Origin of the sequence: Glaciecola sp. MF2-115 (assembly GCF_047250385.1) — a bacterium.
Taxonomy (GTDB): domain Bacteria; phylum Pseudomonadota; class Gammaproteobacteria; order Enterobacterales; family Alteromonadaceae; genus Glaciecola.
On sequence record NZ_JBLBVM010000052.1, the window covers coordinates 1 to 115,343 of the forward strand.

The following is a 115,343-nucleotide window of genomic DNA, read 5'->3' on the forward strand; positions in this document are numbered from 1 at the left end:
AACGTCATTCCCAACTTGATTGGGAACCTCACAAACCAACTAGAAAGCTTAAAAACAGCATTTTTCAGAATAATATCACTACGAAGATACGTCATTCCCAACTTGATTGGGAACCTCACAAACCAACTAGAAAGCTTAAAAACAGCACTTTTCAGAATAATATCACTACGAAGATACGTCATTCCCAACTTGATTGGGAACCTCCCAAACCAACTAGAAACCTTAAAAACAGTACTTTTCAGAATGATAAAACTGCTTTATTGTGAATTACAACCTTCACAAACTGATCTATTTTGAACAATTCTACGATATGCATAATGCAATTTTACGAGAAAAACGTTTGAAAAGTGGAACAGAGAATGGAAAAACCAACTGATAAATGAACGTAATCCGTGCTGGGTTGATCTTTACCCTTCATTGCTTTGTTAGGTATTAGGGTGCACTGAAGTTGTGGTTACGAGGTTCCCAATCAAGTTGGGAATGACGTTTCATTGTTGCAAACTAATAGTTAATTTGTTCGCATGTTACACGGTAGTGAACGTACAACAGGCAGGCATGCATAGATTCATTACTTTCCAGTATACAAAGCTGAATGTTTCCAACAGGAGTTAAAATGACACGGCCGACAAAAATGAAAACGATTGGCATCCTTGGTGGGATGAGCAATCAGGCTACGTCCGAGTATTATCGGATGATAAATGATCTCGTTAACCAACGACTCGGTGGTTGGGAAATTGCTGAAACACTTATTCAAGGTGTCAATTTTGGCAATATTGAATACTACGTGCGAAATGGACTTTGGGAAGAATCGCGAGTTTACATTGAAGAGAAGGCTAAGGGTGCTGAACTTGGTGGCGCAGATATACTGATATGTGTTAGCAACACGATGCATCGCGTGTTGGATAATATTGAACAAATAGTTTCTATTCCCTTTATTCATATAAGCGACCCTACGGGCTCGGCAATTAAGAAAGCAGGACTGAGTAAAGTTGGCATTTTAGGAACAAAGCCAGTTATGGAAGCCGATTATATTAAACAGCGTTTCAAGCAAAAATTTGCTGTTGATGTTATTTCACCGAATGAAAATGACCAAGTGATAGTGGACAGAATTATATTTGATGAATTAGTAAGAAGAGAGATCACTGACGCGTCAAAGCATGCCTATATAAAAGTTTGTGAGGACTTAATCTCTAAAGGTGCACAGGGGATCATTCTGGGCTGTACCGAAATTTTCTTATTATTAAAACCGGAAGATCTTCCACAAGTACCAATATTTAACACAACAGAATTACATGCCAGAGCAGCGGTCGATTTGGCTTTAACTTAAGATAAAGTTGACTGATAAAAAAATGGCCCCATCAATGGCAAGGCGGTTACTTAATTTGTGCTAAGGCGAGTTTTTGAACTCGCCTTATTTTTTGTGCGCTAATCAGGTAGTTGATTTAGACAATCATCATCATCAAAATCACATAATATACCTAGAGTTGTAATTTCACTCTTCAACACTGGCCTCTCAAGCAAGTCAGATACGAAGTCAGTCATCAAATCCTGACTTAATAGGGCAACCATTTCGAAATGATTTAACTCTCCATAAATATTTACATCAACATTATCATTTTGAATAGCGTTAAAAGCAGCATGCTCAATAACCCTATCTTTATTAGACGTATAGATAAATGTAGGTGATTTCGCTCCATTCAGTTTTGCTATTAAATCACGATCTTTTGATGTTGTTCCTGACTTTTCATAAACAATTTGAATTGCATCCTCAAGCGTGCCTTGAGAGATAAATGTTGCGTATATCTTATCTCTATAGAACATGTCGTAAATTGCTTTAACTGAATAGTCAAAGTCGGTCATTGGTGAAACTAAATAGAGTTTCGCATTGTCAATTTGCTTCTCAACCTCACTTGCTGCTAGTGCACCCATTGAAAATCCAACAAGGTGCACTTTTGTGGGGTTTAACCTATGAATTTCTGCAACAATAGGAGGTGCGTAATTTAGACCAAAATTAAATGTGTCTGTGTTTTCAGCGCTAGGTATAACGATAACTTCTGCGCCCGTCATCTGTTGTAACCATAATTGATGTATATATAAGACTTGAGTGGGTTGGCTGTATCCAGTAAAGAGTAATATCAAATGGTTTGCGAGTGGTTTGGCGGTTTCAACATCGTCATTTTTGGCTTCGTAGCGCCAAATCTTATGATTATCATTGATATGAAACGTAAATTTTAGACTGTGATCACCTGCGGCAGACTCACCTAAACCTATTGCTTTAACACAGTAATTATTGCTATCACACAATTGTTGCTCAACAGTCCCATCTGAGATATTGCCCTCTACGTTAGATTTTTTTTGGCTTGTTATTTGATTAGCGATAAATGAAGCGCAACCGCTCAAGCTAATGAATAACAGCCCTATAGTAAATCCTTTTACAATCATTATTACTTTTCCTCTAAAACTCTCGATGCAATACAATATCATGGATTTCTTATTATTAACCAGTGAGTTGCAATGTCTTAAATCACTTTTCAAAATATACAATACTCTCTAATCTGATTGGTCTCTTTGCCAAACCAAGTCTCATAGCTGCTGTTTTCCCATCTTTTGCCTTTAAACAATAATTGTAAAAGAGCCGCACAATCTCCATGACCTTCAAATATGAATAAGGGTCATAGGCACTGTACCCATGCCATTTGCGGCGCTCGCTTGATGCTACAGACTTACTCCGCTCAAGAAGACTTACTCGGCGTCTAACGAACATGAAAAACCTATCTATTGCGGCAAGAGAAGAAGGTTTATATAGCTCAGATTGCTCTTGAATGGATAGGTGCGTTATCGGTGTTAACGCGGCCACTAATTTCTCTGGTTCAGGCATTGTAAAATGGGGATGTCTAAGCCACATTTGCTTACTAAAGGGGATAAGTTTTGCCTGAGGTATATTTTGTCGAAGCATGCTAATAATTGTATTGTATCTTTCCGTACCAGTAGCTGATCTGAATGATTTGCCAGCGATGACTCTAAATGCTTTATAAAAATCTTTTACGATTTCTTTTTTTTCATCAACGGTCAATCCTGTCCTGTTTTTGACATAAAATGCATGAGCTGAACCATTTGACACACGCTCTTTATTGGCAAGCATAAATGCATTTCTTATTCCGGCTTCTCTATCAAGCGAGTAATGCACTTGTTTCACATTTCCCAAAAGCCTTGCTACTAATAAGAAGTGCGCATACATGGTGTACTCACTGTGAACCAAAGCACCTTTATCGGGGAGTTTTGTAGTACCGTCTAATATCTCGGCTTGTTCAAATGAACTATTTTCAAGCTTAGATAGGCCTTTTATATGCTCGTGAGTCGACATGCTAAGCTCTTCATTATGATAACGTTGTAACCATAGACGTGCATGAGGTTGAAGGTGTGGCGGCGTAATTTTAGGGTTTACTGCGCTGGCATCAATTTCAGCTGCCGTTCTATCTATTAATGGATCGTAATTAAAGTGGACGCCAAAAACATACCCACTGATATTGTCGGCGCTGCCTATCGCCCATAATTCAATGTTTCTTTTATCTTTACGATCACTCCAATTGCTAATATGTACCTGCCTATCAGTACAAATATCGACTTTTTGAGCATAGGAAGTTTTTAATAATCGAATTTCTCGCTCTCTAGCGAATGCTAAACTTTGCTCATAAAGCCAGTTTAACTTATCAAAGTAGGTTTTTGACGAAATGTCCAATATCTCGCACATACGCCTCATTGGCGTTTTATTAACTATATGCAGAAAAAAGCTTTTGTTTATCTCTGAACGTCGATGTTGACGCCGCTTATTACCATCAGAAAATGTCTTTTTACAAAGCTTGCATTGATACCTCGTGTTGCCTGATGTTTGACCATGTCTTTTATATAGATTAGCATTATCGCTAACTGACATAAGGTGATTATTACATTCGGTATTTGGGCAAGTGTATAAGGGTTCATGCAAATATGAGGATATACGGGACTCCTCCTCTAGAATACCTACATTAGATTTGATAGGAGTGATCTCGCGACACACTCTGCATTGGAGATTAGGTTCATTTCTGCCTGAACCCGATATTTTATAAAATGGGTTAGATCCTTTTCTTAAGCTGTATTCTACTGGATTGTAATCATGCGGATCGATACAGAAGTTTGCACAAGCAGGATTCTTGCATCCGTTTACCTGTAGGCCCTTTAACGCCTTTGGTATCGTCTCCGAAATCCTTGCGTAAGATTTTTTTTGTAATTCCAAAACAAAGCCCCATGCTGTAATTATATACAGTATGAGGCTTTCAATAAATTAACTCAAGCTATGAGCACAAATTAAGTAACCGCCTTGCATCAATGGAGCCCTTTACTTCTCAATTTCTTATTTTTCGGTTAGGTGAGCGATCTCATCTAACAACGCCATGACACGCTGGCTCGCACTTTCCATTTGTTGCAGAGACTTTATCGTCCTTTCATTGTCTTTTTTCGCAAACGCTTCAAGTGCTTTCATACCCTCATTGTGCACTTCCGCATGAGGTTGTTCTAAGCTTCTAAATGCACTAGCATTTGCATACTTTTTCGTAGCACTGCTGTCGTACCACTGACCTAGTCTACACGTTTTATGATTAGTAAAATCTTGCAGCGATTTATTACTTAACTCATGCAGTACTGCGTAAACTTCACTTTTCCATACAATGTGGTCTAATTTTACAGTCTGAATAAACGTAGCGTGTGCCGACTCCGCAATTGTCGATTTCATTTTATTGCTGCTTGCCACTATTGAAGTGTAATTCTCACTTAAGGTATTCACACCCATTGAGAGTGACTCATTGTTTTGCTTTACGTCTTCCGCTGATTCAACCGTTGTTTTAGTTGAAGAAATAATATTGCCAACCAGATCGGCAACCTCACTAGCGGACTTATTTGTTTCTGTCGCCAACGAGCGAACTTCGTCAGCAACAACACTAAAACCACGACCTGCATCACCGGCTCGAGCTGCTTCAATTGCGGCATTCAGTGCGAGTAGATTTGTTTGATCTGAAATACTTGTGATTGTGGAAACAAATTTATTAATATGATCAGCCTTCTCAGACAAGCCTGAAATATTGTCGGCCATGCCACTAATCTTTATGTTCAAACCGCTCATGGAACTCGCTATATCACTCAAAGAAGAAGAAGAAACATCGAATAGTTCGCTTATCTGTTCTACTGACTCGCTTTCTGACTGAAAATTTAAAAATGACTCAAGGACAGTCTGTCTTATGCCTTCGACTTGGCTTAAAGAGTCAAGCGTACATTTCACCAAAGACTTCTCGAATTCCGCATTCAAATTCGGCATGTTGAGCTCTTCGATGAGCACATTTTTTTCGGCTATTTGCTCAGCTAATTGGGAATTAGCACTATCTAATTGAGTTTTCAGTTCTGCATATTCTCGAGCTAACTTTTCGTAATTTGAGGCTAAGACAAACATTATAGTGTTCCATTAGTTAAGTAATTCATTTGTTAAGTCAGCTAGAAAATAGTGCATTTTGAGTACAAGAGCCTTACTAACTTCAGTTACGGTGGCTACTGTTGATGCTAAATCTTAAAAACGACTATTCATTAGGGTATGTTCATATATCGGTCAGTGTTGAAAAAAAATAAGCTCGAAAAGGTAAATAAAACTATAAATTGAGTAAGAGCAATATTGGTGCGCCTATACATACCAAGAAAATCAGGACGACGATGAGTATATTTTTTTTGCTTAGTTCAAAGTGATGCTTTTCTTGCTCTTGACTATTAGACATGTAAACACTCTGTCGGAATCATACGTTAAATTAGACTTACAAGTAAACTGCAATCAAAGTATAGCCAACAATCGTAATTGGTACTGATAAAATTGTACTGATAGCAATAATATGCGCCGCTAGCTTATGGTTACCGCCAATTTTACGAACCATAACGTAGCTAGCTGCTGCTGTAGGCGCAATTGACATTAGATAGACGACACCCAAGGTTATGCCCCTTATATCGAAGTAAATCGCCGTTAATACTATAAGACCTGGATAAATAAAGCACTTTACAAAAATACTTAAGGCCGCGGCTTTAGCATCTTCTCTGAAAGTTGAAAAACGCAACGCAGCCCCGGTACACAATAATGCTAAAGGCAATGTAAGTTGAGCAAAGTAACCAGCGCTGTTAAGTAGGATACTCGGTATTACAATATCAAACTTAGATACGGTAAGTGCGAGGACGATAGACAAAATAATGGGGTTACTAATAACACCTTTAAGTACGATCAAGATTGAGGTTTTACTATCTAAGTAAAAATTCAAGATCCCCACACTTATTACATTATAAATTATTGTAAGCGCGCCTAGGTAAATAGAGCCTAAAGCAATGCCGGCATCACCATATGCATTGGCGCAGTAAGCTAATCCGATTATGCCCATATTTGAACGAAATGCGCCTTGGATAACTACGCCACGGTCGCTTCGTCGCGCAACTAAGTAAGGACATATCAGCATTAAGACGAGACAAATTAAAATCGTCCCAGCGACACCGATTAATAACATGTCCAGTTCAGAGGTCAGATCTAATTGGCTTTTGCTAATTGTAGTAAACAACAGAGCGGGTAGTGCGAAGTTAAAAATTAATCGTGAAGCCCGCTCAACGAAGTCATCGCTCATTAAGCCCGTTTTATAGAGGCCATAACCGAACGCAATCAGTAAGACGACTGGTCCAATAACCGATAAAGAAAAATCTACGATAGAAAGATTGTCTAACACCAGATAATTATCGTAATTCTCTGCGCAATATCTTACCTACAGCAGATTTGGGCAACTCATCAATGACATGCAACTCTTTAGGTATTTTGTATCCTGTTAATAAATCACGACAATGACGAATGACATCATCTTTATCGATACCTTTACTACAAGTAACATAGGCACAAACACGTTCACCTGTTTTTTCATCTGGTTTGCCAACTACCGCGGCTTCAAGTATGTCGCTATGCTTGGTAAGCACGTCTTCGATTTCATTTGGATACACATTAAAACCAGATACGATAATCATATCTTTCAAACGATCAACAATTTTAATGCAGCCATCGGGCATTCTGACACCAACATCACCCGTTTTGAAATAACCGTCGGCAGTCATCACTTTTGCCGTCTCATCTGGGCGCTGCCAATAACCTTTCATTATTTGTGGACCCTTGGCAGCAATTTGTCCTTCTTTCCCATCAGCAACTGCTTGATCATTTTCATCTAACATTTGAATGTCTGTATTGGGTACAGGTAAGCCAACCGTACCTATATGTTCTGCTCCAGGCTCATTAAACGCTAAAACAGGCGATGTTTCTGATAAGCCATAACCCTCTGTGACAGAGCATCCCGTCGTTTTTTGCCATAGTTCAGCCGCTGAGCTTGTTAAAGCGGTTCCTCCAGACATGGTAAGTGTTAACTTACTGAAGTCTAACGATGGGAATTCAGGATGAGCACACAGTCCCATAAACAAGGTGTTTAGTCCTGCAAAAGCAGTAAATTTGTGTGGTTTAAGCTGCTGTACAAAGGCGTCCATATCTCTTGGGTTTGGTATCAGCACACACATTGCCCCTTTGGCAAATAATGTCATCATCGCAACGGTGAAAGCATAAATATGATAGAGCGGAAGAGGGCAAATAATAATTTCTCCGCCATCTTTAAATGCTTTGCCAAGGCGTCCTAACACTTGAATACTATTTGCTAGCACGTTTCTATGCGTGAGTTCGGCACCTTTCGAGACTCCGGTTGTGCCACCGGTATATTGTAGAACACAGGTATCATCTAATGAAATCTCAGGTCGAGCCGGGAGTTTTAGCCCGTGTGCTTCCTCAAATACTTGCATAAAGCATGTATAAGCCGAAGTTGATTTTTGCTTGTTCAACATTTGAGGAGCCGGTGTAACAACCACCGTTTGAATTTGCGTTTGCTCTTTTATCGACTCATATTTGCCGACAAAATCTTCGAGAATAACTAGGGCTTTGGCGCCCGAATCGCTAAATTGGTGGGCCATTTCGGTTGGTGTATACAGGGGATTAGTGTTTACCACTACCAAGCCTGCACGCAGTGCACCATAAACGGCAATTGGGTTTTGTAATAAATTAGGCAATTGAATAGCAATTCGATCGCCGGGAACCAAGTTTCCTTTTGCCAGCAACCAGGCGGCAAATTGAGCGGAATAACTTTCCATTTCAGCAAAACTCATCGTCTGACCTAGCGCGTTATAAGCCGGTTTATCGTCATATTTTTTGAAGGCTTCTTCGATGTAATCGGCAAGAGAATTAATATGAGAAGGGATTACTAATTGCTCGGTCATGTCACGTCCTTAGAGTATTGGTAAGTTTTGCTTTCGTTGGGTAGCGTATACGATGTCGTGTTTTATACAGATCTTTCGGTTATGCCTGTTACGAAAACATCGTACGTTTATTAAGATAATCTTAATTCGATGGAATTAACAATAAATTTACATGATAAACGCGTATTGATCTTATGTATCTAAAAAGAAAAATTGCACTTATAGATTTGTGGGAATAGCGCAACATTGACGGCGCTCCCCCTCGTTCAGGTTTTTAGTTAAGATTTGATTACTACTGTTTGAAGTACTTAAGCAAATCGGCTTCTAACTAGAGCAAAAGCGCCACCACCAATTGCCCCAGCGATACTTTGCGTGAACATCCCAGAAAAGCCGCGCGCACCAGCAATAATAGTGATGTTCATTATTGGCTGCATTGCCGCTAATATTGTAAATATTGCCACGGCGCCAGCAAGGGCGAATAGCCAAAGCTGCGTCTCGTTATTCGGCGATTGTTCAACCGACTCTTCTTTCTGTGATTTTGAACTGAGTGTTTTCGATATTAATCCAGCAATTGGCATGGCTATTAACATGCCGATAAATATGATTACACCATAACTGGGCAACAGGCCAAGGTAATCTTTAAACACGGTTTCTATTCTTATTGCGAACGGAATTTCAGCGCCTATAGCAATTAAATTGGATAATACGGATTGGGTATGTAACGTACTAGCAACGAAAAAAGTGACAAGTGCTGCAACAATGAGCTGCACCAAAAACTGTAGAAAGCGAGTGAATTTGCTTTTCTTAAACCTAGTTTTTTCGTTTATAGACACTGATGTATTCCTTTTTCCGTCTCGATATTAATTATCGTGTACTTATTAACTGAAGCATTTCAACTAATGCATTGCTACCGATATTGTGACTTGCTTAATATTGCTCAGTCACTATATTTTAATGCCTAGTGCTTATTTCTAATTCTTTTTGTTATGCTAACACTAAGATGATATCAACTGATATCTTTCTCTTCCTTAAGGATTATGATGCTTTTTAAAATACTCAGGCGGTTCACGGCGATACACATCGCTATCGCTTTATGTTTTTGCCAAATGGCCCATGCACAGGACTCTAAGCCTGTTACAGATGAAAGATTTGACGTCGAGCTAATTGTCGACGACTTACCTAAATCATGGTCAATTAACCTAGCTCCAGACCAACAAATCTACGTTGCTGACCGCGGGGGCAATATTCTTGTCTTCGATCAAAAATGGCAGCAAAAGAGTTATCAACCACCGATTACAGATATATACCCGGGTGGGCAAGGCGGTTTCCTCGATATCGCGTTTCATCCTAATTTCGAATCGAATGGGTGGATATACCTCAGCTATAGCTCGGGTAGCGAAGACGCAAACCGATTAAAAGTGGTGAGATTCAAGTTACCTAAAATAGGGAATGTCATTTCTAAAATAGAAGATGTGTTTGTCGTTAAATCAGATAAAAATACGCCAGTTCATTACGGCGGTCGATTGGCATTTATGGCTGATAATAGTCTTCTCATAAGTACTGGCGATGGTTTTGATTTTCGAGAGCAAGCTCAGGTCAAGAGCTCGCATTTAGGGAAGATTCTCAGAGTAAGTGATACGGGCCAAGCACTCGCCGACAATCCATTTTATAATTCAGCTAAGCCACTCAGTCACGAAGGCTACATATACAGTTTGGGTCATCGAAACCCACAAGCCCTTTTAGTCACCGAAACTGGATCGGTAATATCTCATGAGCACGGTCCAGCGGGTGGCGATGAGATTAATATCATTAAAAAGGGTGCTAACTATGGCTGGCCAATTATCACCAATGGACGAGACTATTCTGGTGCATTGATTACACCATTTACTGAGTATGAGGGCATGCAGCAACCAGACTATGATTGGACGCCTTCCATCGCACCTTCAGGTATGATCTTATATAAATCGTCAAAACTAGGCGCTTTGTCTAAACATTTAGTCGTAAGTTCTTTAAAATTCAAGCAGCTAAGAGCCTTAATGTTTGATGGTACTGAAATTTTAAACGAGCGTATTTTACTTCCAAACTTTCCTTTTCGTTTACGGGATATTGAACAGGATTCTGAAGGGAACATCCTATTATTAACCGATGGTGAGAGTGGTAAAGCTAATTCAACTAAAATTTATAAACTCGTTTCTGAGTAGTTGGTTCATAAACAAAAGCCATTAACATTATTAAAACAATTAGTTTGATGAATATCGGCTATAATTCGTTGCTAACGTTTTATCATTCAAATTCTTAACGTTAGGCGCTATAATGCGCCTCACATTTTACAATCAAGTTTATTCCTGCGGGTTCGTTTATTAAAAATATCGACAACCGGCATCAAAAAGAGGGTTAAATAGTGTTAGAAGATTATCGTAAACACGTAGAAGAGCGTGCCGCTGAAGGTATTCCACCAAAGCCATTAAATCCAGAGCAAGTTGCTGGTCTCGTTGAACTATTGAAAAACCCGCCTGCTGGCGAAGAAGAATTTTTGCTAGAACTCCTTTCAGAGCGTGTGCCTCCTGGTGTTGATGAAGCTGCTTATGTTAAAGCTGGCTTCCTAAGTGCCATCGCGAAAGGGGAAGAGAAGTGTGACTTGATTAGCCCCGATGCGGCGGTTCAATTACTTGGTAACATGCACGGTGGTTACAACATCGAAACTTTAGTTAGTTTATTAGACGATGATAACTTAGCGGAACTTGCTGCTGAAGAATTGAAACACACTTTATTAATGTTTGATGCTTTCCATGACGTAGATGAGAAGCACAAGGCTGGCAATAAATTCGCTACAGATGTGATGCATTCATGGGCTGAAGGCGAGTGGTATACTTCTCGTGAAGACTTAGCTGAAAAAATCACAATGTCTGTTTTTAAAGTAACAGGCGAAACAAACACTGATGACTTGTCACCGGCTCCAGATGCTTGGTCTCGTCCTGATATTCCGTTGCATGCCCGCGCTATGTACAAAATGACGCGCGATGGTCTTACACCAGAAGTTCATGGCGAAGTAGGTCCCTTGTCACAAATTGATGAAATTAAAGCCAAAGGTCACCCGGTTGCTTTCGTTGGTGATGTTGTTGGTACCGGTTCTTCACGTAAATCAGCGACTAACTCAGTATTGTGGTTCTTCGGTGACGATTTGCCGGGCGTTCCAAACAAGCGCGGTGGCGGTATTTGTATCGGCGGTAAAGTTGCTCCAATCTTCTTTAACACAATGGAAGATGCTGGCGCACTTGTATTTGAAGCTGACGTAGACAAATTAAACATGGGTGATGTCATTGATATTTATCCATTTGCCGGTGAAGTTAAAAACGCAGAAACGGGCGAGTTATTAACTACCTTCGAATATAAGTCAGACGTACTACTTGATGAAGTTCGTGCTGGTGGTCGTATCAACCTAATCATTGGTCGTGGTCTTACTGATAGAGCACGCGAAGCTTTAGGCTTAGAGCCGAATGACATGTTCCGTAAACCAGATGTACCAGCTGCATCGACTAAAGGTTTTACATTGGCGCAGAAAATGGTTGGTAAAGCTTGTGGCGTAGATGGTATTCGCCCAGGTACCTATTGCGAGCCAAAAATGACAACGGTAGGTTCTCAGGATACTACTGGTCCTATGACGCGTGACGAACTTAAAGACTTAGCATGCTTAGGCTTTACTGCCGATTTAACCATGCAGTCTTTCTGTCATACCGCTGCTTATCCTAAGCCAGTTGATATTGAAACTCAGCACACATTACCCGATTTTATTATGAACCGTGGCGGTGTTTCTCTGCGTCCAGGTGACGGTATCATCCACTCTTGGTTGAACCGCATGTTATTGCCAGACACAGTTGGTACTGGCGGTGATTCACATACTCGCTTCCCAATGGGTATTTCATTCCCTGCAGGTTCTGGTTTGGTAGCATTTGCTGCTGCAACAGGTGTTATGCCTCTTGATATGCCTGAATCAGTATTGGTACGTTTTAAAGGTAAAATGAAGCCAGGTATTACACTTCGTGATCTAGTACATGCGATCCCTTTATACGCTATCAAGCAAGGTTTATTGACTGTAGCTAAGAAAGGTAAAGTTAACGCATTCTCTGGTCGTATACTTGAGATTGAAGGCTTAGATAACTTAACTGTTGAACAGGCCTTCGAATTATCAGATGCCTCTGCAGAACGCTCTGCTGCCGGTTGTACGATTAAATTGTCTGAAGAGTCAATTGCTGAGTACTTAAACTCTAACATTACAATGCTACGTTGGATGATCAACGAAGGCTATGGCGACCCAAGAACACTTGAACGTCGTGCACGTAAAATGGAAGAATGGCTAGCGAATCCATCACTGATGAGAGCTGATGCTGACGCAGAATATGTTGAAACAATTGAAATCGACCTAGACGAAATCAACGAGCCAATCTTATGTTGCCCTAACGATCCGGATGATGCGAAAACATTGTCTGATGTTGCTGGCGATAAAGTTGACGAAGTGTTCATCGGTTCATGTATGACGAACATTGGTCACTTCCGAGCTGCCGGTAAACTGCTTGAGCAGTTCAAAGGTACATTGCCAACGCGTTTATGGATGTCTCCTCCAACTAAGATGGATGAAGCACAGTTGATGGAAGAAGGTTACTTCAACATCTACGGCAAAGCTGGCGTAAGAATGGAAATGTCAGGTTGTTCTTTGTGTATGGGTAACCAAGCTCGAGTGCTTGCAGGTGCGACTGTATTGTCTACTTCAACTCGTAACTTCCCGAATCGTTTAGGTGATGGTGCAAACGTGTATTTGTGTTCAGCTGAAATGGCGGCGGTAGGTGCAATTGTTGGTCGTATACCAACTGCTGAAGAATACATGGAATACGCAAGTAAAATCGAATCAATGAGCGGTGAAGTATTCCGTTACTTGAACTTCGATCGCATGCCGAAGTTCAGCACAGCAGCAACTGCAGCAAAAGAAAACATCATTCCAACACTCAATATCGCGTAACGCCGATAAAATGTTGATGAGGTAAGCGATTGTATTAAACAACGCTTACTTTTTATGATAAATATAGAACGCCGAGAACTTAATGATAGTTCTCGGCGTTTTTGTTTAAATATGCTTTATCACAACACTACAAGGGAAGGGTCATGAAAAATCTTTCGAATATGCTCACTGGCTCTATCGCACTCTTAATTGCCTTGTCATTTTCAATTCAAGCCTGTGCGCAGCCTGATAAACAACTCAGTACAAAAGCATTTAATCAGCCTGAGCTTGAGCAACAATTACTTGCAAAAGAAGATGAACTAACTGACGAAGAGCTAGCCCTATTAGCAGACGACAGTAATATAAATATTGCGTTTGCAAGAAAATCCCTTAAAGTCGAATTTGCCGATACTTTTGAGGAAAGAGCGCTAGGCTTGATGCATCGCAAAAGCTTATGCGAAGATTGTGGCATGCTGTTCCAGTTTGATAGCGAGCGTATCGCCAGTATCTGGATGAAGAATACCTTTGTTCCTCTCGATTTAGCTTACATTACAGTAGATGGTAAGATAGTCGATATTAAGCCGCTGCAGCCTCATGATCTGACTTCTGTCAAATCGAGCAAGCCAGTATTATTTGCTTTAGAAATGAATCAAGGTTGGTTTGCAAAAAACGGAATAAAGGTCGGCGATAAGGTTTCAATAGAAGGGCGAGTTAAGCAGCCGTCCTTTTAGTTTTATTGATGTAAAAGCACATAAAAATCTACAATTTTATTTTAAAGAAAAGCAATTGACAGCATAAGTCATTGGGTTAACAAATAGGAAATTACAAGTAAATGAATTCAGCCTTGAATGTCGCTAAGTTTGGCGGAACAAGCGTAGCGACGTATGACACCATGTGTAGTTGTGCAAAAATAGTCGCTAACAATCCTAATACTCGCATTGTGGTAGTTAGCGCATCTGCTGGCATTACCAATCATTTGGTTGCTTTGGCTAATACTGCTTTAACGAGTCAACAGATTGAAGAAATTGTCGAGCAAATTAGAGTCATTGAGCTCGCAATTGTTGCAAAGTTAAAAAGCCCAGATGAAGTCAGCGAGAAGCTTAATGTCCTATTAGATGAGTTGACTGAACTTGCAAAGCACGAAGAGATTAACTTTCGAGATGATTTGAAAGACGCCTTAGTCTCAATGGGTGAGCGCATGTCCTCATTATTGTTCTCAGCGGTCTTGCGAGAATTCAATGTAGCAGCGAGCAACTTTGATGTGAGGAAAGTACTTCGTACCGATTCATTATTTACACAAGCGGCTCCTGACCTACCAGTGATTAAAATGCTGTCTCAATCATTGTTATTACCTGAATTAGATAGTTCAGTTATTGTCACTCAGGGCTTTGTTGGCGCAGATGAACAAGGCAGAACAACCACTCTTGGTCGTGGTGGTTCTGATTTTACGGCAGCACTTTTAGCTGAGGCTGTTGATGCACAGACTTGTGAAATTTGGACTGATGTCATCGGTGTATACACCACTGATCCTCGCATTACAGATAAAGCACGCCCTTTACCTGAACTAAGCTTTGAAGAAGCTGCAGAAATGGCGACATTTGGTGCAAAAGTATTGCATCCTGCAACTATGGAGCCGGCGCTTAGACAAGACATAAAAGTATTTGTAGGTTCGAGTCGCGAGCCAGATAAAGGCGGTACTTGGATTGTTAGAGATTGCAAACACGAACCAGCTTATAGAGCGATTACAAGACGCAAAGACCAAGTTATGGTTACCGTGAAAACGCCAAAAATGATGTATGCTCAAGGTTTCTTGCAGCGCGTTTTTGAAATCATCGCAAAACACCATTTGTCGGTTGATTTGGTCACTACTTCAGAAATAGCCGTGTCATTCACTTTAGACAATCCACCTAATTCTATGTCTGAAAGAATGAATAAAGAAACACTCGCGGAATTATCAACAATTTGTGATGTAAGCATTGAGCAGGGTTATGACGTAGTAACTGTTGTTGGTAATAATATGCATAGCTCTGCCGGAGTATCGAGCAAGATCTTTGAAGCGGTGGCTGACTTTAACCTAAGAATGATATGTTTTGGGGCTAACCCTCACAATTTGTCATTCGTGGTAAATAATACCGACAGTGAGGATGTTGTGAAGGTACTGCACAAGGCATTGTTCGAAGTTTAAGTAACTCAACACTGGCTTTGTATTAAATATAAAAAAAGCGATATCGCATTGTCAATTTGATGCGATATCGCTTTTTAGTTTTTTAAGGTGAAGACTTAAACCTTAAACTCACCTATTGATTCTTGTAACTCTTCTGCCAATCTAGCAACTTCTGCGCTTGATGCTGTAGTTTGTTGAGCGCCAAGCGTTGTTTCTTCAGCTATCCCAACAATACTTTCTAGTTTCTCACTAATTTCTGCTGATACTTGATTCTGCTCACGTGCTGCTTGCTCTATGCGCGTACTTACCTCGTGCGCTTTGTGAACGGCATCGGTAATTAAGTCTAGGGCTTGCGTGGCTTTTTCGGTTTCTGCCACACATAGTTCAGTTTGTAACTTACCTTGAGTCATAACTGATACCGCTTTTTCTGCACCAGCTTGTAAGACTTCTATCATTGAATTAATTTCTTGCGTCGACTTTTGGGTACGACTAGCCAGTGTACGTACTTCATCAGCAACAACGGCAAAGCCTCGTCCATACTCTCCAGCCCTTGCGGCCTCAATGGCAGCATTTAATGCGAGTAAGTTCGTTTGGTCAGCAACACCGCGGATTACGTCCAAAATCCCACCAATTGAAGCACTATCCTCATGTAACTTGTTAATAACATCAGCCGCTTCTTGAACGTCGCGCGCAAGTACTTCAATTGTGCGTTTATTGCTTAACGAAATTTCTTTTACTTTTTCTGCTTCTTCGTCAGCGTGTCCAATTTCTTTCAAGGTATCGTCGGCGCTTTGAGATACTAATAGTGAAGTGCTGTGCATTTCTGTTGTTGCAGCCGCAATCTGAGATATTTGAGACTTTTGTTCTTGAATCGAGGTTGTTGTTTGCTCTGTTACCGAAGAGGTTTCACCCGAAGCCGCAGCTAACTGTTCTGCTCTGTGATTAATACCTTGGATCAATGTTTTTAAACTCTCAATCAAAGAATTACAGTTTTTAGAAAGGACACCAAATTCATCTCTTGAAGAGTCATCTAGTCTGTGTGTTAGGTCTCCAGACGACGCAATCTTAAGAAGTTCATTCACTCGAGCTAAAGGTTTGGTAATTGCTGATACACTCTTATAGGCCGTCAATACTGCTATTGCTAGAGACACAAGTACCATTACGACAACCCACTGTAAGCTTGAAGAAACTTGACTATTTACACCTTCTTTTAACGTATTTGCTTTGTCGTTTGCCAATTTTAAGAGCATTGCCAATGCGTCAAGACCGTTTGAAATATTCTCATCCGATGCTGTTAAAAACTTTTGTGCATCAATTGCGCGTTCTAACATTTTGACCTGCGTGATCAGAATACCATCAGAGCCTTCAGTAGTTTCTTTAATTAAGTCGATTAAATCACTTACTTCATCAAGGGTGCCGGTGGTATCTAAACCATTCTCTGTCGCACGCATTTCGGCAAAGCGATTTTCAGCTTGTTTAATCATAATTAAAACTTCTTCGCTACGAATTTCAGCTCGTTGCAAAGTTTCGGTAGTTTTGTATTCGGCAATCGATGACAAAATAGATAGTAAATCAGATTCTAACTTAACGCCTTCTTCAGCTACATTTGATAAAACGTCTGAATCAATGACTTCATCAAGATCCGCAAAATCTAATAACAGTGAGGTAGCGTCATCCGCACTCTCCTCGATGACCTCATATTTGTCAGAGACACTGTCTCTAAGGTTTTGCTCAAGAAGGTGGTTTTCATATACTTCTACTGCATTTTTAGAATAGTTATCAAATACAGTTTCAACCGTACTAAGAGCCGTTTTCAGATTCTTTTCAGAGCTTACTATGCTTCTTAACTCGCTTAGCTCTTGGTTGAAGTTTTGTCGGCTGGTATCAAATGCGGCGCGTTTTTCACCTAATTCATTTTGCTGTGTTGTCACATAGGCTTCGAAAGTTAAGCGGCCCATATTGTTAAAGGACGCTTTTAAACTGTTACTACCACCAACTGTGGGTAGGGCAAGATCACTCACTTCTTGAGTTGCACTTTCAATCTTGTTTAGACTGACTAGCGATATAATACTCAGTAACACGAGTAGAAAACTGATTATGGCGAATCCGCCAATCACTCGTATTTTTACGGTAAGATTCATTGTTTGACCCCTAATTACCAAAATTGTTGGCAATAATTACGACTAAATTGAACTCTGTGTTAAGAGTAGTTGATTTTGACAAAAACTCACGTACGCAGTTTTATAACTATGTGTATATGAAGGTATCGGTAATCTAACTTTTTTCTTTATGCAGGCTGTGAAAAAAAACTTTTTGACTCAATACAATAGAGCGACATTGTCTTTCCCCATACGAAGCCGGTGTCAAGAGCGATAATCTTTTCATCGTGCGTCTCGCCCATTAACGAAGCCCAATGACCAAACAACAGTACTTTATTTTTTTTCAATTTAGGGTTGGGGCATAAGTACCAAGGAGTCAATTCTGCTGGCGCTGCGTCGGGATGACATTTGGTTTTAAATTCTAATGCATTGGCATTCAAAAAGCGCATTCGTGTAAAGGCGTTTACGACAAACCTCAGGCGTTCAGGACCTTTTAGATTCTTACTCCATACGTTTGGACTATTTCCATACATATTCTTGAGAAACTTAGTTCGTTCAGGTCCCATCAAGGCGTCACTTACCTCGTCGGCAAGTTTCAGTGCTTTCTTCGTGGACCACATGGGGTACAAACCGGCGTGAGATATGAAATGTTTTTTAGCTGGTTTTAGCGCTAATTTTTTAGTACAAAGCCATTCGATGAGGTCATCAAAAGACTTGTCCTTCATCAATGAGTCTAATTTATCAACGGGCTTCGGTGTGCTAATGCCATGTGCCATCGCGATTAGGTGCAGATCGTGGTTACCTAAAACAGTATCGAAATGCTCAGGACCTAGGTCCTTAAGAAATTTTAGGGTTTCCAATGATTGTGGACCACGAGCGACTAAATCACCTACGGCCCAAAGTTTATCTTTGTTGGGATTGAACCCTGCACTTACTAAAAGCTTTCGTAAGCCTTTGTAGCAACCTTGGATATCGCCAACAACATAGTTTCTCATTAGGACAATTAATGCAGACTATTGGGTTTAGATAGGCTAAAAACAGGAATAGGTTCACGGTGCACTTGGCCATCTTCTAGCTCAAATTCGTAATAGCCTTCCATGGTACCAACTTCGGTTTTTAGCATCGAAGCACTGGTATATTCGAAGCTTTCGTTCGGTTGAATGATCGGCTGCTCGCCAACCACACCTTCACCCTCTACTTCGACCGTCTCGCCATCACCATTTGTGATCAACCAGTATCTGCTTTTTAACTGAGCGGATTGAGAGAGATTATTGTTAATTTTTATTGTATAGCTAAATACATAAACTGGATGTTTGTCAGCGCTATTAATTCCTGCCTCTTGTCGGCCAATAAATTTAGTTTGCGTGCTAATACCTAGTGATGTTTTCATTTCGTTACTTTGCTTCTTTAGCTTGGTTTTCAGTTTCGATTCTTTTGCTTTCAACGAAATTGGCCAGCAGTGCGAAATCTTGCAAGGATAGGGCTTCGGCTCTTAAATCAGCTTTAATCCCCAACGCTTCGATTTCATCTTGGTTCATTAAGTCTTTTAAACTATTGCGAATTGTTTTTCTGCGCTGGTTAAATGCAGTTGTGACGACCTGTTGCAGTCTATCGATACTATCAACTTGTGCAGGTGGCGTTGTGTGAGGTATTAACCTAACAACTGCTGAATCTACTTTTGGTGCCGGTTTGAAAGCACTCGGTGGTACGGCAACGACAGGGGTAGCTTGGCAATAATACTGCGCCATCACTGATAAGCGGCCATACAATTTATCGCCATGAGTGGCGCACAGTCGCTTCACTACTTCATTTTGTAACATGAAGTGCATGTCCTTCACTTTATTCGTGAATGAAAATAGGTGAAACATCAATGGAGTCGAAATATTGTAGGGTAGATTACCAAAAATTCTTAGTTCGCTGTCTTCTTTTACCAAAGAGGCAAAATCGAACTTCAGGGCATCTGCTTCGATTATGGTCAGTTTCTTGTTTAGAAATGGGTGTTCGCGTAATCTTTTAGCTAAATCTCTATCAAGTTCAACAACCGTTAAATGCTCTAGTTCATCAGCTACAGGTTCAGTTAAAGCACCTAAGCCAGGGCCAATCTCCACTAAGTTTTCACCCGTTTTCGGGTTTATCGCAGAAACGATTTGATCGATGACATATTGATCATGAAGGAAGTTTTGCCCAAAGCGTTTTCTTGCAGTGTGGCCTAAGTGTTTTTGGCTCATACTTTTTTCCTAGCTAATTTAATCGCTTTGTTGATTGCTTTACTAAAGCTACCACAATCAATATCGCCGGTACCTGCTAAATCAGCGGCTGTGCCATGGTCAACTGATGTTCTGATGAACGGCAAGCCAAGCGTGATGTTAACCGATGCACCAAAGCCTTTATATTTTAGGACGGGTAAGCCCTGGTCATGATACATGGCCAGAACAGTATCTGCTTGCTCTAAATACTTTGGTTGAAAAATGGTATCTGCTGGAAGCGGACCAACCAAGTCAATGCCTTGCTCGCGTAATTCATTCAACTTAGGCGTAATCACCAAGATTTCCTCTTTACCTAAGTGTCCATCTTCACCAGCATGTGGGTTTAAGCCGCACACAAATATTTTAGGAGACTCGATACCAAACTTGAGTTTCATGTCGGTATGGATAATACGAATAACTTTGTCGAGACGCTCTGGTGTAATAGCTCTGGACACATACTGTAGTGGAATATGCGTGGTTGCTAAGCAAACTCGTAAACCATCTGTCGCTAACATCATGACAACATCACTACAGTTTGATTCATTCGCAAAGAATTCAGTATGACCACTGAAAGAAATCCCAGCTTTGTTAATAATACCTTTGTGTACAGGGCCTGTAACGACCGCGTCAAACGTACCATTTATATTCTCAGCACATGCTTGGCGCAAGGTCTCTACAACATAATGGCCATTTTCACTGTTTAACTCGCCGGCTACCACAGGAACGTTTACGGGTATATGCTTTACGATAAATTGCCCAGGCTGCTGTATATAGTTACTGCCATCTTCATAAGGAATAATGTCAAGTGAAACGCCTAAGAGCTTTGCTCGCTCTTGTAACATATCTGCGTCGGCGTAAACCACTAATTGAGCATCCCATGCTTGCTGAGATAACTTAATGATTAGGTCTGGGCCGATTCCTGCTGGCTCACCGGGTGTAACCGCGATTTTCAATGTTTTTGACATTACTTGTCTTTCTTATCAAGTAGTTCTATATATGCACCATCACGCATTTCGCGTAACCAGTTGTCAGTTTCTTCATTGAATTTACGGTTGAACAATAATTGGTAAGCTCGATCTTCTTTGCGCTTCTCAGTAGCGTCATCGATACGACGTTCGATTAATTGAATTAAATGCCAGCCATGCACGGTTCTAATAGGTTGGCTGTATTCATCTTTCTTCAATTTGCTTAAAGCTTCTTTAAACTCTGGTACATAAACACTTGGGTCATTCCAACCCAATACACCGCCTTTCAATGCTGAACCCGGATCTTCAGAATGCAGCTTAGCCAATGTGGCGAAATCTTCTTCACCTTCAATCAATTTAGTTCTGAAATCTACTAACATTTGTTCCGCTTTTTGATCGCTTAAGATAATAGAAGGTTTGACTAATATGTGACGCGCATTCACTTCTTCAACTTCTACTATCTCAACACCACGTGTATCTAAAATTTTCAAAACATGAAAACCAGCGCCACTGCGCAATGGACCAATTAGGGTATCTTTTTTCTTGCCTTGAACAGCTTCAGCGAATAGCGTTGGCATTGAGTTTACGTTCATCCAACCCATGTCGCCACCTTCAAGTGCTTTCGGGCCTGAAGATGATGCAATCGCGATTTTAGTGAAATCAGAACCAGTATTTAACAATTCGACCACTTTATCTGCTGTATCACGAGATTTGGAAATTTGCTCTTCTGTTGCGCCAGAAGGCAAAGCAATAAGGATATGACCTAAACGATATTCTTCTTGTTCAGCACCTTGTTGATTGATAAGCGTTACTAAGGTATCAATTTCTTGAGGAGTGATGTAAACGCGACGTCTAACATTAGCGCGTGTCACTTCACCTGTAATCAATTCTTCACGGACTTTCTCACGATAGACTTCGTAAGTGAGTCCATCAGCTTGCACTCTCTTGCGTAGCTCATCAATCGTTATATTGTCTCTTTGAGCAATATTTTCAATCGTTTGCTCAAGTTGAGGATCGCTAATTTGAATCCCCATTCTTTCAGCCATTTGCATTTGCAAATTCTTCAATATTAAGCGCTCAATTGCTTGGGTGCGTAATGCTCTATCAGAAGGCAGAGCTTGGCCTTGCGCGATAGCGCCTTGTTTTACACCATCAACCAACTCTGTTATTTCACTTTCAAGGATTACGCCTTGGTCTACAATGACAGAAACTTTGTCGAGACTTTGCACCGCGGCATTGGCCAGCATGCTGAAACCTAGGGTAATACTCAGTAAGCTTGCTTTTAAAAATCTGTATTTCATATTTTCTCTAATTATATAAGGTCTAAATCTAATTAATTTAAAACATAGGGCTGGCGATAACCAAACATCCCTTGTTCTAACATATCGGAATTACTCTTGCGGCTGCCTATACCTTTGATAACAAATTGTAAGGCAATACCTGAATCAAATTCATCAGTAGTTCGCAAACCACCATCATCGAAACGGTTGCTTAAATTGCGCTGATAAGTCACTCGTACAGCCCAGCAACAGCTCTCATATTGAATACCTGCAAAACTTTCGGTGGTTCTTGAAAGTTCAGCGTCGCGATACCAACGACCAACCCAATGCCAGCTTTCGTTGATCGGCCAACTAGCAGACACGCCAAACTGATTGATTTTTTCGCCTGAAAGATCGCGAATGAAACGATGGTTCATTTGAATGAGTTTATCATCGTCAATACGGTACTCAGTTGCAAAACTGCTACGTTCTACTTTTTGTGTTTGAGTAGCAACTTGAATATCAGAGTGCAAAAACCAGCGTTGGTTCACTTGCCAATCAAATTCTGCGGCTAAAGCTGAGCGATTGTTCTCGCGTACGCTGCTGATCAATTTGCTGTCTTCTAAATAAAAAATTTGACCAATACTGAGTACGAGTTTCTCTCTATTCTGTTGGTCTACTAGTCTTGCTGTCGCACCTAGTGTGAATTGATTGTTATCGTTTATTCGATCTAAACCTGTAAATTCTTGGCCCCTAAACAAATTGTTGAATGTTGTTAGTAGCGGGGTTGTATCGTAGAGGCCTATATTATCCTGCTCTTCAAAACTGGTATAAAGATACTGTGCTTTAGGTTCAATAGTCAGCATGAATTGATTATCCAACACTAAATCTTCATTTTCAAAAATTAGTGAGCCATACAATCTTCCTTGCCCAATTGTTCTACTGACATTTTCTTCTAGTTGAGCAACTGGCGTGACAGGCGACAATTCTTGTTCGTAATAGGTCTGCAATACGCTCACTTCAGCTAATAGCTCACCCCAAGCGCGTTGGTAAGGGATGGATAAGCTTGGTTCAATATGTACTCGAAATGCGTTAGGTTTTGAATCGAGTTTGTTTTCGAAGTAAGCGGCTTCACTTGCTAAGTTGAATTCAAGATATTCGCCTAAATCCGTATCATAATTCAACTTCATTTCTGGCAAAGCGCGATACACATCGGGATGGTCACCGACTACATCAAAGTCTCGAAACTGTATTGAAAAATCTAAATTTGATGAGTAGTAACTCAGCCCGGCTTGACGATACAAATGAGTATCTGCTCGATTGTAATAGTCAGAGCCGAGGTCAACGATGTAGTTATCGTCACTGATACCACTGAAGTCTACATTCAGATTCCAATTTTTGCTGATCTTTCCTTGATGCAGGTAGCGATAAAAATATCGTTCATCGTTACTTGTCGTATCAGTATCTTCAGGTAAATATTCTAATTGCAATTCACCTTGGTTCTGTTGAAACAAATAGCGAAACTCAGTTTTTAACTGTACACCGCGGTTGGTCATAAAGCGAGGCGCAACGGTGGCATCGTAATTAGGTGCTATATTCCAATAAACAGGCTGCTCGTATTCGGCACCAGTGCTGCTAGAACTTCCGATATTTGGAAATAATAATCCGCTTTGACGTTCTGCGGTAACTGGGAAGGCAAAATAGGGAAGCCAAAATACAGGTACGCCGCCTAAATAAAACTTTGTGTTATACGCCTCACCAAACGGACTGTCTTTACCAATGATAATTTCGCTGGCAGCCATTTTCCAATCTTCACCACCCTTGGGGCAGGTTGTAAATGTGACATGTTCTAAGCGCAAACCTTGTTCACCAGAAAGCGAGAGCAAATTAGCTGAACCTCTTCCTGATGTCTCTTTAAATTGATATTCAGTGTCTTGCATTTGCAGCAATTTCAGGTCACTGTTTAGCTCAACACCTTGGCTTTCTACTTCTAAGGCACTATCTCGGTATAGTACATCACCACTCGCAATAACTTGCTTTCCATTATTGTCTATTTGAGCAACGTCTGCATTGATCATTGAAGTTGGGCTGGTAATACTCACATTGCCGTTAAAAAGTGCAGAACGATTCTGAATCATCTGGGCTGCATCAGAGCTTACTTTGATTTGTTTGTCGGGAGCGAGCAACGTAGGATCAAAATCGAAGTTTTCTGGTACGCACAAGTCGACAGTTTGCGCACTCACAAAAAATGCACTGACACTCAGCGTAATGGTAGAAATCAATTTGATCATCAAGTGATTTTTTAAGTAACCTTTTTAACTAGTATTTGCTTGTTTCACCAAACACTTTTTTGAGTATGGCGACGCTTGAGCGTCTTAACACTCAGAAATTGGAACATAAATTTTGTAGAATGTTCAAATGACCTCAAATTTTAATGCTTTGAGACAGAATAACCAACTATATTGTTGGATAATTCGTAATAAATACGTAATTATTTATAAAATGCTGAAAATAAGAGCAAGTTTACGCGTAAAGTGCACTTTTACGAACATTTAAACGCGATAAGTTTCAGTCCAATCAAAATTGGAATTCATAATTCCAACTTATATGCCAGAGGGCAACATAAAGATGCAAATTTGGGGGAAAGTGGTCGGCGTGCTTCTCGGTTTCATGTTTGGCCGAATTGCCGGGGCTGTATTAGGGCTAGTAGTTGGTCACATATTCGATAAAACGTATAGCAAAGACTTTTCCGATAATGGGGGTTTTGCACGATTTTTTACTACAACCGACGATATTAAACAACAAGCGGTTTTCTTTCATAGTTTGTTTTCCGCACTTGGACACATTGCAAAATCCGACGGAAAAGTTACAGAAGAAGATATTCAAATAGCGTCGGCTCTGATGGATGAAATGTCTTTAAGCGGTGATGTGAGACTTGAGGCGCAGCAAGCATTTAGAGATGGTAAACAGCGAGACTTTGCCATTGTTGAAATGTTGCAGCAATTTAAGGAACAGTGTCATGCTCGACGAGATGTTTTGCAAATCTATTTAGAAATTTTAATACAGGCTTCTTGTACTCATAAAAAACTTAGCTCTGCACAATACACAGTGCTAGAGAAAGTAGCCAAGGCACTCGGTTTTAGGCGTGTTGAGTTAGACTTTCTAATTATCACATTTGAGGCAGAGCAGCGTTTTCGCAGTGGACGTGCAAACGCTAATTATCAACGCGGGGACAAAGGTCAATCACAGCAAAGAAAACAACGGCATCAGCAATATAGCGGTGCTCAAGCTTACTCTGTAAAAGCAGAGCTCGAAGATGCCTACAAAATTTTGGGCATTAAGGAAAGTGATGCGCCTGCAATTATTAAAAAGGCTTATCGTCGGCAAATGTCCTTGCATCATCCTGATAAAATGGCTTCAAAAGGCTTACCTGCACAAGCGCTCGAGCTATCAAAACAAAAGGCTCAGGATATTCAATCTGCATACGAATTGGTTCGCAAGCAAAAGGGTTTTTAGATGAGCCGACAGGCTGCAAGTAAAAAAGAGAGCAAAGTAATTTTATCTGCTGAAAATGAAATTGCGATCAATGATTTTATTAGTATGTTGTGGATTGAAAAAGGTCTCAGTGAGAATACATCTGCCGCCTACAGAACAGACTTGACGAAGTTCTCACTCTTTTTACAAAGCAACGAATCGAGCTCAAAGGAATTGGTCTGTGTCCAGAAGGAAGACATTCAAGCTTATCTCACAGTGCGCTTCGAACAGAAACTATCGCAACGTTCCACATCAAGGTTCCTCAGTTCAACTCGAGCCTTTTTTAAATATGCAATTGCTAAAAAATGGCGTGAAGATAATCCAACACAGGGACTAAGTAACCCTAAGTTGCCCAGTTACTTGCCAAGTACCTTAACGGAAAAGCAGGTTGATGACCTATTGGCTTCGCCAGGAGACAATGACCCTATTAACGCCAGAGATAAAGCGATGCTAGAAGTCTTGTATGCAACAGGCATACGTGTTTCAGAGCTAGTAAACTTACAAATGAATGAAGTTAGCTTGTTACAAGGTGTCATAAGAGTGATGGGGAAAGGAAATAAAGAAAGGTTGGTCCCCTTAGGAGAAGTGGCGATAGATTGTTTAGCGGCCTACATAAAAGAGTGGCGACCAGAGCTTCTAAATAAGCCAAGTAATACCGTATTTCCAAGTAAGCGCGGGACGACAATGACAAGACAGACTTTTTGGCATCGTATCAAACTGCACGCGAAACAAGCGGGTATCAAAGCACATTTGTCGCCACATACTTTAAGACATGCTTTCGCGACGCATTTGCTCAACCATGGCGCAGATTTGCGAGTCGTGCAGATGTTATTGGGTCACAGTGACTTATCAACCACTCAAATTTATACTCATGTTGCAACAGAGAGACTTCAATCTTTGGTGAAAAACCATCATCCTAGAGGATAACTTTAACAAGTTGGTAAGGCAGAGAGCGGTGCTCGTTTGCTTTAGTAAATACACCATAGTAACTTTACGCATCTTTTAAACTAAGTTTTATTAGCTAAACTGTATTACCTAAATTTTATTAGCTAATGTATGAACAATTACTCATTGATTGCCGGTCTTTATCTATTGAGATTACCGTCAACAATATTTTAGCGCTTACTTATGTGCACTTGTTTTTCTGTGCACTTGTTTTTCGATTTAACGCAATTTTTGGATTTTTATATGAATAATATCAAGAGGTTTACTTTAACAATTCGCTTTATTGTTGCTGCAACCTTACTTTCGTTTTCTATGTTTTCTACGGCTGCAAATACCAATCCGGAGCATGCTGAATTAATACAACGTTTTCAAGAGAAGCTTGGTTTCAAAATCATGTCAGTGGCCGACTCGAGCATTCCCGGTTTACTGCAAATAAATACTTCATCCGGTATTTTTTATGCCAGCGAAAATGGCGAGTATTTGGTAAATGGACGGATTTATCATGTAGGTGATCAAATCGTCGATGAAACAGGCAATTCATTGAAGAAATTCCGCTTGGAGGGAGTAGAGCAGTTCAAAGCTTCAGCCATCGAATTTAAAGCGAAAAAAGAAAAGTACGTTGTCAACGTATTCACCGATACGACCTGTGGTTATTGTCGTAAGTTACATAACGAAATGGATATTTTGAATGACCTAGGCATAACAGTGCGATATTTAGCTTTCCCAAGACAAGGAATTAACAGTCAAGTCTATAGCGATACAGTTTCTATCTGGTGTGCAGAAGATCCACAAAGCGCAATGACCATTGCAAAAGGAGGAAGCAAAGTACCCAGTAAATCGTGTGAGAATTCTGTTGCCGATCAATACAACTTTGGTAAAGCAACTGGTGTGAATAGTACACCCAATATTATCATGCCAGATGGTTCATTGGTGAAAGGTTATCAACCCGCTCAATCTTTGTTAATGGCCCTACAAGCTATCGAAAAAGCCTAAAGTAGACTTCGCCGCCCACTAGTTAAAACTATGATCCACAAAACTTGGGCGGTGAATATCAACTATCTCAACTGAAACAAAAACATTGCTCAATGAAAGCTTTTTTAACTCCATCAGCACCGCATTGGATATCTCAGATTTTTGTTCATCAGTTCTGCCACTCAATATATGAGCGGATACATGCAAAAAGTCTTGCTGTTGACCATGTAACCGATACTTCTGACGCATTTCAGTTCTAATCTTAATTGCCTCCGGCGGAAAGTGCCCGCAATTCTTGGCGCCCGTAAATACCTGGTCCATCAGTTCGTCGTCGCTGATTTGTTCTGTAAGTGGTGCACTATATTCGATAATAAAATTTGGCATATCTCTAATCTTAAGTAATTGTCAACGCTCAGAATGGTACTAAAAATTAAGCCTTCTTGCTTCAATAATAAAACCTGTATATCCTTTAATTGTTAAAAGAAGTTTTAATGAGTTGTATATTTGTAATCGAGTGAAGCTAGTTTTAAGGACAAAATATTTATGAGAGTTACGTCAATTGTTTTAACTGTCATTTTCATGCTCAGCGCCAGCTGTGTGAATGCAGCAGATAAAGATATTCCTGAACCATTTAGAGGCGACGATCCAACTTCTAAACTGTCTATTGGCTACGACGACCTGAATGCCTTTCTTAAACCACACACTTTTGATTCAGGCCCTTCAACAAGAAAGAAAGCACCTGAATCGGATAGTAACTTAGGGACTAAATTTAAAGTTAGGGTGAAACGTAAGACTGCACTTGAAGGCAACCGTTTCTATTTTAAAAACTTAGAAAAACCAGCTGTCGTCGCTATCCTTAAAGGCCTTGTAGATAGCTTAGAGGCATTCCCAGATCAAGTGCCACTAGAACTATTAAACCGTGATGAACAATTAGCTTATTGGCTAAACCTATATAACTTTGCTTTACTTGAACAACTTAGTACCGTTTATCCAAAAACAAGCTTAAAGAATATATTGGATTATGGAGACGACGACTCAATTCTTGCCGAAAAGGTTGTTACCGTTGCCGGAATCCCTCTAAGTTTGAATGACATTCAATACAATATCCTCTATAAAAAATATCCAGGAAAAGCGAACATTATGTACGGCTTGTTCCAAGGTAATATTGGTGGCCCAAACATACGCGAAAAAGCCTACGAGGGTGATAAGGTTTGGCGTGCGTTAGAAGAGAATGCTCAACGCTTTGTTAATTCTAATCGAGGCACGGAAGTTGGGAGCAGAGGCAAAGTTCTAGTATCAGAACTATACGAGCACAACATGATGCTTTTTGGTAAAGATAAAGAGAAGCTACGACTGCATTTAGAGGACTTAGCTGTTGGGGAAGTCGAAGCGGCGTTAGCTTCGATGAAGTCAGCAAAGAAAAAGATCGATTTTGATATTACAGATTGGTCATTTGCAGATATGTTTGGGCATCAAAGACGATTCGGGGCCGGTTATAATACTAATGCAGCAGCTTTGTTAGACTCAGTTATGTCAACCCAAGTAAATGAAGAAGGAAAATCGGTACAAGTTCAAAGCTATTTGGCTGATGATATTCAAACAAAAGCAAAAATGGATATACGCTTTACCGATTCAGAACTCGAAACACTCATGCTGATGAAACGTAATTTCGAAGGAAACCAAGGTTCTGTAGAAATTAAAGACTTAGAGGGCTCTAAAGAGAGTAAAGAAGAGAAATAAAACTACAAACTATCGGGGTTTGGCTTGAACGAGCTAAACCCCGAAAATTCTCAGAATCCAGAATCCAGAATCCAGAATCCAGAATCCAGAATCCAGAATCCAGAATCCAGAATCCGGAATCCAGAATCCAGAATCCAGAATCCAGAATCCTAAATCCTAAATCTAAATCCTAGATCTAAATTCAAATCCTCAATTTCAAATTTTAAATTCAAAGCCAAACCTAAAACGTAAAATCAACATCTTAGATTCAACACACTAAAATTATCCTTTTTGTTGCAATATTTAGGACACTAAGTTCGTACTTTTTGTATTCCACGTGTATCTATTGCAAATAAACGAAATAGCTCATCAAAATGGCTGTTCCGACCACTTAAACTGTTTATAAATTAAACAGGAATTGTTCTTAATATGTGCTATAAATATTCTTGTCTGTAATTAAAAAGCTTTTATTACAGTAGCTTGCCTCTATATAAGGTGTTGGCATCACCAAAACTAAAAAAAGGGAAAATTTTATGAAAAATTTAGGGTTAAAGTTAGCTTTAACGTCTACAGCAGTCAGTTTGGCATTAGGCATTAGTAATGCGCAGGCTTTGGTTCAAGACAATGAAGAAAACGTTGAGCGCATAGTAGTCACAGGTTCGTTAATTAAACGAACTGACATGGCCGGACCTTCTCCAGTAACGAGTATTGGCGCTGAAGAAATAGCGAATACCGGTGTCACGGATTTGATTAGCTTGTTCACAAAATTGCCGATTTCTGGTCAAGGCACATTTTCCACTCAAGGGAACAGCAGTGATGACACCGCAAATGGTGGCTCTAGTGTTTCTTTGCGTGGATTAGGCGCAGACTCTACACTAATACTCATCAACGGACGCCGTGTATCGGTTTCTCCTTTTGCAAAAGGGATTGATACAGCCTTCGTTGACATAAACAACATTCCAATCTCTGCAATCAAACGTGTTGATATACTAAAAGATGGCGCATCGGCTACCTATGGTTCTGACGCGATCGCCGGTGTTATCAACGTTGTTTTGAAAGATGATTTCGATGGCGCTGAAGTATCAGGAAAAGTGGGTACAACGGCTGATGGCGGCGGTGAAGAGCAGAACTTCAATATTATTTGGGGCGCTAGTGATGACAAGTTTAAACATACTTTCATCTTAGATTACTTCGATCGCGAAGAAGTGTTGTATGCTGATCGTCATTACTCAAGAACAGCAAACCAGGCAGCTCGCAGACCAAACGATCCCGATGCGGTAGATTTCAGAAGTTCGGCGGGTATCCCCGGAACAATAGCTCTTAAGGCTGATCCAACTAATCGTATTATTGATGAATTCGGTGCCGACCGATGTGCTCCTGAAGACATCGATCGTGGCGCAGCTATTTGTCGCTATGATTATGCACCGTTTATGACGATGATTCCGGATGCAGAGCGTTTTAGTTATAATTACTTAGGTCGTTACGAAATTAATGATTCCCTTAGAGCATTCATTGATTTCAATGGTCAAAACTCGAAATCCATCGTTCGTGGTGCTGGTAGCCCAAGTTTCGATGAGCTCTTTATGAGCGGTGACAACGCTAACCACCCATTCGCTGATGATCCGTCACATCCATTCTTCGGTGAAGACTTAACCATGCGTCGTCGCACCGTGGACATCGGTAACCGAGAAAAGCGCGTTGATACTGACTACTTCCGAACCATTTTGGGAATGTCTGGTGAACTAGCTACTTGGAACTGGGAAGCGGCTTACAGCTACATAAAAAGCAAATCAGTTGAGCGTGGTGTAGATGGTTTCCCTAATTCACGTCGAGTGCAAGAAGCAATCGACAATGAAAGTTGGAATCCGTTTGAACCATCAGCAAACTCTCAAGAAGCGTTAGACTTTATTGAAACCACAACAACACGTGTGGGTAAATCAACTAATAAAAGTTTTGACGTCACTTTCTCTGGTCCATTAATGGAAATGGATGCTGGTGACTTAATGGTTGCAATTAAAGCAGAGTATCGTGAAGAATCGATTTCTGATAACCCAGATGATCAATTCTTACGTGGTGAAGTATTTGGCACAGAAGCAACTCAAGCAAATGGTAAACGTGACAGTAAGTCCATTTCTGCAGAATTATCAATTCCTGTGTTAGATGAATTGGAAGTACAGTTTGCTGTTCGTAGTGAAAACTACAGTGATTTTGGCACAACAACCGATCCTAAAATCTCTTTCTTATGGGCGCCATTGGATAATTTATCTGTTCGTGGCTCATATGGAACAGCATTCAGAGCACCTTCTTTGCATCAGCTTGGTTTGGGTCGCACAGATGAGTCTCCAAACTTAGTGGATACAGTTCGATGTGCTGCCGTTAACCTGTCTTGCCCTCCACAAGAATACACAGCAGTGTTTGCTGGTAACCCGGATCTTGGTCCAGAAGAATCATCTAGCTTTAATATTGGTGTGATTTATGAAGTCACAGACGCTCTTGATTTCTCAATTGATTACTACAGCTATGATATTGAAAATATTATCGACTCTAATACTCAGTTTGTATTTTCTAGCCAAGGTTTAGATCCAGATGTGGTCATCCGTATACCAACAGGTATCCCTAATGATCCAGGCGAAGTAGTCCGTATTTTAGATTCATTTAGAAATATTGGTGATTTGAAAACTTCGGGTATCGACTTTGACGCAGGCTATAAGCTAAATTCAGAAATGGGAGAATTCAGATTTGGTTTTGTAATGAATTACGTAATGAAATTTGAAGAGTTTCGTTTGGGTACCTTAAGCTTGAGTGAAGGTGAATTTGAGCAACCGAAAGTACGTCATACTACCTCAGTTGACTGGGCACAAGACGACCTGACTGCAACATTAGCACTGAACTATATAGGTGAGTTTGACGGCGATGCGGATTCTGGTTTTGGCGACAAAACCGTTGACTCAATGACAACGGTAGATTTAGTAGCCAACTATCGCGGCATTGATAATACTACCTTGACGGTTGGTATTACCAACTTGTTTAACGAGGAACCACCGTTTAGCCACCATGACTTCTATGGGTACGTTAACACGACTCATAACGGTCAAGGTCGCTTTGTATATGCGCAGGCTTCGTATAGATTCTAAATAGTCGTATGACTCACGACAAAGTTAATTAGAATAGTAAAAGGACGCTTAAATAGCGTCCTTTTTTATATTCGAATAGGACCTCGAAGCATATCAACATGAGAGAAATAAAAGCTAAAACTTTCTGCTAAACCAGTAAGTCTATCTTTTGCCAACTGCTCTTCCACTAAACTTTGCACAGCATGTCGCTTTGCAACGCAGTTATATATCCAGAAGCATAAAGAAACTAGTTCTTCCATTGAATTGTGAGGTATTATAATGTCCAGGCTAAAGTAGTTGTATTCAATATAGTAAATGCACTTTTGCGAGTTCTTTCGCAAGCTGACAAGGAGTAATAAATGTCACAAGAAGATATATCAAAACAGGACGTTGAGCCATCAAGCGAGCAAGCGCCTCAGCCCGTTTACTACCAACCGCCGGCATCCCATGAGAACCATCACAAACAAATGGTCAAATGGCTTACCATTTCATTTACAAGCTTGTTTGTTTTGGCTGCCTTGTTCATTTTTTTCGCCGATCGAATCTTAATAAATTTACCTTTTTCTGCTGAAAAGAAGTTTGTTCGACCCTATGAAGAAATTACTCGTTACTTTGGTGATGATGAATCTAGCGTAGAGCGCGATGACATCGAAGCATATTTAGATAAGTTAACGGCAGATATAGCGAGTAAGATGAATCTTCCGGCAGATATGGAAGTTGAAGTGCACTATTTAGACACCGACGCAGTAAATGCATTTGCAACTCTGGGTGGTCACGTATTTGTTTGTCGAGGTTTGATGGAAACCTTGGACGACGAAAACAGCTTAGCGATGATCATAGGGCATGAGCTTGCACATATCAAAAACCGGGATCCTATTGTTGGAATGGCTCGAGGCTTAACTATTCAAATGCTATACAGCTACCTCACCGGCGACTATTCAAGCTTAAATGTGAGTGGTTTAGGTAGTGAGTTAGGTTTGTCTTATTTTAGTAGAGAGCAAGAGCGCAAAGCCGACAGTATGGGAATAGAAGCATTGAATGCTCACTACGGACATGTAGCAGGTTTCGATAGTTTGTTTAGCGCACTTCAAGACAATGATGATATGCAAAACGATCATCAAGACAGCCATACTACTCAGAACGAATCAAACTGGTTTTCGAGTCATCCTGACTTAAACGAAAGAATTGCTGATTTGACTAAGCAAGCTGAAAGCAATAATTGGTCTAGCGGCGAAGTTCAAGCCTACCCGGCGCATATTGTTGAAGCTTTACAATCCATTGGTGAAAACAAAGTATTAGGTAAGAAAAAATAGCGGAATATAAAAAGGACTTTTGAATTTTAGACGTAAAAAAAGCAATCTATAAAGATTGCTTTTTTTGTCTCATAACCGAGATTACTGAGATTTGATCACGTTGCCTTGAGCATCTTTAAAGCTGCCAACAGCAATCATGATGAAGTCAATCAGACTCCAAATACCTAGGCCACCCAAAGTAAGAAGCATTAGAATGCCAGTACCGATTTTACCTACGTAGAATCTATGAACGCCCAATGCGCCTAGAAAGAAACATAGCAATAAAGTAGGAACGAATCCTTTTTCACTAATTGGTGTTGGTACTGGTGCTGTAACTTCTGACATGTATATCTCCTTGATTATGCTAATCTTTGTCCGGGGTAACAGACATAGTTCCCTTCACCATCTTTAAATGATCCGGTAAGTAGCATTATTGTTATTATAAAAGTGTGTATTCCATCAACTATACCGAACCCAATCGCCCAAAATAAATGACCGTTTACGTAAAAGTATATCGTAGCTATGAATAGGCTCAAGTCAATCAATCCCTCGATGTACCGACCTAAATAGAAGTGGTGGATCCCCATAACACCAAATATTGCAGAAATGCATACGGCGACAGGATAACTCTTTGATGATGGTTGTTTCATATAGCAACTCTCCTTGTTAGGGGCATAATATAGGCTATCTGACGTTAAAGTAACAGTCATTTTTATATACCTAAGCAAAGTACCTAATACCATTGTCTGGGACGCATGATATTAAAGAAGAGCCTTTGGAGGGGGGGGAGTTAAACCACGTGATTAAGATCGTCTTTTATTACCTAAATTTTATCAGCTTTCACGACATATCTTAAACTTGGGTTTGGGCTAACACTGTCAAAGGGGTAGCAAGTAATGAGCGTAACGCTCGTGCTCATTATGTCGCTATCTAGCACATCAAGGTTATGTTGGTCGACAATTTCAATACTGCTAACGCGATAGACTTGCTTCAAAGGCTCAGTTGTTGCGTATTCATTTCGACTCGTTAAGTAAATAAGATCACCCAGCTTTGCTTTCTTTAGCACTTCAAAATGAGTGTCTCTATGACCGGCGACTACCGCATTTCCGGGTTTTCCCAAGGCTGCAGTTTGCATTAAGTGCGCAGGACCAAAGGCAAGGTTACGCCCACTTGCCCCAGCTAGAATGTACTGACTCGTTTGGTACATATCCAGTTTCGCTATTGGGTGAGTATCAGCCCAAGGCCATGGCTTTTTATGTTCTCCTGTGTGCATGTAATGACTCCATGATTTTGCAATTAAATATTGAGCATATTTCGCTTTTGCTTGTATATAAAAGCCATCAAATATAAAGAGGATGGCAATAGCAAACAGCGATAAGCTAATAATGTTTTTAAGATTGATCTGGCATTTGTTAATTCGGCCTTGCTTGTTGATAAGACTCTTGAAAATTAGCATCATTTTCTTAGTCGTAACTGTGTGGGAAATCGGTATATCAATAAGCTCAGCATTAGAAAAACAAAGCCTAATATCAAGTTCAACTGCGCGCTTGTTGCGGTTTGAGGCAACGTGAAGCCCTGTTGAGCGTGTCTTTTTAGCTTGCTGGTGGCTATTCTCTCTCTCATGAGTTCCTTATCTGTATTAAGGTCATCTAGCAGAGAGGTCGGTTTGGTTGGTAATACGTCAACGGCAATCAAGCTGGTATATTGGCTAACGATGTGATGCTCAAGTGCTGTTTCGGTTATTACTCTGATAATTCGTTGCTCTTCTGATTCAGGTAAAATAGGGCTATCTGAGTTAAGTTCCTGACTTTCATAAATTTGTTTAGGCTTATCCGAGACGACGCTTCGCTTATCTCTGGTAAGTTGAGCTATTTTTTCTCTCGCCCAGAGTACATTGATGCCTTTTGCTTTGTGTGCATTGTCAATTGACGTACCTACACTATTCAATTCGATACTTGGTGTGAATTGCCATGGTGAGTGATTGTAAGTGCCCACTAATATCGGTTCCGCTTTCTGATTTAAGGTCTGTGCAGATTCCGATAATTGTTTACTTAAATCGTGACTACTTAATGATTGCTTGTAGCTAATTACAAGAGGCTCGCTTTGATACAAGTCACCGATGACATTGGGATACATTTCAAAATCTTGATAACGCTGGATCCCTTTTAAGTTCAATTTAATATCAGTCAAGGCCGGTGCACTGATTTTATCGAGTAAGTCGTCCATTTTTTGAGTTAGGTGAGCAGTGTTCCCAATAAAGGTGAAGCTTCCTTTGCCACTTTTTGCCGCTTCAGTCATAAAGTAGCTATTTGGGGCTGAACCTATGCCAATCGTAAAAAGCCGAGCTTGATTCAAATTTTCAGTTATCAAGCTCATTAACTCGGATTCATTACTCACACTTCCGTCAGTAATAAACAGTATTTGTTTAAAAAGCTCGGGATCGGCCTCACTCAGCAAAGCCATAGACAACGCTTGATGCATCTCTGTTCCACCATTTGCTGTCAATCCCGAGATAAAATCAAATGCTTCAACCTTGTTTTCAGTATCCGCATATCTTGCTTTTCGCCAAAGGAGTTCGGCATTGCTATTAAACTCGATGATGTTGAACTTGTCTCTTGTACTTAATCCATCAATGGCATGGGCAAGCGCTTGTTTGGCTTGAATAATTGCGTCACCCGACATTGAGCCTGAAGTGTCTAGCACGAAGATAACTTCACGATCCAAAACAAGCTGTTCATCTGGAAGTGGGGGATAAAGCACAATCATGCCGTATTCATTGCCATTCACGAATTGTGTAAAGTGCGCAGAGCTGGGACTGCTGCCTAACTCTGGTTGCCAGCTAAGCACATAATCTTGCATGGCAATGGTTTGCTGTTGCAAATTCACGATATAGCGATCATTTTGCTCAAGCGAAACTTCAATAGGATGATGCTCGCTGTCAATATTTTGCAATTGAACACCTGCGTTTAAGCTCACTCTTATATCGATATTGTCGGAAAACTTCTGTTGCATCATTGAACGGTCAATAGATAATCGTGCTGTTTCTATCTGTTCAGTGTTTGCATTCCTAGGCGCGTATCTTGGTGTTACGCCCAATGGAAATCGCAATGAGTAAGCCCCATTTGTATAGCGAAGGATTTGCTGGTATTCGATCGTAATTTTGATAGTTTCGCCAGGGCCAATATTGGCAATACTGTTACTAAACAAATTGGGCCGTCTTTGTTCAACTAAGCTCGCTTTCTTACCTGCTTTTTTAGCTTCATTAAAGAGCTTTTTTGCAGCCAATTTTTCTTTTATCTGTCCTTCTATTTTCCTATCATCTATTTCAATAAGTAAATGATCAACGGCTGCATTCTCCGGTAAAGGGAACACATATAAACCATCGACCCAATGATTACTGTTGTTAGTGAATGTTTGTACTAGTGAAGTCCTCGCAATCATACCGGTGACGGATATATCGACGTCGGTCTCAATTGTGTCAGCTAATGTGAAATTAGGTACACCAGCTTCTGTACTCGAGTTGTTGCTGCTCGAACGATCTAAACTGTCGTTTATAACTTGATAATATAATTGCCCCGTCTGTGCATCCTTGTATGGATTTAACGGAGCAATATGCTTGCCCTCAATAAGCGCATTTTCAATATTTATTTGTTGTTGAATGTGAGTAGAATTTTGAGTTCCAATCACATTCAGTCCAACATTAGTGATATCAGTGCCTGCAGTATTATTGCTACCTCCAGTCCTTGCTGCGGATACTGTGTTTTTGAAAAACAAGTTTGAGGAGCCACTGTTTTCATCCAATACCGTCATGGGAAACGAAGGTACAAAGGCTTGTATCACTCCCACAACAGTCACTGCCGAAACAACGATAACGAAACGATGTAATGATGCCATGGGAGTTTTCCTTTTTTACATGTGTGGGTAATTAATGAGTTGCCGCTGTCATTTCAGCCGGCTTGTTACTCACCTTTAGCATTACACGACGGTCAAAAAAGTTATCTTCATTGCTATCGCTTTTGCTCACTAGCTCTGTCTCTCCAAAGGATTGCGTGATGACCTGGTTTTCATTAACAAACTGGCTGACTAAATAGTCCTTTACTGCGTTAGCGCGTTGTTCCGATAGCACTTGGTTATAAGTAGATTCACCACGCTGGTCGGCAAAGCCCGACAGTTCAATTTTCAAGTTCGGATTTTTACGTAACTCACTGGCAAGGCCATCAAGTTGAGATTTGTAATGATCTTCCACTATGAAAGAAGCCGTCTTGAATTGGATATTAGCTTCAAGGGCTGGCGTGACCAGCTGAATGGCTTGCGACATGGCGCTGTCCATAGCGGCAATTTGTTGATTAGCCGAAGTAATTGATTTTTCATAATCCTGTTGCAGGGCGACCAGTTTTTGCGATGTGCTATTTAGCTCATTTCTTGTTAATTCTAATTTAGCTTCATCATTTACATCATCAGCGATTAGAATGCCAAATAATCCTGCAACTGCCGCGCCGACCGGACCTGCAACAGCCGCGCCAAATAAAACTCCGGTACCAAAACCGATTACTTCATTCTGAGTTTCTTGGCTCTCAATTTCTTCTGCGCTCAAACGTGCTTGGCTTTGAGGATTAGACCCTGCAACCGAGAATGCAGAAACACTCATTAAACTTGTAAAAGCAATGGCTAAGCTTGTTTTGGTAAATGCATTCTTTACGAAAGCTGTTTTGTTTGTTGCCTTGGTATTTGTGTTAGTTACTGTTTTCATGATGTTCTCCAAAATATAAAAATTGTTTTACCGTTATTCAAATGCTGTTTTTGTTAGCGATGTTTTTGGTAGCGATGTTGAAACGCCATGTCATTAAACAAAGACTTCGTGTCAACTTCGGGGAGAAAAAATGGCAATGTTGAGGTCAATTGTGGCGAAAAAATGGAAATTGCTCCCAAAGGCTTTAACCCACCGCGATTTTCTATATAGTTAAGCTCAATTGATTTTCTGGAAGATGTGTTATGACAAAGCAAATTGCATTAGTTGAAGATGACCGAGCGTTGCGGGACAACTATGTGTCTGCTTTAACAAAGCAAGGTTATGAGGTGAAAGCCTATGCGAATAGGCCTGAAGCGGAAGTCGCATTTACAAAACAACTACCAGATTTAGCGATTGTCGACATTGGCTTGGAAGACGAAATAGATGGGGGCTTTGCTGTCTGTCAAACCCTGCGAAGTTTATCTAAGACTTTGCCGATTATATTCTTTACGGCGAGAGATAACGATTACGACACGATTTGCGGCTTAAGAATGGGCGCGGATGACTATTTGACGAAAGACATTAGCTTGCCTCATTTATTAGCTAGAATTGCCGCACTTTTCAGACGCACTGCATTATTGAATGAACCTCAAGTGCCCTCTGATCTTATCCAGTCAGGAAGTTTAGTGATGGATGCGAAAAGGATGACGGTTCAGTGGAAAGGTCAGTTGATTGAATTAACCGTGACCGAGTTTTGGATGTTACATGCAATTGCTAAATTTGCAGGTCATGTAAAGAGTCGCCAACAGCTAATGGATGAGTCAAAGATGGTAGTGGATGACACGACTATCACTTCACACATTAAGAGAGTGAGAAAAAAGTTTATTCAATTAGATGCTACATTTGACCGCATTGAAACGGTTTATGGCATGGGATACCGCTGGAAATCAGAGAATTCAGACTCTCAATCAAGTGAGACTTCATGACAAATTGGCGTATCAGCTTGCGCGTTAAGCTACTATTTTTCTCATCCTTCTTGTTTGCCATCCCGTATTTGGGTTACCAGTATGTTTGGGAATTAGAAACCTATTTGCGGATAGGGCAGGAACAAACGATGGTGGGCACAGCGCGAGCCGTGGCAACTGCACTGCATGAACGCCCGAAGTTATTTTCAACACAATCTTCATTTATGAGTGATGTACGGCCGGGTACGGATCTGTATGCCCATAGTATTGATTATCCCATTCAGTTAGACGGAGATGTAGCCGACTGGGATGAGTATAGTGCTTTCAAAATGCATTATGCGGAGCAGAACTTAATAGAGATTCAACAAGCATACCGTCCACAAAGTCTGTCTTTTAAACACATGATAGGGCGCTACGATAAGTTTCTTTACGCAGTTTTCGAAGTTAACGATGATAGTTTGGTCTTTCGTGCTCGCAACAGTTTGCGTATCGATCGCAATGATTATTTACAGATAGCAATGACTGATATTAAAGGTGAGTTTCAGCGCTATATTGTTGCACCGATGCAATCAGGTTGGGTAAATGCCTATTTGCTGAAGCAAGATTCGCCGAATATTCAGCCCGAGCGTCTAGAGACCAAAATACAAGGTTACTGGCAGCAAACAGAAGCAGGCTATACCGTCGAGTTGCGTATTCCTGTTGGCATGATGTCTAGTAAAATTGCTTTTGCTATCTCCGATGTAGATGATGCAGAAACTCGCTTCGCAAAGTATACCTTAGGGACGGCAGATCCCACGAAGGCTGACTCACTTGGCACTATTTTGATCCCCTCGCCTGACATCGAAAATATTCTGAAAGGTTTACAATACGCCAACGCAAGAGTTTGGGTTATCGATAAACACATGCGCGTACTCGCGAAGTCTGGGGAGATTCAAAGTGCTAGTGGCGTGCAAGCTGAGCCATCAAACATCGCCAGTGCTATGCCTTTAATCGATGAGGATGCTGATAAGGATGAAAAAAGTGAGCGAGAAAACTTACAAGTAGAAACACAAGAAAATATAGCTGAAACACCCAAAATGCGTACTAATGAAAATAAAGGGATTTGGGAGTATATTGAGAGTGAGTGGTTACTACCAATCTATTACAGGATACTCACAAAACCGCCTGCCGATTTTGTTGATGATCTCGATAATGCTTTTGCACTCGCGGGAAAAGATATTGAAGAGGCACTAGATGGCACGCCAAGCACATTGTGGCGATTAAGTGCAGATAAAAAAGCGGTCATATTATCCGCAGCACATCCTATATATATTGACGAACAAGTAATGGGAGCTGTCGTCGTTGAGCAAACAACGAACGGGATTAGAACCCTGCGCAATCAAGCATTGGAAAAGCAATTCCACTTCATTTTGGCTGTTATCGTACTAGGCACATTGTCTTTGTTTTTATTAGCATCCAGAATTTCTTGGCGCATTCGAAAGCTCAGAAATGAAACTGAGAGCGCAATTGATAGCTCAGGTAAAATTATCGGTGAAATCAAAGCTTCTCCGGCAAATGATGAAATAGGCGACCTGAGTCGAACGTTTAACAACGTACTTTCCAAACTAAGCCAGTACAACAGTTATTTAGAGAACATGGCGTCGCGTTTGTCGCATGAGTTACGCACGCCGGTGGCGATAGTCAATTCATCATTGGATAACCTTTCACTTGATAAACACTCTCAAGATAATCAAGCTTATATTGACCGTGCTAAAGAGGGCATTACAAGGCTTAGCAAAATACTAAGCAATATGAGTGAGGCAACTCGCTTAGAGCAAGCAATACAAAGCAGTGATGTGGAAGCGTTTAGTCTTAATGAAGTGCTGGTCGGATGTACGGAAGGCTATCGCTTAGCGTACTCAGAGCGCCAGTTTTTACTCGAGACAGAACTTCAGTCATTGGTGATAGAGGGGGCACCTGAACTCTTCGCACAAATGTTAGACAAGATTGTCGCGAACGCCGTTGAGTTTAGCCCGCAAAATTCGTTAATTCGAATCGCTCTAAAAGGAAGCGAGAATGCATTTAGGATCCACATTAGTAACCAAGGCCCTTTACTGCCTGAAAATATGCAAAAGGAGCTTTTAGACTCAATGATATCGGTAAGAAAAGAGCAAGGTTCAGAGCAAGCACATTTAGGATTGGGCTTATACATTGCTAAAATGATTGCACTTTTTCACCATGCAAGCATCGATATTGAAAATCAAACGGATGAATCTGGCGTAGTTGTGACATTAAGTTTTAAATCTCGCTAAACCTGCCGATAGACTATAATGAACTTATGATGTTAGTAAGATCAAATTAGTTCTATTAAAGACATACTCATTGACTCGACTTGTGGCGTATTTAGTGACAATTACGACTAATTAGTTATTCATAATTATACACAATATGTTGTACGACTATTTTTAAGTTGACGCTCACGATGTAAGTTGTCTAGTAGGATATAAACTTATTTTCAATGGATACTCACAAGATGCCACGACACTTGCCGTTCTCTATTCTTTCATCTACTAAGCGAATAGCCTTCTACGCTTTGTTTCTTATGAGCCCTGCGTGCTTCGCGTTGGGTGATAAACTCGCACTACAAGATGAAGCAACACTCAGTTTGATTGCGTATTCGGGAATTGGTTTAGTTGTTTTATTTTTTGCTTTGACTGTTTATGCATTTATCAGCATGAGATCGAAGAATAAGCTCATTGAAATTCATGACGAAGTGCTCGCCCAGAAAGACGAAATCATAGATAAGTGCAATAGCGGCGTTATGCTCGTAGGTTTGCGTGGAAATGTTATTCAATTAAATAGCCCAGCAGCGACTTTACTCGGTCGCGAAAAAGGGCGATTACTTAATCAGTCATTAGTTGATTTCTTTAGAGATGAAGCTAAAGACGCTATCAATAAAGCATTTGATAGTGACGAAGTGGTCAGAATGGTGGTCACAGCGCCATCGAGCAATATGGAGCTACGTCTTACCATTGCAAAGAACGCGTCAATGTATGACGGCGTTGCTTTTGTTGTGACTATTGAAGACGTTAACAAATATGAAAAAGAACTTAAGCAAACCAAGCTGGACCTAGAAGAGCTTAACGAATTAACTGAGCATTTATATTTAGGCCAAATGAAGATCGATTTTGAATCAGAAACGTTTGAAGCCAACCAAATCTTATCCACTATTCTTGGTTTCAGTGAAGAAGTGACCGGTGACTTCGACAAACTTCATGAGCTTGTCTGTCCAAACAATATGACATTCTGGAAACAGTCCTTTGAGTTGGCAAAAGAGCAACACGAAGTTGATTTTAAGAGTGTGTTGCAATCTGTTGAAATTAAAGTGCCTGTTCGCGTTGTGGCTATTAGTACTGCAAAAAACAGCAAGGGCAAATCAACAGCCTTCAAATTATTAATCATTGATGAAACTGAAATTCGTCAAAATCAAAGAAAAGAATATTCTAGCGAGCAAAAAGTAAAAGCAATACAGAATGTCTCATTGCATCCTCTGTATGTGCTTGACGAAGAGTGCCGAATTATATCGGTCAATAATCCGTTTGAGCGTATGTTTGGTGTTCGCTTGGCGGAGATTAAGAATAAGCGCTTTGATCTGCTTAACCTTGTACCTGACGATATCAATAAATTGCATAATCCAGATGAAACGCCAGTTGGGATTGGCAGAGCATTGAATCGTGAGTTTACCGGAAAAGTAGGTAAAAAGTCAGAGCAGAACAAACATGCAGCCGACGCACCTGAAAGCTTTAACACCGTGAATGATGGTAATACGACCTTACACCTAAGAGTCACTCTGCAAGCATTTGGTGATGACAAAAATGAACGAGCAGGTTTTGCTGGGATGTTCCAAGACCTAACCTTGCTAACTGAAACTCAGCGACAGTTAGAGTCAGAGCGTGCTCACTTCTCAAATCTATTGGATATCGCACCAATCGCGGTAGCAACAATTGACTCGGAAGACAAGATTGTTCACGCAAACACGGCGATGACAGAGCGCTTAGGTTTAAATGAAAAAGAACTTAAAAAGGGCACGTTCTATCAATTATTCAATGATGCTGATGCGGCCGGTAGAGCAGCTAAACAATTACATCAAACAGGTCGCTTAAGAGACTTCCATACCAGCTTACGTGGTAAGAACGAAATTATGCATCCAAGTGAATTGCATATTGACCTGTTTAATAAAGAAAAAGAGCAATATGTTTGCTGGATTTCAGATCGCTCAGGCGAACAATTCCAAGAAGATAAATTCCATGGCTTGTTAGAACATAGCAGCATGCCAATGGCCATCCTAGACGAAAAAGGCTTCTCAAATGTTAACCCTGCGGCTTGCGAGTTCTTTGGTGTTGAGAATGAAGATGACTTATGGGGCTTCGCTCCGTATTCACTCGAACTGAATCGGGACGAAGGCGAAGCTTACGAATTAGAGCGCATTGTAAATAAAGTAAAATATGATGGCAGAGCGAAGTCTATCAGTTGGGAGCATAAAGTCGGTGCCAAATCCCGTCCTTGCCAAGCTACCTACATTCCTGTTTATAAAGGCAAAGAGTTCGATTCAATTTTATGTATGTGGACCGATTTAACTGAGATTATTCAAGCAGATCAAGCACGCCTTGAGGCCATTACAGCACAAAAAGAATCGGAACGTGAAGTAGCGGAAAAACAACAGCTGCTGCGCTCAAGTCATGAGCAACTGGCAACGAAACTTAAAGATTTGCGTGATACGGAAACAAAACTTCAATTAGCTCAAGATGAAATATCAGAAGCGAAAATTGACTATATTACCTTGCAAGAAAAGCATCAGAGCGTCACGGATAACTTGCATAAAGTGCAGAGCCAGTATTCTCAAAGCAGAGAAATGTTAAGTGAAGCACAAGAAGTCAATAATACGCTTACCGAGCAGCTAGAGCTGTCGACTCAAAAAGTCAATAACTTACAAAGTCAGCGTAATGAAATTTCGGACCAACTGCAGTTAAGTGAGAAAAACTTCAAAGATGCTCAGGCGCAACTTGAAGCTAGTGAAGAAAACTCTAAAAAACTACAAATGCAGCAGCAGCAACAGCAAGAGAAAATGCAGGCATATGTGACTCAGATTGATTCATTGAAGCAATCTATTACAGACAAAGATGCTGAAATTAATGAAGTAGGCTCGCAAATAACGGGTCTGCAAGAGCAGCTACAAACTAGTGATAGTAACAGTGAGAAGTTGAAGCAAGCGTTGATAAACCAACGTAAAGCGAGTGAAGAAGCTGAATTGCAGCGTCGCGAGCTTGAACAAACTTACAAGTTGGCTCAGTCTGAATTGACCAACAAAGTACGACACGTTGAGCATTTGCAGAACGAAATGCAAAAATTTGAAGAAATGTCGAAGCAAGAAAAAGGCGACATGGCTGCTCAACAAAGCAAGCTAATGCAAGAGCTTGAAGAAAAGCAGAGTATTTTACAAGAAACACAAAATGCGCTAGATGAAGCGAAGCAAGCTGCTGAGAAAGAAAAACTAGAGAAAGAGAAACAACACGAAGAGATGAAACGTGTTGAAGCTGAATTGGCAGAAGCCGAACAGCACGCTGAAAGTAAATTACGCGAGATGAAAGAAGCTGAAGAGCAGCGCTTAATCGAGCAGCAAAAACTGCAAGAAGAGCTGAAAGCGAAGCAACAAAAACTGCTTGAAACCGAGCAAGTGTTAAGTGATGCGAAACAGCAGACTGAGGCAGAAAAAGCCGAGAAACTTCGTCAGCAGGAGCTATTCGATAAGCTTCAATCTGAACTGCAAGAAATTGAGCGTCATAGTGCAGAGCAGCAAGCTAAAATTGATCAATCGGGCAAACAGTGGGAAGAGCATCAAGCTCAACTTAAATTGGAAGTTGAAGCCAAGCGTCAGCAATTGCAAGACTCTCAAAGCAAGCTAGATGAAATTCAGCAGCAAGCTGAAGCTGAGAAGTTAGCGCGCCTTGAAAAAGAACAAAAACTTGAGCAACTAGCAGTTGAATTAAGCGACGTGGAAAGCCGTGCTAGTAAACAACGTGAAATGCTTGAGGGAAGTGAAGAGCAGTGGACGGCGCATCATAAACAAATTGAAGAGCAGAAGAAGCAACTTCAGCAAGCGCTTATTGATGCACAGCAACAAAATCAGAGTCTGCAGCAAAAACTCGAAGGCAACTTGAGTGAGTTACAGCAAGCTGAATCTCAAGTGTCCGAAACGCAATCGGCAGAGCATCAGTTGCAAGAACAACTTAATAACGCGAAAGCACAACAAGAAGAGCTTGAAGCGCATATTAAGCAGCAAGAACAGCAAGAGCTAGCTCTGAAGAAACAAGTAGAAGAGCAACAAGCCAAACTCTTGGGTAGAGAGCAAAGTATTCAAGCAATGGAGCAAAAACAAGAAGAATTGTTAGCTCAATTAGAAGCTGTACAGAAAGAATATAGTGAGAGCAAACAAAGTCTGAATGATCAACAAAGTAACCAATCTGGTCTAGCAGAGCAATTGGCTTCACTAGAGCAAGAGTTACAGTCTAGTAAAGCGCAATTAGATGATAAAGAAGTTGCATTGCAGAAAGCGCAGGAGCAATTACAAAGTAACGAAGAAACTCTCGCTGAACAGGAAGATGCTCTAGTGGCGGCTCATAAAGAAGAGCTACAACAAGCTCAAGAGCAGATGAAAACGCAACAACAAGAAAGCGCAGAGCCAGCAACTGAGTCAGCTATCGCCAAAATGCCGATGCCTGAGAATCCAAGCATGTGGTTTGATTTATTGCCTTATTTGCAACAGCAAGGGCAGGTGGATTCACTTTCTACCGCATTGAATGAAATTATTTCTGAATTAGAAACTGTCATTGAGTCCACGGATAATGCCGTGATGCAAGATGACAACGGTGAAATACTTCGCGGCGCGAGAAAGCTTGTGCAAACAGGTAAGAAAGTAAATGCAGACGCCTTGTTTGACGTTGTTAGTCGCTTAGAGGTCGATTGTGGTGCGGGCATGGTAGATAACATTTCAATTGCATGGCCTAACACGAAACGTGCGTTTTCAAACACTTTGCGTGTAATATATGAAAACTTACATGGCTAAAAACGCAGATGCTATTTATAGATAGTCAGCTGAATTGATAAGAAAGGTCTTCGTTTGAAGGCCTTTTTTTTGTCTGAGGATAAATTAAGGTGAGACTCAATGAGCGCATTATTCGAATGGTGTTAATAAAATATTTATCCTTCTTGTAACTATTGGCCTCTTCACACGACTAACTCTAATACAACACATAAACAACAGCATGCGAGAATCATGACAGAAAACTTTGATGCACTGGTCAGCAAGAACATACATAAGCTTCGTAATATATGTAGAACTTATGCTGACTTTGAGGAAGTTGAAGATTTGTTGCAAGAAGTATTGGAACAACTTTGGCGTAGTCATCAGAGTTTTCGAGGCGACTCTAGTATTGAAACTTGGCTGTACCGAATTGCGATTAATACGGCGGTGTCCTATCAGCGCAAAAAAATCAGCCTTCGTAAGCAGAAAACTGCTGCTAGCCTCACTAATGAGAAGACAGAGTCACATGGCTTAAACCAAGAGCAAATAGTCGTGACGTTTTCGAAATCTTTGTCACGCATAGATCGAGCTATTTTTGTGTTGTACGTGAACGGCCTAAATACCAGGGAGATGGAAGCTGTATTGGGCATGTCTGGAAATGCAATCAAAGTTCGCATTTCGCGAATGAAAACTCAATTTCGTCAACAGTTTGTTGACTAAGGCGGCGCAAGTGGAATTAGATGAACTAGTAATGAGCACCGAAGTATCCAAAGTGGCTGAAACAGATATCAACATAAATCAGTTTAACAGGCGTTATAATTGGCACTTTTACATAGAGGTCAGTGTCGCCGTTTTTGCCTTTATTGCCGTAATGATAGGTATGTTTAGTGGCCACGTTTGGTATCCATTAGTTATTGAGCAATTGTTACCTGAATTTGCATCACAGCAGCTTTCCATGCACTTTTTAATGTATTTTGCCATGGCTTGCAGTGCAATCTACTGTTTGTTTGTTCCTATCAAATTAGCGAAAGCAAGAGCGGTACCTGATGTAAAATTAGCTTGTAGTTTAAAAGAACGTGTGGAGTGCGAAATTCAGCATTTTGAGAAGCAAAAAACATTGTGGACTGCAGCACATATTTGGTCATTTCTTCCAGCCAATGTCATAGGGCTTTCTTTTTTCTGGGGCCTGCAAGTCAGTTTGTTGGATCAATGGTTTCCCTCACTCTACCTCATGGCATATATTGGATTTTTAGTCTTTTCAAACTGGGGCGGACTAAAACTTCAGAAGCAAATGGTAGAAAAAGAAGTCGCACCGATTTTGCAGGAATTGTATCAATACCGACAAGAATTGAGTGAGTAAAACTCAGCCTAAAAACGGCTGTCCAGCGAGTTTTATTTTAAATAGTGCGGCTAAATCTGGGCAGGGAAGCCATCAACTTTATCAACCTACAATCTTGCTGTGATACAATCCGCTTAACATTATTTCCATTGAGTAAGTCCGCTTTGCAGATACAACAACGCAATCCTATTTTATCCAAGCCTATCGACCCGCAGCTACCTCCATTGCTCGATAGGCTGTACAGAAACCGTGGCGTTACTGATGCAGCACAAATCCAAACTCAAATTAAAAAGCTACGTCACTATAATGAACTGAAAGGCATAGAGCATGCCGCATCATTGATTTGCGAAGCGATAAAACAAGAAAAAAATATTTGCATCATCGGTGACTTTGATGCCGATGGTGCAACCAGTACAGTAATCTGCATGCTGTCCTTAAAAGCATTTGGTCATCAAAATATAAATTATTTAGTACCCAACCGATTTGATTTTGGCTATGGCTTGAGCCCTCAAATTGTTGATGTTGCGCATGAGCAAAACGCACAGTTTATTATTACTGTCGACAACGGTATTTCCTGTGTTGAAGGTGTAGAACGCGCCAAAGCACTCGGAATGAAAGTCGTGGTTACTGATCATCACTTGCCCGGAAAATCGATACCGAAAGCCGATGCTATCGTTAATCCAAACCAAGTCGGTTGTGAGTTTTTATCTAAAAACTTAGCTGGTGTGGGAGTTGCCTTTTATGTGATGTTGGCGGTAAAAGCGCAGCTACAAGCAGAAGGGTGGTTTGCACATAAGAATATAGCGCTACCAAATTTAGCGAATTACCTAGACATCGTGGCATTGGGCACAGTGGCTGACGTTGTGCCTCTGGATGAGAATAATCGAGTACTGGTACATCAGGGTCTGCAGCGTATTCGAAGTGGCATTGCTCGCCCCGGTATAAAGGCAATACTTGAAGTGGCTTCAAGACCTTGTCATAAATTATCATCGACGGACCTAGGTTTTGTTTTAGGCCCTCGTCTGAATGCTGCAGGCAGGCTAGATGACATGTCATTAGGTATCGAGTGTTTGTTGGCAGAAGATCCTCAAATGGCGCGTCAAATGGCTGCGCGACTCGATGCCTTGAACTTAGAGCGTCGTGAAATTGAGTCATCTATGAAAGATGAGGCAGAGAATGCCCTGCAATTATTTATTGCAAAAGGGAATGAGCTACCCGCGGGTGTCGTTCTTTACCAAGAGGATTTCCATCAAGGCGTGATTGGTATCCTAGCTGGACGAATCAAAGAAAAGTACTATCGCCCTACCATTGTTTTTGCTCAACAAGATGAACACTCAATAAAAGGTTCAGCAAGATCGGTTCCTGGTGTTCACATTCGTGATTTGTTGGAAAGTATCAATACGCAGAGCCCAGGCTTGATAGACAAGTTCGGAGGTCACGCAATGGCGGCTGGGCTTAGTCTGCAAACTGAGCGATTGGAAGAATTTAAGATAGCATTTGAAAACGCAGTCGCCATAGCCACCCAAGGTTTACCCACTCAGAATTTGATATTGTCTGATGGTGCGCTTGCTAGCCACGAAATCAACATTGAGAATGCGACACTTTTAAAGCTTGCTGTTCCGTGGGGACAAACATTTGAAGAGCCCCTTTTTGACGGTGTTTTTAAGATGCGCAGCCAACGAATTGTAGGCAAGAATCACTTAAAAATGGTGGTTAGCACAGACGGCATCGAATTTGATGCAATTGCGTTTAATGTTGACTTAGCGCAATGGCCAAATTCTAAACTCCAACAAGTAAAACTCGCTTATAAGTTGGATATTAATGAATTTAGAGGGCAAATCAGTGTACAATTGCTCGTACAAGCGCTTGAAAGCGCCGACTGAGGCGTATTTGACGTAAATGAATAATTGAACGCAGCATCTTTTCATTTCCTGAGAGTACAATAAGAAACCAAGCCCTCATATCATGTTTTTAGATATGTTAGATGGGACAAGAAGAGGATTATTGAAACGATGGCACGAAAAACAGCTTTGCAAAAATTACTAGAAACTCACCCTAACTTGGTGCATTCGGAATTATGCAAAGTGACGTCACATGTTCAACGTGAGGAAGACGGATGGTACGTCAATACACTCATGATCGTTAATGCAGATGTCCCTTTTATTTTCAAGCGCCGCAAAAAGTATAAAAACCTGGAAGGTAGCGTAGTCAATTTAACTTATTATCCTGAAACAACAGAAATCGCCGGTATGGAATTTGAAACCATGAAGGTTGTTAGGATTAAAGTGAGCTAGCTTGAACAAAGACATTTACGATGGTTATGTTCTGCATCGGCGGCCCTATCGTGAGACGAGTCTTATTGTCGATTTCTTTACCTTACAAAATGGCAGGGTAAGTGCCGTAGCAAAAGGGGCGCGGGGTCCTAAGTCTGATAGGAAGAGTCTACTGCAGCCGCTCCAAGCAATAAACTTCGAATTGAGCGGACGCGGTACTTTACGGAATTTAGGCAGGATCGAATCGACATCCAAGTCTTTTGTCCTCTCACAGCAAAGTCTTTTTTGTGTTTTTTATTTGAATGAAATACTTAACAGAGCTTTACCTGAATCGGAAGTATTCACTCGCTTATTTAAACAATACGAATTGGCGCTCAGTTCGCTTCAACACTTTTCAAAAACGCCGTGCGAACTGGCAGATATTGAGCCGATTCTGAGAAGCTTTGAATTTGTCTTGTTAGAAGAATTGGGGTATTTACCCGACTTTACATATGACTCACAAAGCGAATCTGAGATAATGTCTGACAAGAGTTATTCGCTGATGAACGAAATTGGGTTTGTCGCCTGTGATCCGCATCAATCATTTGCAATCAAAGGCCAAGATATTCTAGCTATTGCAAATGATGACTGGCAAGCAGACTCGCTAAGAGCAGCAAAAAAGATAAGTCGAATAGCATTACGACCCATATTGGGTGATAAACCGATTAAAAGCCGTGAACTTTTTAGTAGTAAAGTGACTACTTAACAGCAGTAAAACAAAACATTTTTTCGCTCAGCCGACTCGGCAATCTTAGGAGAGTTTAGTGCAAGATATACTATTAGGTGTCAACATTGACCATATTGCGACCCTTCGCAATGCAAGAGGTACAAAATATCCGAACCCGGTTCATGCTGCAGATGTTGCAGAAAGAGCAGGGGCTGATGGCATCACCATTCATTTGAGAGAAGACCGCAGACACATTAAAGACCAAGATGTCTTTTTGCTAAAAGAAACCATCAACACACGCATGAATCTCGAAATGGCAGTTACAGATGAGATGTTAGCAATTGCCGCGAAAGTGTTACCAGAGTTTTGCTGTTTAGTTCCTGAAAAAAGGGAAGAGCTTACGACTGAAGGTGGTTTGGATGTAGCAGGGAACCTATCCAAAATGAAAGCAGCATGCGCACAACTAGCTGCGCAAAATACCTTAGCCTCGCTGTTCATTGATGCTGATGCAAGGCAAATTGAAGCGGCTGTGGCATCAGGGGCTCCTTACATTGAAATTCATACAGGCCAATATGCTGAAGCAAAAACCGAAGCAGAAGCAGAACTTGAGCTGGCGAAATTGGTCAAGGGTATCGAATACGCGCACAAACTAGGCTTAAAAGTGAACGCTGGTCATGGGCTGCATTATCACAACGTGAAGCCTATAGCGGCAATACCGCAGTTAATTGAGTTAAATATAGGACACAGCATCATCGCTCGCGCCGCATTCGACGGTCTTGATAAGGCTGTAAGAGATATGCGACTACTGATGCAAGAAGCCAGGATTGCACATCAATAGGCTGTTACATACAACGTTTACATATCGAGCTTGTAAAAAGCCGTACGTGTTTCATGCACGTTATACTTAACTTAAAATTTTGTAAGATCATCAATGAAAGGAGTGGATAATGCCCATCGTCGGGATCGGAACAGATATCGTTGAAATTGCTAGGTTGCAAGCAAGTGTGCTCCGATCAGAGTCAATGGCGAAGCGGATATTGACACCCAATGAATATCAGGATTATTTAGCATTGACAGATTTGCCAAGGATTAGGCCTAAAGAGAAACCAGATGTCGACAATAACGAGAGTACCACAATCAGCCCCCAGGCACGTTTCTTAGCAAAACGATTTGCGGCAAAAGAAGCGGCAGTGAAGGCGATAGGAAATGGTATTGGTAACGGAGTCAGTTGGCAGCACCTCGAAGTTGCTCATCATCCGACAGGTCAACCGTACTTGATCGCAAATGGCCATCTTGAAGCCTTGTTTAAGGAAAAAGGGGTTAATCACACCCATGTTTCTATTTCAGATGAAAAGCAATATGCAACTGCCACCGTCATACTAGAGAGCTAATTGTCATGGCTCAATTTTTCAAAGCAAAGAAGCAGTCATCTTCTCGACATCAACGAAATGCTAAACAAGAGGTTTTAGAGAAGATTGACATTGCGGTAGACGTGATTGATCACCAAGGTAACGGTATCTGTTTATCGCATAAACCTATTGTCGTGATTCCCGCAGCGATACCCGGTGAGCAATACCGAGTACAAATTTTGTCAAAGAAACAAAAAGTTTGGCATGCAAAAATTCTAAAAGTTCTGCAAGCGCATGAAACGGCTCGCGTTAAACCATTTTGTCCCTATGTAAGTGACTGCGGTGGATGTTCACATCAGGCTTTTCTTGCAGACTACTTAATAGAGTCTAAACAGGCGAGTTTGGAAAAATATCTGAGTAAGGTGATATCTCCAGCACGATTGAAAAACAGTGTTTGGGAGGACGTCGTAAAATCGGATATCAATGATAAGCGAGGTGAAAGCAGAAACTCCTCGAATTCTCCTGAGCAAGGGCAAGCAAAGGAAAGTGGCCTGTATGCTTATCGTCGAAGAGCTCGGATTGCCATTGATGCGCGAAATTCAAGTGATATTAAAGTGGGTTTTCGACAAGAAAAGTCGAATAAAGTAGTCGATATTCCAGCATGCGCGGTGTTATCAACGCCCTTACAAGTTGTATACGAAAAACTAGTTCGCCTAATCAAAGCGTTGCCAAGTGCGTCGTCTATTGGCCATATCACGTTGACCCAAGGTTCAGAGAAAGCACAGGTTTGTTTGCACTTAGTTAAAGGTTTAGATACAGAGTCGGTAGCTATGCTAATTGCCGCTCAGAATGAGCATGGCTCACAGTACATGGTTGAGACAAAGGGCGGCAAGCTAAGGAATGTGCTGGCGTTGGATACTGATTCACAGAACCATGACCTAGCCAGTGCTTCCAACTTTACTATTTCGGATGACCCATCCTTAAAACTATCCGTGACTGCAAACAACTTTATACAAGTTAATCAGCATCTAAATCAAAAGATGTTAGAGCTAGCTCAGGCTTGGTTAGCACCATCAGAAAACGACGTTGTTGTCGATCTGTTCTCCGGTATAGGCAACTTTTCGCTTTATTTAGCTGCCCACTGTAAAGAAGTGATTGGGGTTGAAGGTGTGGCTGAAATGGTGCAACAAGCCAATGCAAATGCACAACTAAATAGCATTGAAAACTGCCGCTTTGAACACTATGACCTAAATAACCTATCCTCGTTACCATCATTGATGATACCCAAAGACGCTTTAATCATTGTCGATCCTTCTAGGGTCGGTGCATTGGAGATAATGAAAGTGATGTCGACATTGAAGCCAAGAAAAATATTGTATGTTTCTTGCAACCCCACTAGTTTTGCAAGAGATGTTGACGTACTACCAAGTAATTACGGCATAGTGAAAATGAGAGCCCTTGATATGTTTCCATTCACGAAGCATATTGAGATGATAGCCTTGATAAGCTCACAGTAGAGTTAAAAACACATGGTATCGATAAGAAGTGTACATAAAGCGAGTCGACCCAGTTTCAGTGAATGGTTGGCGGATTTAGACGTTCCTCAAAAAACGAAAGACAAGCTCAGTCAAATTTCCGATAGACCAGATGAACTTCTCATTGGTCAGGAGATGGTGGAGATTCTCCATGAGCTGCACATGGACGATGAAACGCTTCAAGCGGCACTTGTTTATCCCTATTGCCAAATTAAGAAACTTTCTGAAGAACAAATAGAAGAGCAGTTTGGTGCAGAAATAAAAGAGCTGATATTAGGCGTCCGACGCATGGACGCAATTAAAACTCTGCAATCGCGCACGCGCCAAGACGAAAGCCATATCAATAATCTTCGTAGAATGCTGTTGAGCATGGTCGAGGATGTGAGAGCCGTTGTGATTAAAATGGCTGAGCGTATTTGCACGCTGCATGCAGTAAAAGATGCTGATGAGGAGCAGCGGGTAATTGTTGCTCACGAATGTGCCACTATTTACGCGCCTTTAGCGAATCGACTCGGTATAGGTCAACTTAAGTGGGAGCTTGAAGATCTCTCATTTCGGTATTTACACCCAATTACTTACATGCGCATTGCTAAAATGCTGGATGAAAAACGCCTCGATCGCGAACAGTATATAATTGATATTGTTAAAAAATTACAGGGCTTGCTCGATCAAGAGCAAATCAAAGCAGAGGTAATTGGCAGACCTAAGCATATCTATAGTATATGGAAGAAAATGCAGAAGAAGCAGCTTTCATTTGAAGAGCTGTTTGATATTAGAGCACTACGCATCGTCGCTGAACGCTTACAGGATTGTTATGCGGCATTAGGCACAGTCCATACAACTTGGAAGCATATTCCAAGCGAGTTTGACGATTACATAGCCACACCCAAACAGAATGGTTACCAGAGTATACACACCGTGATTGTTGGGCCTGAGGGCAAAGCAGTAGAGATTCAAATTAGAACCCAACAAATGCATCAAGATGCCGAGCTAGGTGTGGCTGCTCATTGGAAATATAAAGAAGGTACGACGGGCAAAGCGGCGGGCTCAGAAGAACGTTTGAATTGGCTGAGAAAGATTCTGCAATGGCAGGAGGAAATGGCTGAGTCAGGAAACTTGGTAGAAGAGCTTCGAAGCCAAGTTTTCGATGATAGGGTTTACGTCTTTACGCCAAAAGGCGATGTGATTGATTTGCCTCTCGGTTCTACACCACTCGATTTTGCGTATTACGTACATAGCAACGTAGGGCATCGTTGCAATGGAGCGAAAGTAAATAAGCGCATTGTACCGTTCACTTACAAGTTACAAAGCGGCGATCAAGTTGAGGTTCTAACGGGTAAGAACCCATCGCCGAGCCGAGACTGGATGCATCCCGGTTTAGGTTATGTTCATTCTGCCCGCGCTAGAGCAACGATCCATTCTTATTTCAAAAAACAAGATAAAGAGAAGAATGCTGAAGCTGGCAAAGAAATGCTAGAGCGAGAACTGTCTAAGTTTGACTTGCCAATCAAGCTAGCTGCCGATGCTATAGAAAAGTTCAATGCAAAATCGGTTGAGGATTTATTTTCTGCGATAGGCGGCGGTGATACTAGAGTCATGACGGTGACCAACTACTTGTTGCAGAAGCATGCTCCAGCGCCAGAGCCCGCAGAGATCCCGATAAAACCTCGTCGAGCGAAAGCTCGCTCAGGCAAAGAGCCGATTATTGCAGAAGGGGTCGGCAACCTGCTAAGTCAGATAGCTAAATGTTGTCAGCCAGTGGCGGGTGAGGCCATTCTAGGTTACATCACGCAAGGTAAAGGCGTCAGCGTACATAAAGAAAATTGTAATCAATTGGCTAATTTACTAGAGCAACATCCAGAAAGACAAATTGAAGTGTCTTGGGCATTGGAAAATAAAACCAGCTTCCAGACCGAACTTAATGTTTACTGTACAGACCGCACGGGGATTTTGCGCGATATTACAACGGTGTTATCGAATGAAAAAGTAGGCCTCCTAGGTGTAAATAGCTTAAGCAATAAGTCGCACAAATCGGCTCAAATTAAACTAACTGTGGAAGTCACGGATGCAGAGAACTTAGCTCGTGTTATTGATAAATTAAAACAATTACCTGATATCAATGATATAGGCAGAAATTGATATGACGACAAAAAACTCATCGTCAAGTTATTCAGTTTCAAATGGTTCAGTGCCAAATGACTCATTGTCACCTCATTCATTACCAAGCAATAACCCGTTGCACGCATCAGGTATACAAGAAAGTGCATTAAATTCCTCGTTAGAGATTCAGTTAAAGTGTGCTGAACTCGGCTTTGATTGGCCAGAAGTCACGCCAGTTTTTGATAAGGTTCTGGAAGAGCTTGATGAAATTAAAGCCGAGGTACAAGCTCCTGTGCACACCCAAGAAAAAATAGAAGATGAGATAGGTGATTTGCTTTTTGCCGCCGTCAATTTAGCTCGTCATCTAAAGGTGCATCCAGAAGTCGCACTTCAAAAAGCTAACGAAAAATTCACTCAACGCTTTGCGCTAGTTGAACGTTTTGCTGACAGCGATAACCTTGAACTTAATAAGATGAGCTTAGACGCATTGGAAGTGCTCTGGTCAAAGGCAAAAAGCACCTTAAGTGACGAGAAGAAATAAGTACAAAAGGCCGCTTGGATTATTCCAGCTATATTATTTTCCTTGGTTTTTATTATACTACCCATAATTCATTGGCCTACTGGAATCTTATGACCGTCCCTATCACTATAAACCCTAAACACGATCCTCTTGAACTTAGCGCGCAATTACAAAAGCATGGTCGATTGCAGGTAGCGAATTTTTTTAGTGAAGAAACGGCTGACTATTTATATCGCTTATTGCAAGAGAATAAGCAATGGCACTTAGCCTACAATCAAGGTGATAACTACTACGAAAGTGCATTGGCTGAATTTCAGAACCTTCCACCGCAGAAGAAACAAGGATTTATGAATGGCATATTTTCCGGCGCACGAGATCACTTTCAGTATGTATTCTTGCAATATTACATAACACAAGCGATTGAACTGAAAGAGAATCAAGGCCATCCCATGCACGCAATGCATGATTTTGTGAATACTGAAGAGACGCTTAATTTCATGCGTACTCTTACTCAAGAACCAAAAATCCGTAAAGCCGATGCTTATGCTTCTAGTTATTCTCCAGGGCATTTTTTAACGGAGCATGACGATAGGCATAGCAAACATGATCGTGTAGCTGCTTATGTTGTTAGCATGACAAAAGGCTGGAATAAAAATTGGGGAGGCCACCTCGCTTTTTATGATGAGGTGGGCAACATTAAAGAAGCCTTTGTACCTAGCTTTAATACATTGAATATATTTTTGATACCACAATCCCATGCTGTTCAGCAGGTGGCCCCTTTTGCTGGTCACGCTCGCACTAGCTATTTAGGTTGGTTGCATCGTTAATGGCTAGGAATAAATAAATGCTTCGGTTCCTATCATCGATTCGTAAAAAATTGAGCGAAATCTGATTGATAAGCTATACAGAGCTAAATGTTACTATGAGCTTTGGATTAGTAGATGTTAATGGCTCTGAAAATCTAGATGATTTAGTTAAACGTGCAGGCGAGCTTTTGTATAAAGCAAAAGATGCAGGAAGAAATAACGTTCAAACATAGAAAAAGTCAGAAAACACTTCGCTTTTTCGTCAAACTCTGTATAATTCGCGACCTGCCCAGTTGCACCCACCTTTGGGAAGGTGGTAGATTGACCAGCTCGAAGGGGCTAACAGGTTGATATAATTACACTTTGAGCAGAAAATGCTGCTTGACAGTGAACTATAACTGAATTATTTGGGTGATGAATAGATGAAAACTTTTGTTGCAAAGCCAGAAAGCGTAGAACGCGACTGGTATGTGGTTGACGCCGCAGACAAAACTTTAGGCCGTTTGGCCTCACAGATCGCGCTAAGATTGCGCGGTAAGCATAAGCCAGAGTACACACCACATGTGGACACTGGTGATTACATTATTGTAATCAATGCAGATAAAATTACGGTAACAGGAAACAAAGCGTTAGGTAAAATTTACTACGCTCACTCTGGTTATCCAGGTGGCTTGAAAGAAGCAACTTTCGAACAGCTTATTCAAAAGAATCCAGAAATGGTAATTGAGAAAGCGGTTAAAGGTATGCTTCCAAAAGGCCCACTAGGTCGTGCAATGTTCCGCAAAATGAAAGTTTTTGCAGGTCCAGAGCATACGCATGCTGCACAACAGCCACAATCACTGGACATTTAAGGAGCGAGCAAAATGGCAGATACTCAATACTACGGCACTGGCCGTCGCAAAAGCTCAACAGCTCGCGTTTTTATTCGTCCGGGCACAGGTAACATTACTGTAAACCAACGTCCACTAGACGTTTTCTTCGGTCGCGAAACAGCACGAATGATTGTTAGACAACCATTAGAGCTAGTTGAAATGACAGAGAAGTTTGACTTGTACGTAACCGTTTCTGGCGGTGGTATCAGTGGTCAAGCTGGTGCAATTCGTCACGGTATCACTCGCGCTCTTATGGAGTTCGATGAAACTTTACGCCCTGCACTTCGCAAAGCTGGTTTCGTTACTCGTGATGCTCGTAAAGTTGAACGTAAGAAAGTGGGTCTACACAAAGCGCGTAAGCGTCCACAATTCTCAAAACGTTAATACTTTTTGCAAATTTATTAAAAACCCAGCTTCGGCTGGGTTTTTTATTTCCGCCGAAAATCTCATTCTTACGAAAATTTACAGTTAATATTTCGACAAATTTAAGTCATGTGAAGAAATCTTGACTCATTAGCGCAAAAACAAGCAAATTATCGTACTAAATCCTTGTGTTTGTTAAGGGTTTTCTTTTAACATATGCTGTTAATAATAATCGATCGTTTCCGATTAGAAATACCAGTTTAATCTTGAATATTTAAAAGCCATTATTGAACTCGAATTTGTGATTTGAAACCTGTCTTTCCAACCCGGAGAAAAGTTGATGAGCGATGTATCAGTAGATACCAATGAATCAGCAACAAATAACGAACAGCCTAAAAGCAGCGATCGCCGCAAATTTTTGACTGTTGGTACATGTGTTGTTGGTGCGGTTGGTGCTGTAGGTGCTGCAGTCCCTTTTGTTGCCTCTTGGCAGCCAAGTGCAAAAGCCAAGGCGGCTGGTGCAGATGTTGAAGTTGATATCAGTGCAATCCAGCCAGGGCAAATGATTCGAGTCAAATGGCGTAGTAAGCCTGTTTGGATCGTGCGCAGAACACCTGAACTATTAGCTAGCCTGAGTGCTCATGAAGATGAATTACGTGATCCTAATTCAGAAGCTGAACAGCAACCTCTTTTTGCTCAAAACCAGTATCGCTCACTTAAGTCTGAGTATTTGGTCCTTGTTGGAATTTGTACCCATTTAGGTTGTTCGCCACAGCATTTAGCTGATGGTAGTTTCGAGCAATACGCTGAAGGCGTTGCAGAAGGATTCTTCTGCCCATGTCATGGTTCTAAGTTTGATATGGCTGGACGAGTTTTCCAAGGTGTTCCGGCGCCTTTGAACCTAGTTGTTCCGCCTTACCAATATGTCGACGATAATACGATTATTATCGGCTCAGAAGCGGAGGCTGTGTAATGAACGCACTAAACGCACTATTGGGCTGGGTTGAAGCGCGAATTCCTATGATGCGCGTTGCAAATATGCACGCTATTCAATACCCCGCACCGAAGAACATGAACTTTTGGTACATATTTGGTTTCCTAGCCACAATCGTACTGGTAAACCAAATCCTCACGGGTATTTGGTTAACAATGAATTTCGTACCTTCAGCAGAGGGAGCTTTCGCTTCTGTTGAATACATCATGCGTGAAATCGACTACGGTTGGACGATACGTTACATGCACAGTACCGGTGCTTCAGCCTTCTTTATCGTTGTGTATTTACACATGTTTAGAGGGATGATGTACGGTTCTTATCAAAAACCACGCGAGCTATTGTGGGTTTTCGGCATGCTAATTTACTTGGCGCTTATGGCTGAAGCCTTCATGGGTTATGTATTGCCTTGGGGTCAAATGTCTTATTGGGGAGCTCAAGTAATTGTATCCCTATTTAGTGCTATCCCAGTTATTGGACCGGATTTAGTCGAATGGATTCAGGGTGATTATGTTATCTCTGGGGCTACTCTAAATAGATTCTTCGCCTTGCACGTTATCGCCTTACCTTTGGTTATCGTTATCCTAGTCTTCTTGCACATTATCTCATTGCACGAAGTGGGCTCTAATAACCCAGACGGTGTAAACATTAAGCACAAGAAAGGTTCGCTATCTGAAGAAGAGAAAACGTCTTATAAAATCCATGAATATTACACTGATAAGTACGACATTATCGACGACGTAGTACCATTCTTTCCACATATCGTCCTCAAAGATCTCGTGGCATTTAGTGTGTTCTTGTTTGGTTTCTGCTACATCATGTTCTTTATGCCTGAAATGGGAGGTTACTTCCTTGAGCATCCGAACTTTGAAATTGCAAACCCGTATAAAACACCTCAGCACATCTTCCCTGTGTGGTATTTCACGCCTTTCTATGCAATTTTGAAAGCTGTACCTGATAAGTTGTTTGGTGTATTAACCATGTTCGGCGCAATCGCTGTTCTGTTCGCACTACCTTGGGTAGACCGTGGTTCAGTGAGATCTTGGCGTTACAGATGCGGTCTGCATAAAGTAAACTTACTTGTGTTTGCTGCTGTGTTTATTTTCTTAGGATACCTAGGTGGTACACCGCAAGAAAACTGGAAGATTGTTGCTTCACAAATACTTACTATTATGTATTTTGGTTTCTTTGTTTTACTTTGGATTTACTCAGGTAAAGAAAAAACTAAGCCAGTACCTGCGAGGATCACACTATGAAAAAATGGTTAGCAATTTTACTGTTAGTGCCGACATTCGTATTTGCAGCAGGCGGCGGTTATCCAAATGATCACGCTGATATTGATCTAACAGATCAAGCATCTTTGCAGCGTGGCGCTCAAACATTTATGAATTACTGTTTAGGTTGTCACCAAATGCAGTACCAACGTTATCAACGTACGTTTGAAGATATTGGTGTTCCACTAGAGTTAGGTGATAAGTATCTACGTTTTACTGGTGAAAAAGTCAGTGACTATATTACTTCAACAATGCCTGCTGAAGCAGCTGCGACTTGGTTTGGCGCTCCACCACCAGACCTAACGCTTGTTTCAAGGGTTCGTGGAACTGATTGGTTGTATACTTACTTACGTACATTTTACGTAGATGAAAGTAAAACCTTTGGCGTAAATAACTTAACATTCCCAAATGTTGGTATGCCACATGTATTACAAGGTTTGCAAGGTACGCCACGATTAGCGACAGAAATGACAATGATCGATGGTGAAATGGTAGAGCAAAGTGTTGGTTTACGCACCGATGGTGATGGTAAATTAACGCCTGAAGAATATGACCAGACTATTTTGGATTTGGTTAACTTTCTGGCATACACTGGCGAACCGTCAAGATTACAATCGGAAGCTATTGGTAAAGGTGTGTTAATCTTTATTCTTATCTTCTTCGTTTTTGTATACTTGCTTAAGAAGGATTACTGGAAAGACGTTAAAAAATAACGACTTACCTTTAGTGATAAAATAAAAGGGGCAGTGCGCCCCTTTTAGTGTTTTTAATGTATTTTTTTTGCAATTCTCTTTTCGGAGGAGAATTCGGAGGTTTTAATGGCTGTAGCCACGAACAAACGTTCAATAATGACGTTGTTTTCTGACAATATTGATATTTATAGTCACCAAGTACGCATCGTATTGGCGGAAAAAGGTGTCGGCGTAGAAATTAGCTATATTGACCCAACTCAACTTAGCGAAGATCTATTGGAACTGAACCCTTACGGCACAGTACCAACGCTTGTTGACAGAGAACTCGTACTGTATAAATCTCATATTATTATGGAATATTTAGATGAGCGCTTCCCGCACCCTCCATTGATGCCGGTATATCCAGTATCTCGTGGTGAAAGCCGTCTAATGATGCATCGCATAGAGCACGATTGGTATGCCTTAGCTGCTAAAATATTCCGCAATGAACCAGGCGCTGAAGAAGCTCGTAATGAATTACGTGAATCTCTGCTCGCTTTAGGTCCAATATTCGCTGAGAAGCCTTACTTTATGAGTGATGAGTTTAGTTTAGTTGATTGCTATTTAGCGCCATTACTCTGGCGTTTACCGGCACTAAACATCACATTGAATGGTGCGGGTAGTAAAGACGTTGTTGCTTATATGAATCGCATTTTTGAAAGAGGTTCTTTCAAGGCTTCCTTGACTGACCAAGAGCGCGAAATTCATAATCCGCTATAAGTCTACTTTCGGCATGGCCCAGTTCTCTGCGCCATGCCAAGCTCCTACCATAGTTACGTTTTACTTTTGATCCTAACAAGAGAACGCTAATGGATAATATGACCAGTAACCAGCCTTATTTGCTCCGTGCTTTTTGCGATTGGATAGTTGATAACGGACTCACTCCTTATATCGTTGTAGAAGCTGAACTACCTGGTGTAGAAGTACCAAGACAGTTCGTAAAAGACGGGCAAATTGTGCTAAATATTTCACCTAGTGCTTGCGTTAACTTGAATGTTGGACTTGAAGGTGTCGCCTTTCAAGCTCGATTCTCAGGTCAACCAATGCAAGTGTTTGTGCCTAGTATCGCAGTAAGTGCCATATATGCGCGTGAAAACGGTGCAGGGACGGTATTTACTCATACACCAGAAGAAGTGGCAGCATATGAGAAGTCCACGCAAAAGCCCTCAGGCTTGTCTTCCGTGGAATCAAATACGACAAGTAAAAAAGATGAAAGCAAATCTAAAAGACCAAGCTTGAAAGTGATTAAATAGCTTTCACAGTTTATTCAGCCTACTTCAGGTTATTAACAACGCTTTTAAAGACAGACGCAAAATAAGAAAAGGGCAAGGTTTAAAAAACTTTGCCCTTTTCGTTTTTACTGTGCTATCCAGTAATACGTTGAAATAAAGGTGCTTTCTTTACGTCAGCTTAATCTAGGAGGGGACATACAAATCAATCAAAGGTCGAAGATAACTAAAACTAGGGGATAAGCTCCATCACCCTAATTACCTTCGTCACGCCCTCAACATTTCTAGCGGCTTCTACGGCGGCAGCCGCTTCTTGTTTTGTTAATAAGCCCATGATGAACACTTCACTATCCTCAACAACAAGGTCGAGCTTAAAAAGTGGAATGTTCTCATCCGCCAACATGATTGTTTTAATTTTAGAGGCTAACCAAACATCATTCATCGTTGATGTCGCTGGAATCGGATTACCTAGCCTAACTTGATTATGTACCTTTAATACGTTTTGTACTTTTACCGCTTTTTCCTCAACATCCACTATCATTGTTTGCAGAGGCGCTTGCCCCGTCAACAGCACTTGTCCATTGTAGACATCAACACTTACTGCAGCCTCATCTTTTACATTGGGTATAGTGTTGATGGCACTTCTGACTCGACTTTGTGTTGTCTTATCATCGATCTGAGTACCAACGGTACGTCTATCAGTAGCTGAAGTTGTTGCCGCTGCGCCAACCGTGCCAACGGCAATAGCTGCGCATCCAGTTTGCATAAACGCAACGAAGATAATGATTATCGAGACGATTTTTCCTTTGCTAAGCATAAATCCTTCTTCTTTTATTCTGATTCACTGAGTGGGAAAAGTGCATTGTCGATTGACTCGCACAAATTATGGATAACTAGTAAGTGTACTTCTTGGATTCTCGCAGTGCGTGAGGATGGTACTCTAATTTCCACATCATTTTCGCCGAAGAAACCCGCCATTTCACCACCGTCTTTGCCAGTTAGGGCGACGATAGTCATGTCTCGTGCCAAGGCCGCTTCCATAGCATTGATCACGTTGCGGCTATTTCCGCTAGTTGAAATAGCTAAGAGGATGTCACCAGGTTGTCCTAAAGCTTTTATTTGCTTCGAGAATATTTCATCGTAGCTATAATCGTTGGCGATTGATGTAATTGTTGAGGTATCAGTGGTTAAGGCCATAGCCGGCAAAGAAGGGCGGTCGCGTTCATAACGATTCAGAAGCTCAGATGAAAAATGTTGAGCATCACCAGCGGAACCGCCATTACCGCAGCTTAGGATTTTGTTACCTCTGATTAAGGCTTGAACCATCATGTTCGCCGCTTTCTCAATGGGAACAGGCAGAACTTCAGAAGCTGCAATTTTCGTCTGAATACTTTCGGTAAAACTCTTTTTAATATTATCCAGCATTTAATGCCCCTTAAGTCGTTTTCTTAGTGTTGTTATCTGCTTATCTAGCTAATCGTTTCTAATGAAACGATTTCTACTATACGTTTTGAATCCAGTTTACCTGCTCGCCGTCTATTGCTACAACATCTAATCTAAAATTTGTGTGATGAGGATTCAGTTTCTTTTGTAACAAATAATAATTTATGACTCTTTCGAGCTTTCTTCGTTTACTTACAGTGAAATGCTCGGCAGCACTGCCATGACTATTCGATGATCGAAACTTTACTTCTACAAAGACTAATTGTTGCTCATCTAACATGATCAGATCTATCTCTCCGACCTTTGCTTTATAGTTTTGTTCCACAAATTGAAGTGAATTGGCAAGTAAGTAGTTTTTTGCCTGCAGCTCAGCGTCATGGCCAATTAGGCTGGCCATGAATTGATGGGAAACCACCGCCTTAAAAACCGCCCACTTGCGTTATAGAATCATTTTCTATTACTGCACTTGGAAGGCTTCGCGTCACTTGCCGGGCTGAGTTTACGCTTAGTTTACCTGATAAACCTTTGAGGTCGGTATGACTAAAGTAGGCGAGTTGTTGCATTTGTTCTGAGAACTGAAATGCATCATAACCAAACGCGAACAAACGTAAAAATGAACTAGGAGGTTCATTCCAACTTAAATCAACTAACTTTGCGAGTTCACTATTTCTTTGCTTAGGCATTAAAAAGGGCATATCAACAAAAACAAGGTTGCGTAAATCTCGAATACTGTTCTTATTAAGCTGGTGTTGATAGCTATACGACGTCGCAAAAACTGGAATTGTGCGCTCGGTAAACAAACTAATGCTTGCTTCAATAATAGGGTTTAACAGCTCGACTTGCTGCGGTAAGGCAAAAACAACGAAGGCATCTACATCACGCCTGTTGCGAGTCACACTGTGCACAGTTTCTGTCGTTAAACTCGACATCTGGCGAATTCTTCTTTGGCTTTGTAATACGTCTAAGGCAGCGGTAATGCCAATCCTTAAACCTTTATTATCAGAAAATGTCACTATCTTAGGTGGAGTAATGTCGTCAATACCATTTAAGGCTATCCAGTGTTGGTTGAAAGAATCAATCATACGTCGGCTAACAGAGGAGTCATTACTAATAATGATTGGGGTGCGAACTCCGCGCTTTTTCATTAAGTTGGCTAATTGTATTGCCTCGTCTTCTGGCGCTAATGCGAAATAGACTTTCGCTGTTTCCCTTGCATCAACTGCAGCGCTAGAGTTCTCTGAGCTTGGTTCAGTACTTCCGTCAATGATCCCGCTCAACTCTTCTTCCAAATTGGCAATAGCAAGGTCATCAGAATTTATTGAATCTGCTTTATCAATTTGTTTAGACGAGGCAGAAAGGCGATTTAAATAAACCATCATGGACTCAGGCAAATTGAAGCTCTTAACCTTAGTGACATGATCGCGCAATAACGGCCCTATCACTATGTCAAATTCCATCAAGCCTTCAGGCGTAATTTTGTCACTGACAAATGCGTTATTTTCAGAACCCGTATCTAAAAAGGTAATGTTAGGAATCACTTGCCCAGGGTTATTCTTGTTTATATTTTCAAGTTTCGCGAAGTAAGCCGCCATAATCCCCTGTTTAATCGCATCTCCCTGAACTTGGACACGTCCACTTAAGGGCAAAAGTACTGCGATATTGCGAACCTCTTTCAGCTTTTGATCCAGGTAACCACGAACCCCTTCAGGAAGACTTACTGAAATTGGGTGCGTAGGATATTGTTGCTGCCAATACTGAATCGCCTGTTGCCTGCTAGAGTCAGTGAGGTTTTCGTCTTCAAGGATGTTTGCTAGGGATGAATAAGCGCGCATAAATTCAGAGCTTCGACCTAAAGTGTTCTGAGTTGATTTAGAAGACTTTAAAAACCATTTCCACAGCAATTGCTCTTGTTGTTGATTGAGTGGGCTATCGGCTCTTAATTGTTGGCTGAGAACGTTAGTCGCTAAATCCCAACGTTCATGTAAAGCTGCCAAATGTGCAATGAGCACTTCTTTCCTAGAGATTAAAGGGTCGGCAGTGATTGAGGCTAACCATCCGATCATTGTATCGATAGGAGTTGGAATTAATTCATTACTTAAGCCCGATGCGTAGTGTTGAATAAGCACACACTCAGCTTTAAGTAGTGATGAATATTGTTGTTGAAGTGGATCCTCTAAAAAGGGTTCAATGTTCGCGATAATGATATCGGCTCTGCCACATTCGCCACCCGTTTGAAAATCTTGAGCCGCGGCTAATAACAAAGCGTTTCGTTGGTTGATATCACGATTCTTCAACCACTCAGACTCAGCCTTTTTTAAAGCAAGTTCAGCATTATTTAGAGTGACTTCTTTAGTGGGCTTACTCTCTTTTTCGACAGGCTTTTTATCCACAACTTTGGGTTGGCTGGCACAACTAGCCAAAAACACCAAAATGAATATGACACTTAAATAAGTCCGTAGATTGAAAATTCCGTTCACAAGCGCTCTCAAATAACTAATATAGTGATAGTTTACTCATGCTCAGCCAAATATCTATCAACTTTATTATATTCTGTCCTAAAGTAGGTTTATAAAGTGTAAAAGCGAAAGCCGAAAGTAGTGTAATATTGTCGTTATCTTGGTTTCTTGTGAATTGAATCGCAATTAGCCACAACCTTATATATTTATTTTAAAAAGAAAAATACAGATTATGACCACATCCGGTACCTTATTTATTGTTCCGACTCCCATTGGCAATTTGTCAGATCTCAGTGCGCGTGCCCTAGCCGTATTAAATGAGGTAGATCTTATCGCCGCTGAAGATACGCGACACACATCACGGCTGCTTTCTCACTATTCAATTAGTACATCGACAATTTCAATGCACGATCATAATGAAGCTGCACGTTCGAATCAGTTGACCTCAAAACTACTCGAAGGCCAAAATATTGCTTTAGTATCTGATGCAGGCACGCCACTCATCAGTGACCCTGGCTTTATATTTGTACGTGACTGTCGTGAAAAGGGCATTCCAGTGATTGCCTTGCCAGGACCGTGCGCGCTTACAACCGCCTTGAGTGCGTCGGGCTTGCCCACAGATAAATTCACGTTTCATGGCTTTTTACCAGTTAAACAGCAAGCTAAAGCTGAGGTACTAAAGTCCTTAACTAATTCAGGATGTACGACCGTTTTCTACGAAGCTCCTAGACGGATACGCGATACTGTTGCTGCTTGTTATGAAAACCTACAAGAAGATCATGAGTTAGTATTAGCAAAAGAAATCAGTAAAACCTTCGAAACTTATAAGCAAGGCAAAGCCGAAGAAATTTTAGCTTGGCTGGAAGCAGATCCCGTTCATCAAAAGGGTGAGTTCGTTTTGATGATCTATTGTCCAAATAACTTGCAAAGTGATGGGGCATCGCAGGAAGCGCTTTCTTTATTGGCTTTGTTGGCTAAAGAGTTACCGCTTAAAAAAGCAGCTGCTATCACAGCTGCACATTATGGTCTTAAAAAGAATGCACTTTACGCTATTGGTTTAGACACTCTCAAATAGGTCTTCAACACGTTGGCGAAGCTCTTCAATTTCGGTAATGTCTGCAGGTGCTATGAAAATGGTGTCATCTCCTGCGATTGTGCCGAGAACGCCATCAGTATGACTCAATGAATCGAGTAGTCGTGCGATCAATTGTGCGGCGCCGGGGCTGGTTCTAATAATCACCATGACATTGTTATGCACAATATCCAACACTAATTGTTTAAGCGGACTTTTTGCGGTTGGCATACCCAACTCTGGAGGCAGACAGTACACCATCTCGCCACGAGCGTTTCGCGTGCGAACAGCGCCAAATTTACTGAGCATGCGTGATACTTTGGATTGACTAATATTGTCAAAACCAGCCTCTTTCAAGGCATTAACAATTTCACCCTGTGAACCATAACTTTCGGTTTTTAAAAGCTCTTTAAATGATTTAATTAGGGCGTCTTGTTTGTTTGATGACATATTAATGAAAGCCTATTTTATGATGACTGCGTATTTTGCATCAGAGGGGGTATTTTCGCAAACGATTGTACTAGAATTATGTTGGTAAAATGTAATTGTTGTTAACATGCTGTGACGGTAAGGGTAAAAACACGGATAAAAACAAGGATAAGACTATCGGGTGATTGAGATCTGAGCGTATTTAGATTATTGTGACGCCCGCAAATAAAAGCTTTAATTAACAGGAGAATCTTATGAAGGTAGCTGTATTAGGCGCCGCTGGTGGTATTGGTCAAGCATTATCATTATTACTAAAAACACAATTACCTGCTGGCTCTGAGCTAGCTTTGTATGACGTTGCACCAGTTGTTCCAGGTGTTGCTGTTGATTTAAGCCATATACCAACTGATGTTGCTGTTTCTGGTCATGGTAAAGATGAACTAGCTGACGCATTAACAGGTTGTGACATTGTATTAATTCCTGCTGGCGTTCCAAGAAAGCCAGGCATGGACCGTTCTGATTTGTTCAATATCAACGCAGGCATCATTAAAAATCTTGTTGAAGCCATTGCTGACAACTGTCCAAAAGCGTGCATTGGCGTTATCACTAACCCAGTAAACACGACGGTTGCTATCGCTGCAGAAACGCTGAAAGCGAAAGGCGTTTACGACAAAAACAAATTGTTTGGTGTAACAACATTAGATGTTATCCGAGCAGAAACGTTTGTCGCTGAGCTGAAAGGCTTGAGCACAACAGATGTTCACGTTCCAGTTATTGGTGGCCACTCAGGTACAACTATTCTTCCACTTCTTTCACAGGTTGACGGCGTAAGCTTCACTGATGAAGAAGTCGCATCGCTAACAACACGCATTCAGAATGCAGGTACAGAAGTTGTTGAAGCGAAAGCGGGCGGCGGATCTGCAACATTGTCTATGGGTCAAGCGGCTGCACGTTTCTGCTTATCACTAGTAGCGGCAATGCAAGGCGAAGCTGTTATCGAATACACTTATGTTCAAGTAGATGGTTCTGACGATGCTGAATTCTTTGCGCACCCTGTGCGTTTAGGCAAAAACGGCGTTGAAGAAATTCTACCATACGGCGATTTAAGTGATTTTGAAGAAAATGCTAAGAACGCAATGCTTGATGGATTACGTGGCGATATCAAACTAGGTGTTGATTTCGTAAACGCGTAAACGTCAACGTTTTTTAGCGCTGTGAAGTATAAGCGGTGCTAAGGACATATAAATAGATTAAGCCGACTGAACTGATATAAAGTGTTGTCGGCTTTTTTATGCGTATTAAAAAGGCCGCTAAGATAGCGGCCTGATAAACAAAGATAAAAAGCTTAGTTAGCCTGTATTACGCAAACCAATCGCTATACCTGTAATCGTCACCATCATTGCTCTTTCAAGCGTAGCAATGTCATTGTCACTGTAACTAGACGAGCCCTCTTTACGAATTCGATCAAGTAGTTCAATTTGCAAGTAGTGCAATGGTTCTAAATAACCGCCTCGGATCTCCATCGACAATTTGCCATGCGGGTCATCTTCCATCATGTCGGTATGATCCAGAATGCGCAAAATTGAGGCAATACTGTCTTTCAGTTCAGCACGCAAACCTTCACCAAAGTGTTTTAGGTTGTCAGGCACTAGTCGCGCATCATAAGCGGCACTAATGTGAGGTTCTGCTTTCTTAAACACCATATCCAGCATTGATAGTCTGGAGTTAAAGAAAGGCCAGTTACTGATCATATCTTGAACAACGTCATCTTTATCTTCACTAATGACGCTTTCGACGGCTTTCATCACGCCCAACCACGAAGGCAACACCATACGTGTTTGCGCCCAGGCAAAAATCCATGGGATAGCCCGCAAACTCTCAATGCCTCCGCTTGGGTTACGTTTAGCCGGTCTACTGCCCAATGGCAACTTACCTAACTCTTGCTCAGGCGTTGCGACTCTGAAGTAAGGTACAAACTCAGGATCTTCTCTTACTACGCCACGATAATTATCGCGTGCTTTTCCAGCCATTTTAGTGATAGTTTCGCGCCACTCTGACCTAGGCGCTGGCGGCGGAGACAACATCGCTTCAACAACAGCGGCCGCGTAAATAGAAAGACTACGCTTAGCAAGTTGAGGCATGCCAAATTTATAACGTATTGTTTCGCCTTGCTCTGTTACACGGAATCCGCCGGTTAATGAGCCAGGCGGTTGTGAATGAATCGCAGCTTTAGCGGGCAAACCACCACGACCAATTGTGCCTCCGCGACCATGGAATAGAGTAAGCGTTACTGACTTTTCTGCAGCTAATGCCACTAGCGCTTCTTGTGATTCATACTGAGCCCAACCTGCAGCCAGTGAACCAGCATCTTTAGCGGAATCAGAGTAACCAATCATCACATACTGACGACCATCGATGTAGCCTCTATACCAATCGATATCTAACAAGCTACGCATAACGGCAGGAGAGTTATTTAAATCATCAAGTGTTTCAAATAATGGGGCCACAGGCATAGGCCAGCTGACACCGGCTTCTTTCAATAGTAATTGAACCGCCATAACATCTGAGGCTTTTCGTGCCATAGAGATAATATAAATACCGAAGCTTTCTTTGCTATGGCGAGCAATGACATCGCAGGTCTTTAGCACTTCTTGAACGTCGTCACTTGGTTGCCAAGTTCTTGGAATGAGTGGACGTTTTGAGCTTAATTCTCTTAGCAAAAATGCCTGTTTGTCTTCTTCACTCCACTGCGCATAATCACCTAGGCCTAGATAAAGTGTCAGTTCACTGAAAACATCGGCATGTCTATCGGAATCTTGGCGAATATCAAGCTTCAACAAATTAACGCCAAAGCTGTGCACTCTTCGAATGGTATCTTTCAAAGCACCTTCAGCGATAACGCCCATACCGCACTCATGCAAAGATTCATAGCACGCTAATAGTGGCGTCAATAGCTCATCGTTGCTATTTACCCACTCTTCAATCGGAATCAGATCATCTCGTGTTTGTTCTAACTTTTCTCTAATGTCCTTTAACACGGCTCGGTAGGGTTCTTTTGCATCGCCGACTAGGTCGCGCAGATGTGCGTTGCAGTCGTTCATGGATAATTCGATATACAATGCATCTAAATCCAAAGCGAACAATTTTGCAGCTCGGCGTCGAGCGCGCATCAAGACCTCTTCTGTAACGGTAGAGGTGACGAATGGGTTTCCATCTCGATCGCCGCCCATCCACGAACCAAATTGAACGGTTTTTGCATCAAGAGGTAAGGTAATATCAAATTCGTCTTTCAAGTAGTCTTCAAGTTCACGGAAGAATTCAGGAACGGCTTCCCATAAAGAGTTTTCAATAACCGAAAAGCCCCAGCGAGCTTCATCAACAGGTGTTGGTCGAACCGAGCGAATTTCTTCGGTGTGCCATGCTTGGCTGATCAACGCTGCGATACGCGTTTTAATTTTAGCGCTATCTCTTTCGCTCAAACCGCTAGTGTGAAGGGCTTGTAATTGAGAGGCCAACTCTCTGTGTTTATGTATTAAAGTTCGACGAGTTACTTCTGTAGGGTGGGCAGTTAACACTAGGTCGATATTTAAATTTTGAATAGCAGCTTGAACTTTATCTTTGTCGGCGCCTATGGCCTTAATTTTCTCAAGAGAGTTTGCCAAAGATTCATCTCTTTGATTTGCGCTGTTGTATTCTTGTTCAGCAATATTAGCGAGGTTCAAGAACTGAGCAAATGCACGGCCTATGGTTAGCAGCGATTGATTGTCTAAACTTGAAAATAAGGCGGTAAGGCGGTCGGTACATTGTGTTTCATTCGCGTATGAGTCACGACCGTCTTGTCTGATTTGCTCTATTTTTTGTAACCATTCACTGCCTAATTCAGCCTCAATAGTTTCACCAAGTGTTGCACCTAGGTAACGAACTGTGTCCTTTAATTGTGCATCGAGCGAATCATTCATATATCCAGTTATCCTTAAATTAAAACGATATTTACAAGATACTGCTCATTTTGCCTAAAGTCTAATTCTAAGATTTATAAGTTAATCTTAGTTAGCATAAGCCGCGAATTTTAAAGCTTTTGAGAATGTGTTATTCTGTGCGCGAAAAATTCATAACAGACATTCACAACAGACAATTACTATTTTGGAGACCCTGTGTCAGATAAGTATTCAACAGTAGAAACTCAAGCAAGTTACGGTATTGGTTATCAAATGGGTGAGCAACTTGTTTCAAACCCATTCGACGGACTAGATGTAGAAGTAGTGTTAGCAGGTTTAACTGACGGTTTTAACCGCGCTAAACCACAAGTTGATAATAACGACTTGCGTGCAGCCTTTACTGAAATTCATGAGCGTATGGAAGCTGCCAAAAAAGAACAATTTGCCGGTGCAATGGAAGAAGGTTCTAAATTTCTAGCAGAAAATGCTAAGCGCGAAGAAATCGTAACAACTGAATCTGGCTTACAGTATGAAGTTCTTACTGCGGGCAATGGCGATAAACCAACTGCAGCATCAACAGTACGTACTCACTATCACGGTACGCTAATTAACGGTGACGTTTTCGATAGCTCTTATGAGCGCGGCGAGCCAGCTGAGTTTCCAGTAGGCGGCGTGATCAAAGGTTGGACTGAAGCATTGCAAATGATGCCTGTTGGTTCAAAGTGGCGTTTATATGTACCCCATGACCTAGCTTACGGTGAGCAAGGTGCTGGCGGTGCAATTGGTCCATTCAGCACATTAGTGTTTGATGTAGAACTACTAGATATACTTGGCTAGTTATTGATTAATATCTACAGGTCAGATTTTGAATCTGGTTTGTGGTGATTCGATACAACAAGTATAGAAAGGAGGCCTTAGGGTCTCCTTTTTTGTGTCTTGAATTGTGATAGTAAATCTAAACCTAAACCTAAACCTAAACCTAAACCTAGGCTTAGAAGCGAGCGCTTCAAAGGAAATTAGTTTTGCTATACTTTCGGAATGGTTTGAATTGCTCCTACCTCAAGCATTGGTGCAGCGTCCAAATCCTCCGCGTCCATCATTGTTGCTATTCGTTGCATCGTAGCGACCAATTGGGTTTGTTCCCACTCTTCTAACTTCTCAAAACGATCGATGAAGTGCTCTTGAAGTGGTTTCGGTGCATTTTCTAATGCCTTAAAACCTAGCTCAGTTAAATGCAGCCCCACTTTTCGCTTATCAATAGTGGAACGTTCTCTTACTACAAGTTCCCTCGCTTCTAACCTATCCAGTATATTGGTGACGGTTGCTGAGCTCAAATTTATACTGTTCGCTATATCTTTTACCATTAAGCCGTCATGAGCAGCTATTTCCTGTAAAACAAAAAGTTGAGGGCTGGTTAAACCTGAATCTTTGTTGAGCTTTTTAGAATACAAATCAATAGCTCTAATGACTTTGCGCAAAGAGACTAGTAATTCTTCATACTTTTTCATTATTCGTTGCCGTTCGTTATAGTTTATTCTTATTAGTTAGAACTCTATCAAAAAAAGATGGTTTTCACCGCTTTTTTAGCTATATTAGTGAAAACCTCTCCTTATCTGCCTTAAATTTGTACAATATGAACAAGATATAATTCGACTTGAATGTATTTTTGGCATGTAACCACGTTTAAACTAATAATTCAGCTTATTTAATTGGACATAAAGTTGATTTTAGAGGGCAAAATAGTCAATAATATAGTTAGACATCTAATTAATTGAGTTCTATTTATAAATTATGCGAAACGAAATTGGTCACAAAACACAAATGACCCAGTTACAAAACCACAACCTTGGCTTCAACTTAGTAAATATGCATTCCCGTGCATGTGGCGGCGCACACTCCCCAACGTGAGCGCTTAACAAGGTAGTTTAATGATCATATCAATGGTTATTACGTAGAGTACTAATAATTTATAAATTTCATATTAGAAGTAACACGCAACCCGCAGCGTTAGCCGGGATTTAAATTGAAATAGTGTGCCCCTTGGGCTTTTGAGCGTTTTTTTGTGACGCAACATTAACACCGTTTTCAATACCAGTTTTTTAAGCGCTGAAAGACAAGCATCATTTCTGAAAGTCAGAAGGTGTTGTTAGCTCAGCACACAAGTTAATAATTATGGAGACACAAATGAGTTTAGTAAGTTGGAAAAGAGTTGTCATAAAAGTTGGAAGTGCGTTAATTGCACCCAATCAAAATGGCTGCAGTAGTCACTACTTATTAGGCATTGCACAATTCATTGTACGTTGTAAGTCGATGGGAATTGAAGTTGTGTTGGTGTCTTCGGGTTCAGTCGCAGCCGGTTCACATTTGTTCAACGAACAAGAAGAAGGATACAAACCTTCTATCGCTGTTAAAAAAGCAATGGCCGCAGCAGGTCAAATGGAAATGATGGCAACTTGGGATCGCTTATTCGATTTCCCTACCGCGCAAATATTAGTAACACACGGTGACCTACGAGACAGAGAGCGTTATATCAGCATCAAGGAGACTATTTTTAGTTTACTCGAGAACGGTATATTGCCGATTTTGAACGAAAACGATACAGTGACAACAGATAAACTAAAGGTAGGCGATAACGATAATCTATCTGCCATGGTGGCGGCTGCAGCTGACGCTGACACCCTCATCATCTGTTCTGATATTGATGGGCTTTATGATAGCAACCCGCATGAAAACCCAGATGCGAAATTGTTGTCATCAGTACCGGTAATCAACGACGAAATTTTTGCGATGGCAGGCGGCTCTTCAAGCTCTGTTGGTACCGGTGGTATGAAAACAAAAATTGAAGCAGCTAAGAAAGCGGTCGCTCATGGTATCGATACTTACATTGTGAATGGGTTTACCGAGCAGACCTTTAATGCCTTACTCGCAGGTAAGAACCCCGGTACTCATTTCTCACCAGATAAACAGCCGATGAAAGAACATTTGCATTGGATGACACATACATCAACAGCGCAAGGAGAAGTTGTGGTCGAAAATGACTTCACGACTGAACTTGAGGATGACAGCGAGCTCCTTACCAGCAATGAAATAATTGCAGTTAATGGTGATTTTGCGGTTGGAGATACTATATTAGTAAGGAAAGACGATGGAACGAGACTAGCGAAAGCGAAGTCCAACTATAGTAGTTGCTTACTTAGCTTTATTGCTGAACAGGATGATCAAGCTTTTGCCAGTAAGTTCCAAGATACCACTGGCCCAATAATTTCAGAGAATAACATAGCCTTACTGGAGGAAAAATGAGTTTAATTCAAAATCTATCACGCAAAGCAGCAGAAGCTGCGCAAATCCTCTCAGTTGTCGACGAAGCGGATAAAAACGCCGTCTTAATGGATATGGCAAAGACGCTTCGTGAAAACGCGGCAGGAATTATAAAAGAGAATGTAAAAGATCTAGATAATGCTAAGGAAAACGATCTCGCAGCCTCAATGGTTGACCGTTTGACCCTGAATGAAGAGCGTATCGAAGCGATGGCTGAAGGTCTTGAAACAGTAGCTATCTTACCTGATCCCGTAGGCGTGTTGAGAGATCTAGGAACACGTCCAAACGGTTTGCAAATCAGAAAGATGAGAGTACCGCTTGGCGTTGTTTGTATGATTTATGAAGCACGCCCAAATGTGACAGCAGACGCTGCTGGTTTGTGCTTTAAATCAGGAAATGCCGCGATATTGAGAGGCGGTAAAGAAGCCTTAGCTTCAAGCTTGTTCATTGCGAACTTGCTACAAGACGTGCTGGAAAAGCATAACTTACCGCGAGAGCTTATTTCGGTTGTACCCAATGCCGATCGCGCATTGATGCAAGAGTTGATGGAGCAGAAAGACTATATTGATGTGATCATCCCACGTGGCGGTGAAGGTCTTATTAATTATGTAACGGAAAACAGTAAAGTCCCAGTCATCCAGCATTTTAAAGGTGTATGCCATTTATACATTGACTCTGAAGCTGATATTGAAACCGGTATTAACTTATTAGTTAACGGTAAAACGCAAAGAACAGGCGTTTGTAATGCACTTGAAGGTCTACTAGTACACGAAGATGTGGCAGATGAGTTTTTGAGTATCGCAGGGCCTCTTTTAGAAGAGTATTCAGTAAAAGTGCACGCATGTGAAAACTCAGCAAAGTACTTCAACAAGGCTGACATTATACCCGTTGAAGACTTTGGACAAGAGTATTTAGACCTAGAAATTGCGGTGCGTATTGTGCCATCAATTGAAGGTGCGATGGAGCATATTGCACGCTTCGGAAGTAATCATACCGAAGTCATCTGTACTAAGAATGACGAAACAGCGCAACGTTTTCAGCGTACGGTAGATTCATCTGTTGTGATGGTAAACGCTTCCTCTCGATTCTCAGATGGTAGTCAGTTAGGGCTGGGTGCTGAAATTGGTATAGCTACTACGAAATTGCATGCTTATGGGCCAATGGGTTTGGAGTCTTTGACTACTGAGAAGTATTTGGTTAATGGTGTGGGGCAGGTTAGGGCGTAGCGTATTTGAGTTTTTCTTTTATCCTAGCATACAACGTAGAGAAGATGGCGTGGGGGTTAAATTGCACCACGCCTATTTTCTCAAATTATTGAGAAGATAATGAACAAATCTCAGACGCGGTTTTACGATTAGAATTCCTTTAATCTTCAATTATTGGCTTCTAGTATAATATTGAACTAGTTTATTCCTGATAATACCCAAATTAGGTCTTCATCAGGAAGGACGAGGTACGCGTTGGTAAGACTAAAAAGGTTAGTAATCATCAGTCGCCCACACTACATTTTTTCGTAATTTACCTTTGTGATTTGAATTTGATTTACGGAGGAAATACGCAAGCCCTAGAGCTTGCATATTTTTATGCTAGATTTCAATTGCTACTGTGTTTTAGACATTCGCTTTAGTCGCAAAACTGCAAACCCAGCCAACATGATTAATAAAGCGGAGCTCGGAGTGTTTATTTGAGAGAATGTTAATAAATCATCCCTTCTAAAAACTAATGAAACTGGGGCGTTGTTTTCATCAAACGATAAAACGCTGATTGTTGACTTTAGGCTACTGCTAAAATCAGAGAACGCGGTATCAATTTTCCAATAACCAGTAGTTAAGCCGGAAAATATAAAACCATCACCTCTATTAGTAAAATACTTCCATTTAATTTCTGAATTTGTAATGTATCCACCACCCTGAGGTTCATTAGGGTCGTCAACGAACACATTAAGCGGATTGGTAGTTGTATAACTCATCAAAGCACCACCAGCTGCACCTCCGCGACCGCTAAGGAGACCAATAAGACCGTATTCATTACCATTTTTTGCAACCATCAACACGATTTGATTGGCTATTTCAAATCCAGTGTTGGAGCTGTAAGGAAGCAATACGCCATTGTCAGTGCTACTGTCTAAATAGTTGTAGAACTCACTAAAATTATTCGCGCCGGAATCTTTTTGAATGTCGTAAGCATTAATACTTTGACCATTAACACTTAAAATCGATGCATTCGATGTGGAAACAAAGCTCAGCATTACTGCAGTACCAATCACAATTGATTGACTTATTTTTTTTAAATTCACTACTACACTCCATTTAATTTAATTTGGCGCTCTGATTTTGAAGATTACGCCGCTATGATTTTTATGCAAATTTCGTTCCTAAATGTAAAGTCCTATTTAAATCAATGCTTTATGAGTTAAGTGGTTTGTCGAACCGGTTATGTGATGCATTTAATTTAAAAACTGTAAATTTTTCTGACACTGTACAAATCATTTTATTAGTTACCTACTGTTTGAATTTCAATCCGTCATTGCCGTATAGGCTTGTAAGATTAAATGTTTGCAGTAATTTTGACATAGTATTTAGTTCTTTTTTAGCAAAACTTTTATATATTTTTTCTTTCCAATTTGTATGAGAATTTGATGTTTGCAAGGTGCGGCTCATTGATGTGATAAGTGCTAAATTGCAATCGTTAGAATAGAACTTTGAATGTGATCCAAGGAATCTTCTAATTTTTACAAGTTCAATGTCAGGAGTGGCTTTTATACTTTCATAAAATAACAGATAATAATCTTCAGTGTCGAACTCTAAAAAACTAACAAAGTAAGACATAATCCAATGTACCATTTGCTTTTCAGATTCAGATCCACTTTGAGAAATACTATAAATTAGATTTTTTTGCGCTGCGGTTAAATTCGCTAACAATGCTTCATTATTTAAAAATATATCAAGGTTATTCGGCCAGAACCAACCTTGTTTAGCTGTTAGCCTTTTAGATAAAACTACATCAAGTGGGTTACGTATAAGAATAATAACCTTCACGTCCTTATGGTGCGCATAAACTGCTTTACTGGTTAACGATGCGAAAATATCCTTAACAACAATACCCGAGTACATAACTCTCCGGTTATCGTAATTCACTCTACGATGTAACAGCCTTCCGGTGAAAACTTGTTTATAGAACTTTATAACTTCAGAATCTGAAGTTAAATTACTATTGTATGCATAAGGTGTGAAGTTCGAGTTTTGGCTCGTGACTTCAGGATGAAAGGGTTCAAAAACCTGTAAAGCTTTACCATTGTTACTTAAAAGGCTGGAAACCCAAGTTGAACCGCTTCGCCCCTCACTTAAGAGCCAAATAACAGCATTACCATTGTTATTAAAGCTATTTAACAAAATGAAAAAATTTCTTATTGGGAAAATAATTAGCTTTTTAAAAATTTCGGTGACGTAATTCATACTTTCAGGCATTTTAGTTGCAGTTTAATCCTTCAGAATAAGCCATTGTTGGTAATCTTTGCTATTGGAAATAGTCTAGTTCATCATAATATATACAGGTTTTCTTTCGATAAACATGCCTTTTCGTTTTGCTACAAGACTGCGTTTTAAGAAAATGGTATCACGGCTGACCTGATTTTACGTGGGTTATACAAAGTTGCATTAAGTCTAACAATCACATTGAATAATTTAACAATGATATTAATGAAATAGAAGCTGGGCAAAGAAATGCGTTGGTGTACAATAATCCTCAAGAACGAATGGTTACTGGAAACGGTAGCACCTGAATAAAGCATGCGCTTAAATATTGAAGTGACTCTGCACTCAAGATGGTATTTAATCGCCCCCAACTAGAACTAAATACGAGTGATAAAGGTGAAAGTGACAACCCTAAATTTTAAGAAAGCATTTTTGGCAATTTCTTTTTTTTATTATATGGGTTTTTTGTCGTTTTTCACTAACATATTTGGTGAAAGTAGTAATGATGCTTTTACTGCTTATGCAACTGGTTCTGTGGCTAATCAGGTCGTTGGAAGCATTCTTTTGTGTATGAGTCTGTTTATGCTTTTCCAATTGCGAATTGTAAACTTAGCGAATTTTTTCCGAAGTTTTTACTTATGGGGAATTCTAATAGCTTGGTTTATGTCTTCAATAATTTGGTCTTATGAACCTGCAGTTTCATTTAGACGTGTAATTGCATTCACGACTCTAGTGCTAGTTGTATATTGCCTTGTTCAAAATTTCTCTCCAAAATCACTCTTACGAATTTTCGTAATTACAGTTTTCATTACGGCAAGCATTGGATTGGTCGAAGCTGTTGTGTCTCCCAAAAACGCCTTTATAAATGGGGGGATTAGGTCAGGTGCATTTACCGGTTTTTATTTTGATAAAAATGGAGGTGCTCGCGTTTATGCGTATGCATTGCTAACAATAGTCGGGCTTGGGTTTTATAAAGAAAGGTGGGGGCTTTTCGCTTTTTTTGTAATTGCTTTATGTTTAACAATGAGTCGCTCAGCAACTGCATTAGTAATGGTGATAGGAGGGGGGGGGTTAATTTTTATGTTCAAATCTCTACGTGCAAAGACTCCATCTATAAACATCTCTAGATTGGCTCTGCTTATTCTAGTATTGCTTGCAGGAGGCTATTTGGTCTTCTTACTTTATGAAACGCTACTAGAGTTACTTGGGCGGGACTCCAATCTAACAAATAGAACGATTATTTGGGAATTGTTGGCACCTTTTATAGCCGAAGAATTTACTTTTGGTTATGGTTTTGGAGCTTTTTGGGCTAGTGATGCTGTTTCAAGCTTTTTGGAGCGTTGGGGGTTTATTGGAAATGCTCATAGTGGCTACCTTGAAGCAATGCTCCAAGGGGGAATCGTTTGTATTGCAATATTGTCAGCTATCTTATTTAATATGATTTATCTACTGTTCAAGTCATATGTTCATGACAATTCGGGAGAGTTGAGCACGACGCTTATCCCATTGGTGATAATTCAGATCATTGTTAATTTCATTGGATTTATTATCCTAAACCACAACAGTGTAGATATGTTTATTTTTTTACTGGCATTCTTTGTTGCAAACTACAAACAATCGAGAGTGGCAATTTCAAATCAAAGTGCGGTGTAAGTTGTGGACGAAATTGGCTTTATTATACTCACCCATGATAATCCTAACCAGACTTTGAGATTAGTAAGCAGACTTAATTCTTTATATGGTTTCCCGCCGATTTCTCTGCACCATGATTTTTCAAAGTCTTACCTCCCTGCAAGTCAGTTGACAGAAAATGTATTTTTAGTCAAAGATTATGTTGTTACTCACTGGGGGACGTATAGCTTGGTTGAAGCAAAATTAAAAGCACTTGCTCTTCTCTTTGAGAAATTTTCCCCTAAATATTATGTAACTTTGAGTGGCGCAGACTATCCTGTTAAAAAAGCAAGCGATGTTTTAGAAACATTAAATTCATTAAAGAGTGATGTTTATATTCGCTCGTCGTTAATTTCGTATGATTGTTTAGATAAAGCATGGAAGAAGCAATATTACGATCGCTATTGTTCTTTGAAACTAATATTTAAAAGGAAAAATAAAAACAACCGAAGTGTTGTGAGTCAATTGACTTTTTTGCGGAATCCAAAAATCACCAATTATTTCACTCCCTTTAGTCCTTCTTTAAGATGTTGGGGGGGCGAATTTTGGTACACAGCTAACGATGTCGCTGCTAAATACTTATTGGATTATGTCAAAAATGATAAGGATGGTTTAGTAAAGCACTATAAGCATACGAAAATTCCTGATGAGTCAATTTTTCAAACTATTTTTAAGAATTCAAAGATTTTAAAATGTTCAAATCAAAACTTTCGTTATATTGATTGGAAGGAGAAGTTACCCCATCCTAAGGTTTTAGGTGTTGAGGATTTAACTAAAATTAAAGAGTCAGATTCCCATTTTGCAAGGAAATTCGATCAATCAGGATCTAAAGAAGCAATCAATATAATTGATGCTTGGCTTAATTGTTAGCAAAGGAATTTACTTAATGGGAATCTGAGAGAAGATTTAGAATTCTTTTATGCCAGAAACCAAAAAGCAACATCATTATGAGGCCTTGCATAATAACTGATAAAACCCCAAGAGTTATGAGAAGAGCGCTGGTCGGCTGTAAAAATTCTATGGCATAATATGAGGTCAAGGCTGTTACAGCAGTACCAACGGTAATTTTAATAATATCTATCCAAAAATTAAATGCTAGATTTGGGATTAATTTGTAAACCACATAATACCTAATAACTAGGTTAAATATGAAGTCAAGAGCGATAACCAAAGCAATTGCCAGTAGGCCGTATTTTGCTGCTAAATGGAAGGTTATAACCAATAAAGCAATCGCCTTTCCTAGTTCAGCATATAGCCCAATTTTAGAGCGTCCAAACGCAGCTTGAAGAGTTTCAGGCAGCGCAACTAGCATTTGAGCGCCAGAAATAAAAGCGAAAAGTACAAAAAATGGAATCGCTCCAATCCACTTTTCCCCGAAGATGTCAGTAATTAGCTCTTTACCAAATATACTAAGTAAAACAAATAAAGGGAGAGTGATTAAGAAAATACATATAGTTAATTCTGTGAATAGGTGTGCAATTACTTTTTTGTTTCTGTATCGACTTGTAAAAACCGGCATTGCATATGAATTTATAGCAGCTAACAGTGCTTGCTTTGGTAGCTCAACGATTCTTCGGCCAAACGAATAATAACCAATAATTGCGGGTGTAGTGACAACCGAGAGTATAATTACGATACCACGCCCCAAAAAACCGGAAATAAGTTTTCTAGCTCCAACAGGAGTGCCTTCTCTAAGTATTGAAATAAATCTTTCTTTGCTTGGCGTAACGAAGAGAAACGAAGATGCCGATCTTAGCAATATGAGAAAAGCCACTAAGTTCATAGTGGTCAATTGAATTATCAGGGCCCATTCACCAGCGCCCAAAACTGCAGAGGCGATCCCACAGCCGGAGCCGATGATTTTGCCCCAAAGAGTTCTCAAAGCTAGCTTCTTAAACTCCCTTTTGCATCGAAGTATTGCTATGTAAGGACGTGCAAGTGTCGTGGAAAGTACAGAAACGGTTGATAATAAAAGCATCTTCCAAACAGAGGAGTCACTATCAAATAAATAATAAAACCCAGCTAATATAAGAATCGTCGTAGCGGAAACCATACCACCAAACCAAAACACACTGCTTAGTTCCTTCCGAGATTTAGCACCTCTCCTTATGAGTGGTGCTTCAAAAACTGCACAATAGAAACTAGAAACTATCTCACATAATACAATCGTGAGGGCCCCCAGACCTAACTGAGTTGGTGTTAGATAGATTGCAAAACTGAAAAAAGAAAGTGCTGACAAAAATACTAAACCAAAGTTTTCGAACAGTAACCAGAATATGTTTATCAATCTATCTTTGTTCATTAATGGTTTTTCTTATAGTTTAACTTTTGAAGGCCAATACCCAGTCAATTTAAAGCTAGATTTTAGGCTAACCTTTACTAACTTAGGAGTACCCAGTATTCAAAGCTCTTTATTACTTTTATCATCATATATACGGCGAATAGACTTTGCTGGGATCCCAACAATAACATGCCCAAATTCAGGAAATGACTTATTTACTACCGCATTTGCGCCAATCTGACACGAATCTCCTAACAAAACATCACCAAATATTTTGGCGCCAGGTCCAATATAGCAATTGTTTCCTATTTGTGGTGTAAGTCCTTTCCCATTATTACCTCCAATATTGACTCCAATGTGAATTTTGCAATTATCTCCAATTCGACATTTTTCGTTTATTACAATATTTCCATAGTGATGCAGTATTAGGCCTGCTCCACAAACATTAGGTGGAATACTATAACCAAGCTTCTTAGAGATTGACTTAAATCTATAAAGTGTAAGTACTTTGAGTGGTAAATATAACGATGAATTCTTTGTGTTAATTATGTATTCAACTCTTCTCAATAATCTAAGAAACTTCCAAATATCGTTAGTAAAATAGCTAAGAAAGGAGCTATCAAAATTATTTTTTAAGAGGTCTTGCTCTTTATATCTTAAATAATCATGTTTGTTGCTTATCATAATACAAGATTTGTTCTAATACGGTCATGTGTTGCAAACATTCTACATCAATACATGGTAAGCCTGTTACAACAATCCTGTTTGTGTCGTTAAACACATAAAACTTCTATCTATCATTATAGCTTTTAAAACGTTTGTTTTGTTAAACCTTATTGTTTCTAGAAAAAATGTGGATGCACATCTCAACAGAGTATGCTCCTTAGTGTGAATTCAATTTAGTAATTTTAAAAACAATTACTAATAATTTGGCAAGAACATAACTCACAAAGTAATTTAGTTTTTTATGTGATGTTACTTTTGCAGTTGTTGCATCAGCCTCATATTTGAACTTTTTGAAATCTTCATTGTAAAATTCTCTTATTTCCATAAACGTTTTTGCATCTATTTCAATCAGATTTGAATTTGAAGTGTTTTTACGGGGCATCCTAGGCGCATTCTCTTCAAAAAGTGACTTAAATTTACATAGTACACTTTCTAAACCATCTTCTAATTTGAAAACCTCAGTGTTCTCACCTACAAAATCAGATTGTGGTCTTATATGGTTAGCCAACAAATACCGATGCTTGGGGTAAACTGTTTTACAAAATATAAAAAAAGTTGTCAGATTTATATACCTAAATTTAGCATCAATTTTTTTTCTGTAAGAAAATTCACTTATAAATCTGTCGATTGGGTGTCGAGTAATAGTAAAGTGGCGTTGACAAAGTTGGGTAAAACCAAGTTGTTTTAACAAGTCAAAATGGAAGTGTTGAGGGGGGCATGGAAAGTCCTTCATATGTTCCACATTAAATATTAATTCAACATCTTTTCTTAAACTGTTTTTTAAACTAGTCCCAGCTGTTTTTGGAATATGGATATAAAGCACGATTTCGTTATTTATATTTTTTAGAAACGGCAAGTGAATTCCTTTTTAGTAATTTCATTTCTTTGGATAAATTAAAAGTTCTCTATATTTTTTTGCTGAAAATTCAGATGTGAACATTGCTATCTGATCGTCCATTAAGTTTAGTTTAGTGTTGTTAGAGTTATTCAATACAACTTTCATCGCCTTAATCATCTCATCAACATTCAAATACTCAACTAAAGGAGCTATCTTGCCACCCTGTAAGATCTCTTTTACTCCATGAGGACAATCAAAAGCTATTACATCAGTACCAACCGACATCGCCTCTACAATTGCATTTGGGCTGCCTTCAAATCGAGACGACAAGACAAACAAGTCCGCAGCTTTAACTTCAGCGATAACATTTTCGCAATAACCGGGCATCGAAATGCTCGTCTGTAACCCAAGGCTTTCAATTTGTTTTTCTAGACTAGCTCGTTTTTCACCTTCACCGAAAATAATCAGTTTGCAGTCAATTTCATTTTGAACTTTGTAAAATGCATCAATTAAAATGTCAAAGCCTTTTTGATAGGCAAGTCGACCAACTGACACTATGACTTTGGAGCTTTTATCTATCAACCACGGGTGGGTTGCACTTTTTTGCGCCATCATTTGCAAGTCTCTTGTAATAACGGGATTTGGAGCGGTCACAATATCTATGGGTCTTACAATAGTCGTCTTAATAAGATCATCAGCTACCCCTTGCGATACTGCTATCACAGGGTTTGGAATAAAACGGTAAATAAAGGGGGCTAAGGCATAGGCAGCTTTCATTACTTTATTTGAATTAACTTTTTTATCTAATGAAAAGGCATTTCTCTCGCTAACCCTTAGTTTTTTTAGCCAGCCTAGTGATAAGCACACAAAGGCACTAATAACATTGATATGAGTCAGTACTGATAGAATACCATTAGGGCTTGATTGCTTTAAAGCACGTCGAAGTGGAACAAAAGAATCCAATGTTCTATCGCAGGTAAGCTCAATGAGGTTTACTTTTTTTGAAAGGTAGTTTTTATTTGACCCACCGCTTGTGATTAAAATCATGTCAACCGTATCACCGTCGTCACAAAGTTGATTGGCAAGTCTAACCATCATTTTTTCCGCGCCACCACCGCGTAAGTCATGGAGGATTATCGCTATTTTTGCCATTAAACAGACTCTCCAATTATAGCAGCATAGCTAGAAGCAACTTTTGAATACGAAAAATGTTCAACTGTTTTATCTAAGTTTGAGCGGGGTAGTGAAGAGAAATCAATAATGGATTCTGCGAGCTTATTAACATTTAAATGCTCAACTAGTGAGCCATTCTGAGCATCTATGATTAGTTCGTCAGGACCGGTAGGACAGTTGAACGCAATAACTGGCGTACCGAGTGCCATAGCCTCTACGAGTACTGTCGGCATTCCTTCATGGCGCGAGGATAGAATGAAAGCACTTGCTGATTTAATTATGCAGTAAGGGTTAGAAACAAAACCTAAGAAATGAACTAGCTTGCTTATTCCTAGTTCAATTGCTAATTCTTTTAAATGTTGCTCCTCCTCACCCTCACCAGCAATAAATAGTTTTGGTAAGCTGTTATCTTCATTTACAGCAATGCAGTAAGCTTTAAGTAAAAGATCGAACCCCTTTTGTTCAACCAGCCGTCCGACGGCTATAAAATACTGCCCTTCAACTTCTAATTCTTCATCATGTAACGATAATGCAAGGATCTTGTCTGAAACCACTGCATTTGGGATAAAGTGAATTTTCTTTTTTCCCCATATTACTGAGGCACTAATTTGTTTTTGTAATGAATTGGAAACGGCTACAACGTTACCATTTAACAAATACAAACTGTAAAGTAACTTTATTGCAAAAGGAGGAAGCCTTTGATCACTGACATCAAAGGCGCAATGCCGAGTATAAACTATTTGAACGTGAGGAAACCGGAGTTTGCAAATGAAAGCTGAGATATTCGCAGTTTCCGTAGCAGATATGATAGCAGTGATATTTTGTGATTTAACAGATTCAAAAAGTGAGTTTAACTTACAAATTAAATTTGCTTTCTTAGGGGCTCTCTGTGCCTTATGCTGCCTTTGTAATAACGTGAAGCCTTCTTCACTCTTGTTAAAACCGTCTAATATAAAAAATGAACTTTCAACACTTTGTTCTGACAATGCAAAAGCCAAGTTTTGATGAACTCGTTCAATGCCACCACCTTTTACAAAGCATTTATGTAAGAAAAGAACTTTAGTTTTCATCATGGCTCTTAATAAATTTGTGTTTCAAAACACAATAAATACTATGTGGTATGGTGATCACATACCGCCAGAAGAGCTTTCTAGGCTCTAAGACTACTCTATGTAGCCACTCTATACCAATATTCTGCATCCATAAGGGAGCTCTTGCATAATCTCCGGTCACATAATTATAGCAACCACCACATGTAATAATTACAGCAACATTAAGTCTATGTTTATTATCAATGACCCACCTTTGCTCAGTAGGCTTTCCTAAGCCAACCCACAATATATCGGCTTTGGAGTTATTGATAGTTTTTATAATCTTCTCTTCTTGCTTTGCCGTGAAGTATCCGTTTTGCGTTCCAGCAATTTGAAAGTTAGAGTATTTTTGGCTGAGAATAACTGCGCATTCTTCAACAATTCTTTTACTGCCACCAAACAAAAAGTGAGTTAATTTTTGTGAGCACATACTTGGTATGTCATGAATAGTATCTGTCGTTGCGCTTCTCTCTGGTATTGATGGTCCATCGGTCAACTTGGACATGACGACTACGCTTTGTCCATCTGCATGAATAATATTAGCCTGTGACAATGATTGTTTAAAAATGGGGCTGCTATTAGCTAATGAAATGGCGTGTCCATTAATGTCAAATATGATGAGTGGATTTTTTTGACTCTCATTCGTTTTATATTTTTTAGACGCATTAACAATCAATTCAACCAACTGTCTCCTATCAATACAGGCAGTCTTCAATCCACCTACATTCGTAAATGTAACTTCTTCTAATTTCATCTATATACTGCTCGATTTAAAATAAAATGGTTTAATAATTCCATAGGGTCTAAAAACTTACTCACGTCATTTTGTCAAATTTCGACGGCTCTTTTTCTATAATGTTACTAAATTTCGACAATGTCCCATAGAATTTAGATTCAATTTTATACTCAAGAACAATTCTTTATATCATCTAAGGAACTCTCACTGCGCTATTATGGCATTTTAAAATAACCGCTATGGCATTTTTGCAATTAGTTTATTAATAACTCGATGACTATAAAGGGCATTTGTGACACCTAATCGGCATTGTTTACATTTCCTTAGCCTCCTTTTCCTACTCATAATGCCAGGAAGCTTCGCCCTGTCCGAAATAAGCTTCACCGAAAAACTTTTCCAGTCCATCAACATACAATACAACCAAGAAGCCGAAGCGCGTGTTCGCGATTGGCAATCATTGCTGGAACAGCAAAAAGATAAGCCTATTGATGATCAACTATATGAAATTAATCGTTTTTTCAATGATATAGATTTTGTCGATGATAAAGCGCATTGGGGAAAAAATGACTATTGGGCCACTCCCATCGAGTTCCTGGCTAGTAATGCCGGTGACTGTGAAGATTTCACCATCGCTAAATACTTCAGTTTAATCGCTTTAGGTGTTTCAGAAAAGAAGCTGCGCTTAATGTACGTTACCGCGACTAGACCTCGCCAAGCGCACATGGTACTGGCATACTACGAAACACCCAAATCAGTTCCTTTAGTGTTGGATAATATCAATCGAAGAATATTACCAGCCACTCAAAGAAGAGATTTGATTCCAATTTACAGTTTCAATGGAGATGGTTTGTGGCATGCTAAGTCACAAGGGCAGGGAAGACGTTTACAGTCGAAAAACAATAATAGTTTATGGCAAGATCTAACAAAACGAATGAAACACGAGCTTTAATCACTTTGTACAGGGTGACAGTATTTAGCAAGTTTTGCGTGTTGCGAATAAACGCATTTTAAAGGAAGGAAGCAACGCATGTCGTTAGCTAAACAGTTTGGAATTGGTTTTTTTGTGGTGCTCTTTTTAGTATTCATAGGCACTTTATGGGTGAATGTGAATAATACGCGCGACTTCATTCAGCAACAGCTGGCATCCCATGCTCAAGACACCGCAACGTCACTAGGTCTGTCTATTACTCCTTATGTCGGTGATGAGGAAAATATTCCTATTATCGAAACGATGACAAACGCTATCTTTGATCGCGGTTATTATCAATCTATTCAATTAAGTGATGCCGACGGCAACGTTATTCTGGAAAAGAAAAACCCCAAGGCCATGCAAACGATCCCTGATTGGTTTATGGATATGTTTGTAATAAACGCACCTGTTGCGACAACTAATTTAAATACCGGTTGGCAGATTGCTGGTAGTTTGCAAGTTACGAGTAACCCGGGGTTTGGCTATGAGCAACTTTGGCGAAATACAGTAGATACATTTTGGCTTGTCGTGGTTATTTTTGTGTTGGCGATGATTTTTGTGTGGGGTATGGTTCGACTCATTACACGCCCATTAATTGACGTCGTCACGCAGGTTGAGGCTATCAGTAATAAAAACTTTGGAACAGTCAAGCATGTCCCAAGTACTCCGGAGTTAAGTACCTTTGTCAAAGCTGTTAACAGCATGTCGACGAAGTTATCGAAAATGTTCACGCAATTAAGCGAACAGTCTGAAAAGTATCGTCAATTTGCCTATTCTGACACCCTAACAAAGGTTGGTAACCGGCGTGCGTTTGAGCTGGCATTAAGACAAATTCTGACTGATTCTGAACAGCATTCTCAGGGTTTCTTAATCATTATTCGATGCAGTAGCCTGGCGCATGTTAATCGTGCGTTCGGCGGCGAAGTAGGCGATAGCTATATTGTGAGTGTCTGTGACGCTATTAAGAAAGTAACTTCGCAATCATTCCCTAACTTTAATCTGTATCGATTAAATGGCGCTGATTTTTCTCTCGTTATTGAAGATTGCGCTAAAGAGAAGTGTGAAACGCTGCTTGAGGAGCTATCTACCAGCTTCTTACGTTTGGAAAAGACAGAATATGAGCAAGGAACTGCGCACGCGGGAGCAACTGAGTTCTTGTGCGGTGATGACGTAAAAGCAACAATGGAAAAAGTAGACAGTGCACTTGCCATTGCTAGTACTTCATCAACTCGCTGGCAACTTGCGTCTAATCTAACTGTCTCAAGAAGCAACGAGGAATGGCGTGAAAAAATCCAGGCATTAATTGAGTTAGGCACTGCTGACTTTGCTAAGCAACCAATTGTTTCAGCTAAAGATGAGCTTTTGTATGAGGAGTGGTTTGCACGTTTGCCTAACAAAACGACCAGCGAATCTTTACCAATGGCACAATTAGTTCCCGCTTCAGTAAGATTGGATTTCGCAGAAAAGCTAGACCAAATGATACTTTCTCAGGCTTTGGAGCAAATTCCAGCGGCACAAGGATCGGTAGGAATTAATATTTCTCGCGTCTCTATGTTGGACGCAGACTTTCAAACTTGGTTTTTAACTCAATTACCTAAAAATAGCGACATTTGCAAAAAATTGGTACTCGAAATTCCTGAACGCGCATTGGTGAATGATGTGAATCAATTATCCGGCTTTGTGACGCAGTTGAAGCAAGCTGGTGTAAGAATCACGGTGGAACGTTTCGGTGCACAATTAGCCGGTATTACTCACTTGCGTGACATTCGACCTGATTTCTTAAAATTAGACGGGCGTTTTATTCGAAACATTCACAATGAACCTGATAACCAGCTATTCGTCCAATCGTTGGTGTCCATTGCGCATGGTTTGAATATTCAAGTTATTGCAGAAATGGTGGAGAGTTTAGAAGAATCTGATTGGTTGAAAGGGGCTCATGTCGACTTTCAGCAAGGCTATTTCATTGGTGCGCCAAAGGCAAATATTGATTAGTTTCTGGAATTTTAACCAAGCTTCATGCAGCGGCTTGGTTTTGTTCATTATTAATAGGTTGCTTTAATGAGCAATGCTCTCTAAAATTAGGCATTGTGGCGAAGTATGCCTCAACATATTTAAGGAATTATATTATGCGTCGTTTTATCACCTGTGCACTCTTGCTTTCGCTGAGCGCTTTCACTGTTTTTGCACAGCAAATTAACACAGCTAGTTTATTTGGTGATGAAGTACAACCAGGTAATCGTTTGCATGATGTTGTTGTTCAATTGATGGAACGCGGCAGCACAACTCCTCAAGCTATATCTGGTGCTATCGATCAATCTATGACAAAAGATGATACCACTCTTACACCTGATGCGAAGTCGGCAGTGGCATTTAATGTAACGCTATCAAACGCTTTTTACCGTGAAATGGTAGTTGTTAATAGTCTAATTGATGTTACTAAAACGCTCATCGAAGAATATCCTGAAAAAGTGATTGAAGTCATTACTCTTGGCGTTGTGTTATATCCAGACTTTTCCCAAGAAGTATTAGACGGCGCTGCATTGACCGGTGTGATAACGCCTGACGACGCATTAATTGCGGCATTGCAAGCGGGTGCTGACCCTAGCAGAGTATCAGTGGCTACGGCAGCTGGTACAACGGTATCTCAGCCGGTACAGCCTGTTGGTTCTGGCGTTGGTGCTGGTGGCACTGGCGGCGGTGATACAACGGCTTCATCAAACTAAGCTCGCTATTGCCCCTGATGAAAGATGATTAACTTATTTTAAGCCCCTTAATTAAGGGGCTTTTTTGTATATAATTTTAACGCAAATAAAAAGAAAAATTAAAATTGCAAAGTAAAACATCAAACATACTTTTTTATGTCCTCTTGAGTATCATTTTCATTCTTCCATTACCGCTGGGAGCAAATAGACCATGGGCGTGGAGTTTTCTACAGATACTTATTTTTGGCCTGTCACTTGCTTGTGTATGGCACTATAGAGACAACAGATGGTTGGGAGTGGGCACGTACCTCAAGATGGTATATCTGTGGTTGGCATTTATCATTGTTGCTTGTATTCAAGTCATCCCTATGCCGGAGGTTTTAGTTTCAATCATTTCCCCGAAAGCTCATGAGATTCAAGTTTTGGCTAATGTATCCACCTTTTATTTCTCTCTTGATCCTGGGCAAAGCGCCATAAGCTTTTTCAAACTATTGGCCTACTTCTGTTTATTTATCTGTACTTTGTTACTAGTGAATGACGAGAAGAGAATTAAATTATTACTTACAATTATGGTCGCGGCAGGCACTGTCCAAGCTGTTTACGGAGCACTTGAAATACTTCTAGGCTCTCAAACTAGTTTAGTATTTGGCATTGATGTCAGCGAGTCTGCGACTGGGAGTTTCGTTTATCGGAACCACTATGCAAATTTCTTGATGATGTGTTTAGCGGCTGGCATAGGCTTGATGGTAACAAGTTTACAAAAAGACAAGTTGAATTCGCGTAAAGAGTGGCTTCGCTCTGTCGCAACAGCCATGTTAGGTAGTAAAGCACTAATACGTATCAGTTTAGCGATAATGGTCATAGCATTGGTTATGTCGCGATCTCGAATGGGTAATACCGCATTCTTTGTTTCTATGACGATCGTTGGACTAATGGCGCTACTATTAGTGAAGCAGCGAAGCAAAGGCCTAACTATTTTAATTATAAGTATGTTTGTTATCGATTTAGTTATTGTGAGTGCTTGGTTTGGTTTGGATAAAGTGCAGCAACGTCTTACTGAAACTTCTTTGCAACGCGAAAGCAGGGACGAAGTCATCATAGATGCGTTACCTATGGTAATTGATTATCCGATATCAGGAACGGGCGCTGGCAGTTTTTATAGTGTGTTCCCGTCTTATAAAAGCAGCGATGTGCACTCATTTTACGACCATGCACATAACGACTTTCTGCAGATGACCATCGAATATGGTATACCCGGAATCAGCATTTTAGCCTTGCTAGTTTTTCTCGCATTTTATAAATCTGTGCGTGCTATGCGCTATCGGCGAAACTCTATTTTTAAAGGGGCTTCATTTGCTTGTTGCATGGTGATTATTGGGATGTTGCTACATATGACAGTCGACTTTCCGCTGCAGGCTTTTGCTAATGCGAGTTACTTCGTGGTTTTCTTAGGTTTGAGTATGGTTATAAGTAGCTTGAAACTAAATAGACGAAAACAAACCTCTTAGTGTTGATTTGCTTGCACAAACTTGTATTCGTCTGAACTCTATTCATCAGGCAGTGGCGCAGCACTACGTATTATTGCATCTCAATATGTTGTGGCTAACAAATTCATCGGTATCTTTTAACCAACGGCATACGGTTCTTTTTGCCTTATGATTTTCGATAGCAAATAAGACTCTTTCTCTGCTCTGAGGATTGCGCATACCTTGAGAAAGTCGTTCACTCATATAAGGTCGAAGTTCATTATAAAAAGGATGGTTGCCTGCGTATAAGGCTAAACCTAGTTCTACAAATACAACGTTGACTTCTGCCTTTTTGGGACCGTACCTATTTGCTAATCTTAGGTACTCGACTAATTCAGCATCAAATTCATTTGTAAGCCACTTATTCATTGCCAAAGAAGCGTAGCTGACGGGCCAAGTAGGGCGCATTTTAGTTTCTTTCAGATAAAGCTGCTTCGATACTTCAAGTGCAGCGGGTCTATCCTCATATCCTGCAATCGCTCCCCACTCATACACTTGTGCTAGGAGATCTATATAAAGGGGGTGCCCAGGATGTCGCTGTCGCGCTGTTGCAATCACTTGCTTTGCTTTGCTGTAGCTTTCTTCAGTAAGTAACTGTTTATTTGTCCGCCAAGCTGACAAGGTGTTTTGAACAGAGTAGAAGTTCAAGCTAGCAAGGCCATAATTCACAGTGTTATACAAGCCAAGTAAAGCGATGAAACCGAATGAAAAAACGAATAAATACTTACGACACTTTAGAGTGACCCATTTAATTTGTTTGTTCATGTTTAATGGCACGGTTGCGATTCTACTCGGTGTGCTGGCAGTATTATTGCCAAACTAGGTTTTGAGTGATAACTGATGGTACATCAAAAACAAGCTTGTTTGCAGTGTCAGTGTTGCTAAGCTGTGTGATCGCCTCTTTACAAGCCTGCATATCATTCGGGCGTCGATTAATACTATGCATATCGGAAGCCACATAAGAAACGAGGTCTTCAGCAAGTAACTGTTCAGCGAGACTTTGAATTTGTTCGTTAAAGCGGCCTATAAATGCGCCTGCAGTCACTTGAAACAAGCAGCCAATACGTTTTAAGAATAATATCCTATTGTAATCAGCTATGATGTCACGGTTGCGCTCTGGATGGGGTATGACAGGTTGAATATTATTTTTCAATAACCAGCGTACAAGGTTTTCAATACCTGGTGGAATATGGCTGTGTGGTAGTTCTAACAATAGAACTTTTTTGCCTTCCCATTCGCCTAAAAAGGGTAGTGAGTTGCTAGCGACCCAAGTTAATATATCTGGTGTGACTCGCACTTCACAACTGAACGCTAATTTAAGTGGAATGTTTTGTTCTTTAAGGGCAATAAGCAACTGATTAAAAGCGGTGCTAATACTGGTTATGTTATTGTCAAATACGCCTTGGTGAATATGTGGCGTACAGACCATGTGAGTAACACCGCATTCGTGTGAATGCATGGCGAGTGCAACAGCATCCTCTAGTGTTTTCGCACCATCATCAATTCCCGGAAGAATATGGCTGTGAAGATCTATCAAGACTTTTGTGATTCCGAAGGATAGCTATTGTAGCCGTACTGATCATAATAGCCAGAGTATTCACCAGTCTTTTTGGCCTTTTTCAAGTCTACTTGATTCAGCACCACACCATCTACTCGATGTCCAATTTGCATAAAGCGAGATAAACCGTTGTTGATAATTTTGAAACTGGTGCTATCCGATCTAACAACGTATACCACTGAATCGCATAACTTAGAAACGATAACAGCATCGCTCACGGCTTGAGTTGGCGCGCTGTCGACAATGATATGTTCATACTGCGTCTTTAGTTTTGCCATCAATAGAGTAAATTGTTCTGAAGCCAGAAGCTCTTGTGGATTTGGCGGTGAACTTCCCGCACAAATTAAGTCGATACCCGATTTTTCGTCCGTGACTATGCATTCTTCAAGAGTGTGAGTCCCAGCAATTAAATTAGACAAGCCGGGTTGAAAACCGGGAAGATCAAATTGTTTTGCAAGTGTCGGACGGCGCAAGTCAGTGTCGAGTAATAACACTTTACTGAGTTGGCCCATAGCAAACGCTAAGTTGATTGAGACGGTGCTTTTTCCTTCGCGTGGAACACTCGATGTGACCAATACCGTTTGTGATGGTTTGTCGAGGTTCAATAATTGCAAACTTGTCCGCAATGTTCTAACTGCCTCACTGAACATGTGATGGCTATTGTCGAAGAAGTGGCGCAACGGTAGATTCTGATTTCGTTTGTGTGCTTGCCATGGAATGATACCCAGCATACGTTGTCCGAGCTTACGCTCGACATCATCAACTGAGCGAATGCCACTGTTGAGTGCTTCAAGTGATAATGCTAGAAATACGCCCAAACCCAAACTTAATACGAACGCTGCTGCAATAATGAGTCCTTTTTTCGGCTTCGCTGGATTGCTTGGCGGTGTTGCTGAGTCAAGTATGCGTGCATTTGCTGATTCGAAGCCACCTAATTGATCCGTTTCTTTCAAGCGCGTGAAAAACGAATTGTAAAGCTGTTGATTGGTGTCTACGTCACGTTGCAGTGCTTTACGTTGGTTTTCTAAACTAGACAGTTTACGAAATTCACTTTTGGCGGCTTCAACATCTTTTTTCAATGCGGCTACTTTATTTTGAGCGGTTCGATATTCGGTGGTGATACCCGACATAAGTACGGTAATTTGATTACGAATACTGTTTCTAATTGATGTGAGCTCTGCGATGGCTGCAATCATATTAGGATGCTTCGGGCCGTAGACTTCTTTCAATTCAGAAACTCTGCTTTCCGCAACCACTTCCTCACGTTTAATGTTTTGAATAGAGGGGTGGTTAAGCACTTCAGGCAAACTAGACAGCAGGGCGAAGTCAGCACCAGATTGATTGATTTGTTCGTAGATTGTTTTGTTACGTTGCAAAAGAACTTGTGCGTCGATAAGTTGATCACTTAGTTGCTGCAGTTGCTCTGAAGCCAATCCCACAACACCATCGATGTCGACTAGTTGCTCACGTTCGTAAAAATCCGATAAGTTTTTCTCTGCGACATCTAGCTTGGTGCGCAATCCTTGTAAACTTTCATTGAGCCAAGTGGTTGCTTTGGCTGTCATATCTAACTTACTTTCTAAGTAGTTTTCTATGTAAACGTCAGACAAGGTGTTTGCGACTAGTGCTGATAATTTTGCGTCTGCGCTCTCGAATGAAATATTCACTACTTGAGTATTTCGTAACGGACTAATTGTTATATATTCCATTAACTGACTAACGGCATATGATTTGCGTTCTGCAAGCAACTCCTCTTCCGATTTTACGACTTCATCTTGTTGAGGTAAAAATGGGAGGCTAGTTCTAACAAAGTTTTGAGCGGACTTTATATAGGATGACATTCCATCCTCGTTTGCATTGATAACGTCAAGGTTATACAGCGGGTTTTCATATAGTTTCAGCTCATTCACGACTTTCTCAGCAATATGGCGAGACCGTAATATTTCATACTGAGTTTCGAAGTATTCCTTGCGGCTAGAATCGAGGCCATACACTTCTTCTATCGACAGAACATTGGCTTGTTCGGCTTCAATAAGAAGTGAGGCGGTAGCAATATAGCGTGGGGTCATTGATAAAACGACAAGGGTAACGAGTATCGTTAGAAGTAAAGCTAAGCCTAGGATCCGCCATAGGTAGCGTTTAACGGTTGTCCAATATTGTCCAAAGTCGATGATATCTGTATCAATCAGTTTTGCTTCAATTTGCTCGTTAGCACGCGACGACATATTACTCTCTAAATTTAGAAAAAGCGTTCCTGCACGGTAACGATATCGCCTGGCAATATAGTATCCGATGCAGAAGCTTCTATAGTAGTTTCAACGCCAGCAATTCTTCTGACAATAATAATTTTTTCTTTCAAAGCTCGCTCAGTATATCCGCCAGCGATAGCGGCCGCTTTGTTTACGGATAAGCCTGGCTGATAGGGATAACCGCCAGCGCGCCGAACGGCACCATCAATGAAGAATGGGCGGTATTCCAGCACCGTAACTGAAACAGATGGATTGACTAGGTAGTCTCCGCGAAGACCTGTATCTATTTTACTTTCAACCTCATTTACAGTTAAACCGACAAGGTTGATGTCGCCTAGAAAGGGATAGTTAATAACGCCTACATTAGATAGTCGAGTTTGCACCGTTAAGTCATCTTGGCCGAACACAGTGATTTTAACTACGTCTCCAGAACCTAAGGTGTATTGACTTAAATCTGCGTTAACTTGTGCCTGCACACTTGTACAGACAGCAAGGATGGACATACATAGTAGTACTAAATATCTTACAAATGAAGGGAAATTCAACTTCATAAATTCCTTATTTTCAAACGACTACAGTGTAAATAATGCGTTGATTATAAACTGATTTCGGTCGTATTCAATGGCTGAACGGTTGCTGTCACGTTGGTCATAAATGTAACCAACTTCGATATTCACCCAACGTCTGAACTGATAATACAAAGAAGCTTTAAATCTTACTAAATCGTCTTCACGTACCCCGAAGTCACCAGTTTGACCTTCATAGGTGTCGGTGCCCCAAGTATAAGAAGCTGAACTGCGTAATCTTTCTAACCATTCGTGTCGCCACTCTACTTGATAATCGCGGCCGTGGATAAAGTTACCTTCGCCATTTGTTTCGTTCGTATCGTTGCGGGTAGTGAATTCGACAGTTGAATACTCAACTGGTTCCCAAATAACACCTGCTGCCCAATCAATGCCATCGAAGTCTTCACGCAAAGGCGAATGGAAATCTTTTTCTTGATAACCTATTTTAGCAAAACCTGAGGTTTTGGATGTCGCTTCCCATTTCAAACCCACAAGATAGGAGAGCTGCTCACTATCGAGTGGGGAAGCTGAGTTGATGTCGAATTTGTAATTTACATCTTTATAAAGAATGTCGAAAGTCGCATCAGTTGCCGCGCCAATTCGGTAGAAAAAAGTACCGCCTAGTGTCGTGAAGGTTCTGTCACGAGCCATGTACTGTGGCGTGTTTAAATCATAATCGCGGTTGGTAATATTGAAATTAGCTTCTAAACGCCCGTCGGCATTAAACGCACCGTATGAATATAAGATATCAAACTCACCTTGCTTGAACTTGTCGGGTGTGGCGAGTGCTTGAGCGTTACCAATTGAAAAGCCTGTACCACGATCTTCGTGACCGTCAGTGTAGTCAATTCCGATATCTAATCGATGACGAGAATTCAATTCAAAATCAACAGCGGCAGTTAAAAAGTGATCGGTATAGTTGTCTTGTTCACTGCTGTAGAAACGTTCATTTCGCAAACGATAACCAAACCGCACTTGGCTAGAGCCGAAGCTATTGAGTAACACCACTTGAGGTGAAATTATCTGTGACCAGCTGTCTATTTTATCGGTATTCGAGCGGATAACGTTGTCGTCGTAACGAAAACCAACATCGAGAGTTGGGGTAAGGTCGAAACTACCGAGTTCTATGCTGGCTGCATCTTCAAACTGTTGTGCACTTATGCCTATGCTAGTGAGTGCGCATAAAATAGCGGAAGTAACTTTCAATAACTTCATTCCTTTGCCCTTTTTGTTTTTATAATTGTGAATGCTGCTAATCAAAGCATACACTTAGTGATGTTTGACCTTGTTTTCGTTACCACTAGTTTGAGCAAAAGGTTTACATCATTACCCAATCTTTCTCGTAAGCGCTCATTGTATCCTATCCCTTGCGCTTAAAACAATGTACAAATTGGCTACCAGTGAATCAAACTTAGCTTCTTATTATGGTAATTGAAGTCAAATCCCAATTTGTCGTGTTATCATATTGCTCTGTAGCGCTATTTAAAGTCGCTTGGCGAAAGGTGTTATGAGGGAATTACTTTGTTTGTGCAGGAATTAAAATGAGAAAAGAGTCAACCAGTAGAGGCAGAAGTGCTGGCATTATTCAGTCGCATAAGAGTAGCTTTTCGACGCTTTATCGTCTTGTTGACCTTATTGTTATTACGACGCTTTATTTTCTAATCTTATCTGCTCGCAACGTCAACATTGAAGCGTCCAGTGTCATTTTGCTATTCTTTGGTATCATTGGCTTCAATGTTACTGCTGAGGCACTTGATTTATATAGGTCATGGCGAACTCAGCCGACGACTACTCTTATCAAATACACAACGCTAACCTGGACTGTAACTGGTTTAGGTATCATTGGTTTTGCTTATTTTTTTCCTTCTTTGGCTGCCTATGGTGAAGTCACTATTTTAATGTGGCTCGTTGCCACTTATCCGGCTTTAGCTGCATGGCGAATCGTATTTAGAGAGTTTTTGTTTGTTTTGCGTAAGAAAGGGCGAAACTCTCGGTATGCGGCAGTTATTGGTGCAACACCGGCCGGTCATAATCTTGCCATGCAAATTCTTGAAAATGAGCATTTAGGAATCCGACTTCAAGGCATATACGACGATCGTGATCCGAGTCGGCTTTCTGAAGAGTGCATCCGGCATTTGGTTGGTACCGTTGAAGATGCTTTACAGGCGGCTAATCGCGGTGAAATAGACTTCATCTACATTGCAATGCCTATGAGTGCTGAAACGCGAATCATGCAAATTTTAAATCGTTGCAGTGACACCACTTGCAACGTATATATTATTCCAAATTTCTTTATTTATAATTTACTTAATGCTCGCTGGCAAACGGTCGGCTCAGTGCAAACTTTGAGTGTCTTCGATACACCGTTCCAAGGAGCAAATAACGTCCTTAAAAGAGCTGAGGATATCATCATTGGCTCTTGCATACTCGCTTTGATAGCACTTCCTATGGTTCTTATTGCTATAGGAATTAAACTTACATCGAAGGGCCCAGCAATATTTAAGCAAAACCGTTATGGTTTAGACGGTAGGCAAATAAAAGTTTATAAATTCCGAACAATGACAACCCTTGATAATGGCCAAGAAGTTCAGCAAGCCGTTAAAGGCGATGCGAGAATTACTCCCTTTGGCGCGTTCCTTCGTCGCACGTCACTAGATGAGCTTCCACAATTCATAAATGTATTGCAAGGACGCATGTCAATTGTAGGCCCTCGTCCGCATGCTGTAGCTCATAATGAAGAGTATCGTAAGTTGATCGAAGGCTATATGTTGCGCCACAAAGTAAAACCGGGAATCACCGGCTGGGCTCAAATCAATGGTTTTCGAGGTGAAACAGAGACAGTGAATAAAATGGTCAAGCGAGTTGAATACGACTTGGACTATATTCACCGCTGGACAGTTTGGTTGGACATTAAGATTATTATTAAAACAGTATTGAAAGGCTTTGTTGATAAGAATGCATATTGATTAACAATTGCTAATTCACTGGTCTATGAAGTTTAACTACTAAAAAGTACGTGTATTTTCGTTGCTTACAAGTTTAGCTTTGTTAATATTTGCTAAAAAAATCAAAGGCTAGGAAATGCCATGTCGTTAATAAGTACTGTTTCAACTGTATCAACAGTCATTGATCTTGTTAATAAAAAACTCGGGCAAGGAATTAGCTATTTAACGTTTTTTATGGCTGTTATTACATTTGTTGTTGTCGTGCTGCGCTATGGCTTTAATCTAGGCTGGATAGCCATGCAAGAGTCAGTAATTTACCTACATGCAGCTGTTTTTCTGCTCGGAAGCGCCTATACCTTGCAAGATGACGGACACGTTCGGGTTGATGTGTTTTATAGACGCTTCAGTGAAAAACAGAAAGCACTCGTCAATCTTTTAGGTACATTGTTTTTGTTATTGCCTGTGATGGTATTTATCACTGTTGTCAGTTGGCATTACGTGATTGAGTCGTGGCAAACACTCGAATCATCAATGGAATCAGGCGGTCTGCCATTCTTATATATTTTAAAATCATTCATTCTTCTTTTTTCTATTACCATGCTCTTGCAAGGGATCTCTGAAGTCATTAAGCAAAGTTTGCTCCTAATGGGAGTCGCTAAATAATGGAAATCCTTTCTCTCGTTTTGTTTTTAGTTGTCTGTTGTGTTTTGCTACTCGGCTACCCAGTCGCTTTAACCTTAGCTGGAACCTCGCTCCTCTTTGCTGGTATCGGAATAAGTTTAGGTGTTTTTGATGCTGGCTACTTATTGGCAACGCCAAGTCGCTTATTCGGTATTGTTAATAATCAAACTTTGGTTGCAGTCCCCCTGTTTGTATTCATGGGTGTTGTTCTGGAACGGTCCAAAATTGCGGAAGATTTATTAGTCGCAATGTCAGGTTTGTTAGGGCGCTTTAAAACGGGACTGGGCGTTTCGGTTGTTCTTGTTGGGATGTTGCTGGCTGCCAGTACCGGAATTGTTGGTGCAACAGTGGTCACCATGGGCCTGCTTTCTTTACCAACAATGTTAAAACGTGGATATTCAACTTCTTTGGCAACAGGCACAATTTGTGCGACAGGTACCTTAGGGCAAATAATACCGCCTTCTATCGCGTTAGTTTTACTTGGTGATGTACTATCAAGCGCCTATCAAAAAGCACAACTGGATATGGGCATATTCTCGCCAGAAAGTGTGTCGGTGGGTGACTTATTCGTAGGAGCCATTGTACCAGGCTTAATTTTAGTTATTTTCTACCTATTATATTTATGGGCAGTGAGTAAGTTTAGCCCAAGCCAAGTGCCAGTTCAGGGTCAGGAAAGCGAACACGCGAATTTAAAAGAACTACTCACGGCTCTTCTACCACCCTTGTTCCTTATTGCCGCTGTTCTTGGCTCAATATTAACTGGCAAGGCGACACCAACAGAAGCTGCTGGCGTCGGCGCGATTGGCGCGGTGTTCCTTGCTTTATTCAAGAAACAAATAAATACTAGTAATACCAAGTATGTGGTGCGAGAAACGACAAAAGTCACATCAATGGTTTTTCTAATTCTGATTGGCGCATCGATATTTTCATTGGTCTTTCGCGGATTTGGTGGTGAAGAACTCTTACAAGAATTCTTCAACGATTTACCGGGTGGTGCATTTACCGCGATGTTGTTAGTTATGGTGGTGATTTTTCTTTTAGGTTTTATACTCGATTTTATTGAAATTACATTTGTTGTTGTGCCTATCATCGCTCCGATCTTACTTGTCATGGGAATGGACCCAGTTTGGTTAGGAATTATGATTGCAGTAAACTTGCAAACTAGTTTCCTAACACCCCCTTTTGGTTTTGCTTTGTTTTATCTTCGCGGTGTTACGCCAGAATCTGTCAAAACAGAGCAGATTTACAAAGGTGTGATACCGTTTATTATCATTCAACTAGTATTACTAGTTTTAATGGCAATTTGGCCAGACATAGTCACTTGGTTGCCATCGCTTGTTTACGCTAACAACTAGATTTATTTTTAACGGAGAGTAGAAATGAAAACGTCATTGAGTTTGTTATTTGCAGTTGCGGCAGTATTAGGATTAGCTGCATGCGGCGGGAAAAGTGAAGGTACCGCAAATACAGCTGGCAGTGTTGCACCCACCGAAACCATTAAATGGAAATTGGTTACCTCTTGGCCTAAAAACTTTCCTGGCTTAGGTAAAGGGCCTGAAACCTTTGCTGAATACGTGAATGACATGTCCGGCGGTCGCATGGAAGTGCGAGTTTACGGTGCTGGCGAACTTGTACCTGGCTTTGAAGTTTTTGATGCAGTTTCCAGTGGTAGTGTTCAAATGGGCCATGCAGGTGCTTATTATTGGAAGGGTAAAATGCCGGCATCACCTATTTTCGCGTCTATTCCGTTTGGTATGAATGCAACAGAAATGAACGCTTGGTTACATTACGGCGGCGGCATGAAGCTATGGCGCGAGTTATATGAACCATACGGAGTAATTCCTTTTGCCGGTGGCAGTTCTGGTACACAAATGGCTGGCTGGTTTAAAAAAGAAATCAATAGCTTAGATGACTTTCAAGGTTTAAAAATGCGCATCCCTGGTTTGGGTGGCGAAGTATTTAAGGAAGTGGGCGGCTTACCAATTACGTTAACCGGTGGTGAGTTATTCACTGCCATGCAAACGGGCGTGATTGATGCGACTGAGTGGGTAGGTCCATACAACGATTTAGCCTTCGGTTTGCACAAAGTGGCAAAATACTACTACCACAGCGGTTGGCATGAGCCAGGCACACTGCTTGAATTTACGGTAAATAAGGCGGCATTTGACGCTTTACCTAAAGACCTACAAAAGATCGTCGAAGTTGCTACACGCGCAGCTAATCAAGACATGCTAGACGAATACACCGCTAGAAACCCAAATGCAATGAAGCAATTGTTAGATGAGCATAATATTGAGATGCTACCTTTACCAAAAGATGTCATGCAAGCATTAAAATTAGCCACCGCAAAAGTCATTAAACAAAAGCGCTCAGAAGATGCCATGTTTGATAAAATTTATGCCTCATATGATGCCTTTCTACAAGACGTAAAGGCTTATCACAAAGTGTCTGAACAAGAGTATTTTGAAAATCGAGAGTAACTTTTCGATCTGATCTGATTTGTTTATTGCCTTAATGGCACTAGAATGCGCGGGTTTGTTAGATATATCAGCTGATGGTGAGTAGAATGTCCAGAATTGTTAAATTCTACTTATGCGTTGACGCATCAATGCCATCAGCCATTTAATCAATCGCGCTTAATTAAATTGTGCGATAAAAAAGGAAGTTATTATGGTCATCAAGCCAAAAATTAGAGGTTTCATCTGTACTAATGCCCATCCTGTAGGCTGCGCAAAAAGCGTTGAAAACCAAATCAACTACGTAAAATCACAAAATGTGAAGGCCAAAGCTGAAATTGAAGGTCCGAAAAATGTGCTAGTGATTGGTTGTTCTACAGGTTACGGCCTGGCTTCCCGCATTACATCCGCATTCGGTTTCGGTGCGAAAACCTTAGGTATTTGTTTTGAAAAAGAGCCTTCAGAACGCAAAACCGGTACGGCTGGTTGGTATAATACTGCTGCATTTCACGAGCAAGCAAAAGCTGAAGGTTTGTACGCCGAGACTATGAATGGCGATGCATTCTCAGATGAGATTAAGAAAGCCGCTATCAAAAAGATCAAAAAGGACCTAGGCCAAGTTGACCTGATCATCTACAGCTTAGCTTCACCAAGAAGAACAGATCCAGATACGGGTGAAGTATACAAATCGACACTGAAGCCAGTAGGTCAAGGTTATACAACTAAAACTTATGATACGGACAAAGATAAAGTTCATGACATTACACTAGAGCCAGCTAACCAAGACGAGATTGACCAAACAGTTAAAGTTATGGGCGGTGAAGATTGGGAACGTTGGATGGTGATGCTGAATGAAGCAGGTGTCGTATCCGAAAATGCAAAAACAACGGCATACACCTACATCGGCAAAGAGCTTACTTGGCCTATCTATGGTCAAGCAACAATTGGCCTCGCCAAAGAAGATTTAGACCGCGCAGCTACTGCTATCATTGATAAGCTTAAAGGCAAGAATGTCAGCGCCAACGTATCTTCATTGAAGGCACTCGTCACTCAAGCTAGCTCTGCCATACCAGTAATGCCTTTATACATCTCACTAATTTACAAAGTGATGAAAGAAGAAGGTACTCATGAGGGCTGTATTGAACAAATTGAAGGCCTGTTTACAAGTTGCTTGTATGCCAAGGCCCCAGCAACTGACGACATGAATCGTTACCACATGGAAGGTAAGGAGACGAATGATGCGACACAAGCAAAAATCAAAGCACTATGGGATAAAGTCACTCAGGATAACTTCCATGAATTAAGCGATTACGCTGGTTATCATCACGAATTCTTGAACCTATTCGGTTTCGATATTCAAGGTGTTGATTATGAAGCCGATGTTAACCCTGTAGTAGATTGGTCGTAATATTTAAAACGTAGCTTCATAAAAATGGCGCGAGATAAATAGTCAGCAAAAGAGTAAAAAGGTTCTGTTGAGTAAGCTCGTCACGCACTACATAAGAGTGCGTGACGGTATTTTTCAATAGTTAAGTGGAAGATTTTGTTCACATTACAGCAATTAAATTGCTGTATTTGCTATTTTTGGCATAGCCTTTTCACCCTCATTAATGCTAAAATCGCGCCGATCCATTGCTAGATGGGGGAAGAAATTCGTATTTTCTTCAAAAACTCCAACTCAGTGATGTTGTAAGGCACATAATTATAATAAAAACATGGACGAAGGTAGACCTAAGTGTAGGGCCTACTATTTTTGTTATGTGGGAGCTTTTTATAACGTTAATTAGTCTTTTACGCGTTAAAAATAGCGTTTGAAAAGTAGGTTTGTTTTTCTTTGCGCAGTATTGAGTGTTAGAAGTAATTAAGCGATTGAAGCTGTGCTAGAAGTCTATTTAGCTCAATTCAATTAACAATGCGAAGTAGAAACAAATTTTAATCGGCTTGAACGATGAATTGCCGACAGGCTGATTAGAATTGGTATCTTAAAATTAGAGTAGTCAATTACGTATGATAAAAATCAAGAAGGGCTTAAATCTTCCTATCGAAGGCGCGCCGGAGCAGAAGGTCCACCCAGGACCGAATGTAACGAAAGTCGCCGTCCTTGGTGAAGAATATAACGGCATGCGTCCTACGATGCATGTAAAAGTCGGTGATCTTGTCAAAAAAGGGCAACTGCTTTTTGAAGACAAGAAAAACCCAGGTGTTAAATTTACCGCTCCAGCAGCAGGTGAAGTGATTGAAGTTAACCGCGGTGCTAGACGTGTTTTACAGTCTGTCGTGATCAAGCTTCAAGGTGATGAGGAAGTTACCTTCACTTCATTTGATGATGCATCTCTAGCTTCCGCTGAACGCGATGCAATTAGCGAGTTGCTTGTTGAGTCAGGTGCATGGACTGCGATTAGAACCCGTCCATTTAGCAAAAACCCAGAAGTAGGTTCAACACCTTCTTCTATTTTTGTTTCTGCGATGGATACTAATCCACTAGCTGCAGACCCTCAAATCATTATCTCTGAACGCAAAGAAGACTTTGCTTTCGGCTTGAAAGTTCTGGGTAAACTAACCGACGGTAAAGTATTTGTTAGTAAAGCACCTGGTGCTGATATCCATGTGGGCGATGCTAAAGTTGACGTTAACGAATTTGCTGGCCCACATCCTGCTGGTTTAGTAGGTACGCACATTCATCATCTTGACCCAGTTGGCATGAACAAATTTGTTTGGCACGTAGGTTATCAAGATGTTATTGCTTTTGGTTATTTACTAAAAACTGGCAAGTTAGATTCAACGAAAGTTGTTTCTGTTGCTGGTCCTGCAGCTAAATCACCTAAATTGATCAGCACTGTGTTAGGTGCGAGCATAGATGAACTGGTTGCGGATCAAAAAATTGAAGGCACTGTTAGAGCAATTTCGGGCTCAGTCCTTAACGGCACAACAGCGGCTGGTCCACATGCTTACATTGGTAGGTATCACAACCAAATTTCTTTGCTTGTAGAAGACTCTGAGAAGAAATTGTTAGGTTGGATAATGCCTGGCTCAAACCAACACTCAGTAACACGAGCCTATCTTGGTCACTTGTCACCGAAGAAGCTCTTCAACATGACGACGACCACTAATGGTTCTGACCGTTCAATGGTGCCAATCGGCAACTATGAGCGCGTAATGCCTTTAGACATCATTCCAACATTGTTATTACGCGACTTATTGTCAGGTGATAGCGACGGCGCTAGCAGCTTAGGTGCATTGGAATTAGATGAAGAAGATTTGTCACTTTGCACCTACGTTTGTCCTGGTAAGTATAATTACGGTCCGGTATTGCGTGAATGTTTAACCAAGATCGAAGACGAGGGTTAAGTCATGGGATTAAAAACGTTTTTAGAAAACATCGAACCTGATTTTGAACCAGGTGGTAAGTACGAAAAGTTCTATGCACTTTATGAAGCTGCCGCAACTATTTTCTATACTCCAGGTAAAGTAAATAAAGCGAATACGCACGTTAAAGATAGCATCGATTTAAAACGCATCATGATCATGGTTTGGATGGCTACATTTCCAGCTATGTTTTATGGTATGTACAATGTGGGTCTTCAAGCATCAATAGCGATTGAAGCTGGTGGCGGTCTTTACGACGGTTGGCAAGCAGGCTTGTTCTCATTCTTAGGCGGTAGCCTAAATGGTGACTCAGGCATCTTCTCTATGATGTTGTATGGCGCCTGTTTCTTCATTCCAATTTACGCCACAACCTTTGTTGTTGGTGGTTTCTGGGAAGTATTGTTTGCCTCGGTAAGAAAACACGAAATTAACGAAGGTTTCTTCGTAACGTCCGTGTTGTTCGCTCTAACCTTACCGGCGACTATTCCTCTGTGGCAGGTTGCTCTAGGTATTACTTTCGGTATCGTTATCGCCAAAGAAATCTTCGGTGGTACGGGTCGTAACTTCTTGAACCCAGCTTTGTCTGGACGTGCATTTTTGTACTTTGCTTACCCGGCTCAAATCTCTGGTGACCAACCTTGGATTGCAGCAGAGTTAGCTGACGGCTATTCTGGCGCAACATGGTTAAGCAATGCTGCTAACGGTCAAATGGATTTCACAGATATGGGACTTTGGATGAACTCATTCTTGGGTAATATTCCAGGCTCTGTTGGCGAAGTCTCCAGCTTGATGATTATGTTGGGCGGCTTGTTCATTATTTATCTAGGCATCGCCAGTTGGCGAATTGTGCTGGGTGTTGCTTTAGGGGTAACGTTCTTTAGTTTGTTACTTAACATCTTTGCTACTGATCCATCATCTATCTACGCAATGCCTTTTTACTGGCACTTTGTTATTGGTGGTTTAGCGTTTGGTATGTTCTTCATGGCGACCGACCCAGTTTCTGCTTCATTCACGAATCAAGGCAAGTGGTTTTACGGCTTCTTTATTGGCGTGATGACCGTTTTGGTACGAGTTATTAACCCGGCATTCCCAGAAGGGATTATGCTAGCCATCTTATTTGCTAATTTATGGGCGCCTTTATTCGATTACTTCGTAGCGCAAAGCAATATTAAACGGAGGATTGCACGTGTCGGCTAAAAAAGAAACGTTAGGAAAAACAGTAGGTATTGTTGTTGCTGTTTGTTTAGTCTGTTCAGTTATCGTTGCAGGTGCTGCAGTAGGTCTGCGTGAATTGCAACAAACGAACGCAGCGCTAGATAAACAATCCAATATCCTTACGGCTGCCGGTTTAATTGACCAAGCCAAGACTAAAAAAGACATCGCGACAGTTTATGACGCAAAAGTAGAAGAGCGCTATGTCGACCTGGCTACTGGTCAATACGTTGAAAAACCAAACGACGATGGCAAGCCATACAACATGTATGGTCGCATCTCGAAAGCGGCTGAAACAAGTACTAAGGTAGAAGGCAGCAATGTTGGTTTCTCTCGTCGTGCAAATGTTGCGAGTGTTTATTTGATTAAAGATGAAAGCGGTTCAGTATCACGTATCATCTTGCCAGTTCATGGTAGTGGTTTGTGGGATCTTATGTACGGTTTCCTTGCGCTAGATAATGATGGCCAAACTATTCGCGAATTGATTTTCTACCAACACAAAGAAACGCCAGGATTGGGTGGCGAAATTCAAAACCCAGAGTGGCAGGCTAAGTGGGATGGTAAGAAGCTTTATAACAACGGTAGCGTCGCTATTGAAGTTAACAAAGGCGAAAATAAAGATGACCAATACGCAGTTGACGCACTTTCTGGTGCTACGTTAACTAGTAATGGGGTACAAAATACATTGCAGTACTGGGCAAGTGAAAACGGTTACGGCAATTACCTTAAAAAGCAATCTTGGAAATCATAGGGCACGACAATGGCTGACACTAAAGAAATGAAAAAAGCCCTGTTAGGGCCGATATTAGACAGTAACCCCATTGCTCTACATGTACTTGGTATTTGTTCTGCATTGGCAATTACAACAAAATTAGAAACCGCTTTGGTAATGTCTTTGGCATTGACTACAGTTACTGCGTTTTCTAACTTGTTTATCTCTCTTATACGCAATCAAATACCATCAAGTGTACGGATCATCATTCAAATGACGATTATCGCATCACTGGTAATTGTTGTTGACCAAGTATTGAAAGCTTATTCATACGAAATATCTAAGCAGCTTTCGGTATTCGTAGGTTTGATCATTACCAACTGTATCGTAATGGGGCGTGCTGAAGCATATGCTATGAAGTCACCTCCTATGATGAGCTTCTTAGATGGTATCGGAAACGGTTTAGGTTATTCATTTATCCTTATCGTAATCGGCACAATTAAAGAATTAGCTGGTTTTGGTACAATTCTTGGTTTTGAAATTTTACCACTCGTGACGAATGGTGGTTGGTATCAAGGTAACGGCCTACTGATACTTCCATTTAGTTCGTTCTTCCTAATTGGCGGTATGATTTGGTTTATTCGTACTATTCGCCCAGAGCAAGTAGAGCCTAAGGAATAATCATGGAACATTATTTAGCATTATTTATTAGAGCAGTATTTGTTGAGAACATGGCTTTGTCATTGTTCTTAGGAATGTGTACATTCTTGGCTGTATCGAAGAAAGTTAAAACGTCAATGGGTTTAGGTGTTGCAGTAATTGTTGTACTTGGTATTTCAGTACCTGTGAACCAAGTTATCTACGTAAACCTTTTAGCTCCAGGTGCTTTAGATTGGGCTGGTTTTCCAGATGCTGATCTGAGCTTTTTGAGCTTTTTGACCTTTATCGGCGTAATAGCTGCGTTAGTTCAAATTTTAGAAATGACATTGGATAAGTTCTTCCCAGCACTATACAACGCACTCGGGATTTTCTTACCGCTTATCACAGTTAACTGTGCAATATTCGGTGGTGTTGCCTTCGCAGTTCAACGCGAATATAACTTCACTGAAAGTATCGTTTACGGTATTGGTAGTGGCGCAGGTTGGGCTATAGCCATTATCTTGCTCGCTGCAGTACGTGAAAAGTTAAAGTATGCTGATATGCCAGATGGTATTCGCGGATTAGGTTCTGTGTTTATGATCGCAGGCTTAATGGCATTAGGTTTCCAGTCATTCACAGGTATTTCGCTGTAAAGCGAATAGGAGTATAGATAATGAATCAAATTGAAATCTATCTCGGTGTAGGCATGTTTATCGCTATTGTATTAGCGTTGGTATTCATCATCATGTTTGCAAAATCGAAATTAGTGCCTGAAGGTGATGTAGTAATCACTATTAATGGCGACCCAGATAAAGCAATTACAACCTCACCAGGTGGCAAGTTGCTTGGTGCCCTAGCTGATTCAGGTATTTTTGTATCTTCAGCATGTGGTGGTGGCGGTTCTTGCGGTCAATGTACTGTGGAAGTTAAGTCTGGTGGTGGTGAAATCCTACCTACCGAACTTGACCACATTTCTAAGCGTGAAGCTAAGCATGGCTGTCGTTTGTCTTGTCAGGTTTCTATCAAGCAAGACATGGACATTGAACTTCCTGAAGAAGTATTTGGTATCAAGAAATGGGAATGTGACGTTATTTCTAACAATAACGAAGCGACCTTCATCAAAGAGCTTAAATTAGCTATTCCAGACGGTGAGAGTGTTCCATTCCGCGCGGGTGGTTATATCCAGATTGAGGCTCCACCTCATCATGTGAAATACAAAGACTTCGATGTTCCAGATGAATATCGTAAAGACTGGGAGCACTTTGGCTTCTTCGATGTTGAGTCTAAATGTGATGAAGAAACTATTCGTGCATATTCAATGGCGAACTACCCGGAAGAAGAAGGTATTATTATGTTGAATGTGCGTATCGCTACGCCGCCACCTAATAACCTTAGTCTACCTGCAGGTAAAATGTCTTCTTTCATTTGGTCTCTTAAGCCAGGCGACAAAGTCACTATTTCAGGTCCATTTGGTGAATTCTTTGCCAAAGACACTGACGCTGAAATGGTATTTGTTGGTGGTGGTGCGGGTATGGCTCCAATGCGTTCACATATCTTTGATCAGCTTCGTCGAATCAAAACCGATCGTAAGATGACATTCTGGTACGGTGCTCGTTCATTGCGCGAAATGTTCTATGTTGAAGATTTCGATATGCTTGCAAAAGAAAACGATAACTTTGAATGGCATGTTGCGCTATCTGATCCGCAACCAGAAGATAATTGGGAAGGTGATACAGGATTTATCCATAATGTACTATTGGAAAACTACCTGAAAGACCACCCAGCCCCTGAAGATTGCGAGTTCTACATGTGTGGTCCACCTATGATGAACGCCGCAGTAATCAACATGCTTAAAGAGTTAGGCGTGGAAGATGAAAACATCATGCTAGATGACTTTGGTGGTTAATTAATTACCTAGTTATCAGTTGAAGATAAAAGGCGCCTTTCAGGCGTCTTTTTGTTTTAATCAAGCTACTATAATGATGTATAATCTCTCGAAATTAGCCTCGCTGGGGCTTCATCCTTTAAACCGATAGTTTGTGACAAAGATGTCATTTGTTCAATAGTGGAATAGTCTTGAAAATCTTATTATCCCTTTTCTTATTATTTGTAGTTTCATGCTCGCAAAAGCAAGCAATAGAAATTGCGATAAGTGGCAAAACGATGGGTACTACCTACAACATCAAGGTAGTGCAAGGAGTGGATGAGCAATTAGATGTCGCAGCGCTTCAAGCTGAAATTGATGATGCTTTAATCCAAGTTAATGCATTGATGTCGACTTACGACCCAGATTCAGAATTATCTCAATTAAACCGCACGGAAGCAGGGCAAGCTTTTCCGATATCAGAAAAGACTGAATTTGTGCTTCAGGAAGCCATCAGGTTGCACAAAGTAAGTGAGGGTACATTGGACATTACTGTCGGTCCTTTAGTCAACCTGTGGGGCTTTGGGCCTGACAAACGCCCAGAAGTGATACCTACTCAATCGCAACTTGATGAAATTAGAGATTATGTTGGCATCGATAAGTTTCGAATGAAGGATGGTGTTGTGACAAAGTTACACTCTAAGCTTTATATCGACTTATCAACAATCGCAAAAGGGTATGGTGTTGATGTGGTTGCTGATATTATAGAGCAAAATCAAATAAACAATTACCTTGTTGAAATTGGCGGCGAAATGAGAGTAGCCGGAAATAAAGCAAATGGTGCCGATTGGCGTATTGCGATAGAAAAACCAATTATTGGTGAACGCGCAGTGCAAAAGATTATCAGCATTGGGGACAATGCAATCGCAACGTCTGGCGATTATCGTAATTATTACGAACAGGATGGTATTCGATACTCTCATTTGATAGAGCCAAATACCGGCAAGCCAATTGCTCACAACTTGGTTTCTGTCACTGTTGTTCATCCATCATCGATGACTGCTGATGGACTGGCTACAGCCTTGAATGTGATGGGAGCTGAAAGAGCAAAAGCCTTAGCAGTAAAAAATAATTTAGCAGTTTTCATGATTGTGAAGGTAGGGGATGAATTTGTTGAATATGCATCTCCCGCGTTCACACAAGACATTACACAACATTAATCCCTAAAATAGCTTAGGGCTCAATGTCGTTGATATGCAGTAACAGATACACAAAAGAGAGGTTATCTTGAGTACATTTATTTTAGCGTTTGTATTTTTCTTATTGATGGTTGCAGCTATGGCCATTGGTTACATATTACAAAAGAAAACCATAGCAGGCAGTTGTGGTGGTTTAGGCGCACTTGGTATATCAAAAGCCTGCGACTGCCCAGAGCCATGCGATCGCAAGAAAGCCAGAATGGAACGAGAAGAAAAAAGAATGAAGAAAATAAAAGAGTGGCAGGATAATCAAATCCTTTAAGATTTGACCCTTAGCCTGTCATTACTGCGAAGGCAGTAACCTCCACCTATTTCCGCCTCAACCGTCATTACTGCGAAGGCAGTAATCTCCAACCTTTTCCGCCTCAATCGTCATTACTGCGAAGGCAGTAATCTCCAACTATTTCCGCCTCAACCGTCATTGCTGCGAAGGCAGTAATCTCCAACCATTTCCGCCTCAATCGTCATTACTGCGAAGGCAGTAATCTCCAACTATTTCCGCCTCAACCGTCATTACTGCGAAGGCAGTAATCTCCAACTATTTCCGCCTCAACCGTCATTACTGCGAAGGCAGTAATCTCCAACCTTTTACCACTATTCCAATGTATGCCTTTACTTTTCCCTTTATTTACGCTCTTTTCGCTCTCGTTTTTTATCTTCCAACACCCATCTTTTTCGCAAGTCAAAGTAAACCGCAGTAAATACTATCAACAACATACAAAAAACAAATATTAGTTTAACGTTAGAATTCTTTTGGAGAGTCAAAACTGCTATGTTTGCGTTGGTTTTGCTTACATAGACTGTAACTGCATCGCCAGCTTCATATTTTTCAGTTATCGCTTCAACATCTTCTAATTCTGAATAAAAATTAGAGCCAAAACTATATTTGTCAGACTCGTACTTATTTCCATTTATAGTATAAGAGTAAAGAACCTCAGAATAATACCCACTTGATGTTCGACCACCTGATGAAAAAGAACTAGTTGAACTAATTATCCTACCTTCAACTTTATTAAATTCGGTATCGTCCATCATGCCACCGATAATATTCTTGTATTGAACAAGAAAAAACGACATCAGTACTAAAAACATTACTATCCAATAAATCAGCTCTCTTTCTCTCGACCCAAACATCACATTACCTTCAACTGTCTTTTATTCCTTTACAGGTCTTAGTAGCACCCTTGCTATTCGATTTTCTGTCTATAGAGCTGTGACGCGAACTATCACTGCAACCCCCAAATTAATAATACTATCAAGAAAATGGCAGATTGGCGCTTACTACAGTATGATCAGCCGCTGATTTAGCAGGCACTGGCGATGTAGAATTGAAAGATGCGGAAAACGCGATTAAAGATTTAATAAAAAAGTAGCTTAAGGAAACATGCATGATAAACAATTTTAATATTGCGTTTTCGGCAATAGTATTTATGGCTTCGTTGTTTTTTGTTTCAAATAGTTTTTTAGAAAATGAAAAAAACCATAGTGGCCGCGTGAAAGCAGTATATTGTGCGGAGGATTCTAGGCACAAAGGGACGTTTTCTTATGAAATAGAATTAAACAATGACAAGAAATTTGGGAATCGATTAGATATCCCGTGTGAATTATTCTTAACTCTTAAAAAAGATGATCACATTAAACTGATATCAAGAGGCAATCGACTTATTAACATCAATTTTAATGGAATGTTAATATTTGATCAAAAATTAGTTGAAACTAGGGGCTCAAAGATTATTGCAATCTTTTTTTTCTTGATGGTTATTTCGGCCGGTGACTTGGGCTACCGGCTATATAAGAAGTTTTTCAAACAGGGTGGTTCGGTTAAATAGATATGCAGCAAACCACGGTGGAAATGTAGGTAGCCGTTATTCAGATGGTAGTGCTGTCGATACAAATGCTGCTGCAACGGATAGCGCAGGTAAATCAGGGAAGTTGGTCGTATGTGTTGCTAAAACGAGTTGCTAAGTGGGGGCTTTAATTCACACGCTTGACTGAGGTTAGTTATAACTAACTATAATTGTTTGTTTTTTACCCTGGAAAACAGTGGTGCATGATCACGATTATTCTATTACAAAGCACGGGTCCACCACCCCGAAGGTAAGGCCTGGAGTTTTGCGACAGATCTTGTGGCAGTAATTCAGATAACGTTTAAAATTGAAACTGATAACATCATCGCTATTGCTCTAAGAGGTTTGAGTATTGGGGTGGCGTTGTTGAAGGTGTTTTAACTAAGGGCTTACTAAATAATAGTGTTTCCAGTGCAACGTAGAATTTGACTCAATCTAGGTCGCAAAGGGTTCTAGCAAACTCTCAATCCTTGACAAATGCAAACAGTAAGTCAACTGCAGCACAAATTCAAGTAGGGTACGGCGATGCGGCAAGCGCAGCCGCCGCAGATAAAGTATGTAACGAAAAGGCAAATTGCTAATTATGAGAAGTTTAAAACTTTCTGAATCAACATCTACAAAAGGAAAAATGATTCGAACACTTTTGCACTTTTTTAAATGTAATTGTCGTTACTTTCTTTTATTTGATTTTAGTGAATAAAGTTGGTGCTGAATTTGGGATTGACGTAAATAGGCCATTCAAGGAATACGATAAAGTTACAGTCATTAGTGGTTTTGGATTGATGCTTCTTTTACTGACCGTTTTGTATGGCATATCATTTAAGATTTTAAGCTGGTTCTTTTTCAAGTTAAAAATTTAGTAATAGGCCAATACTACCGTTACTCATAAGTAGATGAAACGTCTACCCGCGAGAATTTAAGGGAGCCACTGGAGAGCGGAAGGCGACCAGCCAGCCATCAACACTAGTTTCTTTTACAACGAGTAGCAGGCTGGCTCATATTTACGATTATATTGTTACAAAGCACGGGTCTCTCACCCTGAATTAGGTCGCTTTATGCATACCGACCCCATTGGGTATGAAGATGGGATGAATTGGTATGCTTAGTTAGGAATCATCCTGTTAATGGAAAGGATCCGACGAGGTTGTATGGAAAGTTTAGATGGATTGACATGGAGGAATGCACAATGAAAACAAAAGCATTGATAGCAATTCTGTTTTTATTTGTAGTCGCATTTTTAGCGTACTATTGGGTTTACGTTAGGTCTGAAGAGAACATTGCGAAACAACGAATTTCCGTTTGTCAGTTTTTTGAAATATCACATCAGCTTACAAGCTTTTATTCAAATAATTCGACATACCCTGATGAGGCCTATTGGATTAATTCAATCAATGCTAAGTTCGTAGATAAACAATGTAGGGGAGAGTTGCTCCCTGCATTAAACTCGTTTAGAGATGCACTAGGTGCAACGTACGAATATAAAAAGCTTGGGGAGCACTCAATTATTATTTCGCGTGTACCTCAAAATGACGAATCTTCATCAGATTTGTTTCCTCAACAAATGATATTTGTTAAAGGAAAAATTAAGTAAAATCAGAGTATATTTTTTTGTACCCAATGTGACATTTCCAATGTTTTATTTTATTGGGCCAAGGCGGTATTGGAAGAGTTTTTG

At 40.6% G+C, this 115,343-nt stretch carries 101 protein-coding genes; 61 read left to right on the plus strand and 40 right to left on the minus strand.

Annotated features, from left to right (window positions below; all coding sequences use genetic code 11):
• Positions 1 to 266, plus strand: a 266-nt coding sequence (locus tag ACKLNX_RS10195; RefSeq protein WP_412972278.1) for a hypothetical protein, incomplete at its 5' end; no start/stop codon positions are given.
• A 347-nt stretch (positions 267 to 613) separates the two neighbouring features.
• Complete coding sequence (locus ACKLNX_RS10200) at positions 614 to 1,327, plus strand: aspartate/glutamate racemase family protein (protein WP_412972279.1); 714 nt, start codon at positions 614 to 616, stop codon at positions 1,325 to 1,327.
• 98 nt (positions 1,328 to 1,425) lie between these two features.
• Here ACKLNX_RS10200 and ACKLNX_RS10205 read toward each other — a convergent pair whose 3' ends face one another.
• The 6 genes from ACKLNX_RS10205 to ACKLNX_RS10230 all read right to left on the minus strand — a co-directional run bounded on the left by ACKLNX_RS10205 (position 1,426) and on the right by ACKLNX_RS10230 (position 9,161).
• Complete coding sequence (locus ACKLNX_RS10205) at positions 1,426 to 2,442, minus strand: hypothetical protein (protein WP_412972280.1); 1,017 nt, start codon at positions 2,440 to 2,442, stop codon at positions 1,426 to 1,428.
• An 82-nt stretch (positions 2,443 to 2,524) separates the two neighbouring features.
• Positions 2,525 to 4,273: a hypothetical protein gene (locus ACKLNX_RS10210; protein WP_412972281.1), complete on the minus strand. Its 1,749-nt coding sequence runs from the start codon at positions 4,271 to 4,273 to the stop codon at positions 2,525 to 2,527.
• Between the two features lie 117 nt (positions 4,274 to 4,390).
• Complete coding sequence (locus tag ACKLNX_RS10215; RefSeq protein WP_412972282.1) at positions 4,391 to 5,479, minus strand: methyl-accepting chemotaxis protein; 1,089 nt, start codon at positions 5,477 to 5,479, stop codon at positions 4,391 to 4,393.
• A 352-nt stretch (positions 5,480 to 5,831) separates the two neighbouring features.
• Positions 5,832 to 6,776, minus strand: coding sequence for an AEC family transporter (locus tag ACKLNX_RS10220; protein WP_412972283.1), 945 nt, complete (start codon positions 6,774 to 6,776; stop codon positions 5,832 to 5,834).
• A gap of 7 nt (positions 6,777 to 6,783) precedes the next feature.
• Positions 6,784 to 8,349: an AMP-binding protein gene (locus ACKLNX_RS10225; protein WP_412972284.1), complete on the minus strand. Its 1,566-nt coding sequence runs from the start codon at positions 8,347 to 8,349 to the stop codon at positions 6,784 to 6,786.
• Positions 8,350 to 8,636: 287 nt separating this feature from the next.
• Positions 8,637 to 9,161 (minus strand): hypothetical protein, encoded by a 525-nt coding sequence (locus tag ACKLNX_RS10230; protein WP_411695243.1) that lies wholly within the window; start codon positions 9,159 to 9,161, stop codon positions 8,637 to 8,639.
• 204 nt (positions 9,162 to 9,365) lie between these two features.
• Here ACKLNX_RS10230 and ACKLNX_RS10235 point away from each other — a divergent pair, with 204 nt between their 5' ends.
• From ACKLNX_RS10235 to lysC, 4 genes are all read left to right on the plus strand, one after another.
• Positions 9,366 to 10,529, plus strand: a complete 1,164-nt coding sequence (locus ACKLNX_RS10235) for a PQQ-dependent sugar dehydrogenase (RefSeq protein WP_412972285.1) — start codon at positions 9,366 to 9,368, stop codon at positions 10,527 to 10,529.
• A gap of 200 nt (positions 10,530 to 10,729) precedes the next feature.
• Positions 10,730 to 13,342 carry a bifunctional aconitate hydratase 2/2-methylisocitrate dehydratase gene (gene acnB, locus ACKLNX_RS10240; protein WP_412972286.1) on the plus strand — a complete coding sequence of 871 codons (2,613 nt, stop codon included), beginning with the start codon at positions 10,730 to 10,732 and terminating at the stop codon, positions 13,340 to 13,342.
• Between the two features lie 143 nt (positions 13,343 to 13,485).
• A complete protein-coding gene (locus ACKLNX_RS10245) occupies positions 13,486 to 14,052 on the plus strand; it encodes a DUF192 domain-containing protein (RefSeq protein ID WP_412972287.1) in 567 nt (188 codons plus the stop codon).
• Between the two features lie 101 nt (positions 14,053 to 14,153).
• Entirely contained in the window at positions 14,154 to 15,506 is a 1,353-nt protein-coding gene (gene lysC / locus ACKLNX_RS10250) for a lysine-sensitive aspartokinase 3 (RefSeq protein WP_412972288.1), read from the plus strand.
• A gap of 95 nt (positions 15,507 to 15,601) precedes the next feature.
• On the opposite strand, the gene ACKLNX_RS10255 is transcribed toward lysC, so the two are convergent.
• From ACKLNX_RS10255 to ACKLNX_RS10285, 7 genes are all read right to left on the minus strand, one after another.
• A complete protein-coding gene (locus tag ACKLNX_RS10255) occupies positions 15,602 to 17,626 on the minus strand; it encodes a methyl-accepting chemotaxis protein (protein ID WP_412972289.1) in 2,025 nt (674 codons plus the stop codon).
• A 146-nt stretch (positions 17,627 to 17,772) separates the two neighbouring features.
• Entirely contained in the window at positions 17,773 to 18,579 is an 807-nt protein-coding gene (locus ACKLNX_RS10260) for a symmetrical bis(5'-nucleosyl)-tetraphosphatase (protein ID WP_412972290.1), read from the minus strand.
• 8 nt (positions 18,580 to 18,587) lie between these two features.
• Positions 18,588 to 18,974 carry a Co2+/Mg2+ efflux protein ApaG gene (apaG, locus tag ACKLNX_RS10265; protein ID WP_411695236.1) on the minus strand — a complete coding sequence of 129 codons (387 nt, stop codon included), beginning with the start codon at positions 18,972 to 18,974 and terminating at the stop codon, positions 18,588 to 18,590.
• A gap of 4 nt (positions 18,975 to 18,978) precedes the next feature.
• The gene (gene rsmA, locus ACKLNX_RS10270) at positions 18,979 to 19,812 is read right to left on the minus strand and encodes a 16S rRNA (adenine(1518)-N(6)/adenine(1519)-N(6))-dimethyltransferase RsmA (protein ID WP_412972291.1); all 834 of its coding nucleotides are present in this window, start codon (positions 19,810 to 19,812) and stop codon (positions 18,979 to 18,981) included.
• Entirely contained in the window at positions 19,809 to 20,795 is a 987-nt protein-coding gene (gene pdxA, locus ACKLNX_RS10275) for a 4-hydroxythreonine-4-phosphate dehydrogenase PdxA (RefSeq protein WP_412972292.1), read from the minus strand. Before pdxA ends, rsmA begins: the two co-directional genes overlap by 4 nt.
• Entirely contained in the window at positions 20,795 to 22,108 is a 1,314-nt protein-coding gene (surA, locus tag ACKLNX_RS10280; protein WP_411695251.1) for a peptidylprolyl isomerase SurA, read from the minus strand. Before surA ends, pdxA begins: the two co-directional genes overlap by 1 nt.
• Before the next feature lie 20 nt (positions 22,109 to 22,128).
• The gene (locus ACKLNX_RS10285; protein ID WP_412972293.1) at positions 22,129 to 24,345 is read right to left on the minus strand and encodes an LPS-assembly protein LptD; all 2,217 of its coding nucleotides are present in this window, start codon (positions 24,343 to 24,345) and stop codon (positions 22,129 to 22,131) included.
• Positions 24,346 to 24,682: 337 nt separating this feature from the next.
• On the opposite strand from ACKLNX_RS10285, the gene djlA reads away from it, so the two are divergent.
• From djlA to ACKLNX_RS10300, 3 genes are all read left to right on the plus strand, one after another.
• Positions 24,683 to 25,570 carry a co-chaperone DjlA gene (gene djlA, locus ACKLNX_RS10290; RefSeq protein WP_412972294.1) on the plus strand — a complete coding sequence of 296 codons (888 nt, stop codon included), beginning with the start codon at positions 24,683 to 24,685 and terminating at the stop codon, positions 25,568 to 25,570.
• Positions 25,571 to 26,515 carry a site-specific tyrosine recombinase XerD gene (gene xerD, locus ACKLNX_RS10295; RefSeq protein WP_412972295.1) on the plus strand — a complete coding sequence of 315 codons (945 nt, stop codon included), beginning with the start codon at positions 25,571 to 25,573 and terminating at the stop codon, positions 26,513 to 26,515.
• Positions 26,516 to 26,776: 261 nt separating this feature from the next.
• On the plus strand, positions 26,777 to 27,526 hold the full coding sequence (locus ACKLNX_RS10300; protein WP_412972296.1) for a thioredoxin fold domain-containing protein: 750 nt from the start codon (positions 26,777 to 26,779) through the stop codon (positions 27,524 to 27,526).
• A gap of 18 nt (positions 27,527 to 27,544) precedes the next feature.
• Here ACKLNX_RS10300 and ACKLNX_RS10305 read toward each other — a convergent pair whose 3' ends face one another.
• Positions 27,545 to 27,889 carry a 5-carboxymethyl-2-hydroxymuconate Delta-isomerase gene (locus tag ACKLNX_RS10305; RefSeq protein ID WP_412972297.1) on the minus strand — a complete coding sequence of 115 codons (345 nt, stop codon included), beginning with the start codon at positions 27,887 to 27,889 and terminating at the stop codon, positions 27,545 to 27,547.
• A gap of 159 nt (positions 27,890 to 28,048) precedes the next feature.
• On the opposite strand from ACKLNX_RS10305, the gene ACKLNX_RS10310 reads away from it, so the two are divergent.
• The 3 genes from ACKLNX_RS10310 (at position 28,049) to ACKLNX_RS10320 (ending at position 33,650) form a co-directional block, all read left to right on the plus strand.
• Entirely contained in the window at positions 28,049 to 29,245 is a 1,197-nt protein-coding gene (locus tag ACKLNX_RS10310; RefSeq protein WP_412972298.1) for a DUF547 domain-containing protein, read from the plus strand.
• Positions 29,246 to 29,757: 512 nt separating this feature from the next.
• A complete protein-coding gene (locus ACKLNX_RS10315) occupies positions 29,758 to 32,358 on the plus strand; it encodes a TonB-dependent receptor (protein ID WP_412972299.1) in 2,601 nt (866 codons plus the stop codon).
• Between the two features lie 338 nt (positions 32,359 to 32,696).
• The gene (locus tag ACKLNX_RS10320; protein ID WP_412972300.1) at positions 32,697 to 33,650 is read left to right on the plus strand and encodes a M48 family metallopeptidase; all 954 of its coding nucleotides are present in this window, start codon (positions 32,697 to 32,699) and stop codon (positions 33,648 to 33,650) included.
• A gap of 81 nt (positions 33,651 to 33,731) precedes the next feature.
• Here the strand turns inward: ACKLNX_RS10320 and ACKLNX_RS10325 are convergent, their stop codons facing one another.
• The 5 genes from ACKLNX_RS10325 to pdsO form a co-directional block, all read right to left on the minus strand.
• Positions 33,732 to 33,974, minus strand: a complete 243-nt coding sequence (locus ACKLNX_RS10325; RefSeq protein WP_412972301.1) for an NINE protein — start codon at positions 33,972 to 33,974, stop codon at positions 33,732 to 33,734.
• A gap of 14 nt (positions 33,975 to 33,988) precedes the next feature.
• On the minus strand, positions 33,989 to 34,372 hold the full coding sequence (locus tag ACKLNX_RS10330) for an NINE protein (RefSeq protein ID WP_412972302.1): 384 nt from the start codon (positions 34,370 to 34,372) through the stop codon (positions 33,989 to 33,991).
• A gap of 80 nt (positions 34,373 to 34,452) precedes the next feature.
• Positions 34,453 to 35,088, minus strand: coding sequence for a class GN sortase (locus ACKLNX_RS10335; RefSeq protein WP_412972303.1), 636 nt, complete (start codon positions 35,086 to 35,088; stop codon positions 34,453 to 34,455).
• Entirely contained in the window at positions 35,085 to 37,523 is a 2,439-nt protein-coding gene (locus tag ACKLNX_RS10340; RefSeq protein ID WP_412972304.1) for a marine proteobacterial sortase target protein, read from the minus strand. The genes ACKLNX_RS10335 and ACKLNX_RS10340 overlap by 4 nt, the downstream gene beginning before the upstream one ends.
• Positions 37,524 to 37,554: 31 nt before the next feature.
• A complete protein-coding gene (gene pdsO, locus ACKLNX_RS10345; protein WP_412972305.1) occupies positions 37,555 to 38,379 on the minus strand; it encodes a sortase-associated OmpA-like protein PdsO in 825 nt (274 codons plus the stop codon).
• A gap of 242 nt (positions 38,380 to 38,621) precedes the next feature.
• Here pdsO and pdsR point away from each other — a divergent pair, with 242 nt between their 5' ends.
• The 22 genes from pdsR (at position 38,622) to ACKLNX_RS10455 (ending at position 62,495) form a co-directional block, all read left to right on the plus strand.
• Positions 38,622 to 39,344, plus strand: a complete 723-nt coding sequence (gene pdsR, locus ACKLNX_RS10350; protein ID WP_412972306.1) for a proteobacterial dedicated sortase system response regulator — start codon at positions 38,622 to 38,624, stop codon at positions 39,342 to 39,344.
• Positions 39,341 to 41,614, plus strand: coding sequence for an ATP-binding protein (locus ACKLNX_RS10355; RefSeq protein WP_412972307.1), 2,274 nt, complete (start codon positions 39,341 to 39,343; stop codon positions 41,612 to 41,614). The genes pdsR and ACKLNX_RS10355 overlap by 4 nt, the downstream gene beginning before the upstream one ends.
• Before the next feature lie 221 nt (positions 41,615 to 41,835).
• On the plus strand, positions 41,836 to 46,425 hold the full coding sequence (locus ACKLNX_RS10360) for a PAS domain-containing protein (RefSeq protein WP_412972308.1): 4,590 nt from the start codon (positions 41,836 to 41,838) through the stop codon (positions 46,423 to 46,425).
• A 210-nt stretch (positions 46,426 to 46,635) separates the two neighbouring features.
• Complete coding sequence (locus tag ACKLNX_RS10365) at positions 46,636 to 47,103, plus strand: RNA polymerase sigma factor (protein WP_412972309.1); 468 nt, start codon at positions 46,636 to 46,638, stop codon at positions 47,101 to 47,103.
• 10 nt (positions 47,104 to 47,113) lie between these two features.
• Positions 47,114 to 47,743: a hypothetical protein gene (locus ACKLNX_RS10370; RefSeq protein ID WP_412972310.1), complete on the plus strand. Its 630-nt coding sequence runs from the start codon at positions 47,114 to 47,116 to the stop codon at positions 47,741 to 47,743.
• Between the two features lie 143 nt (positions 47,744 to 47,886).
• Complete coding sequence (recJ, locus tag ACKLNX_RS10375; protein WP_412972311.1) at positions 47,887 to 49,605, plus strand: single-stranded-DNA-specific exonuclease RecJ; 1,719 nt, start codon at positions 47,887 to 47,889, stop codon at positions 49,603 to 49,605.
• 129 nt (positions 49,606 to 49,734) lie between these two features.
• Complete coding sequence (locus tag ACKLNX_RS10380) at positions 49,735 to 50,016, plus strand: hypothetical protein (RefSeq protein ID WP_411695215.1); 282 nt, start codon at positions 49,735 to 49,737, stop codon at positions 50,014 to 50,016.
• A 1-nt stretch (position 50,017) separates the two neighbouring features.
• Positions 50,018 to 50,740, plus strand: coding sequence for a DNA repair protein RecO (gene recO / locus ACKLNX_RS10385; RefSeq protein ID WP_412972312.1), 723 nt, complete (start codon positions 50,018 to 50,020; stop codon positions 50,738 to 50,740).
• Positions 50,741 to 50,798: 58 nt separating this feature from the next.
• A complete protein-coding gene (gene pdxJ, locus ACKLNX_RS10390) occupies positions 50,799 to 51,539 on the plus strand; it encodes a pyridoxine 5'-phosphate synthase (RefSeq protein ID WP_412972313.1) in 741 nt (246 codons plus the stop codon).
• Positions 51,540 to 51,648: 109 nt separating this feature from the next.
• Positions 51,649 to 52,092, plus strand: a complete 444-nt coding sequence (gene acpS, locus ACKLNX_RS10395; protein WP_412972314.1) for a holo-ACP synthase — start codon at positions 51,649 to 51,651, stop codon at positions 52,090 to 52,092.
• A 5-nt stretch (positions 52,093 to 52,097) separates the two neighbouring features.
• Positions 52,098 to 53,567 (plus strand): 23S rRNA (uracil(1939)-C(5))-methyltransferase RlmD, encoded by a 1,470-nt coding sequence (gene rlmD, locus ACKLNX_RS10400; protein ID WP_412972315.1) that lies wholly within the window; start codon positions 52,098 to 52,100, stop codon positions 53,565 to 53,567.
• Between the two features lie 12 nt (positions 53,568 to 53,579).
• Complete coding sequence (gene relA, locus ACKLNX_RS10405) at positions 53,580 to 55,724, plus strand: GTP diphosphokinase (RefSeq protein WP_412972316.1); 2,145 nt, start codon at positions 53,580 to 53,582, stop codon at positions 55,722 to 55,724.
• A gap of 1 nt (position 55,725) precedes the next feature.
• On the plus strand, positions 55,726 to 56,226 hold the full coding sequence (locus tag ACKLNX_RS10410; protein WP_412972317.1) for a MazG nucleotide pyrophosphohydrolase domain-containing protein: 501 nt from the start codon (positions 55,726 to 55,728) through the stop codon (positions 56,224 to 56,226).
• A gap of 89 nt (positions 56,227 to 56,315) precedes the next feature.
• Complete coding sequence (locus tag ACKLNX_RS10415) at positions 56,316 to 57,032, plus strand: 2OG-Fe(II) oxygenase (RefSeq protein ID WP_412972318.1); 717 nt, start codon at positions 56,316 to 56,318, stop codon at positions 57,030 to 57,032.
• 65 nt (positions 57,033 to 57,097) lie between these two features.
• Complete coding sequence (locus ACKLNX_RS10420; protein WP_412972319.1) at positions 57,098 to 57,244, plus strand: diguanylate cyclase domain-containing protein; 147 nt, start codon at positions 57,098 to 57,100, stop codon at positions 57,242 to 57,244.
• Between the two features lie 189 nt (positions 57,245 to 57,433).
• Positions 57,434 to 57,862 (plus strand): 50S ribosomal protein L13, encoded by a 429-nt coding sequence (rplM, locus tag ACKLNX_RS10425; protein ID WP_411695206.1) that lies wholly within the window; start codon positions 57,434 to 57,436, stop codon positions 57,860 to 57,862.
• Between the two features lie 12 nt (positions 57,863 to 57,874).
• Positions 57,875 to 58,267 (plus strand): 30S ribosomal protein S9, encoded by a 393-nt coding sequence (rpsI, locus tag ACKLNX_RS10430; protein ID WP_411695205.1) that lies wholly within the window; start codon positions 57,875 to 57,877, stop codon positions 58,265 to 58,267.
• A 319-nt stretch (positions 58,268 to 58,586) separates the two neighbouring features.
• On the plus strand, positions 58,587 to 59,219 hold the full coding sequence (gene petA, locus ACKLNX_RS10435) for a ubiquinol-cytochrome c reductase iron-sulfur subunit (protein WP_411695204.1): 633 nt from the start codon (positions 58,587 to 58,589) through the stop codon (positions 59,217 to 59,219).
• Positions 59,219 to 60,493 (plus strand): cytochrome b, encoded by a 1,275-nt coding sequence (locus tag ACKLNX_RS10440; RefSeq protein ID WP_411695203.1) that lies wholly within the window; start codon positions 59,219 to 59,221, stop codon positions 60,491 to 60,493. The genes petA and ACKLNX_RS10440 overlap by 1 nt, the downstream gene beginning before the upstream one ends.
• Positions 60,490 to 61,224: a cytochrome c1 gene (locus ACKLNX_RS10445; protein ID WP_412972320.1), complete on the plus strand. Its 735-nt coding sequence runs from the start codon at positions 60,490 to 60,492 to the stop codon at positions 61,222 to 61,224. The genes ACKLNX_RS10440 and ACKLNX_RS10445 overlap by 4 nt, the downstream gene beginning before the upstream one ends.
• A gap of 105 nt (positions 61,225 to 61,329) precedes the next feature.
• Complete coding sequence (sspA, locus tag ACKLNX_RS10450; protein WP_411695201.1) at positions 61,330 to 61,962, plus strand: stringent starvation protein SspA; 633 nt, start codon at positions 61,330 to 61,332, stop codon at positions 61,960 to 61,962.
• Positions 61,963 to 62,051: 89 nt separating this feature from the next.
• A complete protein-coding gene (locus ACKLNX_RS10455) occupies positions 62,052 to 62,495 on the plus strand; it encodes a ClpXP protease specificity-enhancing factor (protein WP_412972321.1) in 444 nt (147 codons plus the stop codon).
• A 208-nt stretch (positions 62,496 to 62,703) separates the two neighbouring features.
• Here ACKLNX_RS10455 and ACKLNX_RS10460 read toward each other — a convergent pair whose 3' ends face one another.
• The 4 genes from ACKLNX_RS10460 to ACKLNX_RS10475 form a co-directional block, all read right to left on the minus strand.
• Positions 62,704 to 63,288 (minus strand): BON domain-containing protein, encoded by a 585-nt coding sequence (locus ACKLNX_RS10460; protein ID WP_411695199.1) that lies wholly within the window; start codon positions 63,286 to 63,288, stop codon positions 62,704 to 62,706.
• A gap of 14 nt (positions 63,289 to 63,302) precedes the next feature.
• Positions 63,303 to 63,896 (minus strand): phosphoheptose isomerase, encoded by a 594-nt coding sequence (locus ACKLNX_RS10465; protein ID WP_411695197.1) that lies wholly within the window; start codon positions 63,894 to 63,896, stop codon positions 63,303 to 63,305.
• A 76-nt stretch (positions 63,897 to 63,972) separates the two neighbouring features.
• Positions 63,973 to 64,311: a YraN family protein gene (locus ACKLNX_RS10470; RefSeq protein WP_411695196.1), complete on the minus strand. Its 339-nt coding sequence runs from the start codon at positions 64,309 to 64,311 to the stop codon at positions 63,973 to 63,975.
• A gap of 22 nt (positions 64,312 to 64,333) precedes the next feature.
• Complete coding sequence (locus ACKLNX_RS10475; RefSeq protein WP_411695195.1) at positions 64,334 to 66,391, minus strand: penicillin-binding protein activator; 2,058 nt, start codon at positions 66,389 to 66,391, stop codon at positions 64,334 to 64,336.
• A 211-nt stretch (positions 66,392 to 66,602) separates the two neighbouring features.
• Between ACKLNX_RS10475 and rsmI the strand changes: the two genes are divergently transcribed.
• A complete protein-coding gene (gene rsmI, locus ACKLNX_RS10480) occupies positions 66,603 to 67,445 on the plus strand; it encodes a 16S rRNA (cytidine(1402)-2'-O)-methyltransferase (protein WP_412972322.1) in 843 nt (280 codons plus the stop codon).
• On the opposite strand, the gene argR is transcribed toward rsmI, so the two are convergent.
• Positions 67,428 to 67,892: a transcriptional regulator ArgR gene (argR, locus tag ACKLNX_RS10485; RefSeq protein ID WP_411695191.1), complete on the minus strand. Its 465-nt coding sequence runs from the start codon at positions 67,890 to 67,892 to the stop codon at positions 67,428 to 67,430. The two genes, rsmI and argR, sit on opposite strands and share 18 nt — an antisense overlap.
• 233 nt (positions 67,893 to 68,125) lie before the next feature.
• On the opposite strand from argR, the gene mdh reads away from it, so the two are divergent.
• Complete coding sequence (gene mdh / locus ACKLNX_RS10490; protein ID WP_411695190.1) at positions 68,126 to 69,064, plus strand: malate dehydrogenase; 939 nt, start codon at positions 68,126 to 68,128, stop codon at positions 69,062 to 69,064.
• A 156-nt stretch (positions 69,065 to 69,220) separates the two neighbouring features.
• On the opposite strand, the gene ppc is transcribed toward mdh, so the two are convergent.
• A complete protein-coding gene (ppc, locus tag ACKLNX_RS10495) occupies positions 69,221 to 71,830 on the minus strand; it encodes a phosphoenolpyruvate carboxylase (RefSeq protein ID WP_412972323.1) in 2,610 nt (869 codons plus the stop codon).
• A gap of 195 nt (positions 71,831 to 72,025) precedes the next feature.
• On the opposite strand from ppc, the gene ACKLNX_RS10500 reads away from it, so the two are divergent.
• Positions 72,026 to 72,646 carry an FKBP-type peptidyl-prolyl cis-trans isomerase gene (locus tag ACKLNX_RS10500; protein ID WP_412972324.1) on the plus strand — a complete coding sequence of 207 codons (621 nt, stop codon included), beginning with the start codon at positions 72,026 to 72,028 and terminating at the stop codon, positions 72,644 to 72,646.
• 188 nt (positions 72,647 to 72,834) lie between these two features.
• On the opposite strand, the gene ACKLNX_RS10505 is transcribed toward ACKLNX_RS10500, so the two are convergent.
• Entirely contained in the window at positions 72,835 to 73,317 is a 483-nt protein-coding gene (locus ACKLNX_RS10505; RefSeq protein ID WP_411695187.1) for a MarR family winged helix-turn-helix transcriptional regulator, read from the minus strand.
• Between the two features lie 676 nt (positions 73,318 to 73,993).
• Here ACKLNX_RS10505 and proB point away from each other — a divergent pair.
• Entirely contained in the window at positions 73,994 to 75,109 is a 1,116-nt protein-coding gene (gene proB, locus ACKLNX_RS10510; RefSeq protein ID WP_412972325.1) for a glutamate 5-kinase, read from the plus strand.
• Entirely contained in the window at positions 75,106 to 76,353 is a 1,248-nt protein-coding gene (locus tag ACKLNX_RS10515) for a glutamate-5-semialdehyde dehydrogenase (protein ID WP_412972326.1), read from the plus strand. The genes proB and ACKLNX_RS10515 overlap by 4 nt, the downstream gene beginning before the upstream one ends.
• 374 nt (positions 76,354 to 76,727) lie before the next feature.
• On the opposite strand, the gene ACKLNX_RS10520 is transcribed toward ACKLNX_RS10515, so the two are convergent.
• Entirely contained in the window at positions 76,728 to 77,423 is a 696-nt protein-coding gene (locus ACKLNX_RS10520) for a hypothetical protein (RefSeq protein ID WP_412972327.1), read from the minus strand.
• A gap of 205 nt (positions 77,424 to 77,628) precedes the next feature.
• On the minus strand, positions 77,629 to 78,594 hold the full coding sequence (locus tag ACKLNX_RS10525) for a sulfotransferase domain-containing protein (RefSeq protein WP_412972328.1): 966 nt from the start codon (positions 78,592 to 78,594) through the stop codon (positions 77,629 to 77,631).
• 408 nt (positions 78,595 to 79,002) lie between these two features.
• Between ACKLNX_RS10525 and ACKLNX_RS10530 the strand changes: the two genes are divergently transcribed.
• The gene (locus ACKLNX_RS10530; RefSeq protein ID WP_412972329.1) at positions 79,003 to 80,253 is read left to right on the plus strand and encodes an O-antigen ligase family protein; all 1,251 of its coding nucleotides are present in this window, start codon (positions 79,003 to 79,005) and stop codon (positions 80,251 to 80,253) included.
• Positions 80,254 to 80,256: 3 nt separating this feature from the next.
• Entirely contained in the window at positions 80,257 to 81,141 is an 885-nt protein-coding gene (locus ACKLNX_RS10535) for a beta-1,6-N-acetylglucosaminyltransferase (RefSeq protein ID WP_412972330.1), read from the plus strand.
• 13 nt (positions 81,142 to 81,154) lie between these two features.
• Here the strand turns inward: ACKLNX_RS10535 and ACKLNX_RS10540 are convergent, their stop codons facing one another.
• From ACKLNX_RS10540 to ACKLNX_RS10565, 6 genes are all read right to left on the minus strand, one after another.
• Positions 81,155 to 82,573 (minus strand): oligosaccharide flippase family protein, encoded by a 1,419-nt coding sequence (locus tag ACKLNX_RS10540; protein ID WP_412972331.1) that lies wholly within the window; start codon positions 82,571 to 82,573, stop codon positions 81,155 to 81,157.
• 99 nt (positions 82,574 to 82,672) lie between these two features.
• Positions 82,673 to 83,236: a serine O-acetyltransferase gene (locus ACKLNX_RS10545; RefSeq protein WP_412972332.1), complete on the minus strand. Its 564-nt coding sequence runs from the start codon at positions 83,234 to 83,236 to the stop codon at positions 82,673 to 82,675.
• Positions 83,237 to 83,435: 199 nt separating this feature from the next.
• A complete protein-coding gene (locus ACKLNX_RS10550) occupies positions 83,436 to 84,134 on the minus strand; it encodes a sulfotransferase family 2 domain-containing protein (RefSeq protein ID WP_412972333.1) in 699 nt (232 codons plus the stop codon).
• Positions 84,135 to 84,155: 21 nt separating this feature from the next.
• Complete coding sequence (locus ACKLNX_RS10555; RefSeq protein WP_412972334.1) at positions 84,156 to 85,268, minus strand: glycosyltransferase; 1,113 nt, start codon at positions 85,266 to 85,268, stop codon at positions 84,156 to 84,158.
• Positions 85,268 to 86,359 carry a glycosyltransferase gene (locus tag ACKLNX_RS10560; protein ID WP_412972335.1) on the minus strand — a complete coding sequence of 364 codons (1,092 nt, stop codon included), beginning with the start codon at positions 86,357 to 86,359 and terminating at the stop codon, positions 85,268 to 85,270. The genes ACKLNX_RS10555 and ACKLNX_RS10560 overlap by 1 nt, the downstream gene beginning before the upstream one ends.
• Positions 86,349 to 87,134 (minus strand): WecB/TagA/CpsF family glycosyltransferase, encoded by a 786-nt coding sequence (locus tag ACKLNX_RS10565; protein WP_412972336.1) that lies wholly within the window; start codon positions 87,132 to 87,134, stop codon positions 86,349 to 86,351. The genes ACKLNX_RS10560 and ACKLNX_RS10565 overlap by 11 nt, the downstream gene beginning before the upstream one ends.
• A 328-nt stretch (positions 87,135 to 87,462) precedes the next feature.
• On the opposite strand from ACKLNX_RS10565, the gene ACKLNX_RS10570 reads away from it, so the two are divergent.
• The 4 genes from ACKLNX_RS10570 (at position 87,463) to ACKLNX_RS10585 (ending at position 92,296) form a co-directional block, all read left to right on the plus strand.
• Positions 87,463 to 88,065, plus strand: coding sequence for a transglutaminase-like cysteine peptidase (locus ACKLNX_RS10570; RefSeq protein WP_412972337.1), 603 nt, complete (start codon positions 87,463 to 87,465; stop codon positions 88,063 to 88,065).
• Between the two features lie 78 nt (positions 88,066 to 88,143).
• Positions 88,144 to 90,078 (plus strand): EAL domain-containing protein, encoded by a 1,935-nt coding sequence (locus ACKLNX_RS10575; protein WP_412972338.1) that lies wholly within the window; start codon positions 88,144 to 88,146, stop codon positions 90,076 to 90,078.
• A 134-nt stretch (positions 90,079 to 90,212) separates the two neighbouring features.
• Complete coding sequence (locus ACKLNX_RS10580) at positions 90,213 to 90,809, plus strand: hypothetical protein (protein WP_411695170.1); 597 nt, start codon at positions 90,213 to 90,215, stop codon at positions 90,807 to 90,809.
• Positions 90,810 to 90,913: 104 nt separating this feature from the next.
• On the plus strand, positions 90,914 to 92,296 hold the full coding sequence (locus tag ACKLNX_RS10585) for an O-antigen ligase family protein (protein WP_412972339.1): 1,383 nt from the start codon (positions 90,914 to 90,916) through the stop codon (positions 92,294 to 92,296).
• A 63-nt stretch (positions 92,297 to 92,359) separates the two neighbouring features.
• On the opposite strand, the gene ACKLNX_RS10590 is transcribed toward ACKLNX_RS10585, so the two are convergent.
• Genes ACKLNX_RS10590 through ACKLNX_RS10610 form a run of 5 tightly spaced genes read right to left on the minus strand, consistent with a single transcriptional unit; the run spans position 92,360 to position 97,902 of the window.
• Complete coding sequence (locus tag ACKLNX_RS10590; RefSeq protein ID WP_412972340.1) at positions 92,360 to 93,079, minus strand: VpsP family polysaccharide biosynthesis protein; 720 nt, start codon at positions 93,077 to 93,079, stop codon at positions 92,360 to 92,362.
• A gap of 43 nt (positions 93,080 to 93,122) precedes the next feature.
• The gene (locus ACKLNX_RS10595; protein WP_411695167.1) at positions 93,123 to 93,851 is read right to left on the minus strand and encodes a tyrosine-protein phosphatase; all 729 of its coding nucleotides are present in this window, start codon (positions 93,849 to 93,851) and stop codon (positions 93,123 to 93,125) included.
• Positions 93,848 to 96,097 carry a GumC family protein gene (locus ACKLNX_RS10600; protein WP_411695166.1) on the minus strand — a complete coding sequence of 750 codons (2,250 nt, stop codon included), beginning with the start codon at positions 96,095 to 96,097 and terminating at the stop codon, positions 93,848 to 93,850. Before ACKLNX_RS10600 ends, ACKLNX_RS10595 begins: the two co-directional genes overlap by 4 nt.
• Positions 96,098 to 96,111: 14 nt before the next feature.
• The gene (locus ACKLNX_RS10605; protein WP_412972341.1) at positions 96,112 to 96,672 is read right to left on the minus strand and encodes a polysaccharide biosynthesis/export family protein; all 561 of its coding nucleotides are present in this window, start codon (positions 96,670 to 96,672) and stop codon (positions 96,112 to 96,114) included.
• Positions 96,673 to 96,693: 21 nt separating this feature from the next.
• Complete coding sequence (locus tag ACKLNX_RS10610) at positions 96,694 to 97,902, minus strand: outer membrane beta-barrel protein (protein WP_412972342.1); 1,209 nt, start codon at positions 97,900 to 97,902, stop codon at positions 96,694 to 96,696.
• Positions 97,903 to 98,228: 326 nt separating this feature from the next.
• On the opposite strand from ACKLNX_RS10610, the gene ACKLNX_RS10615 reads away from it, so the two are divergent.
• The 13 genes from ACKLNX_RS10615 to nqrM all read left to right on the plus strand — a co-directional run bounded on the left by ACKLNX_RS10615 (position 98,229) and on the right by nqrM (position 112,083).
• On the plus strand, positions 98,229 to 99,653 hold the full coding sequence (locus ACKLNX_RS10615; protein WP_412972343.1) for an undecaprenyl-phosphate glucose phosphotransferase: 1,425 nt from the start codon (positions 98,229 to 98,231) through the stop codon (positions 99,651 to 99,653).
• A gap of 120 nt (positions 99,654 to 99,773) precedes the next feature.
• Positions 99,774 to 100,295, plus strand: coding sequence for a TRAP transporter small permease subunit (locus ACKLNX_RS10620; RefSeq protein WP_411695162.1), 522 nt, complete (start codon positions 99,774 to 99,776; stop codon positions 100,293 to 100,295).
• A complete protein-coding gene (locus ACKLNX_RS10625; protein WP_412972344.1) occupies positions 100,295 to 101,668 on the plus strand; it encodes a TRAP transporter large permease in 1,374 nt (457 codons plus the stop codon). Before ACKLNX_RS10620 ends, ACKLNX_RS10625 begins: the two co-directional genes overlap by 1 nt.
• Before the next feature lie 24 nt (positions 101,669 to 101,692).
• Positions 101,693 to 102,793, plus strand: coding sequence for a TRAP transporter substrate-binding protein (locus ACKLNX_RS10630; protein ID WP_412972345.1), 1,101 nt, complete (start codon positions 101,693 to 101,695; stop codon positions 102,791 to 102,793).
• Between the two features lie 190 nt (positions 102,794 to 102,983).
• The gene (fabV, locus tag ACKLNX_RS10635; protein WP_412972346.1) at positions 102,984 to 104,177 is read left to right on the plus strand and encodes an enoyl-ACP reductase FabV; all 1,194 of its coding nucleotides are present in this window, start codon (positions 102,984 to 102,986) and stop codon (positions 104,175 to 104,177) included.
• Between the two features lie 599 nt (positions 104,178 to 104,776).
• On the plus strand, positions 104,777 to 106,117 hold the full coding sequence (locus ACKLNX_RS10640) for a Na(+)-translocating NADH-quinone reductase subunit A (protein WP_411695157.1): 1,341 nt from the start codon (positions 104,777 to 104,779) through the stop codon (positions 106,115 to 106,117).
• A gap of 3 nt (positions 106,118 to 106,120) precedes the next feature.
• A complete protein-coding gene (locus ACKLNX_RS10645; protein ID WP_412972347.1) occupies positions 106,121 to 107,332 on the plus strand; it encodes an NADH:ubiquinone reductase (Na(+)-transporting) subunit B in 1,212 nt (403 codons plus the stop codon).
• Positions 107,322 to 108,098 (plus strand): Na(+)-translocating NADH-quinone reductase subunit C, encoded by a 777-nt coding sequence (locus ACKLNX_RS10650; RefSeq protein WP_412972348.1) that lies wholly within the window; start codon positions 107,322 to 107,324, stop codon positions 108,096 to 108,098. Before ACKLNX_RS10645 ends, ACKLNX_RS10650 begins: the two co-directional genes overlap by 11 nt.
• A 9-nt stretch (positions 108,099 to 108,107) precedes the next feature.
• Positions 108,108 to 108,740 carry an NADH:ubiquinone reductase (Na(+)-transporting) subunit D gene (locus tag ACKLNX_RS10655; RefSeq protein ID WP_411695154.1) on the plus strand — a complete coding sequence of 211 codons (633 nt, stop codon included), beginning with the start codon at positions 108,108 to 108,110 and terminating at the stop codon, positions 108,738 to 108,740.
• A gap of 2 nt (positions 108,741 to 108,742) precedes the next feature.
• Positions 108,743 to 109,351, plus strand: a complete 609-nt coding sequence (gene nqrE / locus ACKLNX_RS10660; protein ID WP_412972349.1) for an NADH:ubiquinone reductase (Na(+)-transporting) subunit E — start codon at positions 108,743 to 108,745, stop codon at positions 109,349 to 109,351.
• 20 nt (positions 109,352 to 109,371) lie between these two features.
• Positions 109,372 to 110,604: an NADH:ubiquinone reductase (Na(+)-transporting) subunit F gene (gene nqrF / locus ACKLNX_RS10665; RefSeq protein ID WP_412972350.1), complete on the plus strand. Its 1,233-nt coding sequence runs from the start codon at positions 109,372 to 109,374 to the stop codon at positions 110,602 to 110,604.
• A 170-nt stretch (positions 110,605 to 110,774) separates the two neighbouring features.
• Complete coding sequence (locus ACKLNX_RS10670) at positions 110,775 to 111,782, plus strand: FAD:protein FMN transferase (protein WP_412972351.1); 1,008 nt, start codon at positions 110,775 to 110,777, stop codon at positions 111,780 to 111,782.
• 67 nt (positions 111,783 to 111,849) lie between these two features.
• Positions 111,850 to 112,083 (plus strand): (Na+)-NQR maturation NqrM, encoded by a 234-nt coding sequence (nqrM, locus tag ACKLNX_RS10675; RefSeq protein ID WP_411695149.1) that lies wholly within the window; start codon positions 111,850 to 111,852, stop codon positions 112,081 to 112,083.
• Between the two features lie 362 nt (positions 112,084 to 112,445).
• On the opposite strand, the gene ACKLNX_RS10680 is transcribed toward nqrM, so the two are convergent.
• On the minus strand, positions 112,446 to 112,913 hold the full coding sequence (locus ACKLNX_RS10680; protein ID WP_412972352.1) for a DUF3592 domain-containing protein: 468 nt from the start codon (positions 112,911 to 112,913) through the stop codon (positions 112,446 to 112,448).
• A 296-nt stretch (positions 112,914 to 113,209) separates the two neighbouring features.
• Here ACKLNX_RS10680 and ACKLNX_RS10685 point away from each other — a divergent pair, with 296 nt between their 5' ends.
• The 3 genes from ACKLNX_RS10685 (at position 113,210) to ACKLNX_RS10695 (ending at position 115,259) form a co-directional block, all read left to right on the plus strand.
• Positions 113,210 to 113,650, plus strand: coding sequence for a hypothetical protein (locus tag ACKLNX_RS10685; RefSeq protein ID WP_412972353.1), 441 nt, complete (start codon positions 113,210 to 113,212; stop codon positions 113,648 to 113,650).
• Positions 113,634 to 113,786 (plus strand): hypothetical protein, encoded by a 153-nt coding sequence (locus ACKLNX_RS10690; protein ID WP_412972354.1) that lies wholly within the window; start codon positions 113,634 to 113,636, stop codon positions 113,784 to 113,786. Before ACKLNX_RS10685 ends, ACKLNX_RS10690 begins: the two co-directional genes overlap by 17 nt.
• A 1,068-nt stretch (positions 113,787 to 114,854) precedes the next feature.
• Positions 114,855 to 115,259, plus strand: a complete 405-nt coding sequence (locus tag ACKLNX_RS10695) for a hypothetical protein (protein WP_412972355.1) — start codon at positions 114,855 to 114,857, stop codon at positions 115,257 to 115,259.
• Positions 115,260 to 115,343 lie beyond the last annotated feature (84 nt).

Coding starts and splice junctions, on each gene's coding strand:
- ACKLNX_RS10200 (WP_412972279.1), top strand. CDS start 614: ATGACACGGCCGACAAAAATGAAAACGATTGGCATCCTTGGTGGGATG.
- ACKLNX_RS10205 (WP_412972280.1), bottom strand. CDS start 2,442: ATGATTGTAAAAGGATTTACTATAGGGCTGTTATTCATTAGCTTGAGC.
- ACKLNX_RS10215 (WP_412972282.1), bottom strand. CDS start 5,479: ATGTTTGTCTTAGCCTCAAATTACGAAAAGTTAGCTCGAGAATATGCA.
- ACKLNX_RS10225 (WP_412972284.1), bottom strand. CDS start 8,349: ATGACCGAGCAATTAGTAATCCCTTCTCATATTAATTCTCTTGCCGAT.
- ACKLNX_RS10235 (WP_412972285.1), top strand. CDS start 9,366: ATGATGCTTTTTAAAATACTCAGGCGGTTCACGGCGATACACATCGCT.
- ACKLNX_RS10245 (WP_412972287.1), top strand. CDS start 13,486: ATGAAAAATCTTTCGAATATGCTCACTGGCTCTATCGCACTCTTAATT.
- lysC (WP_412972288.1), top strand. CDS start 14,154: ATGAATTCAGCCTTGAATGTCGCTAAGTTTGGCGGAACAAGCGTAGCG.
- ACKLNX_RS10255 (WP_412972289.1), bottom strand. CDS start 17,626: ATGAATCTTACCGTAAAAATACGAGTGATTGGCGGATTCGCCATAATC.
- ACKLNX_RS10260 (WP_412972290.1), bottom strand. CDS start 18,579: ATGAGAAACTATGTTGTTGGCGATATCCAAGGTTGCTACAAAGGCTTA.
- apaG (WP_411695236.1), bottom strand. CDS start 18,974: ATGAAAACATCACTAGGTATTAGCACGCAAACTAAATTTATTGGCCGA.
- rsmA (WP_412972291.1), bottom strand. CDS start 19,812: ATGAGCCAAAAACACTTAGGCCACACTGCAAGAAAACGCTTTGGGCAA.
- pdxA (WP_412972292.1), bottom strand. CDS start 20,795: ATGTCAAAAACATTGAAAATCGCGGTTACACCCGGTGAGCCAGCAGGA.
- ACKLNX_RS10285 (WP_412972293.1), bottom strand. CDS start 24,345: ATGATCAAATTGATTTCTACCATTACGCTGAGTGTCAGTGCATTTTTT.
- djlA (WP_412972294.1), top strand. CDS start 24,683: ATGCAAATTTGGGGGAAAGTGGTCGGCGTGCTTCTCGGTTTCATGTTT.
- xerD (WP_412972295.1), top strand. CDS start 25,571: ATGAGCCGACAGGCTGCAAGTAAAAAAGAGAGCAAAGTAATTTTATCT.
- ACKLNX_RS10300 (WP_412972296.1), top strand. CDS start 26,777: ATGAATAATATCAAGAGGTTTACTTTAACAATTCGCTTTATTGTTGCT.
- ACKLNX_RS10305 (WP_412972297.1), bottom strand. CDS start 27,889: ATGCCAAATTTTATTATCGAATATAGTGCACCACTTACAGAACAAATC.
- ACKLNX_RS10310 (WP_412972298.1), top strand. CDS start 28,049: ATGAGAGTTACGTCAATTGTTTTAACTGTCATTTTCATGCTCAGCGCC.
- ACKLNX_RS10315 (WP_412972299.1), top strand. CDS start 29,758: ATGAAAAATTTAGGGTTAAAGTTAGCTTTAACGTCTACAGCAGTCAGT.
- ACKLNX_RS10320 (WP_412972300.1), top strand. CDS start 32,697: ATGTCACAAGAAGATATATCAAAACAGGACGTTGAGCCATCAAGCGAG.
- ACKLNX_RS10325 (WP_412972301.1), bottom strand. CDS start 33,974: ATGTCAGAAGTTACAGCACCAGTACCAACACCAATTAGTGAAAAAGGA.
- ACKLNX_RS10330 (WP_412972302.1), bottom strand. CDS start 34,372: ATGGTATTAGGTACTTTGCTTAGGTATATAAAAATGACTGTTACTTTA.
- ACKLNX_RS10335 (WP_412972303.1), bottom strand. CDS start 35,088: ATGATGCTAATTTTCAAGAGTCTTATCAACAAGCAAGGCCGAATTAAC.
- ACKLNX_RS10340 (WP_412972304.1), bottom strand. CDS start 37,523: ATGGCATCATTACATCGTTTCGTTATCGTTGTTTCGGCAGTGACTGTT.
- pdsO (WP_412972305.1), bottom strand. CDS start 38,379: ATGAAAACAGTAACTAACACAAATACCAAGGCAACAAACAAAACAGCT.
- pdsR (WP_412972306.1), top strand. CDS start 38,622: ATGACAAAGCAAATTGCATTAGTTGAAGATGACCGAGCGTTGCGGGAC.
- ACKLNX_RS10355 (WP_412972307.1), top strand. CDS start 39,341: ATGACAAATTGGCGTATCAGCTTGCGCGTTAAGCTACTATTTTTCTCA.
- ACKLNX_RS10360 (WP_412972308.1), top strand. CDS start 41,836: ATGCCACGACACTTGCCGTTCTCTATTCTTTCATCTACTAAGCGAATA.
- ACKLNX_RS10365 (WP_412972309.1), top strand. CDS start 46,636: ATGACAGAAAACTTTGATGCACTGGTCAGCAAGAACATACATAAGCTT.
- ACKLNX_RS10380 (WP_411695215.1), top strand. CDS start 49,735: ATGGCACGAAAAACAGCTTTGCAAAAATTACTAGAAACTCACCCTAAC.
- acpS (WP_412972314.1), top strand. CDS start 51,649: ATGCCCATCGTCGGGATCGGAACAGATATCGTTGAAATTGCTAGGTTG.
- rlmD (WP_412972315.1), top strand. CDS start 52,098: ATGGCTCAATTTTTCAAAGCAAAGAAGCAGTCATCTTCTCGACATCAA.
- relA (WP_412972316.1), top strand. CDS start 53,580: ATGGTATCGATAAGAAGTGTACATAAAGCGAGTCGACCCAGTTTCAGT.
- ACKLNX_RS10410 (WP_412972317.1), top strand. CDS start 55,726: ATGACGACAAAAAACTCATCGTCAAGTTATTCAGTTTCAAATGGTTCA.
- ACKLNX_RS10415 (WP_412972318.1), top strand. CDS start 56,316: ATGACCGTCCCTATCACTATAAACCCTAAACACGATCCTCTTGAACTT.
- rplM (WP_411695206.1), top strand. CDS start 57,434: ATGAAAACTTTTGTTGCAAAGCCAGAAAGCGTAGAACGCGACTGGTAT.
- rpsI (WP_411695205.1), top strand. CDS start 57,875: ATGGCAGATACTCAATACTACGGCACTGGCCGTCGCAAAAGCTCAACA.
- petA (WP_411695204.1), top strand. CDS start 58,587: ATGAGCGATGTATCAGTAGATACCAATGAATCAGCAACAAATAACGAA.
- ACKLNX_RS10440 (WP_411695203.1), top strand. CDS start 59,219: ATGAACGCACTAAACGCACTATTGGGCTGGGTTGAAGCGCGAATTCCT.
- ACKLNX_RS10445 (WP_412972320.1), top strand. CDS start 60,490: ATGAAAAAATGGTTAGCAATTTTACTGTTAGTGCCGACATTCGTATTT.
- sspA (WP_411695201.1), top strand. CDS start 61,330: ATGGCTGTAGCCACGAACAAACGTTCAATAATGACGTTGTTTTCTGAC.
- ACKLNX_RS10455 (WP_412972321.1), top strand. CDS start 62,052: ATGGATAATATGACCAGTAACCAGCCTTATTTGCTCCGTGCTTTTTGC.
- ACKLNX_RS10460 (WP_411695199.1), bottom strand. CDS start 63,288: ATGCTTAGCAAAGGAAAAATCGTCTCGATAATCATTATCTTCGTTGCG.
- ACKLNX_RS10465 (WP_411695197.1), bottom strand. CDS start 63,896: ATGCTGGATAATATTAAAAAGAGTTTTACCGAAAGTATTCAGACGAAA.
- ACKLNX_RS10470 (WP_411695196.1), bottom strand. CDS start 64,311: ATGGCCAGCCTAATTGGCCATGACGCTGAGCTGCAGGCAAAAAACTAC.
- rsmI (WP_412972322.1), top strand. CDS start 66,603: ATGACCACATCCGGTACCTTATTTATTGTTCCGACTCCCATTGGCAAT.
- argR (WP_411695191.1), bottom strand. CDS start 67,892: ATGTCATCAAACAAACAAGACGCCCTAATTAAATCATTTAAAGAGCTT.
- mdh (WP_411695190.1), top strand. CDS start 68,126: ATGAAGGTAGCTGTATTAGGCGCCGCTGGTGGTATTGGTCAAGCATTA.
- ppc (WP_412972323.1), bottom strand. CDS start 71,830: ATGAATGATTCGCTCGATGCACAATTAAAGGACACAGTTCGTTACCTA.
- ACKLNX_RS10505 (WP_411695187.1), bottom strand. CDS start 73,317: ATGAAAAAGTATGAAGAATTACTAGTCTCTTTGCGCAAAGTCATTAGA.
- proB (WP_412972325.1), top strand. CDS start 73,994: ATGAGTTTAGTAAGTTGGAAAAGAGTTGTCATAAAAGTTGGAAGTGCG.
- ACKLNX_RS10515 (WP_412972326.1), top strand. CDS start 75,106: ATGAGTTTAATTCAAAATCTATCACGCAAAGCAGCAGAAGCTGCGCAA.
- ACKLNX_RS10525 (WP_412972328.1), bottom strand. CDS start 78,594: ATGCCTGAAAGTATGAATTACGTCACCGAAATTTTTAAAAAGCTAATT.
- ACKLNX_RS10540 (WP_412972331.1), bottom strand. CDS start 82,573: ATGAACAAAGATAGATTGATAAACATATTCTGGTTACTGTTCGAAAAC.
- ACKLNX_RS10545 (WP_412972332.1), bottom strand. CDS start 83,236: ATGATAAGCAACAAACATGATTATTTAAGATATAAAGAGCAAGACCTC.
- ACKLNX_RS10555 (WP_412972334.1), bottom strand. CDS start 85,268: ATGGCAAAAATAGCGATAATCCTCCATGACTTACGCGGTGGTGGCGCG.
- ACKLNX_RS10560 (WP_412972335.1), bottom strand. CDS start 86,359: ATGAAAACTAAAGTTCTTTTCTTACATAAATGCTTTGTAAAAGGTGGT.
- ACKLNX_RS10565 (WP_412972336.1), bottom strand. CDS start 87,134: ATGAAATTAGAAGAAGTTACATTTACGAATGTAGGTGGATTGAAGACT.
- ACKLNX_RS10570 (WP_412972337.1), top strand. CDS start 87,463: ATGCCAGGAAGCTTCGCCCTGTCCGAAATAAGCTTCACCGAAAAACTT.
- ACKLNX_RS10575 (WP_412972338.1), top strand. CDS start 88,144: ATGTCGTTAGCTAAACAGTTTGGAATTGGTTTTTTTGTGGTGCTCTTT.
- ACKLNX_RS10580 (WP_411695170.1), top strand. CDS start 90,213: ATGCGTCGTTTTATCACCTGTGCACTCTTGCTTTCGCTGAGCGCTTTC.
- ACKLNX_RS10590 (WP_412972340.1), bottom strand. CDS start 93,079: ATGAACAAACAAATTAAATGGGTCACTCTAAAGTGTCGTAAGTATTTA.
- ACKLNX_RS10600 (WP_411695166.1), bottom strand. CDS start 96,097: ATGTCGTCGCGTGCTAACGAGCAAATTGAAGCAAAACTGATTGATACA.
- ACKLNX_RS10605 (WP_412972341.1), bottom strand. CDS start 96,672: ATGAAGTTGAATTTCCCTTCATTTGTAAGATATTTAGTACTACTATGT.
- ACKLNX_RS10610 (WP_412972342.1), bottom strand. CDS start 97,902: ATGAAGTTATTGAAAGTTACTTCCGCTATTTTATGCGCACTCACTAGC.
- ACKLNX_RS10615 (WP_412972343.1), top strand. CDS start 98,229: ATGAGAAAAGAGTCAACCAGTAGAGGCAGAAGTGCTGGCATTATTCAG.
- ACKLNX_RS10620 (WP_411695162.1), top strand. CDS start 99,774: ATGTCGTTAATAAGTACTGTTTCAACTGTATCAACAGTCATTGATCTT.
- ACKLNX_RS10625 (WP_412972344.1), top strand. CDS start 100,295: ATGGAAATCCTTTCTCTCGTTTTGTTTTTAGTTGTCTGTTGTGTTTTG.
- ACKLNX_RS10630 (WP_412972345.1), top strand. CDS start 101,693: ATGAAAACGTCATTGAGTTTGTTATTTGCAGTTGCGGCAGTATTAGGA.
- fabV (WP_412972346.1), top strand. CDS start 102,984: ATGGTCATCAAGCCAAAAATTAGAGGTTTCATCTGTACTAATGCCCAT.
- ACKLNX_RS10640 (WP_411695157.1), top strand. CDS start 104,777: ATGATAAAAATCAAGAAGGGCTTAAATCTTCCTATCGAAGGCGCGCCG.
- ACKLNX_RS10645 (WP_412972347.1), top strand. CDS start 106,121: ATGGGATTAAAAACGTTTTTAGAAAACATCGAACCTGATTTTGAACCA.
- ACKLNX_RS10655 (WP_411695154.1), top strand. CDS start 108,108: ATGGCTGACACTAAAGAAATGAAAAAAGCCCTGTTAGGGCCGATATTA.
- nqrE (WP_412972349.1), top strand. CDS start 108,743: ATGGAACATTATTTAGCATTATTTATTAGAGCAGTATTTGTTGAGAAC.
- nqrF (WP_412972350.1), top strand. CDS start 109,372: ATGAATCAAATTGAAATCTATCTCGGTGTAGGCATGTTTATCGCTATT.
- ACKLNX_RS10680 (WP_412972352.1), bottom strand. CDS start 112,913: ATGTTTTTAGTACTGATGTCGTTTTTTCTTGTTCAATACAAGAATATT.
- ACKLNX_RS10685 (WP_412972353.1), top strand. CDS start 113,210: ATGATAAACAATTTTAATATTGCGTTTTCGGCAATAGTATTTATGGCT.
- ACKLNX_RS10695 (WP_412972355.1), top strand. CDS start 114,855: ATGAAAACAAAAGCATTGATAGCAATTCTGTTTTTATTTGTAGTCGCA.